At 65.7% G+C, this 84,158-nt stretch carries 85 protein-coding genes; 58 read left to right on the top strand and 27 right to left on the bottom strand.

The window, feature by feature from the left end:
• From MK313_RS03630 to MK313_RS03620, 3 genes are all read left to right on the top strand, one after another.
• Positions 1–775 (top strand): DMT family transporter (locus tag MK313_RS03630; RefSeq protein WP_287780148.1); only part of this gene is annotated, 775 nt, incomplete at its 5' end.
• A gap of 42 nt (positions 776–817) precedes the next feature.
• Positions 818–1,678, top strand: coding sequence for a S49 family peptidase (locus tag MK313_RS03625; RefSeq protein ID WP_287780147.1), 861 nt, complete (start codon positions 818–820; stop codon positions 1,676–1,678).
• A 25-nt stretch (positions 1,679–1,703) separates the two neighbouring features.
• Positions 1,704–2,009 carry a hypothetical protein gene (locus tag MK313_RS03620; RefSeq protein WP_287780146.1) on the top strand — a complete coding sequence of 102 codons (306 nt, stop codon included), beginning with the start codon at positions 1,704–1,706 and terminating at the stop codon, positions 2,007–2,009.
• 9 nt (positions 2,010–2,018) lie between these two features.
• Here the strand turns inward: MK313_RS03620 and MK313_RS03615 are convergent, their stop codons facing one another.
• Both MK313_RS03615 and MK313_RS03610 read right to left on the bottom strand, forming a co-directional pair.
• Entirely contained in the window at positions 2,019–2,420 is a 402-nt protein-coding gene (locus tag MK313_RS03615; RefSeq protein ID WP_287780145.1) for a type II toxin-antitoxin system VapC family toxin, read from the bottom strand.
• Positions 2,420–2,683 (bottom strand): type II toxin-antitoxin system Phd/YefM family antitoxin, encoded by a 264-nt coding sequence (locus tag MK313_RS03610; RefSeq protein WP_008943462.1) that lies wholly within the window; start codon positions 2,681–2,683, stop codon positions 2,420–2,422. Before MK313_RS03610 ends, MK313_RS03615 begins: the two co-directional genes overlap by 1 nt.
• A 156-nt stretch (positions 2,684–2,839) precedes the next feature.
• Here MK313_RS03610 and MK313_RS03605 point away from each other — a divergent pair, with 156 nt between their 5' ends.
• The 4 genes from MK313_RS03605 to MK313_RS03590 all read left to right on the top strand — a co-directional run bounded on the left by MK313_RS03605 (position 2,840) and on the right by MK313_RS03590 (position 9,550).
• Positions 2,840–3,745 (top strand): glycine--tRNA ligase subunit alpha, encoded by a 906-nt coding sequence (locus tag MK313_RS03605; RefSeq protein ID WP_287780144.1) that lies wholly within the window; start codon positions 2,840–2,842, stop codon positions 3,743–3,745.
• Between the two features lie 3 nt (positions 3,746–3,748).
• Positions 3,749–5,818, top strand: a complete 2,070-nt coding sequence (gene glyS / locus MK313_RS03600; protein WP_287780143.1) for a glycine--tRNA ligase subunit beta — start codon at positions 3,749–3,751, stop codon at positions 5,816–5,818.
• Positions 5,819–6,079: 261 nt separating this feature from the next.
• Complete coding sequence (gene ppdK, locus MK313_RS03595; protein WP_287780142.1) at positions 6,080–8,773, top strand: pyruvate, phosphate dikinase; 2,694 nt, start codon at positions 6,080–6,082, stop codon at positions 8,771–8,773.
• A gap of 222 nt (positions 8,774–8,995) precedes the next feature.
• Entirely contained in the window at positions 8,996–9,550 is a 555-nt protein-coding gene (locus tag MK313_RS03590; protein ID WP_287780141.1) for a PAS domain-containing protein, read from the top strand.
• Here the strand turns inward: MK313_RS03590 and MK313_RS03585 are convergent.
• A complete protein-coding gene (locus MK313_RS03585) occupies positions 9,547–10,383 on the bottom strand; it encodes a polyphosphate kinase 2 family protein (RefSeq protein WP_287780140.1) in 837 nt (278 codons plus the stop codon). The two genes, MK313_RS03590 and MK313_RS03585, sit on opposite strands and share 4 nt — an antisense overlap.
• Positions 10,384–10,731: 348 nt before the next feature.
• Here MK313_RS03585 and MK313_RS03580 point away from each other — a divergent pair, with 348 nt between their 5' ends.
• Positions 10,732–11,490 carry a PhoH family protein gene (locus MK313_RS03580; protein ID WP_008943456.1) on the top strand — a complete coding sequence of 253 codons (759 nt, stop codon included), beginning with the start codon at positions 10,732–10,734 and terminating at the stop codon, positions 11,488–11,490.
• Between the two features lie 71 nt (positions 11,491–11,561).
• A complete protein-coding gene (locus MK313_RS03575; RefSeq protein ID WP_287780139.1) occupies positions 11,562–12,260 on the top strand; it encodes an SDR family oxidoreductase in 699 nt (232 codons plus the stop codon).
• A 7-nt stretch (positions 12,261–12,267) separates the two neighbouring features.
• On the opposite strand, the gene MK313_RS03570 is transcribed toward MK313_RS03575, so the two are convergent.
• A complete protein-coding gene (locus MK313_RS03570; protein WP_287780138.1) occupies positions 12,268–13,569 on the bottom strand; it encodes a nucleoside recognition domain-containing protein in 1,302 nt (433 codons plus the stop codon).
• Between the two features lie 92 nt (positions 13,570–13,661).
• On the opposite strand from MK313_RS03570, the gene MK313_RS03565 reads away from it, so the two are divergent.
• Positions 13,662–13,859, top strand: coding sequence for a hypothetical protein (locus MK313_RS03565; RefSeq protein ID WP_287780137.1), 198 nt, complete (start codon positions 13,662–13,664; stop codon positions 13,857–13,859).
• Here the strand turns inward: MK313_RS03565 and MK313_RS03560 are convergent.
• The 5 genes from MK313_RS03560 to MK313_RS03540 all read right to left on the bottom strand — a co-directional run bounded on the left by MK313_RS03560 (position 13,856) and on the right by MK313_RS03540 (position 17,270).
• On the bottom strand, positions 13,856–14,161 hold the full coding sequence (locus MK313_RS03560; RefSeq protein ID WP_287780136.1) for a hypothetical protein: 306 nt from the start codon (positions 14,159–14,161) through the stop codon (positions 13,856–13,858). The genes MK313_RS03565 and MK313_RS03560 overlap by 4 nt on opposite strands.
• Before the next feature lie 195 nt (positions 14,162–14,356).
• Positions 14,357–15,382, bottom strand: a complete 1,026-nt coding sequence (locus MK313_RS03555) for a C-terminal binding protein (protein WP_287780135.1) — start codon at positions 15,380–15,382, stop codon at positions 14,357–14,359.
• A 21-nt stretch (positions 15,383–15,403) separates the two neighbouring features.
• Positions 15,404–16,180 (bottom strand): SDR family oxidoreductase, encoded by a 777-nt coding sequence (locus MK313_RS03550; RefSeq protein ID WP_287780134.1) that lies wholly within the window; start codon positions 16,178–16,180, stop codon positions 15,404–15,406.
• A gap of 92 nt (positions 16,181–16,272) precedes the next feature.
• On the bottom strand, positions 16,273–16,758 hold the full coding sequence (locus MK313_RS03545) for a hypothetical protein (protein ID WP_287780133.1): 486 nt from the start codon (positions 16,756–16,758) through the stop codon (positions 16,273–16,275).
• A 176-nt stretch (positions 16,759–16,934) separates the two neighbouring features.
• The gene (locus tag MK313_RS03540) at positions 16,935–17,270 is read right to left on the bottom strand and encodes a DUF2794 domain-containing protein (RefSeq protein ID WP_008943449.1); all 336 of its coding nucleotides are present in this window, start codon (positions 17,268–17,270) and stop codon (positions 16,935–16,937) included.
• 458 nt (positions 17,271–17,728) lie between these two features.
• Here MK313_RS03540 and MK313_RS03535 point away from each other — a divergent pair, with 458 nt between their 5' ends.
• From MK313_RS03535 to der, 3 genes are read left to right on the top strand one after another with little or no spacing between them, the layout of a single operon-like run.
• The gene (locus tag MK313_RS03535) at positions 17,729–18,370 is read left to right on the top strand and encodes a tetratricopeptide repeat protein (RefSeq protein WP_287780132.1); all 642 of its coding nucleotides are present in this window, start codon (positions 17,729–17,731) and stop codon (positions 18,368–18,370) included.
• Positions 18,371–18,377: 7 nt separating this feature from the next.
• On the top strand, positions 18,378–19,718 hold the full coding sequence (locus MK313_RS03530) for a PQQ-binding-like beta-propeller repeat protein (protein WP_287780131.1): 1,341 nt from the start codon (positions 18,378–18,380) through the stop codon (positions 19,716–19,718).
• 40 nt (positions 19,719–19,758) lie between these two features.
• Positions 19,759–21,180: a ribosome biogenesis GTPase Der gene (der, locus tag MK313_RS03525; protein ID WP_287780151.1), complete on the top strand. Its 1,422-nt coding sequence runs from the start codon at positions 19,759–19,761 to the stop codon at positions 21,178–21,180.
• 3 nt (positions 21,181–21,183) lie between these two features.
• Here der and mltG read toward each other — a convergent pair whose 3' ends face one another.
• The 5 genes from mltG to fabD form a co-directional block, all read right to left on the bottom strand.
• The gene (gene mltG, locus MK313_RS03520; protein WP_287780130.1) at positions 21,184–22,167 is read right to left on the bottom strand and encodes an endolytic transglycosylase MltG; all 984 of its coding nucleotides are present in this window, start codon (positions 22,165–22,167) and stop codon (positions 21,184–21,186) included.
• Between the two features lie 11 nt (positions 22,168–22,178).
• Positions 22,179–23,444: a beta-ketoacyl-ACP synthase II gene (gene fabF / locus MK313_RS03515; protein ID WP_121218615.1), complete on the bottom strand. Its 1,266-nt coding sequence runs from the start codon at positions 23,442–23,444 to the stop codon at positions 22,179–22,181.
• Positions 23,445–23,511: 67 nt separating this feature from the next.
• Positions 23,512–23,748, bottom strand: coding sequence for an acyl carrier protein (locus MK313_RS03510; RefSeq protein WP_008943443.1), 237 nt, complete (start codon positions 23,746–23,748; stop codon positions 23,512–23,514).
• Between the two features lie 180 nt (positions 23,749–23,928).
• Positions 23,929–24,666, bottom strand: coding sequence for a 3-oxoacyl-[acyl-carrier-protein] reductase (gene fabG, locus MK313_RS03505; protein ID WP_008943442.1), 738 nt, complete (start codon positions 24,664–24,666; stop codon positions 23,929–23,931).
• Positions 24,667–24,706: 40 nt separating this feature from the next.
• Positions 24,707–25,651: an ACP S-malonyltransferase gene (fabD, locus tag MK313_RS03500; RefSeq protein ID WP_287780150.1), complete on the bottom strand. Its 945-nt coding sequence runs from the start codon at positions 25,649–25,651 to the stop codon at positions 24,707–24,709.
• A gap of 241 nt (positions 25,652–25,892) precedes the next feature.
• Between fabD and rpsF the strand changes: the two genes are divergently transcribed.
• The 12 genes from rpsF to MK313_RS03440 all read left to right on the top strand — a co-directional run bounded on the left by rpsF (position 25,893) and on the right by MK313_RS03440 (position 37,068).
• Entirely contained in the window at positions 25,893–26,366 is a 474-nt protein-coding gene (gene rpsF / locus MK313_RS03495; RefSeq protein ID WP_287780129.1) for a 30S ribosomal protein S6, read from the top strand.
• The gene (rpsR, locus tag MK313_RS03490; protein ID WP_121218611.1) at positions 26,363–26,608 is read left to right on the top strand and encodes a 30S ribosomal protein S18; all 246 of its coding nucleotides are present in this window, start codon (positions 26,363–26,365) and stop codon (positions 26,606–26,608) included. The genes rpsF and rpsR overlap by 4 nt, the downstream gene beginning before the upstream one ends.
• 62 nt (positions 26,609–26,670) lie before the next feature.
• Positions 26,671–27,627 carry a DUF2232 domain-containing protein gene (locus MK313_RS03485; RefSeq protein ID WP_287780128.1) on the top strand — a complete coding sequence of 319 codons (957 nt, stop codon included), beginning with the start codon at positions 26,671–26,673 and terminating at the stop codon, positions 27,625–27,627.
• 5 nt (positions 27,628–27,632) lie between these two features.
• Entirely contained in the window at positions 27,633–28,208 is a 576-nt protein-coding gene (gene rplI, locus MK313_RS03480) for a 50S ribosomal protein L9 (RefSeq protein ID WP_287780127.1), read from the top strand.
• A 186-nt stretch (positions 28,209–28,394) separates the two neighbouring features.
• Positions 28,395–29,930: a replicative DNA helicase gene (locus tag MK313_RS03475; protein ID WP_008943436.1), complete on the top strand. Its 1,536-nt coding sequence runs from the start codon at positions 28,395–28,397 to the stop codon at positions 29,928–29,930.
• A 13-nt stretch (positions 29,931–29,943) separates the two neighbouring features.
• Positions 29,944–31,077, top strand: coding sequence for an alanine racemase (gene alr / locus MK313_RS03470; RefSeq protein ID WP_287780126.1), 1,134 nt, complete (start codon positions 29,944–29,946; stop codon positions 31,075–31,077).
• Between the two features lie 7 nt (positions 31,078–31,084).
• Positions 31,085–31,861, top strand: a complete 777-nt coding sequence (locus MK313_RS03465; RefSeq protein WP_008943434.1) for an MlaE family ABC transporter permease — start codon at positions 31,085–31,087, stop codon at positions 31,859–31,861.
• Positions 31,858–32,634: an ABC transporter ATP-binding protein gene (locus tag MK313_RS03460; protein ID WP_287780125.1), complete on the top strand. Its 777-nt coding sequence runs from the start codon at positions 31,858–31,860 to the stop codon at positions 32,632–32,634. Before MK313_RS03465 ends, MK313_RS03460 begins: the two co-directional genes overlap by 4 nt.
• 22 nt (positions 32,635–32,656) lie before the next feature.
• Entirely contained in the window at positions 32,657–34,078 is a 1,422-nt protein-coding gene (gene radA / locus MK313_RS03455) for a DNA repair protein RadA (RefSeq protein ID WP_008943432.1), read from the top strand.
• 9 nt (positions 34,079–34,087) lie between these two features.
• A complete protein-coding gene (locus MK313_RS03450) occupies positions 34,088–34,771 on the top strand; it encodes a CvpA family protein (protein WP_008943431.1) in 684 nt (227 codons plus the stop codon).
• Between the two features lie 70 nt (positions 34,772–34,841).
• Positions 34,842–36,329, top strand: a complete 1,488-nt coding sequence (gene purF, locus MK313_RS03445) for an amidophosphoribosyltransferase (protein WP_008943430.1) — start codon at positions 34,842–34,844, stop codon at positions 36,327–36,329.
• Positions 36,330–36,357: 28 nt separating this feature from the next.
• On the top strand, positions 36,358–37,068 hold the full coding sequence (locus MK313_RS03440) for an SDR family NAD(P)-dependent oxidoreductase (RefSeq protein ID WP_287780124.1): 711 nt from the start codon (positions 36,358–36,360) through the stop codon (positions 37,066–37,068).
• Here the strand turns inward: MK313_RS03440 and MK313_RS03435 are convergent.
• The 3 genes from MK313_RS03435 to MK313_RS03425 are packed head-to-tail and all read right to left on the bottom strand — an operon-like array spanning position 37,065 to position 39,411.
• Positions 37,065–37,829 (bottom strand): sulfite exporter TauE/SafE family protein, encoded by a 765-nt coding sequence (locus tag MK313_RS03435; protein ID WP_287780123.1) that lies wholly within the window; start codon positions 37,827–37,829, stop codon positions 37,065–37,067. The genes MK313_RS03440 and MK313_RS03435 overlap by 4 nt on opposite strands.
• Before the next feature lie 9 nt (positions 37,830–37,838).
• A complete protein-coding gene (locus tag MK313_RS03430; protein WP_008943427.1) occupies positions 37,839–38,585 on the bottom strand; it encodes a sulfite exporter TauE/SafE family protein in 747 nt (248 codons plus the stop codon).
• A gap of 52 nt (positions 38,586–38,637) precedes the next feature.
• On the bottom strand, positions 38,638–39,411 hold the full coding sequence (locus MK313_RS03425) for an SDR family NAD(P)-dependent oxidoreductase (protein WP_287780122.1): 774 nt from the start codon (positions 39,409–39,411) through the stop codon (positions 38,638–38,640).
• A 115-nt stretch (positions 39,412–39,526) separates the two neighbouring features.
• Between MK313_RS03425 and MK313_RS03420 the strand changes: the two genes are divergently transcribed.
• Genes MK313_RS03420 through MK313_RS03410 form a run of 3 tightly spaced genes read left to right on the top strand, consistent with a single transcriptional unit; the run spans position 39,527 to position 42,642 of the window.
• Positions 39,527–40,399 carry a YicC/YloC family endoribonuclease gene (locus MK313_RS03420; RefSeq protein ID WP_287780121.1) on the top strand — a complete coding sequence of 291 codons (873 nt, stop codon included), beginning with the start codon at positions 39,527–39,529 and terminating at the stop codon, positions 40,397–40,399.
• The gene (gene gmk / locus MK313_RS03415) at positions 40,389–41,063 is read left to right on the top strand and encodes a guanylate kinase (protein WP_287780120.1); all 675 of its coding nucleotides are present in this window, start codon (positions 40,389–40,391) and stop codon (positions 41,061–41,063) included. The genes MK313_RS03420 and gmk overlap by 11 nt, the downstream gene beginning before the upstream one ends.
• Before the next feature lie 10 nt (positions 41,064–41,073).
• Positions 41,074–42,642 (top strand): alkaline phosphatase D family protein, encoded by a 1,569-nt coding sequence (locus MK313_RS03410; RefSeq protein ID WP_287780119.1) that lies wholly within the window; start codon positions 41,074–41,076, stop codon positions 42,640–42,642.
• A gap of 144 nt (positions 42,643–42,786) precedes the next feature.
• Here MK313_RS03410 and MK313_RS03405 read toward each other — a convergent pair whose 3' ends face one another.
• On the bottom strand, positions 42,787–43,614 hold the full coding sequence (locus MK313_RS03405) for an alpha/beta fold hydrolase (protein WP_287780118.1): 828 nt from the start codon (positions 43,612–43,614) through the stop codon (positions 42,787–42,789).
• 295 nt (positions 43,615–43,909) lie between these two features.
• Between MK313_RS03405 and MK313_RS03400 the strand changes: the two genes are divergently transcribed.
• The 23 genes from MK313_RS03400 to cynS all read left to right on the top strand — a co-directional run bounded on the left by MK313_RS03400 (position 43,910) and on the right by cynS (position 66,297).
• A complete protein-coding gene (locus MK313_RS03400; protein ID WP_287780117.1) occupies positions 43,910–45,844 on the top strand; it encodes an AMP-binding protein in 1,935 nt (644 codons plus the stop codon).
• 3 nt (positions 45,845–45,847) lie between these two features.
• A complete protein-coding gene (locus MK313_RS03395) occupies positions 45,848–46,672 on the top strand; it encodes an ABC transporter ATP-binding protein (protein WP_287780116.1) in 825 nt (274 codons plus the stop codon).
• A gap of 20 nt (positions 46,673–46,692) precedes the next feature.
• Positions 46,693–47,586, top strand: a complete 894-nt coding sequence (locus MK313_RS03390; protein WP_287780115.1) for a branched-chain amino acid ABC transporter permease — start codon at positions 46,693–46,695, stop codon at positions 47,584–47,586.
• Between the two features lie 4 nt (positions 47,587–47,590).
• Positions 47,591–48,670: a branched-chain amino acid ABC transporter permease gene (locus MK313_RS03385; protein ID WP_287780114.1), complete on the top strand. Its 1,080-nt coding sequence runs from the start codon at positions 47,591–47,593 to the stop codon at positions 48,668–48,670.
• An 88-nt stretch (positions 48,671–48,758) separates the two neighbouring features.
• Positions 48,759–50,075, top strand: a complete 1,317-nt coding sequence (locus MK313_RS03380) for an ABC transporter substrate-binding protein (RefSeq protein WP_287780113.1) — start codon at positions 48,759–48,761, stop codon at positions 50,073–50,075.
• A gap of 67 nt (positions 50,076–50,142) precedes the next feature.
• Positions 50,143–50,991, top strand: coding sequence for an ABC transporter ATP-binding protein (locus tag MK313_RS03375; RefSeq protein ID WP_287780112.1), 849 nt, complete (start codon positions 50,143–50,145; stop codon positions 50,989–50,991).
• 19 nt (positions 50,992–51,010) lie between these two features.
• Entirely contained in the window at positions 51,011–52,246 is a 1,236-nt protein-coding gene (locus MK313_RS03370; RefSeq protein ID WP_287780149.1) for a phenylacetate--CoA ligase family protein, read from the top strand.
• A gap of 15 nt (positions 52,247–52,261) precedes the next feature.
• Entirely contained in the window at positions 52,262–52,612 is a 351-nt protein-coding gene (locus MK313_RS03365; protein ID WP_287780111.1) for a hypothetical protein, read from the top strand.
• 70 nt (positions 52,613–52,682) lie between these two features.
• Positions 52,683–53,348 carry a heme ABC exporter ATP-binding protein CcmA gene (ccmA, locus tag MK313_RS03360; protein WP_287780110.1) on the top strand — a complete coding sequence of 222 codons (666 nt, stop codon included), beginning with the start codon at positions 52,683–52,685 and terminating at the stop codon, positions 53,346–53,348.
• Complete coding sequence (ccmB, locus tag MK313_RS03355) at positions 53,345–54,025, top strand: heme exporter protein CcmB (RefSeq protein ID WP_287780109.1); 681 nt, start codon at positions 53,345–53,347, stop codon at positions 54,023–54,025. The genes ccmA and ccmB overlap by 4 nt, the downstream gene beginning before the upstream one ends.
• Positions 54,026–54,027: 2 nt before the next feature.
• A complete protein-coding gene (locus tag MK313_RS03350; protein ID WP_287780108.1) occupies positions 54,028–54,765 on the top strand; it encodes a heme ABC transporter permease in 738 nt (245 codons plus the stop codon).
• A 116-nt stretch (positions 54,766–54,881) separates the two neighbouring features.
• The gene (ccmD, locus tag MK313_RS03345) at positions 54,882–55,046 is read left to right on the top strand and encodes a heme exporter protein CcmD (RefSeq protein ID WP_287780107.1); all 165 of its coding nucleotides are present in this window, start codon (positions 54,882–54,884) and stop codon (positions 55,044–55,046) included.
• A complete protein-coding gene (gene ccmE, locus MK313_RS03340) occupies positions 55,039–55,530 on the top strand; it encodes a cytochrome c maturation protein CcmE (protein WP_287780106.1) in 492 nt (163 codons plus the stop codon). The genes ccmD and ccmE overlap by 8 nt, the downstream gene beginning before the upstream one ends.
• Before the next feature lie 10 nt (positions 55,531–55,540).
• On the top strand, positions 55,541–57,526 hold the full coding sequence (locus MK313_RS03335) for a heme lyase CcmF/NrfE family subunit (protein WP_287780105.1): 1,986 nt from the start codon (positions 55,541–55,543) through the stop codon (positions 57,524–57,526).
• Positions 57,527–57,535: 9 nt separating this feature from the next.
• Positions 57,536–58,063: a DsbE family thiol:disulfide interchange protein gene (locus tag MK313_RS03330; protein WP_121218574.1), complete on the top strand. Its 528-nt coding sequence runs from the start codon at positions 57,536–57,538 to the stop codon at positions 58,061–58,063.
• The gene (locus tag MK313_RS03325; RefSeq protein WP_008943405.1) at positions 58,060–58,542 is read left to right on the top strand and encodes a cytochrome c-type biogenesis protein; all 483 of its coding nucleotides are present in this window, start codon (positions 58,060–58,062) and stop codon (positions 58,540–58,542) included. Before MK313_RS03330 ends, MK313_RS03325 begins: the two co-directional genes overlap by 4 nt.
• A complete protein-coding gene (gene ccmI, locus MK313_RS03320) occupies positions 58,539–59,954 on the top strand; it encodes a c-type cytochrome biogenesis protein CcmI (RefSeq protein ID WP_287780104.1) in 1,416 nt (471 codons plus the stop codon). The genes MK313_RS03325 and ccmI overlap by 4 nt, the downstream gene beginning before the upstream one ends.
• A 70-nt stretch (positions 59,955–60,024) precedes the next feature.
• Positions 60,025–61,557, top strand: a complete 1,533-nt coding sequence (locus MK313_RS03315; protein ID WP_287780103.1) for an acyl-CoA synthetase — start codon at positions 60,025–60,027, stop codon at positions 61,555–61,557.
• A gap of 152 nt (positions 61,558–61,709) precedes the next feature.
• The gene (locus MK313_RS03310; RefSeq protein WP_287780102.1) at positions 61,710–62,513 is read left to right on the top strand and encodes an SDR family NAD(P)-dependent oxidoreductase; all 804 of its coding nucleotides are present in this window, start codon (positions 61,710–61,712) and stop codon (positions 62,511–62,513) included.
• 166 nt (positions 62,514–62,679) lie between these two features.
• A complete protein-coding gene (locus MK313_RS03305; RefSeq protein WP_008943401.1) occupies positions 62,680–64,041 on the top strand; it encodes a CmpA/NrtA family ABC transporter substrate-binding protein in 1,362 nt (453 codons plus the stop codon).
• A 3-nt stretch (positions 64,042–64,044) separates the two neighbouring features.
• On the top strand, positions 64,045–64,884 hold the full coding sequence (gene ntrB / locus MK313_RS03300) for a nitrate ABC transporter permease (RefSeq protein WP_121218562.1): 840 nt from the start codon (positions 64,045–64,047) through the stop codon (positions 64,882–64,884).
• 12 nt (positions 64,885–64,896) lie between these two features.
• Positions 64,897–65,811: an ABC transporter ATP-binding protein gene (locus tag MK313_RS03295; RefSeq protein WP_287780101.1), complete on the top strand. Its 915-nt coding sequence runs from the start codon at positions 64,897–64,899 to the stop codon at positions 65,809–65,811.
• Between the two features lie 39 nt (positions 65,812–65,850).
• On the top strand, positions 65,851–66,297 hold the full coding sequence (cynS, locus tag MK313_RS03290) for a cyanase (RefSeq protein ID WP_287780100.1): 447 nt from the start codon (positions 65,851–65,853) through the stop codon (positions 66,295–66,297).
• 18 nt (positions 66,298–66,315) lie between these two features.
• On the opposite strand, the gene MK313_RS03285 is transcribed toward cynS, so the two are convergent.
• The 3 genes from MK313_RS03285 to MK313_RS03275 all read right to left on the bottom strand — a co-directional run bounded on the left by MK313_RS03285 (position 66,316) and on the right by MK313_RS03275 (position 69,324).
• Entirely contained in the window at positions 66,316–67,428 is a 1,113-nt protein-coding gene (locus MK313_RS03285) for an AbrB family transcriptional regulator (protein WP_287780099.1), read from the bottom strand.
• Positions 67,421–68,374 (bottom strand): M14 family metallopeptidase, encoded by a 954-nt coding sequence (locus tag MK313_RS03280; protein WP_287780098.1) that lies wholly within the window; start codon positions 68,372–68,374, stop codon positions 67,421–67,423. Before MK313_RS03280 ends, MK313_RS03285 begins: the two co-directional genes overlap by 8 nt.
• A gap of 110 nt (positions 68,375–68,484) precedes the next feature.
• Positions 68,485–69,324, bottom strand: a complete 840-nt coding sequence (locus MK313_RS03275) for an IclR family transcriptional regulator (protein ID WP_287780097.1) — start codon at positions 69,322–69,324, stop codon at positions 68,485–68,487.
• A gap of 206 nt (positions 69,325–69,530) precedes the next feature.
• Here MK313_RS03275 and MK313_RS03270 point away from each other — a divergent pair, with 206 nt between their 5' ends.
• The 6 genes from MK313_RS03270 (at position 69,531) to MK313_RS03245 (ending at position 75,900) form a co-directional block, all read left to right on the top strand.
• The gene (locus tag MK313_RS03270) at positions 69,531–71,108 is read left to right on the top strand and encodes an ABC transporter substrate-binding protein (protein ID WP_040706483.1); all 1,578 of its coding nucleotides are present in this window, start codon (positions 69,531–69,533) and stop codon (positions 71,106–71,108) included.
• A gap of 126 nt (positions 71,109–71,234) precedes the next feature.
• Complete coding sequence (locus tag MK313_RS03265; protein ID WP_008943393.1) at positions 71,235–72,212, top strand: ABC transporter permease; 978 nt, start codon at positions 71,235–71,237, stop codon at positions 72,210–72,212.
• Entirely contained in the window at positions 72,209–73,156 is a 948-nt protein-coding gene (locus MK313_RS03260) for an ABC transporter permease (protein ID WP_008943392.1), read from the top strand. Before MK313_RS03265 ends, MK313_RS03260 begins: the two co-directional genes overlap by 4 nt.
• Positions 73,153–74,130, top strand: a complete 978-nt coding sequence (locus tag MK313_RS03255; protein ID WP_008943391.1) for an ABC transporter ATP-binding protein — start codon at positions 73,153–73,155, stop codon at positions 74,128–74,130. Before MK313_RS03260 ends, MK313_RS03255 begins: the two co-directional genes overlap by 4 nt.
• Entirely contained in the window at positions 74,127–75,131 is a 1,005-nt protein-coding gene (locus MK313_RS03250) for an ABC transporter ATP-binding protein (protein ID WP_008943390.1), read from the top strand. Before MK313_RS03255 ends, MK313_RS03250 begins: the two co-directional genes overlap by 4 nt.
• 16 nt (positions 75,132–75,147) lie before the next feature.
• A complete protein-coding gene (locus tag MK313_RS03245; RefSeq protein ID WP_287780096.1) occupies positions 75,148–75,900 on the top strand; it encodes a 2-keto-4-pentenoate hydratase in 753 nt (250 codons plus the stop codon).
• On the opposite strand, the gene MK313_RS03240 is transcribed toward MK313_RS03245, so the two are convergent.
• The 6 genes from MK313_RS03240 to MK313_RS03215 form a co-directional block, all read right to left on the bottom strand.
• Positions 75,901–76,614 (bottom strand): type 1 glutamine amidotransferase domain-containing protein, encoded by a 714-nt coding sequence (locus tag MK313_RS03240; RefSeq protein WP_287780095.1) that lies wholly within the window; start codon positions 76,612–76,614, stop codon positions 75,901–75,903. It lies immediately after the preceding gene.
• A 74-nt stretch (positions 76,615–76,688) separates the two neighbouring features.
• Positions 76,689–77,909, bottom strand: coding sequence for a CaiB/BaiF CoA transferase family protein (locus MK313_RS03235; RefSeq protein ID WP_287780094.1), 1,221 nt, complete (start codon positions 77,907–77,909; stop codon positions 76,689–76,691).
• 20 nt (positions 77,910–77,929) lie between these two features.
• Complete coding sequence (locus MK313_RS03230; protein WP_008943386.1) at positions 77,930–79,213, bottom strand: TRAP transporter large permease; 1,284 nt, start codon at positions 79,211–79,213, stop codon at positions 77,930–77,932.
• Complete coding sequence (locus MK313_RS03225; protein WP_287780093.1) at positions 79,210–79,731, bottom strand: TRAP transporter small permease; 522 nt, start codon at positions 79,729–79,731, stop codon at positions 79,210–79,212. The genes MK313_RS03230 and MK313_RS03225 overlap by 4 nt, the downstream gene beginning before the upstream one ends.
• Positions 79,732–79,823: 92 nt before the next feature.
• The gene (locus tag MK313_RS03220; protein WP_121218539.1) at positions 79,824–80,816 is read right to left on the bottom strand and encodes a TRAP transporter substrate-binding protein; all 993 of its coding nucleotides are present in this window, start codon (positions 80,814–80,816) and stop codon (positions 79,824–79,826) included.
• 127 nt (positions 80,817–80,943) lie between these two features.
• Entirely contained in the window at positions 80,944–82,137 is a 1,194-nt protein-coding gene (locus MK313_RS03215) for a pyridoxal-phosphate-dependent aminotransferase family protein (protein WP_287780092.1), read from the bottom strand.
• Between the two features lie 303 nt (positions 82,138–82,440).
• On the opposite strand from MK313_RS03215, the gene MK313_RS03210 reads away from it, so the two are divergent.
• The coding region (locus tag MK313_RS03210) for an FAD-binding oxidoreductase (protein ID WP_287780091.1) at positions 82,441–84,158 on the top strand (1,718 nt) is incomplete at its 3' end.

Raw genomic sequence — 84,158 nt, 5'->3', positions numbered from 1 at the left:
CTTATGGCGCGGGGCGGTGACCATTATGCTGCAGCTGCCGCGGGTAGGGCCGCAGCTCTGGCGGCAGCGCCGCGAGGCGCTGGCGGAATGGCGCGACCTGCTGGTGCTGGGCGCGCTCGGCATGGGCGTGTGCGGCGCCTTCGTCTATATTGGCGCGCAGACCACGCCGGCCAGCAATATCGGCCTGATCTACAGCGCCTCGCCGATCCTGATCGTGCTGATCGCCGGGCTGTTCTATGGCGAGCGGGTGACGCCGCGGCAGGGCATCGGCATCGCGCTGTCGCTGGCCGGCGTGCTGGCGATCATCGCCAAGGGCGACCCGGCGGTTCTCATCGGCCTGTCCTTCACCATCGGCGATCTGTGGATCGCCGCCGCGATGGCGGGCTGGGCGCTCTATGCCATCCTGCTGAAATACCGGCCGAGTAAGCTGGGGCTGATGACGCGCTTTGCTGCCATCATTCTGGGCGGGCTGGCTGTCATATTGCCGTTCTATCTGTGGGAGGGGCTGTCCGGCCAGCCGATGCCACTGACCCGCGAAAGTGTGCTGGCGGTGCTGTTCCTGGCCTGCGTTGCCTCCTTCGGCGCCTATCAGGCCTATGCCAAGATTCAGAGCGTGCTGGGGGCGGGGCGCACCGGGCTGCTGATGTATCTGGTGCCGCTCTATACCAGCGGCCTTGGCTATGTTCTGCTGGACGAACCGGTACATGGCTACCATCTGCTGGGAGCGGCGATGATCCTGCCCGGCCTTTATCTGGCCACGGTGCGACGTCATTAAGGGACAGGCGGTATTCACCGGACGATGAAAGCGGGTTCGATAATGGCTTACAGTTCGATCTTCTCCTGGATTGGCGACCGGATCGCCCGGCGCCGCGCGCCGCTGGTGCCGGTGGTCCGGCTGGCCGGGGTGATCGGGCAGGTCGGGCCGTTTCGTGCCGGGCTGACGCTGACGGGGCTCGCCCCGGTGCTGGAGCGCGCCTTTTCCATGCGCCATGCCAAAGCGGTAGCGCTGGTGGTGAACTCGCCCGGCGGATCGCCGGTGCAGTCCGCGCTGATCCACAAGCGCATCCGCGACCTGGCGACGGAAAAGAAGCTGCCGGTGCTGGTGTTCGTGGAGGATGTGGCGGCCTCGGGCGGCTACTGGCTGGCCTGCGCCGGAGATGAAATCTTCGCCGACGAGAATTCGATCCTGGGGTCCATCGGCGTGATTACCGCCGGCTTCGGCTTTCCGGCCCTGCTGGAGAAGATCGGCGTCGAGCGCCGGGTCTATACGGCGGGCAAGTCGAAATCCATGCTCGATCCGTTCAAGCCGGAGAATCCGGAGGATGTCGCCCGACTCCGCGCCATCCAGGAGGAGATGCATGCCAGCTTCCGCGCGCTGGTGGAAAGCCGGCGCGGCGAACGGCTGCATCCCGGCGAGACGGAATTGTTCGATGGCAGTTTCTGGACCGGCCGCACGGCGGTTTCGCTTGGACTGGCTGACGGGCTGGGCGATCTTCGGGGCTTGTTGCGCGCCCGCTTCGGCGACAAGGTGAGGCTGTATCCGGTCGGCATGCGCCGCCCGCTGCTGGCCTTCCGCGCCGGTGGGGCCGCCAGGCTGGCCGCTGGCGCTGAAATCCTGCCGGAAGCGGCCATCGGTGCGGCGGAGGAACGGGCGCTGTGGGCGCGGTACGGCTTATAAGGAAGATGGGGCAGGGATGTTCGGTTTGAGTTTCAGCAAGCTTCTGGTTCTGGCGGCGGTCATCGCCGGGGTGTTCTTCTTCTTCAAGATGGTCACCAAGCTGGAACGTGCCCGCCGGGAAGTGGCCCGGGGGGAGATGCGCGGCGAGTCGCGAAAAGCGGCGCCGCGTGGTGAGGGTGGCGGTCTTGGCGGCATCTTCCGGCGCGATAAGGCGAAGCAAGCCGCAACCGAGGAAACGCAGGAGATGCGGGCCTGCCCGACCTGCGGCACCTATGTGCCGGCGCGCGGTGCCCGCGATTGCGGCCGGGAGCTGTGCCCCTACGGGGCGTAGGACTGGCCGCTACTGCCGCGCATCCTGCATCTGAAGCCCGCCTTTCCAGTCGAGCAACCGTCGGTCGGCGGTCAGCAGCGTGGCGTTATGGGCCAGGCAGGTGGCGGCGATCAGCCGGTCCGCCGGATCGCCATGCAGATCGGCAAGCTGGACTGACAGGATGCCGATCTCGCCCGTCATCGGCAGTTCGGTGATGCCAGCGCTTAATACATCCTGCCGCCATTTTTCCACCGGACGGTCCAGCCGGACGCGGTTCTTGCGCAGCAGCAGGGCGACTTCCCAGAAGCAGACCGCCGGCACCGCCAGAATGCCATCGTCGCGCCCGCTATCGATCTCACTTCTCGCCTTGCGACCCAGCGACGGGCTTTCGGCCATCAGCCAGAGCAGCGTATGAGTATCCAGCGCCAGCATCAGGGCAGGTTCGGTTCCGTGCCCTCGATCACTTCCCATTCGACCTCGACCGGATCGATCAGATCGTCATTGGGGTCAGTGACGGTCACGCTGCCCTTCAGCGCGCCGAAGATGTCTTTCGCACCCTCGCGCGCCGGCACGATGCGGGCCACCGGCTTGCCGCGCTTGGTGATGGTCACGGGCTGGCCAGTGCGGGCGACTTCGTCCATCACCTGCAGACAATGTGCCTTGAAATCCGAGGCTTTCATGCTGGTCGCGGTCATCGCATCTCTCCTTCGTGACCACCTATATGGTCATATTAGAAGGCGCCTGCCAGAAGAACAAGCGCGCCCTGCATGACCGTTTCTTGACCCTGCGGGGTCAGGTCGCTATGTTGCGCCGCACCGAAAAACCGGTTTCATCCTAGCGCGAGAGAAGCAATGTCCGCCGGTAGGCCAGCCGCCGCCACCAGCTTCCAGTCGATTATCCTGACGCTCCAGCAATACTGGGCCGCACAGGGCTGTGTGATCCTGCAGCCTTATGACATGGAGGTGGGTGCCGGCACCTTCCATCCGGCGACCACGCTGCGCGCGCTGGGCCCCGATCATTACTGGAACTGTGCCTATGTGCAGCCCTCGCGCCGGCCGACCGACGGGCGCTATGGCAACAACCCGAACCGGCTGCAGCACTATTATCAGTTCCAGGTGCTGATGAAGCCCTCGCCGGACAATATCCAGGAGCTGTATCTGGGCAGCCTGGCGGCCATCGGCATCCATGCCCATGAGCACGATATCCGCTTCGTCGAGGATGACTGGGAAAGCCCGACGCTGGGCGCCTGGGGGCTGGGCTGGGAAGTCTGGTGCGATGGCATGGAGGTGACGCAGTTCACCTATTTCCAGCAGGTCGGCGGCATCGAGTGCAAGCCGGTGCCGGTCGAGCTGACCTACGGGCTGGAGCGGCTGATCATGTATGTCCAGGACGTGGAGAACGTCTATGACCTGGATTATGACGGCGTGCCCAAGGACAAGGGCGGCAAGACCTATGGCGATGTCTTCCTGCAGTCGGAACGGGAATTCAGCGCCTTCAATTTCGAGCATGCCGACACCGATATCCTGTTCCAGCACTTCAAGGATGCCGAAGCCGAGTGCCAGCATCTGCTGGGGCTGGCGCAGCCGCTGGCGCTGCCGGCCTATGACAAGTGCATGAAGGCCAGCCACCTGTTCAACCTGCTGGATGCGCGCGGCGTCATCAGCGTGCAGGAGCGCGCCTCCTATATCGGCCGGGTGCGCGCGCTGGCGAAGGGTTGCTGTGAAGCCTGGGTCGCTTCCCATAAGGCGGAGGCGTAAGCGATGGCCGATCTGCTGCTGGAGATTTTCTCCGAGGAGATTCCCGCGCGCATGCAGGCGCGCGCGGCCGAGGATCTGAAGCGTCTGGTCTGCGACGGGCTGACGGCCGCCGGGCTGGAGTATGAGGGTGCAGCCGCCTATGTGACGCCGCGCCGGCTGGCGCTGTCCGTCGAGGGGTTGCCGCTGACCCAGCCGGACGTGACGGAGGAACGCCGTGGCCCGCGCGTGGGATCGCCGGAACAGGCGCTGGCCGGCTTCCTGAAGGCCAACAACCTGGCCTCCATCGATGCTTGCGAGCAGCGCGACACCGGCAAGGGCGTGTTCTATTTCCTGACCGTGGAGAAGCGTGGCGCGGCCACCCAGGACGTGCTGCCGGAACTGCTGGTCGAGGCGATCCGCAAGCTGCCCTGGCCGAAATCCATGATCTGGGGCGAATCCGATTTCCGCTGGGTCCGCCCGATGCACTCCATCCTCTGCCTGTTCAACGGGCAGGCGCTGCCGGGCCGGCTCGATCTCGGTGGCGGGCGGGAAATCCTGTTCGGCGACCGCACGCGCGGCCATCGCTTCCTGGCGCCGGCCGAACTGGCGGCGGACAATGCCGAGGACTACAAGGCCAAGCTGAAGGCCGCCAGGGTCATCCTCGACCCGGCGGAGCGCCGTGCCGCGATCCTGTCACAGGCCGAGGCTCTGGCCTCCAAGGCCGGCCTCGTGCTGAAGCCGGATGAAGCGCTGCTGGACGAGGTGACCGGGCTGGTCGAATGGCCGGTGGCGCTGCTGGGCCGCATCGACGAGGCCTTCATGGATGTGCCGCCGGAGGTGCTGACCACCTCCATGCGGTCGCACCAGAAATATTTCGCGGTGGAGACCAAGAGCGGCGCGCTTGCCCCGCACTTCGTCGTCATCTCCAACATGGAGCCGTCCGACGGCGGTGCGGTCATCATCGGCGGCAATGAGCGCGTGCTGCGCGCCCGCCTGTCCGACGCCAAGTTCTTCTGGGACCAGGACCGCAAGCAGAGCCTTGAGTCGCGTCTGCCGGCGCTGGCCAACATCACCTTCCATGCCAAGCTGGGCACGTTGGCCGACAAGGTCGGGCGCGTGCGGGCGCTGGCCGCGCATCTGGCGTCGCTGATCCCCGGCGCCGATGCCAAGATGGCGGACCGCGCGGCGCAGCTGGCTAAGGCCGACCTCGTCACCGGCATGGTTGGCGAGTTCCCGGAGCTGCAGGGCATCATGGGCCGCTACTATGCCCGCCATGATGGCGAGGGGGAGGCGGTCGCCGAGGCCATCGCCGATCATTACTCGCCGCTGGGCCCGTCCGACCGTTGCCCGACCGCGCCGAACTCGGTCGCGCTGGCGCTGGCCGACAAGCTGGACACGCTGGTGGGCTTCTTCGCCATCGACGAGAAGCCGACCGGCTCCAAGGACCCCTATGCGCTGCGCCGTGCAGCACTCGGCATCATCCGGCTGATCGTGGAGAATGGCCTGCGGCTGTCGCTGCAGGAAGTGTTCGCCAAGGCCGGCGCCAAGAAGGAAGTGGTCGCCGACCTGATGGCCTTCTTCGCCGACCGGCTGAAGGTGGCGATGCGCGAGCAGGGCGTGCGGCACGATCTGGTGTCCGCCGTGTTCGCGCTCGGTAACGAGGATGATCTGGTGCGCCTGCTGAAGCGGGTGGACGCACTGGCTGCCTTCCTGTCGAGCGAGGATGGCGCCAACCTGCTGATCGCCTATCGCCGGGCCGCCAACATCGTCGCCATCGAGGAGAAGAAGGACAGCCGCACCTATGAGGGCCGTGCCGACCTGAAGCTCATCAAGGCGCGCGGCGAGGTGGCGGAGGCGGAACTGCACGGCACGCTGGGCGTTATCGAGGTGAAGATCGCGGACGCGCTAAAGGCGGAGGATTTTGCCGCCGCCATGGCCTCGCTGGCCAGCTTGCGCGCACCGGTGGACCGCTTCTTCGAGAGCGTCACGGTGAATGCCGAGGATGCCGAACTGCGCGAGAACCGGCTGAAGCTGCTGGCGAAGATTCGCGATACGATGAACCAGCTGGCCGACTTCTCGAAGGTCGAGGGTTAGGGTTACCCCCTCACCCAGCTGCGCCTAGGCTCGGCGAGTGCCTCGCCAAGGCTGCGCAACCCTCTCCCCCAAGGGGGCGAGGGTAGTTAACAGATTTTTCCCTATCCCTCGCCCCGGAAGGGGAGAGGGATGCGAAAGCTTACGAACGAAAGTGAGTTAGCTGGAGCTGGGTGAGGGGAGATGCCGCCTTCGGGGCGGCGCTAAAGGAAGCCGGCCACCATGCGGGTGGCGGCAGATGTCCAACGCCAAGGCGGAACGACGATGACGAAATGGGTGTACAGCTTCGGAGACGGCAAGGCCGAGGGCAGTGCCGCGATGCGCAATCTTCTGGGCGGCAAGGGCGCCAACCTGGCCGAGATGAGCAGCCTCGGCCTGCCGGTGCCTCCCGGATTTACCATCTCGACCGAGGTCTGCACCTATTTCTACGATAACGGCAAGCAGTATCCGGACGAGCTGAAGGCGCAGGCCGATGCCGCGCTGGCCGGGCTGGAGAAGGCGCTGGGCATGAAGTTCGGCGATCCGTCGGACCCGCTGCTGGTGTCCGTGCGCTCAGGCGCGCGCGCCTCGATGCCGGGCATGATGGATACTGTCCTCAATCTCGGCCTGAACGATGTGACGGTGGAGGGGCTGGCGGCAAAGTCGGGCGATCCGCGCTTCGCCTATGACAGCTATCGCCGCTTCATCCAGATGTACTCCAATGTGGTGCTGGAGGTCGATCACGGGCTGTTCGAGGAAATCCTTGAACATGCCAAGGACGAGAAGGGCTACCGCCTCGACACCGAGCTTTCCGCCGCGGACTGGAAGGCCGTCGTCGCCCAGTACAAGGCGACGGTGGAGGACGAGCTGGGCCGCCCCTTCCCGCAGGACCCGCAGGAACAGCTCTGGGGCGCCATTGGTGCTGTGTTCGGTTCCTGGATGAACCAGCGCGCAATCGTCTATCGCCGCCTGCATGAGATTCCGGCCAGCTGGGGCACGGCGGTCAATGTGCAGGCCATGGTGTTCGGCAATATGGGCAATGACTGCGCCACCGGCGTGGCCTTCACCCGCGATCCGTCCACTGGCGCCAACCTGTTCTATGGCGAGTTCCTGGTGAACGCGCAGGGCGAGGATGTGGTAGCGGGTATCCGCACGCCGCAGCCGCTGACCGTTGCCGGCAAGGCCAATTCCGACGACGGGCTGCCGGCGATGGAAGAGGTGATGCCCGATGTGTTCGCCCAGCTGATGGATGTCCGCGACAAGCTGGAAAAGCATTATCGTGACATGCAGGACATCGAGTTCACGGTGCAGCAGAACAAGCTGTGGATGCTGCAGACCCGTACCGGCAAGCGCACCGCCGCCGCCGCGCTGAAGATCGCCGTCGATATGGTGCGCGAGGACCTGATCACCGAGCAGGAGGCCGTGCAGCGCGTCGATCCGTCGGCGCTGGACCAGCTGCTGCATCCGACGCTGGACCCCAAGGCGGAGCGCACCGTCATCGGCCGTGGCCTGCCGGCTTCGCCCGGTGCGGCTTCCGGCAAGGTGGTGTTCACCGCCGATGCCGCCGAAGCCCAGGCCGGCAAGGGCGAGGCTGTCATCCTGGTGCGCATCGAAACCAGCCCGGAAGATATCCACGGCATGCACGCGGCGCGCGGCATCCTGACGACGCGCGGCGGCATGACCAGCCACGCCGCCGTGGTGGCGCGCGGCATGGGCCGGCCCTGCGTCTCCGGTGCCGGCGAGCTGCGCATCGACTACGCCAAGAAGCAGATGTTCGCCGGCGACAAGGTGGTGAAGGAAGGCGATATCCTGACCATCGATGGCGGCACCGGCGAGGTGATGCTGGGCGAGGTGCCGACGATCCAGCCGCAGCTGTCCGGCGATTTCGCCGAGCTGATGGGGTGGGCTGACCGATTTCGCACCATGAAGGTGCGCACCAATGCCGAAACCCCGATGGACGCCCGCGCGGCGCGCAAGTTCGGGGCGGAAGGCATCGGCCTGTGCCGGACCGAGCATATGTTCTTCGATGCCGACCGCATCGTCGCCGTGCGCGAGATGATCATGGCCTCGACCGAAAAGGGCCGCCGCCAGGCGCTGGCCAAGATCCTGCCGATGCAGCGCCAGGACTTCGTGGAGCTGTTCCAGATCATGCAGGGCCTGCCGGTCACCATCCGGCTGCTCGACCCGCCGCTGCATGAGTTCCTGCCGCACACAGACGAGGAGATCGCCACGGTCGCCAAGGCCGCCGGCGTGGATGCGGAGGCGCTGCGTCAGCGCGCGGTGCAACTGAAGGAATCCAACCCGATGCTGGGGCATCGCGGCTGCCGTCTCGGCATTTCCTATCCGGAAATCTACGAGATGCAGGCGCGCGCCATCTTCGAGGCCGCCGTCGAGGTGATGAAGAAGGATGGCGAGACGGTGACGCCGGAAGTGATGATTCCGCTGGTTGCCACCCGCAAGGAGCTGGACATCCTGAAGGCCATCATCGACCGCACGGCCAAGGCGGTGATCGAGGAGAGCGGCCGCAAGATCGACTATCTGGTCGGCACCATGATCGAGCTGCCGCGCGCCGCGCTGAAGGCCGCCGAGATCGCCGAGAGTGCCGAATTCTTCAGCTTCGGCACCAACGACCTGACGCAGACCACCTTCGGCCTGTCGCGTGACGATTCCGGCTCCTTCCTGAAGGATTATCAGGACCAGGGCATCCTGGAGCAGGACCCGTTCCAGTCGCTGGATACCGACGGTGTTGGCGAACTGATCGCCATCGCCGCCGAGCGTGGCCGCTCCAGCCGGCCGGACATCAAGCTGGGCATCTGCGGCGAACATGGCGGCGATCCGGCCTCCATCCAGTTCTGCCAGCAGGTCGGGCTGGATTATGTGTCCTGCTCGCCCTTCCGGGTGCCGATTGCCCGGCTGGCCGCCGCCCAGGCGGCGATTGCCGGCGGCGAGGCGGCACTGCGCAAGACGGAAAACGCCTAAAGCACAAAAGGAAAGGGGGCCACTGGCCCCCTTTCCGTATCGGGCTGCCGTTCGCCGGCAGGCCCTTGGCATGTCAGACACATATCAGGAATATGAAATAAAAAAGGCAGGACGAAAACTGTCTTTTCTTTCAATGTCGTTCAAATAATTAATTATAACGACATTGCGCCTCGCCGAGGCACAGCGCCGGCAGAATGCCAGCGCCGCAGAAGAAGGATCAGCATGATCGACGTTATCGCCGCCGCCCAGATTCAGGATGCCCGGCTGCTCGCCCTCGCCACGCATTGGCAGGACGCTCTGGAGGATGCCGGCACGCCACCTTCCTTCGAACAGCTGCAACCCAGGCTGGGGCCGGATCTGCTGAACATTCACTGGCTGGTGGAGGAACAGGGGCATCCTCGCCGGTTCCGCTACCTCAGCATCGGCGAGCATGTGAAGCTGGCCTATGGTGGCAGCATCGTCGGGCGCTATCTCGACGAGCTTGTGAAACGCTCCGCCCAACCCCGTGTCATGGGCTATTTCGATACCGCGATTTCCCGTCCTGCCGTGGTCCATATTGCGGGGCGCGTCTATGCCGAGGCAACCCGCCCGGCCAGCGGCGAGCGGTTGCTGCTGCCGATTGCGGATGAAAAGACAGGCCGCGTCAGCCGGATATTGGGGGCGACTACCCACTCCTGGGTGTCGCCGAACAACCCGTCCGGCCCGGTGCCGATCCGCCAGGTGCGGACCTATATCCCGCTGGACGGCACGGACTCCTGGAGCGAGACCAGCCTCTAGCCGCCGTTCCCGTCCCCCAGCGTCTTTTCCGCCAGATAGCGGAATTCGGCATCCAGTTCGCGCGGCGTTACATCGACGCCCTGGCCCAGCCTGCCGGCGATGATCTCCATGGCGGCCAGGCGCGAGAAGGGCTTGTCGTTGGAGGGGATGACATGCCAGGGGGCGGCCTCGGTGGATGTCCTCTCCACCATCTCCTCGATGGCGGCACGGTAGCCATCCCACAGGGCGTGGTTGCGGAAATCCTCGTAACTCAGCTTCCAGCGCTTCAGCGGGTTTTCCATGCGGTCGCGGAAGCGCTTCGCCTGTTCCTCGCGGCTGATGTGCAGGAACAGCTTCACCAGCCGCACGCCATCATCGACCAGCATGCGCTCGAAGGCGTTGATCTCCTCATAGGCGCGCTGCCAGGCCGTCTCCGGCGTCAGATTCTCGACCCGCTCCACCAGCACCCTGCCATACCAGGACCGGTCGAACACGGTGATCTGGCCGTGCAGCGGCAGCCTTTCCCAGAAGCGCTGCAGGTAATGCTGGCGCGCCTCGATGGCGTTCGGGGCGGCAATTGAATGCACCTTGAAGCTGCGCGGGTCGAAGGTCCAGCCCAGCCGGCGCACCAGTCCGCCCTTGCCGGCGGTGTCCCAGCCCTCCAGCACGATGACGGCGCGTTCCCGGCTGCCCAGATAGGCCTGCTGAAGGCGTTGCAGCGTTTCCTGCAGCGGTTTGATCCGCTTCTCGAAGGCCGCATCGCTGACGTGATGGTCGTTCGCCAGCCGGTCCAGATCCGGCCTGCCGCGGATCAGGAAACCGCCGGCCTCCGGCTTGTCCTTTTTCTTGCTCATGGCTGTTCCAGTTCTGCTCCGGTCAGGACGCCATGGTAGCGCGTTCACTACATCTAGTGTGAATCTTTGGTGAAGCCGCAATTTGATGCGGACATACCTGCTGCAGCGCGGTATGATTTTTTTGGAAACGGAACGAAGGATGGATGGCCCATGCTTCCCTTGCCGGTAACAGCGGATCGTGCAGTCCCCCTCATGCTATCGAGGCGGAACAGGCCGGTTTCGCTATCGCCCGCAAGCCCGCTCGCCAGCCTTCCCAGAATGATCGATCTCCTGTGCCTCCCATTGGGAGGCATTTTCGTTTCCGGCTTTACCCATCACATCCCGTCTCTTACCTGAGGAGCTTGCAGTATGGCCAAGCGTTCCGCCCGTCAGGCACAGGTCCGCGAATCCCGAACCCGAGAAGCGAATGTAAGGGCACTCTTCCCTGGGGCGCCAGGCTGGCACCCGCTGGATGAAGGCTATGACGAGGCCAGCCGGGAGCAGCGTTACGTGAAGACGGTCCGCCCGATGGGCGAGAACCAGCAATCGCTGATGGCGGCGATGGAGACGAAGCACATGGTGGTGGCGGTCGGGCCGGCCGGTACCGGCAAGACTTACCTCGCCATCGCCAAGGCGGTGGAGGCTTTCGAGCAGGGCAAGGTGGCGCGCATTCTGCTGACCCGTCCGGCGGTCGAGGCCGGCGAGAGCCTGGGCTATCTGCCGGGCAGCCTGGAGGACAAGCTGGCGCCGTATCTGCGCCCGCTCTACGACGCGCTGAACGAACGGCTGGGCGGCAAGCGGCTGAAGACGCTGATGACCGACGGCTCCATCGAGATCGCGCCGGTCGCCTATATGCGCGGCCGTACCCTGAACAACGCCTTCATCGTGATCGACGAGGCGCAGAACTGCACCTACGGCCAGATCAAGATGCTGCTGACGCGGCTGGGCTGGAATTCCACCATGGTGCTGACCGGGGACCCGGACCAGACCGACCTGCTGCCGGAACTGTCGGGCCTTGCCGAGATTTCCCGCCGGCTGGAGGCGCTGGACGATGTCGCCGTGGTGCGCCTGCGCGAACAGGACATTGTGCGCCATCCGCTGGTCGCCAGCATGCTGACGGTGCTGTAACCGCCTCTCTTGCCGACCTGATCCGCCTCGCCTAGTCTTCGCGTCCAAATCACAGGACGGGAGATAGGGCGATGGCGGAGAAGGTTGCGCTGGTTACGGCGGCGGGACGCGGCATCGGGGCGGCGATTGCGACGGAACTGGCCGCACAGGGCTATAGGCCCGTGCTGCTGTCGCCCGGCGAGGCGGTGCTGGAACTGGCCGAAAAGCTGGGCGGCAAGGCGATCCGCGGCAGCGTGACCGAACCTGCAGACCTGGAGGCGCTGGTTGCCCTGGCGATGGAAAGCTATGGCCGCATCGACGCCCTGGTGAACAATACCGGCCATGCGCCGAAGGGGCCGTTGCTCGATATCAGCGATGCCGACTGGCACAAGGGCTTCGACATGGTGCTGCTGAACGTCATCCGCATGGCACGGCTGGTGACGCCGATCATGCAGAATCAGGGCAAGGGCGCCATCGTCAACATCTCCTCCTACGCCGCGCTGGAGCCGGAAGCGGACTTCCCGATGAGCACGCTGCGCGCCGCGCTGAGCGCCTGGAGCAAGCTCTACGCCGACGAACATGCCGCTCTTGGCATCCGCATGAACTGCGTGCTGCCGGGCTTCGTGGACAGCCTGCCGGAAAAGGATGCGCGGCGTGCCCGCATCCCGATGCAGCGCTATGCCCATGCCTCGGAGATTGCGACGGCGACCGCCTTCCTGCTGTCGGACGGTGCCAGCTACATCACCGGCCAGAGCCTGCGCGTCGATGGCGGCGTGACCCGCTTCGTCTGACGCTGCCTCAGCGCAGCGCGCCGAACAGCACGAGGCAGATGGCGGTGGCGGCGATGATGCCGGCCAGATCGGCAGACAAGGCTGCCGCCAGCGTGTGGCGCAGCCGACGGATATTCACCGCGCCGAAATAGACCGCCAGCACATAGAAGGTGGTCTCGGTCGAGCCCTGCAGGGTGGAGACAAGATAGCCGGTATAGCTGTCCGGCCCGATGGCGGGGTCGTTGATGATCGACGCCATGATGCCATAGGCGCCGGAGCCGGAGAGCGGGCGCAACAGCGCCATCGGCAGCGCCTCCGGCGGCAGGCCGACCAGGTTGGTGACGGCCCCCAGCGGCGTGATCAGCATCTCCAGCGCGCCACTGGCCCGGAACATGGCGACCGCGACCAGGATCGCCACCAGGTAGGGAATGATCCTGACCGCGACCTGGAAGCCGTCCTTGGCACCTTCCACGAATACCTCGTAGATCTTCACCCGCTTGATGGCGCCGAAGCCCAGCAGCAGCACCATCAGGCCGGGGATGATCCAGGGTGCTATGGTCCGGCCATGCAGGATGGTGACCGGCACCATGGCGAGGATGATGCCCAGCGCCAGCGCCGACACCCAGGCAGGATAGCCTTCACCCGCCGGGGCGTCGCTTTCCGGCAGCGGTACGGAGACCGTTTCGGCCTCCGCTTTTTCCGGTGCGATCTGCATATCGGCGGGGGGAGAAGACCAATAGCGTTGCAGCAGCTTCGCCATGATTATGGCCACACTGGTCGAGCAGATTGTGGCGCTCAGGGTGGTCGGCAGGATGCCGGCGGGATCGGTCGAGCCGGCCGCCGCGCGGATGGCGATGACACCGGTCGGCAGCAGCGTGATGGAGGAGGTGTTGATGGCCAGGAACAGCGCCATCGCGTTGGTCGCCGTGCCCTTGTGCGGGTTCAGCTTGTCCAGCTCCTGCATGGCGCGGATGCCGAACGGCGTGGCGGCATTGCCGAGGCCCAGCACATTGGCCGAGAAATTCATGATCATGGCACCCATCGCGGGATGATCCGCCGGCACCTCGGGGAACAGCCGCACCATCAGCGGGCGCAGCAGCCGCGCCACGATGGTCAGCAGGCCGCCGGCCTCCGCCACCTTCATCAGGCCCAGGAACAGCGCCATCACGCCGATCAGGCCGAGGGCCAGCGTCACCGAGCCCTCGGCGGCCTTGATCATGCCCGCCCCCAGCAGCTCCATCGGTGACTGCCCATCTCCGCTCCAGGCGAATTGCCGGATGGCGGCGACGAGGAAGGCAATCATCACGATGGCGAGGAAGATGATGTTCACGGGGCGCGTCCTGGTTTTGCCAAAGCCGGGTCCAATCTATAGGCTAGCGCCCCCGATGGAACAGGCTCTTAGAGGCAGGAGCGAGGCAGGCAATGAAGTTCGCGGATCAGATGGCGATTAAGCTGCTGGCCCATGCGGTCAACCAGCTGGGCACGGCAACGACGGAGGCGCTGTGCGCCACGCCGGACCGCCGCATGGTGCGCCTGATGGTCGAGCGCGTGAAGGGCGACCTCGACAGCTTCCTGGAGCATTACGAAGAGATCGAGCCGGCGGACGAGAAGCAGGGTTAGGCGCTGACGGTCTCGACGCCGATTTCCGACAGGGCGACCTGGGCAGCCGGGACGGTATCGAATTGCCGCAGCCGCACCGTGACACTCTTGCCGTCGAGCAGATCGCCGGTCATCCGGCTGGCTGCCGCCAGATCGTTGCCGCCATCCCGGAGGATCTGGGTCAGCCGGACCTTGTTCAGGCCGGGCTTCCAGCCTTCAAGCGTCACCCGCACGCCGCCGGAAGCGGAGCGGGCGGGGCTGCCGACCCGGGTTCCATCCTGTGGTGCGGCGGAATCCGCGTATTTCAAGGCGCGTGACATCATATGCCTCCAGGACCTGGTCGATCAGCGCTCGGAGCCGGGAAGGCCCAAGCCGGTTCGCGCCGGGTCCATCAATGTGGAAATCATATAGGATCAGCAGATCGTCGTCCAACTGAAGGCTGGTGATGACGGTTATCGCACCATCGTCCGTTTCAACGATGGCCTCGACCGTATCCCCCTGCTGATCGACAATCCGGATCACCGCTTCAGATAGGCCCCGTTCACGCAGTTGCGCAATTCGCCGTCACGCAGATAGGCAATCGCCGTCTCTACCGCCTTGCGGCGGGCATCAGTCTGGCTCTCGATGCTGTACCAGGCGGCATGCGGGGTGACGACGAGGCGGCCCCTGATCCAGTCCGGCTGGTCATGGAAATCGCGCATCAGCGGATGATCGGCTTCCGGCGGTTCCTTCGGCAGTACGTCGAGGCCGGCGGCGGCGATGCGGTTCTCCTTCAGTGCTGCGTGCAGCGCGCCGAGGTCGATCAGCGCGCCCCGCGCCGTATTCACCAGCACGGCTTCGGGCTTCATGGCGGCCAGCGCCGCCGCATCGATGATGTGCCGCGTTTCCTCGGTCAGCGGCGCGTGCAGGCTGACGATATCGGCTTTGCCCAGCATGTCATGCAGGTCGGCCATCCTGGTGACGCCCAGCGCAATCTCCTGCCCCCAGGGGAGGCCGGGGTCGTAGGCCATCACCTCCAGCCCGAAGGCCTTGGCCCGCAGGGCCGTTGCCGTGCCGATGCGCCCCAGCCCGACGATGCCCAGCTTCTGGCCGCGGATGCGGCGGATGGTGGTGGCCGGGCCGCTCCAGTCGAAGCCGGCCACCGGGTCGGTGCGGATGCGGTCATTATACTGCACGATGTTCCGGCGCAGCGTCAGCATCAGGGCGATGGCGTGGTCCGCCACCTCGCTGGTGCCATAGTCGGGCACGTTGCAGACCGGGATGCCGGCCGCGCCCGTCGCCTTCAGCTCGACATGGTCGAAGCCCGCGCCGCAGCGCACGATGATCCGGCATTTCTTCAGCTTCGGCACCAGCGCCGGGGTGATCGGGCATTCGTGCCATAGCAGGATCGCCTCGGCCTGTTCCCATTCGGCATCGGGGATGGCCTCGGCGCCGCGCTCGCGCAGAGTGACGAGGTTCAGCAGGCCGGCTGCCGCCTCGCGCTCGACCAGCGCGTCGTCATGATACTGGGCGTCCGGCGTCAGGGTACGGAAGGGTGCGGTCATGGGTTCATCCTGAGACTGGGGTCAGACGAGATATTCGGTGCCGGCATCGACATTCAGGCTCTGCCCGGTGACATGCCGCCCGGCGTCGGAGCAGAGATAGAGCGCCATGCTGGCCACATCGGTCGCGGTCACGAATTCCTTCAGCGAGATCGGCGCCAGCATCTCGGCGCGCATCTCCTCCTCACTTATGCCGCGCGCCTTCGCCTTGGCGGTCAGCACCTTCTCGATGCGCGGACCAGCGACGGAGCCGGGCAGGATGGCGTTCACCCGGATGCCGTACTCCCCAAGCTCGACCGACAGGGTGCGGGTGACGCCGACCACGCCCCATTTCGTCGCCGAATAGGGGCTGCGCATCGGGAAGGCGAAGCGCCCGGCGGCGGAGGCCAGGTTCACGATGGCGCCGCCCCCGGATTTCTTCAGGGCCGGCACGGCGCGGCGGGTGAAGAAGAACAGCCCGTTCAGATTCACTTCCAGGGTGCGCTGCCACTCGTCCGGGTCGATCTCCTCGATGGGGCCGGTGGGGCCGGCGATGCCGGCATTGTTGATGAGGATGTCGAGGCCGTTCAGCTCCTTCAGCGCGGTGTCCATGAACTTGTCCACCTGCGCCCGGTCGGCGACGTCCACCACTATGCCGAAGCTGCCGGGCAGGGCGGCGATGGTCTCGTCCAGCGCCGTCTCGTCGATATCGCAGAGGAACAGCCGGGCGCCGGCCTGGTGGAACAGCTCGGCGATCCGCCTGCCGATGCCGCCGCCCGCCGCCGTGACGATGGCGTTGCGCCCGTTGAGGCTGAGATGCATGGGCTTCCTCCGCTGATCTTCTTGATTGGGATCAAGATGTATCAGGGGAAGCGGATATCGGGGAAGGGCAGCGTACTTACCGGCGGAAATATTTACAGCCGGTCAGGGTCGATCTGGTCCTTCGGGTCGCCATCCTTGCTGCCGACCATCAGCCCGCCGGCGATGAAGGCGCCGGTCAGCAGCAGCGCGGTGACAGTGGCCAGCGTGCTCCAGGCGGCGCCGAATTCCTGGCCGATCCAGACCACGCCGAACCAGAAGGCGAAGAAGGAGGCGACGGCGGCCAGCAGCATGAAGCCCAGCCGGAGCGCCAGATTGCCGATGCGCCGGGCCGACATCACCTCGCCGATGGCGGCGCGCAGTGCTGTGTCGCGCAGCGCTTCGGCAATCTCCTGCTGCGCCAGCTTGCGCCAGTCGCGGTAGGACATGCCGCCGGCCTTCTCGCCGCCATCCTTGCGGCTCTCGATGGCGTCGCGCAAATGATCGACGATCTCCGCCGCCCGCTCGTCATGCGACATGTCGGCGCGCGGCTTCTTCGGGCGCGGGGCTTCCCGCGCCGGGGCGATCTTCAGCGGCGGCATGGGCACATGCCGGGGCGGACGGCCTGCCGGCGCGCCGCTTCGATAGGGAGATTGCGACATGTCTGCTCTGGCACCTGTTGCGTATCGGCTCATGCTCTGAGCCAAGCAAGGATCGCGCCAGACAATAGCGAATGCGGGGTGCGGCGTCGATCCCGCCGCCGTTTCAGCGTGTTGCCTTAGCGGACCACTTCAAGGCGCCGGTCGAAGGCGGCAAGAATTTCCTCCAGCGTGGAAGCACGCTTCAGCTGCTGCTTGCCGCTGACCAGCAGGTAGTCCACCGGGCGCTGCGGCCCCTTGTTGCATTTCAGGATGGCGAAGATCGGGCGTTCGTGGGTATGGCGGAAGATCGAGAAGCTGGCGACCTGGCCGTCATGGTCGATGGCATAATCGCGCCATTCGCCCGAGGCCACGCGGCGGCTGTACACATCCAGTATCCTGCCCAGCTCGTACCGGCTGAAATAGGTGCCTCGGCGCTGTTTGCGATAGTCGGCCAGGTGGACGAACTGGTTCATAAGGCGGTCTCGGCACCTGTTCCGTCTGGGGATGATGTAACAGTTTTGCCAAATTTGCCGGCAGCGTAAAGGCCTAGGCTGTATCGACAGTCAGGTTTGGGCGCGGCGCGTGTCGAATTTTGATCCTGAACAGGCGCGAACCGCGCCGTGGTGCCGTCCACCACAAGCGGGGCGCAACGCATTCAGGGACAAAATTCGCCGCGTTTCGGAGAAATATTGCGCAAATCGCCCATTTTGGCGTCGCCAAAGCTTAGAAGGGGACGACCCTTCCTGCGCTTTGGCTCCTGAAACTGAACGATTTGCGCTCAATACCGCGATCCAACCCTGACTGTCGATACAACCTAAGGCATGCGAACTCGCCGGTGCGGCACCGCTTCGCATTGCATTGCCGGGGCGCGGAGGCTACCTTACGCCGCTTTCGGACCGATCCGGTCCTCCCGTTAGCGAGAAGCTTGCCCGTGGCCGATATTTTTCGCGAAATCGACGAGGAACTTCGTCAGGACAATCTGAAGCGCGTCTGGTCGCGCTACCGGTACCTGATCGTGGGCGGCGTGGCGGCGCTGCTGCTGGGAACCGCCGGCTATGTCGGCTGGAAGGAATACCAGTCCCGCCAGCAGGCCGAAGCGGCGCAGAGCTATGCGGCGGCGGTGGCCCTCGTCGGTGAGCAGAATGATGAGGCGGCGGACCGGTTTGCCGCCCTGGCGCAGTCGGGCAGCAGCGGCTATGCCGCCCTGGCGCGGCTGGAGCAGGCTGGCCTGCTGTGGCAGCAGGAAAAGCGTGCGGAGGCAATCGCATCGCTGGACGCGCTGGCCGGCGATGCAAGCGCTCCCCAGTCGCTGCGCGACCTGGCGCTGGTGCTGGGTGGTCAGCGCCGGCTGGAAGCGGGCGAGGCTGCCGCCGTGAAGGCGCACCTGGCGACCCTGGTCGAGGGCACCAGCCCCTGGCGCCATCTGGCGCGCGAACTGACGGCACTGGCGGCGGAATCCCAGGGCAACCGGGCGGAGGCACGCGCGCTGCTGCGCCAGGTGACCGACGATCTGGAAGCGCCGCAGGCTGCCCGCGCCCGCGCCGCCGAGCTGCTTCAGGCCCTGCCAGAATAGTCCCCAGATGACCAGATTTCGCGCCCTGACCCGCTGGACCCTGTCGGTTTCCGTTGCTGTTGCCTTTTCGGGCGTGCTTGCCGGCTGCGGCTGGTTTGGCACCAAGGAAGCACCACCGCTGCCGGGCGAGCGCATGGCGGTGCTGTTGTTCGACAGCGAGCTGAAGGCCGATCCCCAGGTCGCCGAACTGGCGGTCCGCCTGCCGCGCCCGGTCGTCAATCCGGACTGGGCCATGGCCGGTGGGCGGTCCAATCACGCCATGCATCATCTGGCGCTCGGCGATGCGCCGGGCGTGGTCTGGCGCGCCGATGCCGGCGAAGGCTCCGGCGACGAAGCCGTGCTGATCGCGCCGCCCATCGTGGCAGCCGGCAAGGTCTTCACCATTGATGCCGAGGGCATGGTCAGCGCCTTCGATGCCCGGAACGGCAACCGGCTGTGGCAGGTCGAGACCGCGCCGGAGGGTGAGGACAGCGCCGTGGTCGGCGGCGGGCTGGGCTATGCCAATGGCCGGGTCTATGTCGGCAGCGGCTATGCCCAGGTGCTGGCCCTGTCCGCGGAAAATGGTGAGCAGGTCTGGCGATCCAACATGCCGGCCCCGGTTCGTGCCGCGCCGAGCGTCTCGGACGGCCGGGTCTTCGTCATCACGCTGGACAATCAGATGATTGCGCTGAGCGCGGAAACCGGCGAGCGGCTGTGGGGCCATGCCGGCATCTCCGAGGTGGCGGGTCTTGTCGGCGGCGCCAGCCCGGCTGTGGAGCGCGACGTGGTCATCGCCCCCTTCTCCTCCGGCGAGATCTTCGCGCTGCGGGCGGAAAATGGCCGCCTGCTGTGGACCGACAATCTGACCGCCGTGCGCCGGGTCGATGCGATTTCCAGCCTGGCCGATATTCGCGGCCTGCCGGTGATCGACCGCGAGATCGTGCTGGCGATCAGCCATAGCGGCCGCATGGCAGCGGTTGACCGCCGGATTGGCGCACGCCTGTGGGAAAAGGATATTGGCGGCACCCAGATGCCGTGGGTCGCGGGCGATTATGTGTTCGTCATCAGCAACGATGCCGAACTGGTGGCGCTGACCCGCAAGGAGGGCTTTATCCGCTGGATCACCCGGCTGCCGCGCTTCGAGGATGAGGAGGACCGGGAAGATCCGATCTTCTGGTCCGGGCCGGTGCTGGCCGGTGACAGGTTGATCGTCGCCGGTTCGCACGGCGAGGCGATCTCGGTCTCGCCCTATACCGGCGAGGTCCTTGGCCGCTTCGACCTGCCGGATGGTGTCTCAGTGACGCCGGTGGTTGCGGACAATACGCTGTACATCCTCACCGACGACGCCGAATTGCTGGCGTTGCGCTGAGCCCGACAAACATCAGGTTGGGACAGGTCATTTGAGCGACATGACTCGCTTTACCATTGCCATTGTCGGCCGGCCGAACGTCGGAAAATCGACTCTGTTCAACCGGCTGGCCGGCAAGCAGCTGGCCATCGTCGAGGACACGCCCGGCGTCACCCGCGACTGGCGCGAGGCGGCGGGCCAGCTCGGGCCGCTGCGCTTCCGGCTGATCGACACGGCCGGCTATGAGGACAGCTACGACGACAGCCTGCCCGCCCGGATGCGCCAGCAGACCGAGCGCGCCATCGAGGAGGCCGATCTCACCCTGATGGTGGTCGATGCGCGCGCCGGGCTGACGCCGCTGGACGAGACCTTCGCGCGGCTGCTGCGCAAGGGCAGCCGGCCGGTCGTGCTGGTGGCCAACAAGTGCGAGGGCAGGGCGGGCGAGCCCGGCCTGCTGGAGGCCTATGCGCTGGGGCTGGGCGATCCGATCCCGTTCTCCGCGCAGCATGGCATCGGCCTGTCCGACCTGTATGACGCCATCGTCGAACACATGCCGGAAGAAGAGCCGCAGGACGAGGAGCAACCGGAAACGGACTCAAGGCTTACGGTGACCGGTGAGGATGGCGAGGAGGTGCTGGACGGCGATCTGCTGCCGGACGACGCGCCCCGGATCATCCAGATGGCGATTGTCGGCCGCCCGAATGCCGGCAAATCGACGCTGGTGAACCGGCTGCTGGGCGTGGAGCGCATGCTGACTGGTCCGGAAGCCGGCATCACCCGCGACGCCATCGCCACTGACTGGGAATATGAGGGGCGGCCGGTGCGGCTGGTCGATACCGCCGGCATGCGCCGCAAGGCGCGCATCGACGAGAAGCTGGAACAGCTGTCCGTGCAGGATACGCTGCGCGCCATCCGCTATGCCCATGTCGTGGTGCTGATGCTGGATGCCGAGCTGGGCATGGACAAGCAGGACCTCACCATCGCCCGCATGGTGGAGGAGGAGGGGCGCGCGCTCGTCATCGCCTTCAACAAGTGGGATGCGATTGCCGACAAGGAAACCGCGCTGGCCGACCTGCGCGACCGGCTGGAGACGTCGCTCAGCCAGGTGAAGGGTGTGCCGGTGGTGACGCTGTCGGCGCTGAAGGGGCGCAATCTCGACCGGCTGATGGCCGCCGTCTTCCAGGTGTACGACACCTGGAACCGCCGCATCTCCACCGCGCAGCTGAACCGCTGGCTGGCCGGCCTGCTGGAGATGCATCCGCCGCCGCTGGTCGCCGGACGCCGGCTGAAGTTGCGCTACATGACGCAGATCAAGACAAGGCCGCCGACCTTCGCGATCTGGGCCAGCCGGCCGGAGGAGCTGCCGGGCAGCTACCAGCGCTATCTGGTGAACGGGCTGCGGCAGGATTTCGACATGCCGGGCGTGCCGGTGCGCGTGTATCTGCGCAAGGGCCGCAATCCCTACGCCGGGAAGAAGAAGTAACGCCTACTGCCGCTGCTCACGCTGGAACTGCCGCCAGCGCCGCACATTGGCGTTGTGCTCGTCCAGCGTGCGGGCGAAGGCATGGCCGCCGCTGCCATCCGCCACGAAATAATACTCGTCGCTGGAAATCGGATTGAGGACCGCGCGCAGTGAGTCGCGACCCGGATTGCAGATCGGCGCCGGCGGCAGCCCGTCGCGGGTGTAGGTGTTGTAGGGGTGGTCCTTCTGCAGATCGACGCGCAGCAACGGCCGTTCCAGCACCCCCAGTCCATCGCTGAGGCCATAGATCACCGTCGGGTCGGATTGCAGCCGCATGCCCTTGCGCAGCCGGTTCACGAAGACGGCGGCGACGCGCGGGCGTTCTGCCGGGATCGCGGTCTCCCGCTCGACGATGGAGGCCAGCACCAGCGCTTCTTCCTTGGTGTCGAAGGGCAGGTCGGGCGCGCGCTGTTCCCACAGCCGGTCAAGCGTCTCGCGCATGGCATTGCGCATGCGGCGGAGAATTTCCGACCGCTCGTCACCATAGGAGAAATGATAGGTCTCGGGCAGCAGGCTGCCTTCCGGCGGCAGGTCGGCGGGATTCCCGTCCAGCCCTTCAACGCCGGCAAGCTGGCTGGCGATCTGGCGCACGGTCAGCCCTTCGGCGATGGTCAGACGCCGCACCACGGTCTCGCCGCTCTGCAGCAGCGCCATCACCTCACGCGGGCTGATGCCGGGCTTGAAGGCGTATTCGCCGGCCTTCAGCGAGCCGGCGGTCCCCTTGATCTTCACTGCCGCCATGAACAGCTCGGGGTGCCTCAGGATGCCGGCCTGCTCCAGCCTACGGGCGATCGTCTCGACACCGCTGCCGCGCGGAATGACCAGCGCGGTCTGCGCCTGCAACGGACCGGGGCGGGTGAACTGGGCATAGCCCCACGCGACCAGCCCGCCGCCGGCCAGCAGGCCCAGCAGCAGGAAGGTCAGCAGGCCGGAAATCAGGCGTCCCATCGGACGCCCGCTCAGCCAACCGAGGTGAAGATCAGCGAGGCGTTGGTACCGCCGAACCCGAAGGAGTTGGAGAGGGCCGCGCGGACCTTCTTCTCCTTCGCCTTGTGCGGCACGAGGTCAATGCCCTGGCAGCTCTCGGACGGGTTGTCCAGGTTCAGCGTCGGTGGCACCAGGCTGTTGCGCATCGCCTGGATGCAGAAGATCGCCTCAACGCTGCCGGCAGCGCCCAGAAGATGGCCGATGGCCGACTTAGTGGAGGACATCGAAATCGACTTCGCGGCGTCACCGAACAACCGCTTCACGGCGCCCAGTTCGATCTCGTCGCCCAGCGGCGTCGAAGTGCCGTGGGCATTCACATAGTCGATATCCTCGGGCGACATGCTGGCGCTGCGCAGGGCCGCGCGCATGGAGCGGAAGCCGCCATTGCCGTCATCCGCCGGGGCGGTTATGTGGTGGGCATCGCCGGACATGCCATAGCCGACGATCTCGGCATAGATCGTCGCGCCGCGCTTCTTGGCGTGCTCATATTCTTCCAGCACCACGACGCCGGCCCCTTCGCCCATGACGAAGCCGTCGCGGCCTTCGTCCCACGGGCGGGAGGCCTTTTCCGGCGTGTCGTTATAGCTGGTGGAAAGCGCACGGGCCGCTGCGAAACCGGCAATGCCGATGCGGCTGACCGCCGCTTCCGCGCCGCCGGCAACCATCACGTCGGCATCGCCATGCATGATGAGGCGGGAGGCATCGCCAATGGCGTGCGCACCGGTCGAGCAGGCCGTCACCGGCGCATGGTTCGGACCGCGGAAGCCGTATTTGATCGAGACATGGCCGGAGGCCAGGTTGATCAGCGCCGCCGGGATGAAGAACGGGGTGATCCGGCGCGGCCCCTGCTCCTTCAGCGTGATGGAGCCATTATAGATGGTCTCCAGCCCGCCGATGCCGGAGCCGATCATGACGCCGATACGCTCGCGTTCCTCGTCGCTGTCCGGGGTCAGGCCGGAATCCGCCACCGCCTGATCGGCCGCTGCCACCGCATAGACGATGAAGCGGTCCATCTTGCGCTGGTCTTTGGTGGACACCCACTCGTCGGCGGTGAACTTGCCTTCCGATGCGGGGCCGTCCGGCACCTGGCCGGCGATCTTCGCCGGCAGGTCCGAGACATCGAAATGCTGTACGCCAGTAATTCCGGATTGTCCGGCAACGAGGCGATCCCAGGTGGCGTTGACACCGCAACCCAGCGGTGTGACCAGACCCATCCCGGTGACGACGACACGTCTCATGCTCTGTACCGCTGTTCGTTACGTAAATCCGTGCATCCTGCGTACAGCACCGACAGGACTGCGACGCTTAGGAAGCGTTCTTCTCGATAAAGGTGATCGCGTCCTTCACGGTCTGGATCTTCTCCGCCGCGTCGTCCGGGATCTCGCAGCCGAACTCTTCCTCGAACGCCATCACCAGCTCGACGGTGTCCAGGCTGTCGGCGCCCAGATCGTCGATGAAGCTGGCATCCTCGGTAACCTTCGCCTCATCCACACCCAGGTGTTCGACGACGATCTTCTTCACCCGCTCGGCGACATCGCTCATGATTAGCAGTCCCTTGATTTATATTGAAAAAAACCTGTTTACCGAAGGCGCCGCCTGTGGCCGATACTTCCCTCGGACGGCAAGGTGGGGTTCTCTATCACACTTTATTTTTTCAGGCCAGCCTTCGACAAATGCAACATGAAACCGCTTTTCGCAGCGGTTTCATACCCTAATAGGGCATTAAAGCATCGCCATGCCGCCATTCACATGAATGGTATGGCCGGTGACGTAGGCGGCCTCCTCGCTTGCCAGATAGACGACCGAGGCGGCGATATCTTCCGGCGTGCCCAGCCGGCCGGCGGGAATCCGCTCCGACAGCTTGGCGCGCTGCTCTTCCGACAGGGCATCGGTCATGGCGGTGGCGATGAAGCCGGGGGCCACAATGTTCACCGTGATGCCGCGCGCCGCGACCTCGGCGGCCAGCGCCTTGGAGAAGCCGATCATGCCGGCCTTGGAGGCGGCGTAGTTGGTCTGCCCCGGATTGCCTGTGGCGCCGACTACGGAGGAGATGCCGACGATCCGGCCCCAGCGCTTCTTCATCATGCCGCGCAGGGCTGCGCGGGCCAGGCGCATGCCGGCGGTCAGGTTGACGTCCAGCACGGTCTGCCAGTCCTCGTCCTTCATGCGCAGCAGCAGGCCATCGCGGGTCAGCCCGGCATTGTTCACCAGGATGTCCAGCCCGCCGGCCTGTTCCTCGACGGTCTTGATCAGCGCCTCGGTGGCGGCGGTATCGGTGAGGTTCGCCGGGGTGACGACGGCGCGCTCGCCCAGTTCGCCCGCCAGTTCCTCCAGCGGGCCGGTGCGGGTGCCGCTCAGCGCCACCGTGGCGCCTTGGGCGTGCAGCGCGCGCGCGATGGCGCCGCCGATACCGCCCGACGCGCCAGTGACAAGCGCGACCTTTCCCGTCAAATCGAACATGCGATACTCCCTATCCTTATAAAGCCGGTCCGGCTGTGGCTCAGCCGAGCGCCTCGGCAAAAGCCTCGATCGCCGCCGGCGCGCCGATGGCAACGCCTTCCAGGCGCGGATCGATGCGCTTGGCGAGGCCGGTCAGCACCTTGCCGGCGCCCAGCTCGACCAACTGGGTCACGCCCTGATCGGCGGCATGCACCATCGATTCGCGCCAGCGTACCATGCCGGTCACCTGCTGCACGAGAAGCTGGCGCAGGTTTGCCGGGTCGGTCTCGGCCTGGGCGGAGACATTGGCGATCACCGGGACGGACGGCTTCTGCAGGCTGATTTCGGCCAGCGCCTGGCCCATCGCATCGGCGGCGGGCGCCATCAGCGTGCAGTGGAACGGCGCGCTGACCGGCAGCATGACGCTGCGCTTGACGCCCTTGGCTGTAGCGATGGCTATGGCGCGTTCCACCGCTGCCTTGTCGCCGCTCAGCACGACCTGGCCGCCGCCATTGTCGTTGGCGATATCGCAGACCTGATCCTCGGCGGCCTCCGCGGCGATCTCGCGGGCCAGCTCGATCTCGACGCCCAGCATGGCGCACATGGCACCAGCGCCGACCGGCACGGCCTTCTGCATGGATTGGCCACGCAGGCGCAGCAGGCGGGCGGCATCCTCCAGCTCCAGCGAGCGGGCGGCGGCCAGCGCTGAATATTCGCCCAGCGAGTGGCCGGCAACGAAGTGCCCCATTCCGGCCAGCTGCTTGCCGGTGACGCTTTCCAGCGCGCGCACGGCAGCAACGGAAACCGCCATCAGCGCCGGCTGCGCGTTCTCGGTCAGGGTCAGGGTTTCCAGCGGCCCGTCGAAGATGAGCGCGGAGAGCTTTTCGCCCAGCGCCTCGTCCACCATATCGAAGACCTCGCGGGCGGCAGGGTAGGCCTCGGCCAGTTCCTTGCCCATGCCGACGGCCTGGGACCCCTGTCCGGGAAATACGAAGGTACGTTTCATCATGCTCTTTCCGGCTCGCCGCGAAATGGCGGCAAGTGATAGCCTGCCAGCCCTGCCTGTCAAGCCCTGCCACACCATTCAGGGCAGGTTCGGCCAAATCTGTGCTTGAACCAGGCGCGCCTTCGTGTATAAGCGGCGCTTCGTTTTTCCCTTGCCGGCAATGGGGCCGGCTATGCCTGCGTCCGATTTTCCGGTTTTCGGAAGGTCCGGCGGGGGCCGATATAGCCAGAAGGGGTTATGAATGGCTTTGTATGAAAGCGTGTGGATCGCACGCCAGGACATTTCCACCACGCAGGTGGAAGCCCTGACCGAGCAGTTCTCGGAGATCATCAAGAATAATGGCGGCGAAGTGAAGTCCCTCGAGCAGTGGGGTCTGCGCAGCCTTGCCTACAAGATCAAGAAGAACCGTAAGGGCCACTACGTGATGTTCAACATCGACGCGCCGGCTGCCGCCGTTGCCGAGATGGAGCGCAACATGCGCCTGAACGAAGATGTGCTGCGCTGCCTGACCCTGCGGGTCGAGGCGCTGCAGGATGGCCAGTCGGTGATGCTGCAGCAGCGCAGCGAGCGCGGCGACCGTCCGGAGCGCGGTGATCGTGGCGACCGGGGTGACCGGGGTCCGCGCGGTGATCGTGGCGACCGGGGTGACCGGGGTCCGCGCAATTACGACCGCGGCGACTCGAATGAGGGCCGTAGCGAAGGAGACGTGGCATGAGCATGCGTCCTGGTGGTGGCCGGCGGCCCTTTACCCGCCGTCGCAAGTCCTGTCCGTTCTCCGGCCCGAATGCGCCGGTGATCGATTACAAGGACGTCCGTCTGCTCGGCCGTTTCATCTCCGAGCGCGGCAAGATCGTGCCGAGCCGCATCACGGCGGTGTCGACCAAGAAGCAGCGTGAGCTGGCCCAGGCCATCAAGCGCGCCCGCTTCCTGGCGCTGCTGCCCTACGTGCTGGACTAGGCTTGTCCGTTTGAGGACGCAGTACCGGCGTTGATGACCAGCCGGGCCGCGGTGGGAGGACAATGACAGGCTATTGGGGATGGACCGGTGCGGCCGGGCTGACAAGCGCGGCACTGTATCTGTCCGTGGTGTTGGGGTCTCCCGGCGCCTTCCTGCTGGCCTATCTGGCGCCGCTGCCGTTGTTCCTGGCGGGTCTCGCGCTGGGGCTGACCGCCCTGCTGGCGGCGGGGGCTTCGGCCTTCGTCATCGTCGGGCTGGCCAGCGGCAGCTTGATGGCGGCGGGGCTCTATCTCGGGATCGAGGTGCTGCCCGTCGCGGTTCTGGTCCGCCAGGCCCTGCTCTCCCGGCCCGTCATGGCGGGCGAGGAAGGCAGCGGGATCGAATGGTACCCGCTGGGCCGGCTGACGGCCCTGCTGGCCGCCATGGCGGCCATGGTGCTGGTGATCATCTGGCTGGTCTTCGCGGGCAGCGAGGGCGGGCTGGAGGCGGCGGTACGGATGTTCCTGAACGCTGGCCTGCAGGGAATGCTGCAGGCGGGCGGGGCGGAAGCCGGAGAGATCACGCCGGCCATCGCCTTGATGGCGGCGCTGTTTCCAGGGATCGCGGCGGCCTCCTGGGTCGTGATGATCGCGGTCAACGGCGCGCTGGCACAGGGGCTGGCCTCGCGGTTCGGGCGCAATCTCCGCCCGTCGCCGGACATGGCGACGCTGGAATTGCCCCGCGCGCTGCTGGTAGCCCTGGTCGTGGCGGCGGTGGTTGGGCTGGTGGCGCCTGGCGGTTTGGGGTATATCGGGCGCAATCTGCTGGTCGTGCTCGGCATGGCGTATTTGTTCGCCGGTCTGGCGGTGGTGCATGGCTTCATCCTGAAGCTCGCCGCAAGACAGGTGTTGTTGGTTGTTGTGTATGTGACGATGGTGCTGTTCGGCTGGCCGGTTCTGCTGGTGATGCTGCTCGGTATCGTCGATCAGCTTTTCGGGCTGCGGCGTCGGTTCGCCGGTCCGACCCAAGGCGAGGAGTGAAGAATATGGAAGTCATCCTGCTCGAGCGTGTCGAGAAGCTCGGCCAGATGGGCGACGTGGTCAAGGTTCGGCCCGGCTTTGCCCGTAATTTCCTGCTGCCGCAGAGCAAGGCGCTGCGGGCGACCAAGGGGAACCTGGAGCAGTTCCAGTCCCGCAAGACGCAGCTTGAGGCGGAGAACCTGCAGCGCAAGCAGGAGGCCGAGCAGGTCGCCGGCAAGCTGGACGGCATGAGCGTCGTTCTGGTTCGCCAGGCCAGCGAGATGGGCAACCTGTTCGGTTCCGTGACCGCGCGTGACGTTGCCGAGGCCGTGACCGAGGCCGGCGTGACCATCGACCGCCGTCAGGTCATCATCGACAAGCCGATCAAGACGCTGGGCCTGTTTGGCCTGCGCGTCGTGCTGCATCCGGAAGTCGCGGTGAGCATCACGGTGAACGTCGCCCGTTCGGCGGAAGAGGCCGAGACCCAGGCGAAGACCGGCGAAGCCTTCATGAGCAACGAGCCGGTTGACGAGATCGAGGAGCTGATCCAGGCCGCCGAGGATGCGGCTGCCGAAGGCTACGAGATGTCGTCGCGCGACTGATCCTTCACGCGCCCAGGGGCGCGCCAGAAGATTTTTTCCGAGGAACGGCGCCCCTTCGCGGGGCGCCGTTTTTCTTTGTCCGGAAGCCTTTGTCCACGCAGTTAACAGGCTGTGGATAAAATCCATCCCCGTTTCCTTTTCCGGCGGCATCTTCCGATGCCGGGCCTGTGGGGATAGAGTGCGGATATGACCGACGGAAATCAGACCAGCGCGAAGATCACCAGCCTGCCGGACCGGGCGGAGCGCCCCGCAGAAGGGGTAACCGACCCGCAGAGCCCGCCCTACCGCATCCCGCCGCATAATCTGGAAGCGGAGCAGGCGCTGCTGGGCGCCATCCTGGTCAATAATGGCGCCTATGAGCGGGTGTCCGAATTCCTGCAGAAGGATCATTTCGCCGATCCGGTGAACGGCCGCATCTATGAGGCCTGCGGCAAGCTGATCGAGCGCGGCCAGATGGCCAACCCGATCACCCTGAAGAATTTCTTCGACCAGGATGGGTCGCTGGCCGATGTCGGCGGCGCGCAGTATCTGGTGAAGCTCGCGGCCTCGGTCGTGACCGTGGTGAATGCGGAGGATTACGGCCGCACCGTCTATGACCTCTATCTGCGCCGGCAGCTGATCGATTTCGGCGAGACGGTGGTGAACGAGGCCTTCAAGCATGATCTCGACGCCACCGCCGAAAGCCAGATCGAGGCGGCGGAAGGGCGGCTGTTCGGCCTCGCCGAGACCGGGCGCAGCGAGCGCGGCTTCCAGACCTTCTCCAAGGCGATGGCCGATTCCATCGAGATGGCGGCCAGCGCTTACCGCCGCGAGGGCGGGCTGGCCGGTGTGCCTTCGGGTTTCACCGAGCTCGACAAGATGCTGGGCGGTCTGCACTATTCGGACCTGCTGATCCTTGCCGGCCGTCCCGCCATGGGCAAGACGGCGCTGGCCACCAACATCGCCTTCCATGCCGCCACCCGGACGCTGGAACAGGACGACCGCTACGTCGTCGCCTTCTTCTCGCTGGAAATGTCGGCCGAACAGCTGGCCACCCGTATCCTCGCCGAGCAGACCGGCATCCCGTCGGAAAAAATCCGCAAGGGCGAGCTGAACGACCAGGACTTCCAGAAGCTGGTGCAGGCGACCCAGCGGCTGGAACGCACGCCGCTGTTCATCGACGATACGCCGGCCCTGCCGGTGTCCTCGCTTCGCACCCGCGCCCGGCGGCTGAAGCGCCAGCACGGGCTGCACATGATCGTGGTTGACTATTTGCAGCTGCTGCAGGCACCCGCCGGCGCTAGGGCCGAGAACCGCGTGAACGAAATCTCCGAGATCACCCGGAACCTGAAGGCCATCGCCAAGGAACTACATGTGCCGGTGATCGCCTTGTCGCAGCTGTCGCGCGCCGTCGAGCAGCGCGAGGACAAGCGCCCGCAGCTGGCCGACCTGCGCGAATCCGGCTCCATCGAGCAGGACGCCGACGTGGTCATGTTCGTGTTCCGCGAGGAATATTATCTCGGGCGTGCGGAGCCGGTGCGCCGGCCCGACGAGGGCGACGAGAAGTTTCATGACCGGCACGAGCACTGGAAGTCGCTGTGCGAGAGCGCCTATGGCAAGGCCGAGGTCATCATCGGCAAGCAGCGCCACGGCCCGACCGGCAAGATCACCCTGCGTTTCGACGGCAACACGACGAAATTCTCGAACTACGTCGCGGACGATCACCTGCCCGATACGTATTGACCCCCGGCACCGGATGGGCGATGACCACGCCATGCAGACCGAGGCCGCCTGTTCCATCCTGACCATCGACCTGACCGCCGTAACCGACAATTGGCGTTTGCTGCGCGACCGCGCGGCGCCGGCCGCCTGCGCGGCGGTCGTGAAGGCGGATGCCTATGGGCTGGGGATCGACCCGGTCGCCCCCGCCCTGGCCGATGCCGGCTGCACGTTGTTCTTCGTGGCGACGCTGGATGAGGGGCTGCGCCTGCGCGGACTGCTGCCGCAGGTCGAGGTCGCCGTGCTGGGCGGGCTGCTGCCGGGTACCGCGCCGATCTTCCTGCGTGACCGGCTGATCCCGGTGCTGAACGATCTGGGGCAGGTCGAACGCTGGCGTGCGGAGACCGCGAAGGCGGGGCAGGCCGCGCCGGCGATCCTGCATGTCGATACCGGCATGAACCGGCTGGGGCTCGACCCGCAGGAAACCGAAAAGCTCGCTGCCGATCCCGCATTGCTGGAGGGGATCGAGATCACCTATGTGATGACCCATATGGCCTGCCCGGACGAGCCGTCGCATCCGCTGAACGCGGCGCAACTGACGCGCTTTCGCGCGGCGCTGGCGGCGGTTCAGGGGGCGCTGCCGGGGGCGAAAGGCAGCCTTGCCGCCTCCTCGGCCATCTTCCTTGGCCCTGACTATCATTTCGATCTGGTGCGGCCGGGGGCGGCGCTCTATGGCGTGAACCCGACGCCGGGCGCGCCGAACCCGATGCGCCAGGCGGTGCGGCTGGAAGGCCGTGTCCTTCAGGTCCGTCACGTTGACAGGGGGGAAGGGGTTGGATACGGTGCCACGCGCCGGTGCGATAAGCCCTCCAAAATTGCAACTGTTGCAACAGGTTACGCGGACGGCTATCTGCGCGCTCTCAGCAATCACGGGGTTGCCCGGATCGCGGGGCACGAGGTTCCGATGATCGGGCGGGTATCGATGGATCTGCTGACTTTCGACGTCACCGACCTGCCCGAGGGGCTGGTCTATCCGGGCGGGCTCATGGAGCTTCTGGGCGAGGGCTATACGCCCGATGATGCGGCACGGGACGCCGGCACCATCGGCTATGAAATCCTGACCTCGCTGGGCAACCGTTATGCCCGGCACTATATCGGCGCGGGGGCGTGACCGCGCGATGATCGGTTTCCTTCGGACCATCGGCGCCGGCTTCCTGGAATTCATCGCCACCGCCGGGCGCATCACGATCTTCGCCCTGACGGCGGTGATGCATTGTTTCCGGCCGCCCTTCTATTTCCGGCTGATCGGCCGGCAAATGATCGATATCGGCTATTACTCGCTGCCCGTCGTCGGCATGACCACGCTGTTCAGCGGCATGGTGCTGGCACTGCAGAGTTATAGCGGCTTTGCCCGCTTCTCCGCCGAAAGCGCGGTGGCGACCGTGGTGGTGCTGTCGATCACGCGCGAGCTGGCGCCGGTGCTGGCCGGGCTGATGGTGGCCGGGCGCGTCGGTGCGGCGATGGCGGCGGAGATCGGCACCATGCGGGTGACCGAGCAGATCGACGCGCTGACCACACTCTCCACCAACCCGTTCAAATATCTGATCGTGCCGCGTGTCCTGGCGGCGACGCTGATGCTGCCGGTGCTGGTGGCGGTCGGCGACGTGATCGGCGTGTTCGGCGGCTATGTCGTCTCGATCTACAATCTGGGCTTCAACCCGGCGGCCTATATCAAGAGCACCATCGAATATCTGGAACTGATCGACGTGGTCTCCGGTCTGGTGAAGGCGGCGGCCTTCGGCTTCCTGATCGCCCTGATGGGCTGTTATCATGGCTTCAGGTCGCGCGGCGGTGCGCAGGGCGTGGGGGCGGCGACGACGAATGCCGTGGTGTCGGCCTCGATCCTGATCCTGATCTTCAACTACATCATCACAACCTTGTTCTTTGCCAAATGAGCCAGCCGCCGAAAATCCGCATTCGCGGCCTGAAGAAGCGTTTCGGCCCCAAGGTGGTGCTGAACGGCATCGACCTTGAGGTTGCGGAAGGCGAATCGCTGGTCATCATCGGCGGATCGGGCACCGGCAAGTCGGTGCTGCTGAAATGCATCCTCGGCCTCATCACCCCGGACGAGGGCTCCATCGAGATCGATGGCGAGGAAACCGTCGGCCTGTCGGGCAGTGAGCGCGACCGGGTGATGAGGAAGTTCGGCATGCTGTTCCAGGGCGGGGCGCTGTTCGATTCGCTGCCGGTCTGGGAGAATGTCGCCTTCGGTTTGATCCAGGGCGTCGGTACGCCGCGCGCGGAGGCGCGGGAGATTGCCATCGCCAAGCTGGCGCAGGTCGGCCTTGGCGAGGCGGTGGCCATCCTGTCGCCCGCGGAGCTTTCGGGCGGCATGCAGAAGCGCGTGGCGCTGGCCCGCGCCATCGCCACCGAGCCGGATATCATCTTCTTCGACGAGCCGACCACCGGCCTCGACCCGATCATGGCCGACGTCATCAACGATTTGATCGTCGCCTGCGTGAAGGAGTTGGGGGCGACCACCCTGTCGATCACCCATGACATGGCGAGTGCCCGCAAGATCGCGCACCGGATCGCCATGATCTACGATGGGCAGATCATCTGGGACGGTCCGGTCGGCGAGATCGACCGGTCGGGCAATGCCTATGTGGACCAGTTCATCCATGGCAGCGCCGAGGGGCCGATCCAGATGCAGGTGCTGCGGCCATGACGGCAAGGGAAGGCTGAGAAGGGTGGCGAAACCGAAATCCCGCTTCGTGTGCCAGTCCTGCGGCGCGGTAACGGCCCGCTGGAGCGGCAAGTGCGATTCCTGCGGGGAATGGAACAGCATCGTCGAGGAATCGGTTGAGCCCGCCCTGCCGAAGGGGCAAAGCCGCACCGGCGGCCGCCGCATCGAATTTGTCGGCCTGACCGGCGCCAGCGCGCCGCCGCCGCGCCGCACCACCGGCCTGGTCGAGCTGGACCGCGTGACCGGCGGCGGCCTCGTTCCCGGCTCCGCCATCCTGATCGGTGGCGATCCCGGCATCGGCAAATCGACCCTGCTGCTGCAGGCTACGGCCAGCCTGGCGCGGGGCGGTCGGGCAGCCTACATCTCCGGCGAGGAATCGGTCGATCAGATCCGTCTGCGCGCGCAGCGGCTGAATGTCGGCGATGCGCCGGTCATGCTGGCCTCGGCGACGGCGATGCGCGACATCCTGGCCTCACTGGATGGTGCGGACGCGCCGGATGTGGTGGTCATCGATTCGATCCAGACCATGTATGTCGATTCGCTGGAATCGGCCCCCGGCACGGTCGCCCAGGTGCGCGCCGCCGCGCAGGAGCTGATCCGGCTGGCCAAGCGCCGCGGCTTCACCCTCATCCTGGTCGGCCATGTCACCAAGGAAGGAGCCATCGCCGGGCCGAAGGTGCTGGAGCACATGGTCGATACGGTGCTGTATTTCGAGGGCGAGCGCGGCCACCAGTTCCGCATCCTGCGTGCGGTGAAGAACCGCTATGGCGCCACCGACGAGATCGGCGTGTTCGAGATGACCGATGGCGGTCTGGCGGAAGTGTCGAACCCGTCCGAGCTGTTCCTCGCCGACCGCAAGCAGGACGTCTCGGGGGCCGCCGTCTTCGCCGGCATCGAAGGCAGCCGCCCGGTGCTGGTCGAGGTGCAGGCGCTGGTCGCGCCGTCGCCCTTTTCCACGCCGCGCCGCACCGTGGTCGGCTGGGACAGCGGGCGTCTCGCCATGGTGATGGCGGTTCTGGAGGCGCGCTGCGGCGTCGAGGTGGCGGGGGCGGACGTGTTCCTGAATGTCGCCGGCGGGCTGAAGATCGCCGAACCGGCGATGGACCTTGCCGTCGCGGCGGCGCTGGTCTCCTCGCTGACCGGCGTGCCGGTGCCGAAGGAGGCTGTTGTTTTCGGTGAGATCGGCCTGTCCGGCGAGGTGCGGGCGGTCAGCCAGATGGACACGCGGCTGAAGGAAGCGGCGAAGCTGGGCTTTGCCAAGGCGCTGATGCCGGCCCGGCGCAAGCGCGGCACCAAGGGGGATGGAAGAGGGGGCGAGGCCATCGAGATGATCGAGTTGTCGCGTCTTGGCGATCTGACCCTGCTGTTCGACGATGGCAGCCATGCACGGCGCCTGCCCCGTCAGGCCGCGCGCGGCCAGGGCTAGGAGACGGCGATGGACAATCTTCCGGTCAATGCCACCGACATCCTGGTCTTTGCGATCCTGCTGATTTCCGGCTTGCTGGCGTTTTTCCGCGGTTTCGTGCGCGAGGTGCTGTCGGTCGGCGCCTGGGTCGGCGCCGCCTTCGCCACGCTCTACGGCTTCCAGCATGTGCGCCCCTATGCCCGCGATCTGATCGGCATCGACATGGTCGCCGACATCGTGGCGGGGGCCGGGCTCTTTATAATCGCGCTGATCATCCTATCTGTGGTGAGCAATATGCTGGCCGGGCTGGTGAAGGGCAGCGCGCTGAACGCGGTGGACCGCTCGCTGGGCTTCCTGTTCGGCCTGGTGCGCGGTGCCGTTCTGGTCTGTCTCGCCTTCCTGGTGCTGGACTGGGCGGTGGCCGAGCAGGACCGGCCGGACTGGATCACCAACGCCAAGACGATGCCGCTGGTCGAGCGCGGGGCCGGCTTCATCATGACCCTCATCCCCTCGGATGCGCGCGAGGATGCCGCCGCCAAGGCGGAAGCGACGCGGCGCGAGACCGAACAGCGGATGCGCCGGGAGATTTATAACCAGCTCGTCAATCCGCCGGCCACGCCGGGAGAGAGGAAAGACGATGCACAGCCCCCGTCATCGGGGTATAAGACCGACGAACGGCAGGAGATGGATCGGTTGATCCAGAAGACGCAGTAGCGGTCCGATGGCGATACTCGACCGTACCGGGCGCCCGCGACGGCGCACAGCGAAGGCCAGGCAGGATACGATGATCACCACCCACCCGTTCCATTTGCCCGAAACGCCCGAAACCGAAGATGATGACCACCTGCGCGAGGAATGCGCGATCTTCGGCATTTACGGCACGCAGGACGCCGCCGCGCACACGGCGCTGGGGCTGCATGCGCTGCAGCACCGGGGGCAGGAGGCCAGCGGCATCGTCGCCTTCGATGGCAAGCGCTTCAATGCTCATCGCGGCCTCGGCCATGTCTCGGAAATCTTCGTCTCCCCCAATGTGATGGCGCGGCTGGAAGGCCATGCCGCGATTGGCCATAACCGCTATGCCACCACTGGCGAGACGCTGCTGCGCAACGTACAGCCGCTGTTCGCTGATTTCGAGTTCGGCGGCCTGGCAATCGGCCATAACGGTAACCTGACCAATGCGCTGAAACTGCGCCGGCAGCTGGTGAAGCGCGGCTGCCTGTTCCAGTCCACCACCGATACCGAGGTCATCATCCACCTGATCGCCACCTCGCAGGGGGCGACCGTGCTGGACCGGCTGATCGATGCGCTGCGGCAGGTGGAAGGGGCCTATTCGCTGGTGGCGCTGACCGGCCACGGGCTGATCGGCGTGCGCGATCCCAACGGCGTGCGGCCGCTGGTGCTGGGCAAGCTGGGCGATGCCCATATCCTGGCCTCGGAGACCTGCGCCTTCGACATTATCGGCGCGGAATTCGTGCGCGATATCGAGCCGGGCGAAATCGTCGTGCTGAACGGCGACGGGGTCACCAGCCACCGTCCGTTCCCGCCTGGCCGCAAACGCTTCTGCGTGTTCGAATACATTTACTTCGCGCGGCCCGACAGCAATGTCGAAGGCCAGTCGGTCTATGAGGCGCGCAAGAATATCGGCATGGAGCTGGCGCGCGAGAGCCATGTCGATGCCGATGTCATCGTGCCGGTGCCGGATTCCGGCGTGCCGGCGGCTATCGGCTATGCCGCGGAATCGGGCCTGCCCTTCGAGCTGGGGATCATCCGCAACCATTATGTCGGCCGTACCTTCATCCAGCCGACCGATCAGATCCGCCACTATGACGTGAAGCGCAAGCACAACGCCAACCGCATGCAGATCGAAGGCAAGCGCGTGGTGCTGGTGGACGATTCCATCGTACGTGGCACCACCTCTAAGAAGATCGTCGAGATGGTGCGCAATGCCGGGGCGACCGAGGTGCATATGCGCATCGCCAGCCCGCCGACCACGAACGCCTGCTTCTACGGTGTCGATACGCCGCAGAAGGAAAAGCTTCTGGCCCACAATTACGACATTGAGGGCATGGCCAAGGTGATCGGCGTGGACAGCCTTGCTTTCATCTCCATCGATGGGCTATATCGCGCGATGGGCCTGCCGGCGCGCAACGACGCCATGCCGCAATATTGCGATGCCTGCTTCACCGGCGACTACCCGATCTCGCTGACGGATTTCGACGATGGCGGCGATCCGGCGCAACTCTCCCTGCTGACCGAACAGCCGGCGGCTTGATTTTCCGTATCCGACGAGACAGCACATCATGACCCAGACCGGACGTCTTTCCGGCCGTATCGCCCTGATTACTGGCGCCAGCCGCGGCATCGGCGCCGCCATCGCCAAGCGCTATGCCGCCGAGGGCGCGCATCTGGTGCTGACCGCCCGCACCGAGGGTGCGCTGGAGGAGATCGACGACGCCGTGCGTGCCGCCGGCGGTAGTGCGACGCTGGTGCCGCTGGATTTGCGCCAGCTCGACCAGATCGACCAGTTGGGGGCGGCGCTCGCCGAACGCTTTGGCCGGCTTGATGTGCTGGTCGGCAATGCCGGCCTGCTGGGTGACCTGACGCCGGTGCCGCATATCGCGCAGCGCCAGTGGGACCAGGTGATGACGGTGAATGTGACGGCGAATTACCGGCTGATCCGCTCGATGGACCCGTTGCTGCGCCGCTCCGAGTCGGGCCGGGCGATCTTTGTCAGCTCCGGCGCTGCCAAGGGCAAGGCCTTCTGGGGCCTGTACGGCGCCACCAAGGCGGCGCTGAACACGCTGGTCATGTCCTATGCCGATGAGATGGAGAATACGGCGCTGCGCGTGAACCTGGTCAATCCGGGGCCGATCCGCACCGCGATGCGCGCGCAGGCAATGCCGGGCGAGGACCCGATGACGCTGCGCACGCCGGAGGAGATCACCGACTGCTTCGTCGATCTGGCCGCCGCCGACTGCACCCGCAATGGCGAGCTTGTGCAGGCCTATTAAAGAAGGTCCATCAGCGCCTTCGCGACGCCGATCAGCCCGGTCACCAGCAGCACGCCCAGCACGATCCGGCGGAACAGGTTCGGGTTCATGCGGCTGAAGGCCGTCTGCCCGAGGACCGAGCCGATCAGCATGGCCGGCGTCAGCCACAGCGCCCAGAGCAGCGTGTCCCAGGTGAACAGCCCGTTCCAGGCAGCAACGCCAATCCCCATGATGTCGGTCACGGTGAAGTAGGCGATCAGCGTCGCCCGGCTGACCGAATCGGCGGCCGGAGTCGCCAGGTAGAACAGCACCACCGGCGGGCCGGGGATGCCGGCGGCGCCGTTCAGCGTGCCGGAGACGGTGCCGGTGGCGAAGCTGGCCAGTGGCCCCGGCCGGGTGCGGAAGCGCAGTCCGCGCGCCATCAGCAGCGCCGCCGCCACGACGATGAGGCCGATAGCGAGGCGGAGCGCCTCTGCCGAGGCGATCAGCAGCACATAACCGCCAATCGGGGTGGCCAGCAGTGCGCCGGGCAACAGCCAGCGCAAGCCACGGAAATCCACCTCGTGCCAAAGGCGCGGCAGCAGCGTGATGCTGATCACCAGCTCCAGCAGGAAGATGAAGGGGATCACCTGTGCCGGCGGCAGGATCAGCACCAGCACCGGGATGGCCAGCAGGGCGAAGCCGAAGCCGGTGAAGGCGCGGATCACGGCGGCCACGACCACCACCGCGAAGATCGCGGCGAAGGCAAGCGGGTCCAGGGAGGCGGGCAGCAGCGCGGACATGGCGGAAACTCAGAAGGAGGAGGCGATGCCGGCGGCACCGGTCACGAACAGCAGGCCGACCGCGACGGTGCGGAACAGCGCCGGGTCGGCGCGGCGGAAGCCGGCGCTGCCCAGCCAGGAACCCAGCAGCATGGCCGGGCCAAGGGTGGCGGCCCAGACGATGGCGTGCAGGTCGAAGGCGCCCTTCAGCGCCAACGTGCCCACCGCCAGAATGTTGAGGATCAGGAAGAAGCCGTTCAGCGAGGCGCGCGTCGAGGCGTGGTTGCCGGGGGCGGACAGGTAGAACAGGATCACCGGCGGGCCGGGGATCGCCGCCAGCCCGCCAAGGAAGCCGGCACTGGCGCCGGCCAGGAAGCTGCCGACGGGGCCCGGGGCCTTTTTCAGGCGGAAGCCGCGCCACAGCGCCAGCGCGATCACCATGACGATGGCGCAGATCGCCAGCTTCAACAGCGTCGGATCGACGATGGCCAGTGTCAGCGCGCCGACCGGTGTCAGCAGCAGCCCGCCCGGCAGCAGCAGGCGCAGGGAGCGCCAGTCCATCTCCTTCCGGGTCGAGGGCACCATCGCGGCGGCGGCACCCAGCTGCAGCAGCATGGCGATCGGCACGGCGGCGACCGGCGGCATCAGCAGCATCAGGCCGGGGACGGCCAGCAGCGCGAAGCCGAAGCCGGTGAAGGCGCGCAGGAACGACGCCGCCAGGATCAGGACGAAGGCGAAACCATAGGCAGCGACGGTCAGATCGTCGGGGATCGGCACGGCGGAAATCCTGGCGGCGGGTTGGCTTTTGCCCGCCATTTAGGCAGTGGCGTCAGCCGGCGTCGACGCTTTTCGAGGGCAGAACACGCATGAGGGGGTCGATCAAACCGGGGGGCAGCGCCTGCAGCAGCCACACCGCCGCCAGCATCGGCCACGGGAAGGCGATGCGCGCCTTGTTGCGGGCCAGCCGGTCGCGGATCAGCCGCGCTGCCTTGTCAGCGTCCATCAGGAAGGGCATGGGGAAGCCGTTGCGGTCGGTCATCGGTGTGCGGACATAGCCGGGGCAAACCACGGAGACCTCGACGCCGCTGCCGGCCAGCACGCCCCGCAGCCCCTCGCCATAGACCTTCACGGCGGCCTTGCTGCCGCAATAGGCCGGCGCGCCGGGGAAGCCCCGGAAGCCCGCCAGCGAGGCCATCAGCGCGATCTGCCCGCGCCGCCGCGCCTGCATCCGGGGGATCAGCGGCAGCACCGTGTTCATCACCCCATCGACATTCACCGCGAAGATGCGGCGCACCTGCTCCACCGGCTCGGTATCGCCGCCGGTGCCGGCCGAGATGCCGGCATTGGCGATGGCAAGGTCGATGGGCTGGGCATCGTCGCGCGCCAGCATCCAGCCTTCCAGCGCCGCCGCATCGGTCACGTCCAGCACCGCCGTCTCAACGGTCGCACCCTGCGCGCGGCACTGCTCCGCCACCGCCTCCAGCCGCGCCGTGTCGCGCCCGGTCAGCGCCAGGGTCATGCCGGGGCCAGCATAGGTGCGGGCCAGTTCGGCGCCGAGGCCGCTGCTGGCGCCGGTGATGAGGATATGCTTCGGGTCGCGCATGTGCCTGTCCGGTTGCTGGTATGGTGTCGCGGGGATATAGTGCCGCCTCCCGCCGATACCCTACAAGATACAGAGGCAAATCCCCGTGAAACCTGGTGCATCACCTCTTTCCAGCATGACCGGGTTCGCCCGCGCCGAGGGCCAGCATGACGGGTTCGGCTGGGCCTGGGAGCTGAAATCGGTGAACGGGCGCGGCCTCGATATCCGCACCCGCGCGCCGCAGGGCTTCGAGAGCCTGGAGCCGCTGGCCCGGCAGAAGCTGGGCGAGGCGCTGAAGCGCGGCAATGTGAATGTCTCGCTGGTGGTGGAGCGGCGTACTGGCGAGGCCGGCATCCGCATCAACCGCGCGGTGCTGGATCAGGTTCTGGCCTTGCAGGCGGAGCTTGCTGGCAAGGTCGATGCCGCCCCGCCCCGGCTGGAGGCCTTGCTCGCCGTGCGCGGCGTGGTCGAGGCCGGCGAGGAGGAGGCCGACGAGGAGGCGCGCGCCGCGCGCGATGCCGATATCCTGGCCGGGCTGGAACAGGCGGTGAAGGCGATGGTCGCCTCCCGGCTGGAGGAGGGGGCAAGGCTGGCCGCCATCCTGACCGGCCATCTCGACCGTATCGAGGAGCTGACCGCGCAGGCGCAGGCGCTGGGGTCGGTGCAGCCGGAGGCGCTGAAGGCGCGGCTGCGCCAGCAGGTGACGGAACTGCTGGAAGCCTCCCCGGCGCTGAATGAGGACCGGCTGGCGCAGGAGGCGGCGCTGCTCGCCACCAAGGCCGACATCCGTGAAGAGTTGGACCGGCTGGCCGCCCATATCGCCGCCGCGCGGGAGTTGATGCAGGCCGGCAGCCAGATCGGCCGGCGCTTCGACTTCCTGTGCCAGGAGTTCAACCGCGAGGCCAACACGCTGTGCTCCAAGTCCGGCGATGCCGAGCTGACGCGCATCGGGCTGGAGTTGAAGGCGGTGATCGATCAGCTGAAGGAACAGGTGCAGAATGTCGAGTGAGGCGGCGGCCCGTCCGGAAGGCAAGGGTGCTGATATCCAGCGGCGCGGCCTGATGCTGGTGCTGTCCTCGCCGTCCGGGGCCGGCAAGACCAGCATCTCCCGCCGCCTGCTGCAGGATGAGGGCCGGCTCGCCATGTCGGTGTCGGTCACGACCCGGCCGCCGCGTCCGGGCGAGGTGGATGGCAGGGACTATCACTTCATCGACCTGCCGCGCTTCGACGCGATGGTGAAGGCGGACGAGCTGCTGGAGCATGCCCGCGTGTTCGGCAATTGCTATGGCACGCCGCGCGCGGCGGTGGAGGCGGCGCTGTCCGCCGGCAACGACATCCTGTTCGACGTCGATTGGCAGGGCACGCAGCAGCTGAACGAGAAGGTGCCGCAGGATGTGGTCAGCGTCTTCATCCTGCCGCCCTCGCAGGAGGAACTGGAGCGCCGGCTGCGCAGCCGCGCGCAGGATTCCGAGGAGGTGGTGATCGGCCGCATGCGCAAGGCGGCGGACGAGATCAGCCACTGGTCGGAATATGACTATGTGATCGTGAACGAGGATCTGGAGCGCAGCGTCGCCGATGTGCGCGCCATCCTGCGCAGCGAGCGGCTGAAGCGCGAACGCCAGACCGGAATCGGCGATTTCGTGCGCCGGATCGTTGCCTCCGCCCCGAACTGAGGGTCTTTCCATGCCTATGCTTCTGCCGGTTTCCCGCCGCACCCTGCTGATCGGCTCGGCGGCGGGTGCCGCCCTGCTGGCGTGCCCGGCGATCCTGCGTGCCGCCGAGATGCGGTTCGAGGATGATCCCTTCACGCTCGGTGTCTCCTCCGGCTGTCCGCGCCCCGCCAGCGTGGTGCTGTGGACCCGCCTCGCGCCGAAGGCGGAGGAGGCGGGTGGCAGCCTGTTCGCCGCACCGCCGCCGGCACTGGAAGGGCCGGTGGAGGTCGCCTGGGAGCTGGCGCATGACGAGGGCTTCCAGCGCCTCGCCGCCAAAGGCACCGCGCTGGCTACCGACGATTGGGGTCATTCCGTCCATGTCGAGGTGATGGGGCTGGAGCCGGGGCGCTGGTATTTCTACCGCTTCACCGCTGGTGGGCAGCAGAGCCCGGTGGGCCGCACCCGCACCGCGCCGGCGCTGGGCGCGGCAACGGACAGGCTGCGCCTCGCCTTTGCCTCCTGCCAGCAATACGAGCATGGCTATTTCACCGCCTTCCGCCATATGGCAGCGCAGGATTTCGACCTCGTCGTGCATCTGGGCGACTACATCTACGAGATGTCCTGGGGCCGGAAATATGTCCGCCAGCACGGCACCGGCATTCCCACGCAGCTGTTGGAGTTCCGTGACCGCTATGCGCTCTACAAGTCCGATCCGGATTTGATGGCGGCGCATGCGGCGGCCCCCTGGCTTGCGATCTGGGACGATCACGAGGTTGCCAACAACTACGCCGACGATCATTCGCCAAAGACGGTGCAGCCGGACCAGTTCCTCGCGATCCGCGCCGCTGCCTATCAGGCCTGGTACGAGCATATGCCGGTGCCGCCCTCGATGGCCCCGAAAGGGCCTTCGCTGCGCATCTATGACCGCTACCGCTTCGGTGATCTGCTGGATATGACGCTGCTGGACGATCGGCAGTACCGCTCGCCGCATCCCTGCGGGATCAACAAGTCCGGCGGGGCCAATTGCGAGGAACGCTTTGATCCATCGCGCAGCCTGCTGGGGCGCGAGCAGGAAGCCTGGCTGGATAGCGCGCTGAAGGATGCGCAGGGGCGCTGGACGCTGGTCGCACAGCAGACGCTGGTGTCGGAGCTGGACCGAGAGCCGGGGCCGGGCAAGGCCTATGCGCTGGATGGCTGGGACGGCTATGTCGCCAGCCGCGACCGGCTGCTGTCCGCCATCGAGACGCACCGGCCGGCCAACCCCCTGGTGATCGGCGGCGATGTGCACGCCTTCTGGGTGTCCGACCTGAAGAAGGATTTCCAGAACCCGGCCTCGCCGACGCTGGCGACCGAGGTGGTGTGCACTTCCGTTAGCTCGCAGGGGCCGAGCGCCAAGACCATGCAGGCGGGCCGTGAGGACAACCCGCATATCCGCTACGGGCGCGGCGACAAGCGCGGCTATGCCAGCCTGGAGCTTACGCCGAAACAGGCGCTGTTCGGGTTGGAGGCGGTGGACAGCGTGGAGCGGCCGGACGGCACCGTCTCGCGCCTCGCCAGCTTTGCGGTCGAGCCCGGCAAGGCTGGCGCGGAACCGGCGTGAGTGGAGCGTAAGGTCTTTCTTTTATCGTCATCCTCGGGCTTGACCCGAGGATCCAGAGAAGCCGCGCGGATCGCTGGATGGTCGGATCAAGTCCGACCATGACGAAGGTAAAAGATTTTCTGTTTCCTGTAATTCGGCTGCGTCTTACCCAACTACCTCCCGGACAAATCCCGTTATCGCGTCCAGCACGGCCGCGCGCTGCTGGCGCTGGGGCTGGTGTGCGCAATCGGGGATCAGCAACGGCGTTGCTGGACCGCCCGCACCTTGGCAGATGGCGTGCACCTGTGCTGCAGTGGCGTATTCGTCCTCCGCCCCCTGGATGACCAGCAGCGGGCAGCCGATGCGCGGCAGGCAATCCTCGATGTTCCAGGGGCGGAACTCATTAGACGTCCAGGTCTCGGCCCAGGCGCGATAGAGCGCCTCGGTATTGGGGCCGTGATATTTCGCCAGCTTCTCGGGCAGGTCTGTGGTGCGCCAGGCCTCCATCGCCTCGTGGACGCCGGCCACGGTCACATCCTCGACGAAGGCATGCGCCGCCAGCGTCACGGCGGCTAGGGTGCGTTCCGGGAAGGCGGCGGCGTGCAGCAGCGCGATGGAGCCGCCATCGCTGTGGCCGATGAGGATGGCGCGCCCGATGCCGGCTTGCTCCAGCACGGCAGGCAGCGCCTGCTCCGCCTCGATGTGCAGATAATCCAGTCCGCGTGGCGCAGCGATCGGGTCGGCATCGCCATGGCCCTGCCGTTCATAGACCAGCGCCGGCAGTCCGGTCGCTGCGACCACGTCATCCGGGAAGTCGCGCCACAGCCGGATCGAGCCCAACGCCTCATGCAGGAAGACGAGGCAGAGGGCGTCCTTGGGCGCATCCGCCGGCGCCGGCTGCGGCGGGTCGATCCGCACGCCCGGCAGGCGCAGCCCCTGCCACCGGAAGGCGGTCTCTGTGCGGTGCAGACTGATCGGGATGGGGTCGTTCATGCGGGAAGCACAGAGCAAAACAGGCGCGGCTGCAAGCGGCGCGTGAGCCCGATCAGCCTCTTATATAACAATAATATGCACGCCATGCGTTAACGGTATGGTGGTCATGCGCTGTGCTTGACCCTGGCCCGCGCTTGGATTACTGCTAGTAGCACAAGAACAAAGCGCGCTGAATAATCAGCCCGGCGCAAGACCGGCAAAAAGTGCGCAAGACAGGGAGAAGCTCAGTGCTCGGTATTTGCTTTGCCGATGACAGGATTCGTCCGTCCGCCCGCCGGAAAAACAGGAGGGACTGGTGACGGCGACCTATCCCGATGCCGCCCGTTTCGATACCTGCCCGAAATTACTGGTTCATAACGCCCAGACCCGACCGGATGCGGTGGCGATGCGGGAAAAGGATTTCGGCATCTGGCGGGAAGTGACCTGGCGCGAGTATGCCGAGACCGTGAAGCTGATGGCGCTGGGCCTCGAATCGCTGGGCATTGGGCGCGGCGATGTGGTGGCGCTGATTGGCGACAACGACACCAACTGGGTCTGTGGCGAACTGGCGGCCCATTCTGTGCGGGCGATGAGCCTTGGCATCTATCGCGACGCGCTGGACGAGGAAGTGTTCTACCTGGCCGATTATGCCGGCGTGAAGGCAGTGCTGGCCGAGGATCAGGAGCAGGTGGACAAGTTCCTGAATCTGGGCGAGCGGCTGCCGGCGCTGCAGCACATCATCTATTGCGACACCCGCGGCATGGGCACGGTCACCGATCCGCGCGTGCTGTCGCTGGCGGCGCTGAAGGAACTGGGGCGCAAGGCCGAGGCGCGGGAGCCGGCGCGCTTTAAGGCGCTGGTCGATGCCACCGAGGGTGACGACGTCGCCATCCTGTGCACGACCTCGGGCACCACCTCCAACCCGAAGCTGGCGATGCTGCAGGCGGGGCCGATGATCCGCCATGTGCATCGCTATTTGTCGGTCGATCCGAAGGACGGGACGGACGAATATGTCTCTGTCCTGCCACTGCCCTGGATCATGGAGCAGATCTACTGCATCGGCTTTTCCCTGGTTGCCGGGATGAAGGTGAATTACCCGGAAAGCCAGGACACCATGATGCAGGATCTGCGCGAGATCGGGCCGACCTTCTTCCTGATGGCGCCGCGCCTTTGGGAACAGCTGGCCGCCGACATGCGCGCCCGTGTCATGGATGCCTCGGCGCTGAACCGCTGGATATTCGACAAGGGCGTTAAGCTGGGGATCGAGGCGCTGGACCGTGGCGAGCGGTCGGGGCTGGCGGATGCCATGCTGTTCTCCGCACTGCGTGACCGGCTGGGCTTCTCCCGCGTGCGCTCCGCCGCGACCGGCGGGTCCGCGCTGGGGCCGGACACCTTCAAACTGTTCCTGGCGATGGGCGTGCCGCTGCGCCAGCTCTATGGCCAGACCGAGCTGATGGGCGCCTACACGCTACAGGATGGCAAGGATGTCGATTGTGACACGGTCGGGCCGCCCTTCCCGGGCACCGATGTGCGCATCGCCGACCCGGACGCCAGCGGCGTCGGGGAGATCGTCACCCGCCACGACAACATGTTCCTCGGCTACTACAATAATGAGGAGGCGACCCGCGCCGACATGCGCGACGGCTGGATGTACACCGGCGATGCCGGCTATTTCGACGACAAGGGGCGGCTGATCGTCATCGACCGGCTGAAGGATATCGCGACGACCGCGCAGGGGTTGCGCTTCTCCCCGCAATATATTGAAAACAAGCTGAAATTCTCTCCTTACATTGCCGAGGCGGTGATTCTGGGGGCGGGGCGCGACTATCTGACGGCCATCGTCTGCATCCGCTATTCCATCGTCTCGAAATGGGCCGAGAAGAAACGCATCGCCTTTTCCTCCTACACCGACCTGTCGAACCAGCAGCAGATCTACGACCTGATCGCCGGCGAGGTGGAGCAGGTGAATGCCAGCCTGCCCGAGGCCCAGCGCATCCGGAAATTCCTGCTGCTCTACAAGGAGCTGGATGCCGACGATGGCGAGCTGACGCGTACCCGCAAGGTGCGGCGCGGCGTCATTTCGGAGCGTTATGGCGACCTGATCGACGCGCTCTACACCGATGCCGATACCGCGCATCTCGACGCCGAAGTCACCTATGAGGATGGCCGCAAGAGCAAGGTGAAGGCCGACATGCGCATCATGACGGTGGACGGGGCGCAAGAGTCCGCAACGATGAAGAAGGCGAGCTGAGTGATGGCGGAAGCGGATTCGGCGCTGGCCCAGACCCTGACCCCGGCACCCCAGCGTGGCGGCGCCCCGGTGCTGCGGCTGACCGATATCGAGCTGGGCTTCGGCGGCGTGAAGGCGATCAACAAGGTCAGCTTCGAAGTGCGCAAGGGCGAGATACTGGCGATCATCGGCCCGAACGGCGCCGGCAAGTCCTCGATGCTGAATGTCATCAACGGCTTCTACAAGCCGCAGTCGGGTACCATCGAGTTCCAGGGCCGCACGCTGCGCGCCATGGACCCGAACACGGCGGCCAAGAACGGCATCGCCCGCACCTTCCAGAACATCGCGCTGTTCAAGGGCATGAGCACGCTGGACAATCTGATGACCGGGCGGCTCTTGAAGATGAAGCGCGGCCTGTTCTGGCAGGCGCTCTACTGGGGGCCGGCGCAGCGGGAAGAGCTGGAGCATCGCGAGGCGGTCGAGAAGATCATCGACTTCCTGGAAATCCAGGCGGTGCGCCGCACGCCGGTCGGCCGGCTGCCCTACGGCCTGCAGAAGCGTGTGGAGTTGGGCCGGGCGCTGGCGATGGAGCCCGACATCCTGCTGCTCGACGAGCCGATGGCCGGCATGAATGTCGAGGAGAAGGAGGATATGTGCCGCTTCATCCTGGAGGTGAACCAGGAGTTCGGCACCACCATCGTGCTGATCGAGCATGACATGGGCGTTGTCATGGATATTTCCGACCGCGTGATCGTGCTGGATTACGGCGTGAAGATTGCCGACGGCACGCCCGACGAGGTGCGCGCGAACCAGCGCGTCATCGACGCCTATCTCGGCGTCAGCCACTGACCGCGAAGGGGTAGCAAGGCATGTTCTTTTCCTGGCCGTTCTTCTTCGAGGTGCTGATCGGCGGGCTGCTGTCCGGCGTCATGTATTCGCTGGTGGCGCTGGGCTTCGTGCTGATCTTCAAGGCATCCGGCGTGTTCAACTTCGCGCAGGGCGCGATGGTGCTGTTCGCCGCCCTCACGCTGGTCGGCTTCATCAACATGGGCGTGCCGGTGCCGCTGGCCATCGTGATCGCCATCGTGGTCATGATCCTGCTCGCCTATGCGGTCGAGCGCGCAGTGCTGAGACCGCTGGTGAACCAGCCGCCGATCATCCTGTTCATGGCGACCATCGGCATCACCTTCTTCATCGACGGGTTCGGCCAGACGCTGTGGGGTTCGGACGTCTATGCGCTGGATATCGGCATCCCCAACCAGCCGCTGTTCTTCGGCGATATCCTGGTGAACAGCTTCGACCTGGTCGCCGCCGTGGTGGCCGGCGCGCTGGTCGCGGTGCTCGCGGTGTTCTTCCAGAAGACCCGCATTGGCCGCGCGCTGCGCGCCGTCGCCGACGATCACCAGGCCGCCATGTCGGTCGGCATTCCGCTGCGCGTCATCTGGGTCATTGTCTGGTCGGTGGCCGGGCTGGTGGCGCTGGTCGCCGGCATCATGTGGGGCTCCAAGCTGGGGGTGCAGTTCTCGCTGGCGCTGATCGCGCTGAAGGCGCTGCCGGTGCTGATCCTGGGCGGCTTCACCTCGATCCCCGGGGCCATCATCGGCGGCCTGATCATCGGGGCGGGCGAGAAGCTGGCGGAAGTGTTCATCGGCCCGTTCCTGGCCGGCGCCATTGAGGACTGGTTCGCCTACATGCTGGCCATGCTGGTGCTGCTGTTCCGGCCGCAGGGCCTGTTCGGCGAAAAGATCATCGAGAGGGTGTGACGCCGTGATTTACCGCGAGGCCGGACAATTCAAGACTTCCTATGCCGCCGACCAGTCGATCTTCCCGATTCGGCTGGACCGCTGGGGCATGCTGGCGACGCTGTTCGTCGCCTTCTTCGTCATCCCGGTGGTGGCCAATGAATACTGGCTGCTGTCGATCCTGGTGCCGTTCCTGGTGTTCTCGCTGGCGGCCATCGGGCTGAACATCCTGACCGGCTATGCCGGGCAGCTCAGCCTCGGCACCGGCGGCTTCATGGCCTGTGGCGCCTTTGCCGCCTACAAGCTGTCCACCGCCTTCCCGGAGATGAACATCCTGATTGTCTTCCTGCTCTCAGGCGCGGTGGCGGCGGCGGTTGGCGTGCTGTTCGGCCTGCCGTCCTTGCGTATCAAGGGGTTCTACCTGGCGGTGGCGACGCTGGCGGCGCAGTTCTTCCTGATCTGGATGTTTAACAAGTTCGGCTGGTTCAACAATTACAGCCCGTCCGGCGTCATCTCGGCGCCGCCGCGCGCGCTGTTCGGCGATTTCTATGTCACCGGGGCCTCCGCCTCGCCGGTCGCGAAATACCTGTTCCTGCTGGGCTTCGTGGCTGTGATGGCGCTGATCGCGAAGAACCTGACGCGGTGCAAGATCGGCCGGTCCTGGATGGCGATCCGCGACATGGACATCGCCGCCGAGATCATCGGCATCCGGCCGCTGCTGGCCAAGCTGTCGGCCTTCGCCATCTCCTCCTTCTTCATCGGCATCGCCGGGGCGATGTGGGCCTTCATCTATACCGGGTCGGTGGAGGCGCTGGCCTTCGACATCAACCGCTCCTTCCAGGTGCTGTTCATGATCATCATCGGCGGGCTGGGCAGCATCCTGGGATCGTTCCTCGGCGCGGCCTTCATCGTGCTGCTGCCGATCCTGCTGAACAACGTGCCGGGACTGATTGGCTGGCAGATCCCGGTCGATATGATCGCGCATCTCGAATTCATGATCTTCGGGGCGCTCATCATCTTCTTCCTGATCGTGGAGCCGCACGGGCTTGCCCGGCTCTGGCAGATCGCGAAGGAGAAAATGCGGCTCTGGCCGTTCCCCTACTGACCAGGCGGCAAGCGACAGAAAAGCTTCGGGCAAGGAACCGCAAGAGTTCCGGCAACACGGAGAAAACCAAGGAACAGGGAGTGAAACCATGAACATCAGGAAGTTGCTTCTGACCGCCGCCAGTGCGGCGGTGGTTGCGGCCCCGCTGCTGGCGGCGCCGATCGTGGCCAAGGCGGAGCAGTTCATCCCGCTGCTGGTCTATCGCACGGGTCCCTATGCGCCGAGCGGCATCCCGCTGGCCAATGGCTTCGTCGATTATTTCGAGCTGATCAACGCCCGCGATGGCGGCGTGAACGGCGTGAAGATCAGCTGGGAAGAATGCGAGACCAGCTATAACAACGACCGCGGCGTGGAGTGCTATGAGCGCCTGAAGAAGCAGGGGGCGACCGGCGCCTCGCTGGTGAATCCCTATTCGACGGGCATCACCTACGCGCTGATCGAGCGCGCGACCGCCGACAAGATTCCGGTCTTCTCCATGGGCTATGGCCGCGCGGACGCCACCATCGGCTCGGTCTTCCCTTATGTCTTCACCGCGCCGGCGACCTACTGGGCGGGGGCGGACGCCATCATCCAGTACATCCAGGCGCAGGAGAAGGGCAGCCTGAAGGGCAAGAAGATCGCGCTGGTCTATCATGACAGCGCCTATGGCAAGGAGCCGATTGCCACGCTGCAGGCGCTGGGTAAGCAGGAAGGCTACAGCCTGAACCTGTTCCCGGTCGCCCATCCGGGCCTGGAGCAGAAGGCGACCTGGCTGCAGATCGGCCGCCAGCTGCGGCCGGACTGGGTCATCATGTGGGGCTGGGGCGTGATGAACGCGACCGCCATCAAGGAAGCGGCCGCCGTCGGCTTCCCGATGGAGAAGTTCATCGGCATCTGGTGGTCGGGCTCTGAGGCTGACGTGAAGCCGGCTGGCGCTGCCGCCAAGGGCTACAAGTCGGCCCAGTTTACCGGCACCGGCACCGGGGCGCCGATCCACGCGCAGATCCGCGATCAGCTGTTCGCCAAGAACATGGGTGTCGGCAAGGATACCTTCGGCGAGGTGCTCTACAATCGCGGCCTGGTGAACGCGGCGGTCTCGGTGGAGGCGATCCGCACCGCGCAGGGCAAGTTCGGCAACAAGCCGCTGACCGGCGAGCAGGTGCAGTGGGGCTTCGAGAATCTGAACATGACCCAGGAAGTGATCGACAAGCTGGGCCTCACCGGCCTGATGTCGCCGATCAAGCTGTCCTGCAACGATCATGAGGGCGGCGGCGCCGTCGTCATCCAGCAGTGGGACGGCAAGAACTGGAACTATGTCTCCGACTTCATCAACCCGCGCCGCGAGATGCTGACCAAGATGTACGAGGCGTCGGCCATGCAGTACGCGAAGGAAAAGAACATCACCCCGCGCGACTGCAAGATGTAATCGGCTATTGGGGACCGTCCGTCGCGGGCGGTCCCCCTTTTCTTTCCCGAGGATGACGGAAGACGCCATGACCAGCGCAACCGCAGAAAGACTGGACGCCGCCACAGAACCGGCCGGGGCGCTGCTCTCGGTAAACAATATCGAGGTCATCTATGACCATGTGATCCTGGTGCTGAAGGGTGTCTCCCTCGAAGTGCCGCAGGGCGGCATCGTCGCGCTGCTGGGCGCCAACGGGGCGGGCAAGAGCACCACGCTGAAATCGATTTCCAACCTGCTGCGCGCGGAGCGCGGCGAGGTCACCAAGGGTTCCGTCTATTTCGACGGTACGCGCATTGACGGGCTAACGCCGGATGCGCTGGTGCGCATGGGCGTTATCCAGGTGATGGAAGGCCGCCACTGTTTCGAGCATCTGACGGTCGAGGAGAATCTGCTGACCGGCGCCTATACCCGTAAGGAGGGCCAGCAGGCCATCGCCGATGATCTGGAGCTGGTCTATCACTATTTCCCGCGCCTGAAGGAACGGCGGACCAGCCTGGCCGGCTATACGTCGGGCGGCGAGCAGCAGATGTGCGCCATCGGCCGCGCGCTGATGAGCCGGCCGAAGATCATCCTGCTCGATGAGCCGTCCATGGGCCTTGCGCCGCAGCTGGTCGAACAGATTTTCGAGATCGTGAAGCAGCTGAACGAGAAGGAGGGCGTGTCCTTCCTGCTGGCCGAGCAGAACACCAATGTGGCGCTGCGCTACGCCCATTTTGGCTACATCCTGGAAAATGGCCGGATCGTGCTGGATGGCGCTGCCGATGCCCTGCGCAACAATGAGGATGTGAAGGAATTCTACCTCGGCCTGTCAGGTGCCGGCCGCAAGAGCTTCCGCGACGTGAAGCAGTATCGCCGGCGCAAGCGCTGGCTCGGCTAGAATGGCTGGGAAAGGCGAGATAGTGGCGTATTTCGATATTCTGGAGACCCGCGATCCGGCCCTGCGCGAGGCGCAGCTGCTGGACCGCCTGCCGGCGATTGTCGCGCATGCGAAGGGCAATACCGATTATTTCGGCAAGCTGCTGGCCAGGGTCGATCCGGCCGGGGTGACCAGCCGGGAGGCGCTGGCGGCGCTGCCGGTCACCCGCAAGGGTGATCTGATCGCCCTGCAGCGGGAGGCCCCGCCCTTCGGCGGGCTGAACGCCAAGCGGCCCAGCGCGCTGGCGCGCATCTTCATGTCGCCGGGGCCGATCTATGATCCGGAAGGGCAGGGGCGGGACTATTGGCGCTTCGCCCGCGCGCTCTATGCCGCCGGGTTCCGGCCCTGCGATATCCTGCACAACAGCTTCTCCTACCATCTGACACCGGCAGGATCGATGCTGGAGACGGCGGCCCACGCGCTGGGCTGCGCCGTGGTGCCGGCGGGCACCGGCCAGACCGAGTTGCAGCTGCGCGCGATAGAAGATATCCGCCCGTCCGGCTATGCCGGCACACCCTCCTTCCTGAAGATCCTGTTCGAGAAGGCAGCGGAGACGGGGGCCGATATTTCCTGCCTGAAGAAGGCGCTGGTCTCGGGCGAGGCGCTGCCGCCCTCGCTGCGTGCGGAGCTGTCGGGCCATGGCTGCAAGGTGCTGCAATGCTATGCGACCGCCGATCTGGGGCTGATCGCCTATGAATCGCCGGCGCAGGAGGGGATGATCCTGGATGAGGGCGTGATCGTGGAGATCGTGCGCCCCGGCACCGGCGATCCGGTGCCCGATGGCGAGGTGGGGGAGGTGGTCGTCACCACGCTGACGCCGGACTATCCGCTGATCCGCTTCGGTACCGGCGACATGTCCGCCATCCTGCCGGGGCTCAGCCCCTGCGGGCGGACCAACCGCCGCATCAAGGGCTGGATGGGCCGGGCCGACCAGACCACCAAGGTGAAGGGCATGTTCGTGCATCCCGGACAGGTGGCCGACGCTGCGAAACGCCATCCTGAGATCGTCCGGTTCCGGCTGGTGGTCGGCGGCAGCGCCGGGCGCGACGAGATGGTGCTGCACTGCGAATCCGCCACGCAGGATGCGGCGTTGGCCGCCCGCATCGCCGAGAGCCTGCAGGCCACCACCAAGCTGAAGGGGACGGTCGAGCTGGTCGCACCCGGCAGCCTGCCGAATGACGGCAAGGTGATCGAGGACACCCGCAGCTACGAGTGATGCTATGCTGACGCCATGTCAGCGGCAGCGAACAGCAGGAAGCAGGAGCAGAAACGGCGGCAGCGCCACGCCAACCGGCTGCTGGCGTTGGGCAGCGCTGTCTGGATCGCCGGTGTCGCCATCGTCTGGCTCTATACCTGGCCGCCGACAACACAGGTCTATGATGCGGCCTATTATGCCGGACAGCGGGACTGCCGGGCGCGCTATGCCGGGAATTACGAACGGGTGGAACGCTGTATCGCGCTGTTCAATCTGCAATATCTGCGCAGCCGCAACGGCCACGCCATCAGCGGGTTGCTGGTGGCACTGTTCCCGCCGCTGCTGGGATGGTTTGCCATACATATCCGTGGCCGCATGCAGCAGTGATCCCTTGCCGTTTGCCCGTGCGGCCCCGTGTCCGCTGGACCGGAACCGGATCAACGACTAAGAAAGAGGCATGGACGATTTCAGCGGCAACGGCCTTGCCTGCCAGCGGGGCGACCGGCTTGTCTTTACCGGCGTCGATTTTGCGCTGCCGGCGGGCGGGGCATTGCTGCTGCGCGGCCCGAATGGCAGCGGTAAATCCAGCCTGCTGCGGATCATGGCCGGGTTGCTGCCACTGGCAGCCGGAACGCTCATCCGTGCCGGGGCGCCGGTCGCGGCGGAACCTGACGCGCACCGCGCCGATCTTTGCTATGTCGGCCATCTGGACGCGGTGAAGCCGACGCTGACCGTCCTTGAGAATCTCGGCTTCTGGGCCGACCTGCATGACGAGGACAGTGCGGAGCGGGTTCAGGCCGCGCTGCGCCGGTTCGGCATCGCGCATCTGGCCGGCGCGCCGGGGCGCTGGCTGTCGGCCGGGCAGAAGCGCCGGCTGGCCCTGTCGCGCCTGCTGGCGGCGGAAACCGGCCTGTGGCTGCTCGACGAGCCGACTGTGGCGCTGGATGTGGCCACCATCGCGGAGCTGGAGAAGATCATCGCCGAACATCGTGCCGAGGGCGGCATGGTGGTGCTGTCCACCCATGCGGAGATCGATTTGCCCGGTGCCGATGTGCTGACGATGGATCGCTTCGCCCCTTCCCGTTCTGCAACCAGGGCGCCCAATGGGCGGGACGCAGCATGAGCGTGCTGGGGCTGGGCGGTTTCAGCGCGGTACTGGGGCGCGATCTGCGGCTGGCCGGACGGCAGGGCTCCGACGTGTTGCTGGTGGTCGGTTTCTTCGTGCTGGGGGCGGTGCTGTTTCCCTTTGCCGTGGGGCCGGATGCCAAGGTACTGGCCCGGATCGCCGGCGGTGTCATCTGGGTGATGGCGCTGCTGGCCGCCATGCTGTCGCTCGACCGACTGTTCCAGGCAGATTACGAGGATGGCTCGCTGGAGCTGCTGGTGCTGTCGCCGCTGCCGCTGGGCTTCCTGGTGCTGGCCAAATGCCTGGCGCACTGGCTTACCACCGGGCTGCCGCTGCTGCTGGCGGCGCCGGTGCTGGCGATCCTGCTGAACCTGCCGCTGGCCGGGTTCGCGGCGCTGGTCGCGGCGATGGCGCTGGGCACGCCGACGCTCAGCCTGCTGGGCGCGGTGGGGGCGGCGGTGTCGCTGGGCGCGCGGCGGTCCGGCGTGCTGGTATCGCTGCTGGTCCTGCCGCTGACGGTGCCGGTGCTGATCTTCGGCGTGGCGGCGGTCGATGCGGCGGTTGGCGGCTATCCCACCGCGCCCCATCTGATGTTGCTGGCGGCGCTGTTTCTGGCGGCGCTGCCGCTCTGTCCCTGGGCGGCGTCGGCCGCCCTGCGTCATGCGGTGGAATAGAGATGTCGAAACTGCATTATCTGGCGAACCCGGCCCGCTTCTCGCGGCTCAGCGCGCTCATCCTGCCCTGGCTGTCGCTGGCGACCATCCTGCTGATGGGGACGGGCCTCTATCTTGGCCTGCTCGATTCGCCGCCGGACTACCAGCAGGGCGAGACAGTGCGCATCATGTATGTGCATGTGCCCTCGGCCTGGATGGCGATGGGCTGCTACAGCTCGATGGCCATCGCCAGCGCCATGGCGCTGATCTGGCGGCATCCGCTGGCCGACCTGATTGCCCAGGAAAGTGCGCCCATCGGCGCCTGCTTCACCGCCATCGCGCTGGCGACCGGCGCGCTGTGGGGCCAGCCCATGTGGGGCACCTGGTGGGTGTGGGATGCCCGGCTGACCTCCGTGCTGGTGCTGTTCTTCCTGTATCTCGGCTATATCGCGCTGGTGAATGCCTTCGACGATCCGCAGCGCGGCGCGCGGGCGGGCGCGGTGCTGGCGCTGGTCGGCTGGATCAACATCCCGATCATCAAATTCTCGGTCGATTGGTGGAATACGCTGCACCAGCCGGCCAGCGTGTCGCGGCTGGATGCGCCGGCGATCCATCCGGATATGCTGACGCCGCTGCTGCTGATGGGGTTGGCCTTCCTGCTGCTCTATCTCGTGCTGTTGCTGCTGCGCGTGCGCAGCCGGCTGCTGGAGCGGCGTATTTTGGTTTTGCGCCAGCGACAGATGGAGGAGTGGGGATCGTAAGGCGTACGAACGGAGACGAGATGCCGCAGCAATCCGCGTAGTTCGCCTCTGGCATCGCCGGCCGGAACCCCTATTCTTAGTAAACGAAGTGTCATGCCAGAGGATCGGGTGTCGATTTGAACGATCTTTCCAGCTATTTCGCGATGGGCGGCCATGGCGTCTATATCTGGTCGTCCTATGCGGTGGCGGCCACCGTGCTGGTCGTGCTGCTGGCGGCAACGCTGATCGGCTTGCGCCGGCGCGAGGCCGAACTGCGCCGGCTGGAGGCCGCCGATGAGTAACGCCCCCTCCAGCAAGGGCCGCATCAAGGCCGGCACACGCAAGAAGCGCCGGCTCTATATCGTCGGCCTCGGCATGCTGGCGCTCGCCTCGGCGACAGCACTGGTGCTGAATGCCTTCGAGGATAATCTGGTGTTCTTCTTCAGCCCCAGCGACCTTCAGGCCAAGCCGGTCGAGGATGGCCGCCCGTTCCGTCTTGGCGGGCTGGTCGAGGAGGGCAGCGTGCAGCGCCCCGAGAGCATGACCATCACCTTCCGCGTCACTGACACGGTGAACTCCCTGCCGGTGACCTATACCGGGATATTGCCCGACCTGTTCCGCGAAGGTCAGGGGGTGGTCGCCGAGGGCGAGCTGCGGCAGGGTGTGTTCGTTGCCCGCGAGGTGCTGGCGAAGCATGACGAGACTTACATGCCGCCTGAGGTCGCCGAGGCGCTGAAGCGGGCTGAGCACTGGCGCGAGGACGCGTCGCAGAGCGTCCGGAAATGAGTATCCGTCGATGATTGCTGAGATAGGCCATTACGCCCTGGTGCTGGCGCTGCTCGTCTCGGCGGTGCAGTCGCTGGTGCCGATGCTGGGCGCCGCACGCGGATCGGCGGCACTGATGGCGACCGGCCCGGCGGCGGCCGGGGCGCAGTTCGCGCTGGTGCTGGCGTCTTTCCTGGCGCTGATCTGGGCCTTCGTCACGTCCGACTTCTCGGTCTCGAACGTGATGCAGAATTCGCATTCGGCCAAGCCGATGCTCTACAAGATCACCGGCGTGTGGGGCAATCACGAGGGCTCCATGCTGCTTTGGTCGCTGATCCTGGCGCTGTTCGGGGCGATGGTCGGCGTATTCGGACGCAATTTGCCGCCCAGCCTGAAGGCCCGCGTGCTGTCGGTACAGGGCATGATCGGCGTCGGCTTCCTGCTGTTCATCCTGCTGACGTCCAACCCGTTCGAGCGCGTGTTTCCGCCGCCGCTGGACGGCAACGACCTGAATCCGCTGCTGCAGGACCCCGGCCTCGCCTTCCATCCGCCCTTCCTCTATCTCGGCTATGTCGGCTTCTCGGTCGCCTTCTCCTTCGCCGTGGCGGCGCTGATCGAGGGCCGCGTCGATCCCGCCTGGGCGCGCTGGGTCCGGCCCTGGACGCTGGCCGCCTGGATCGCGCTGACGCTGGGCATCGCGCTGGGCAGCTGGTGGGCCTATTACGAGCTGGGCTGGGGTGGCTGGTGGTTCTGGGACCCGGTGGAGAACGCCTCCTTCCTGCCCTGGCTGGCCGGCACGGCGCTGCTGCACTCCGCCATCGTGGTGGAAAAGCGCGACGCGCTGAAAAGCTGGACCATCCTGCTGGCGATTATCACCTTCGGGCTCAGCCTGATGGGCACTTTCCTGGTGCGTTCGGGTATCCTCACCTCGGTGCATGCCTTCGCCGTCGATCCCGACCGCGGCGCCTTCATCCTGGTGCTGCTGGTCCTCGCCGTCGGCGGCTCGCTGGTGCTCTACGCCCTGCGCGCGCCTTCCCTGCAGCCGGGCGGCCTGTTTCAGCCGGTCAGCCGCGAGGGCGGCCTCGTGCTGAACAATCTGCTGCTGGCGACGGCGACGGCGACGGTGCTGCTCGGCACGCTCTATCCGCTGCTGCTGGATGCGATGACCGGGGAGCGTGTTTCGGTCGGCCCGCCTTTCTTCAACGCCACCTTCATTCCGCTGATGGTGCCGCTGGTGCTGCTGATGGCGGCCGGGCCGATGCTGGCCTGGAAGCGTGCTGATCTGGCCGGCGTGTTGGGCCGGCTGCGGGTCGCCATCGGCGTGTCCGTCATCGTGGCGCTGGCGGTGTTCTATTTCGCGACGCGTGCGCCGGTGCTGTCGGCCTTTGGCTTCGCGCTTGCCACCTGGCTGCTGATGGGCGTGCTGACCGACTGGGCGGAGCGGGTGAAGCTGTTCCGCGTGCCGCTGGGCGACGCCCTGCGCCGGGCCGGTGGCCTGCCGCGGTCTGCCTATGGGATGTGGATCGCCCATGCCGGGATGGCCGTCGTGATCTATGGCATCACCGGCGATATCCTGTGGAAGACGGAATCGGTCAGCGCTTCGCGCCCCGGCGAGACGCTGTCGATTGCCGGCTATGACCTGAAGTTCGATGCGGTGCGCCGGGTGCAGGGGCCGAACTACATGGCCGAGCAGGGCGTGTTTACCGTCCGGCGGGACGGCGATTTCATTGCCGAACTGACGCCCGAGCGCCGTGTCTATCCGGTGACCCGCATGCCGACGACCGAGGCGGCGATCCGCTCCAACGGCCTCTCCGACCTCTATGTGGTGATCGGCGAGAGCAATGAGGGTGGACTGTGGACCGTCCGGCTCTATCACAATCCGCTGGTCCCCTGGATCTGGTTCGGTGCCGTCATCATGGCGGCGGGCGGGCTGGTCTCGCTGGCCGACCGGCGGCTGCGCATCGGCGCCCCGGCGCGGCAGTCCCGCGATGCCGCCCTGCCGGTCCCGGCGGAGTAAAGGGCTTTCATGCGTCGTCTGCTCTATCTGCTGCCGGTTCTGCTGTTCGTTGCCGTGGCCGGCTATTTCGCGGTCGGCCTGACGCGCGATCCGCAGACCCTGCCCTCGGCAATGATCGACAAGCCGGTCCCGGCCTTCGCGCTGCCGCCGGCCATCGAGGGCGTGCCGGGCCTGTCCGCCGCCGACCTGAAGGGGCAGGTGGCGCTGGTCAATGTCTTCGCCTCCTGGTGCGCGCCCTGCCGGATCGAACATCCGCTGCTGACCAGCCTGGCCCGCGAGGGGGTGACGATCTTCGGGATCAACCAGAAGGACAAGCCGCAGGCGGTGGCGCGATTCCTGAAAGAGCTGGGTAATCCCTATACAAGGATCGGTGCCGACGCCGATGGCCGGGTGTCGATCGACTGGGGCGTTTATGGCGTGCCGGAAACCTATGTCGTGGATCGGGATGGCCATATCCGCTACCGCCATGTCGGCGTGCTGACGGCAAAGGATATCGAGCAGACGATCCGGCCGCTGCTGCGGGAAGTCGCGCGATGAGGCGGCTGGTCCTGGCGCTGCTCTTCGTCCTGCTGCTGCCGGTCTCGGCGCAGGCGGTGAAGCCGGACGAGATGCTGGCTGACCCGGCGCTGGAATCGCGGGCACGCGAGATCGGCAAGGAGCTGCGCTGCCTGGTCTGCCAGAACGAATCCATCGACGAATCGAATGCCGAGCTGGCGCGCGATCTGCGTCTGCTGGTGCGTGAGCGGCTGAAGCAGGGCGACAGCAACGATGATGTCCGCGAATTCGTCGTGCAGCGCTATGGCGATTTCGTGCTGCTGAAGCCGCCGGTGAAGCCGTCCACCTGGATTCTCTGGTACGGGCCGGCGGGTATCCTGCTGCTGGGCGCCATCGGCGTGTTGTTCTACCTGCGCGGCAGCCGCAAGGCGGCGGATGCAGTGCCGGCAGGGGCCGTGCCGCTCGACCCCGATGAGCGCAAGCGGCTCGACGCGCTGATGGCCGAGGACGAGTCTAAATGATCATCTGGATTGCCATCGGCCTGCTGACGGCCGCGACCATTGCCGCGCTGGCCTGGCCGCTGCTGCGCGAAACAGGCCGCGCCGCAGACCGGCGCGATTACGGGCTGACCGTCTATCGGGCACAGCTGAAGGAGATCGAGCGCGATCTGGCCTCTGGCGTACTCAGCGAGGACCAGGCTGCCGCCGCGCGGGTCGAGATCCAGCGCCGCATGCTGGCCGAGGACCGGCAGCAGGGGCCTGTGGGGCCGGGCGCCGTGCCGCCGCATTACCGCGCTTTCGCGCTGGCGCTTGCCGCTGGCATCGTGCCGCTGGGGGCCATCCTGATCTATCTGACGCTGGGCAGTCCCGGCGCGCCGGACATGCCGCTGGCCAGCCGGCAGGCGGAAATCCAGGCGGTGGCGCAGAGCAGTGCCGCGCTGACCGGCGAGGTGCAAGCCCTGCGCGCCAGGCTTGAGGAGAATCCGGCCGACCGGCCCTCCTGGCTGCGCCTCGGCAACGCGCTGCGGCAGATGGAACGCTTCGAGGAAAGTGCCGAAGCCTATCGCCGTGCTGCCCATCTGGAGGCCGATCCGGAGAGTTTCGGCCTCTATGCCGAGATGCTGGTGCAGGCGCAGCAGGGCATCGTCCCGGTCGAGGCGCGCACCGTGTTCGAGCATGTGCTGGCTTCCAGCCCCGGCGATCCGCGCTCGCTCTATTATCTGGGGCTGGCGGCGGAACAGGCGGGCCAGCCGCGCGCCGCGCTGGAGAATTGGGCCCGGCTGCAGGTGATCTCACCGCCGGATGCCCCCTGGATGACTATGCTGACGGCGAGGATGGAGTCGCTGGCGGCGGAGAATGGCATTGCCCTCGCGCCTCTGCGGGAGGCCGCGCGGCAGGAGATGGGCCAGATGGCCGGCCAGAGGGGCGGCGAGACTCCGGCAGCTGGCCCCAGCCGCGCCGATGTCGAGGCGGCGCAGCAGATGAGCCCGGAGGAGCGCGCGGCCTTCGTGCAGGGCATGGTGGAGCGGCTGGCCGAGCGGCTGAAGGACCAGCCGAAGGACGAGGATGGCTGGATCAGGCTGACGCGGGCCTATGGCGTTCAGGGCGAGCCGGAGAAGGCACGCGCCGCCTATGAGGAGGCGCTGACGCATTTCCCCGACAGCGTGCCGTTGCTGACCGGCTATGCGATGGCCCTGTTCCCGCCCGGCACGCCGGAGGCGGAGATGCCTGAGGAGTTCATGGCGGTGATGCGCAAGCTGAACGCGCTGGACGCCACCAACCCGCAGGCCTTGTTCTTCCTGGGCAACGAGGCCGCCCGCAAGGGCGACACGGCAACCGCGCGACGGCTGTGGACGGAGCTGCGCGAGATGGCGCCGGCGGACTCCCCCTTGCGCGAACAGATCGACCGCCGCATCGAGGCGCTGCCGAACTGAGGCAGCCGCTTGCCGCTGCCGCCGGGCTCTGCGAGACTTCCCGAAAAGAACAAGAATTTCGGGAGGAGTCATGAATCTGGCGGGCATGCTGGTGCGTGCGGCTCACCGGCTGGGCGACCATCCAGCGCTGGCGCAGGGACCGCGCACGGTGCTGGGCTTCCGCGACATGGCGCGCTCGGTAGCCAGCGTCGCTGGCGCGTTGCAGGCGATGGGTCTGCAACCGGGGGACCGGGTCGCGCTGGCGATGAAGAACTGCCCAGACTATGTGGTGCTGTTCTACGCCATCTGGTATGCCGGCCTCGCCGCCGTGCCGATCAACGGCAAGCTGCATGCGCGCGAGTTCCAGTACATCCTTGAGCATAGCGGTGCGCGGCTGTGTTTCGTGACATCCGACCTGGAACCGGTGATCGCCGGGCTGGCGGACGAGTTGCCGGCGCTGGAGCGCATTATCTGCACCGGTACGGCAGAGCATCGGTGGATGCTACAGGCCGACCCGGTACCGATGGCGGCGGCGGGCGACGACGATCTCGCCTGGCTGTTCTACACCAGCGGCACCACTGGCCGGCCCAAGGGCGCGATGCTGAGCCACCGCAATCTGCGCGCCATGAGCCTCAGCTATTTCGTCGATATCGACGCCATCGCGCCCGGCGACTCCATTCTGCACGCGGCACCGCTGTCGCACGGCTCCGGCCTCTACATGCTGCCGCACATGATGATGGGGGCGACGCAGGTGATCCCGGACTCCGGTGGCTTCGACCCGGCAGAGATGGCGGACCTCATCCCGCATCACCGGGGGCTGACGCTGTTTGCCGCGCCGACCATGGTGAAGCGGCTGGTCAATCATCCGGGCATTGGCGGCGCGGACCTGCGCAACCTGAAGACCATCGTCTATGGCGGCGCGCCGATGTATGTGGCCGATGTGAAGCAGGCGCTTGATGTGCTGGGGAACAAGCTCGCCCAGCTCTATGGCCAGGGCGAGAGCCCGATGACCATCACCGGCATGACCAAGGCGCAGTATGCGATGCGCGATCATCCGCGCTGGGAGCAGCGCATCGCGTCGGCCGGGCAGGCGCAGAGCGTGGTCGAGGTACGCGTGGTCGATGCCGACGACAATACGCTGCCGCCGGGCGAGGTGGGGGAGATCATCTGCCGCGGCGATTCGGTCATGCTGGGCTACTGGAATAATCCCGAGGCGACAGCCAAGACGCTGGCCGGCGGCTGGCTGCATACCGGCGACATGGGCTCGTTCGACGAGGATGGCTATCTCAGCCTGCATGACCGCTCCAAGGACGTCATTATTTCCGGCGGCTCCAACATCTATCCGCGCGAGGTGGAGGAGGTGCTGCTGACCCACCCGCAGGTGGCCGAGGTCTCGGTGGTGGGATCGCCGCATGCCGACTGGGGCGAGGAAGTGGTGGCCTTCGTGGTAGCGCGGGAAGGGGGACGCGTGCCGGAGGCGGAGCTGGACGCGCTATGCTTGGACAATATCGCCCGCTTCAAGCGGCCGAAGCGCTACCGCTTCATCGCGGCGTTGCCGAAGAACAATTACGGCAAGATCCTGAAGACCGAGCTGCGCGCCCTGCTGGAGAAGGAAGGGGTGTAGGCGGAGGGAGTTATCGCTTTGTCATTGCCGGGCTTGACCCGGCAATCCAGGGCCACAAGCACCGGGGTTAAGGGCTGGGCACCGCCCCTGGATGCCCGGATCAAGTCCGGGCATGACAGACCATAATAAAAGTCACCAACAGGGAGAAAACCATGGCCGGCAGGCTGAAGGACAAGGTGGCCATCGTCACCGGGGCTGGCTCCGTCGGGCCGGGCTGGGGCAATGGCAAGGCGGTCGCGGCGCTGTTCGCGCGGGAGGGCGCGCAGATCTTCGCCATCGACCGCAACAGCCAGGCAGTCGAGGAAACCCGCGCCATCGTCGCGGCCGAGGGTGGCACCATTGCCGCCCATACCTGCGACGTGACCGACAGCGCGCAGGTGAGGGCGATGGTGGAAGCCTGCCTCGACCGGTTCGGGCGTATCGATATCCTGCACAACAATGTCGGCATCATGGGGCTGGGCGGCCCGGTGGAGCTGGACGAGGCGGAATGGGACAAGGTGCTGCAGGTGAACCTGACCTCCCTGTACCTGACCTGCCGGCATGTGCTGCCGGTGATGGAGCGCCAGGGCGGCGGCGCCATCGTCAATATCGGCTCGATTGCCGGCAATCGCTGGCTGGGCGTGCCCTATATCGTCTATTCCACGACCAAGGGCGCCATCGTGCCCTTCACCCGCTCGGTGGCGCTGCAATATGCGGCGAAGGGCATCCGCGCCAACACCATCCTGCCGGGCCTGATGAACACGCCGATGGTGCGCGAGGGGCTGACCGGCGCCTATGGCAAGCCGGGCGATGTGGAGGCGATGATCCGTGCGCGCGACGCGCAATGCCCGATGGGCCGCATGGGTGACGCCTGGGACGTGGCGCATGCGGCGCTGTTCCTCGCCTCCGACGAGGCGCGCTACATCACCGCTACGGAACTGGTGGTCGATGGCGGCCTGACCGCGAAATGCGTGTGATCTTCGCAAGTGCATGCATTTTTTGCACCTGCAGCTAATTTAGCAGGCAGTTGCTTAGCATATTCCAATATAAAGAATCTATTCCGTTGAGATAGCGCGATTTTTTCTCTGGCATGCGCCTTGCCTATAGCTGTGTTGCGTTGCAACAAGAAACAGTGGAGGCGGCATGTTCCAAGATCCCTTCGATCCGAAAGCCCGGCTGGGCTGCTCGTGCGGCGAGCATGCCAGCCAGCATGATCACGATATCGCCGAACGGCAGAAGCTGGCCGCCGATGAGGAGGCGCGCGACAGCCGGGTGGTTGACGCGGCCATCGTCCGTGCGCTGTTCCCGCAGGATGCGACAAGGCGCGCCTTCCTGCAGGCGGTTGGCGCCGGTACGGCGCTGGCGGCGATCAACGAGTTCTTCCCGCTGGCGGCGGCGCGCGAGGCCTTTGCGCAGGGCACCGGCAAGCCGGAGAAGACCGATCTGAAGGTGGGCTTCATTCCGATCACCTGCGCCACGCCGATCATCATGGCGCATCCGATGGGCTTCTATTCCAAGCACGGGCTGAATGTCGAGGTCATCAAGACCGCCGGCTGGGCGGTGGTGCGCGACAAGACGCTGAACAAGGAATATGACGCCGCGCACATGCTCTCCCCCATGCCGCTGGCGATCAGCCTGGGGGCCGGCTCCAACCCGATCCCCTACACCATGCCGGCGGTGGAGAACATCAACGGCCAGGCGATCACCCTGGCGATGAAGCATAAGGACAAGCGCGATCCGAAGAGCTGGAAGGGCTTCAAGTTCGCCGTGCCCTTCGACTATTCGATGCACAATTACCTGCTGCGTTATTACCTGGCGGAGCATGGAGTGGACCCCGACAAGGACGTGCAGATCCGCGCCGTGCCGCCGCCCGAGATGGTGGCCAATCTGCGGGCCGAAAACCTCGATGGCTTCCTGGCGCCCGACCCGGTGAACCAGCGCGCGGTCTATGACGGTGTTGGCTTCATCCATATCCTCTCCAAGGAAATCTGGGACGGCCACCCGTGCTGCGCCTTTGCCGCCAGCAAGGAATTCGTCACCACCATGCCGAACACCTACCGCGCGCTGCTGAAGGGCATCATCGACGCCACGGCCTTCGCGACCAAGCCGGAGAACCGCAAGCAGATCGCCGAGGCGATCGCGCCGGCCAATTACCTGAACCAGCCGGTAACGGTGGTAGAGCAGGTGCTGACCGGCACCTTCGCGGACGGCCTCGGCAAGGTGCAGAAGGTGCCCGACCGCATCGACTTCGCCCCGTTCCCGTGGGAGAGCTTCGCCGTCTGGATTCTGACCCAGATGAAGCGCTGGGGACAGATCACCGGCGAGATCGACTATGCCGGCGTCGCCAAGGAGGTGTTCCTCGCCACCGATGCCGCCAAGCTGATGGCAGAGGTAGGGCTGACGCCGCCGACGGCCACCACCAAGAGCTTCTCGGTCATGGGCAAGGCTTTCGATCCGGCCAAGCCGGAGGAGTATATCTCCAGCTTCGCGATCAAGAGGGTCTAGCGCATGCAGCTCTCCCTGGGATTGCGGGCGGCGTTGCTCTCGGTCCTGCTGTTCGTCCTGTTCATCGCCGCCTGGGAAGCGGCGGTGAGCGGCGGCGGCAAGGCGGCGGACCTCGACCCGGAATATGCCAAGCTGATGGGGGCGACGGCGGTGACCGGCGCCTCCGCCATGCCGGGGCCGGGGGAGATCGGCCTGAAGCTGTGGCAGCACGTCACCGACCCGTTCTACGACAACGGGCCGAACGATAAGGGCATCGGCATCCAGCTCGGTTTTTCCATCCTGCGCGTGCTGCTGGGGTTCGGGCTGGCGGTCATCCTCGCCATTCCGCTGGGCTTCCTGATCGGCATGTCGCCGCTGGTCTATAAGGCGCTGGACCCGTACATCCAGGTGCTGAAGCCGATCTCGCCACTCGCCTGGATGCCGCTGGCCCTTTACACGATCAAGGACAGCAACCTGTCGGCGATCTTCGTCATCTTCATCTGCTCGGTCTGGCCGATGCTGCTGAACACCGCCTTCGGCGTGGCGTCGGTCCGGCGGGAATGGCTGAACGTCGCGCGCACGCTGGAGGTCGGCCAGCTGCGGACGGCGATATCCGTTATCCTGCCCGCCGCGGCGCCCACCATCATGACCGGCGTGCGCATTTCCATCGGCATCGCCTGGCTGGTCATCGTGGCGGCGGAGATGCTCGTGGGCGGCACCGGTATTGGCTACTTCGTCTGGAACGAGTGGAACAATCTTTCCATCACCAACGTGATCATCGCCATCCTGGCCATCGGCGTGATCGGCATGGTGCTGGACCAGGTGCTCGGCTGGTTCGCCCGCCTTGTCGCCTATCAGGAATAGAGGGGCGGCAGCATGGCCCATATCCGCATCGAGGGTCTGCGCAAGACCTTCCCGCCGCCGCGCGGCGGCGACTCCGTCACCGTGTTCGACGATATCTGGTTCGGCATCGAGAAGGGCGAGTTCGTCTGCCTGATCGGCCATTCCGGCTGCGGCAAGACCACCTTGCTGAACATTCTGGCGGGGCTGGACGACTCAAGCGGCGGCGGCATCATCGTCGGCGGCAAGGAAATCACCGGCCCCAGCCTCGACCGGGCCGTCATCTTCCAGCATCACGCGCTGCTGCCGTGGCTCAGCGTAATGGGCAATATCGCCTTCGCCGTGCGGTCCCGCTATCCCGGCTGGGACAAGGCGAAGGTGCGCGCGCACTGCCAGAAATATATCGACCTGGTGCATCTGACCGGCAGCGAGCTGAAGAAGCCCTCGCAGCTGTCTGGCGGCATGAAGCAGCGCGTCGGTATCGCCCGGGCGCTGGCCATCAAGCCGGACATATTGCTGATGGACGAGCCGTTCAGCGCGCTGGACGCGCTGACGCGCGGCTCGCTCCAGGACGAGCTGGTGGCGATCTGCGGCGCCACGCAGCAGACCAGCTTCATGATCACCCACGATATCGACGAGGCTATCCTGCTGGCCGACAAGATCGTGCTGATGAGCAACGGCCCGCAGGCGCGGGTCTGCGAGATCGTGGAGAACACGCTGCCCAAGGGCCGCACCCGCCAGGACATGCACCGGCATCCGCACTATTACCCGATGCGCAACCACCTGCTGGAGTTCCTGGTGAATCGCGCCAACAGCTTCAAGGCGGAGCTGTCGGCACCCGGCTATGACCCGAAACACCCGCCGATCACCAAACCCGGCGTCGGCCAGCCGCCGGCGCGCCCGATTTCCGCCGGGGAAGCCCCGCTGGAGGTCAAGTCCGCTGGCCGCTGAGCGTTACCGCAAATCAAGAAGATCAGGGAAAACAGAACGATGACTCGTGAAGAGCTGACTGCGAAGATCCGCGACATCAAGATTGCCAAGGGCCTGAAGTGGAAGGACATCACCGCCAAGGCGGAAGGGCTGTCGAAGGAATATGCGACTGCCGCGCTGATGGGGCAGATGCCGCTGCCGGAACCAGCTGCCAAGGCCATCGGCACCTTTCTGGGGCTGGACGATTTCGAGGTGAAGCTGCTGCAGCAGGTGCCCTATCGCGGCTCGCTGCCGACGGCGGTGCCGACCGATCCGCTGATCTACCGCTTCTACGAGTTGGTCAATGTCTATGGCAGCACCTTCAAGGCGCTGATCGAGGAGGAGTTCGGCGACGGCATCATGAGCGCCATCGACTTCAAGATGGATCTGAAGCGCGAGCCTGATCCCGCCGGCGACCGGGTCTCCATCACGATGAGCGGCAAGTTCCTGAAGTACAAGATGTACTGAGGGCCGCGGCGCTTCTGCTCAGTCGTCCGCCGCGTTCGGGCGGCTGAGCAGGGCGGAGCGCCGGACGAACAGCCGGAACACCAGCGGCGCCAGCAGCACCACCACGATGATGCGCAATATGTGGTGGCTGGAGACGAAGGCGGTGTCGCCGCCGACGGCCAGTGCGACTAGGCTCATCTCCGCAAGGCCGCCGGGCGAGAAGGCCAGCACGATATCCAGCGTCGGCAGGTCGGTTAGCAGATGCAGGCCGACCGAGAAGACCAGCGTGACCGCCAGCAGGATCCCGGTCGAGATCATGGTGACGCCGACCGTGCGACGCACGAGGGCGAGTTTCGTACCGGCGAAGCGGCAGCCGATGGCGCTGCCGATCACGATCTGTGCGACGGTCACCAGCTCGAAGGGCGGGGCGTGCGATGTCAGCCCGGCCAGATGGATGGCCGCACTGCACAGCATCGGCCCGACCAGCAGCGAGGCCGGCAGCCGCGCCAGCTTGGCGAGGAAGGCGCCGATGATCGCGCACAGACCGAGCAGCGTCAGGTCATAGAGCGGCATGTCCAGGATCGAGATGCCGGTCACGCCGCGCGGCGGCGGCTCGTAGCCTAGGAAATAGCGAAAAAACAGCGGCACTGTCAGCACCACCAGCAGGATGCGCGCGCCATGCGTCAGCGAGATGATGCGCTCGTCGCCGCCCATCGCCGTGCCCATCATGATCATTTCCGACAGGCCGCCAGGCGAGGCGGCGAAATAGGCGGTCGCCTGATCGTAGCCGCTGAAGCGCCGGTAATACTGATAGACCAGCCAGCCGGCGAGGCTGACATAGGCGACGATGCCGATGGCGCTGACGATCCACTGCCCCAGCTGGTCGATGATGTCCGGGCGGAAGGCGCTGCCCAGCATGACACCCAGGATGGCAAGAAAGGCGGTGCGCAGCTTCATCGCCATGCGGATCGGTATCCCGGCGATGGCTGCGGCGGTGGTGAACACCATTGCGCCCATCATCCAGGCCAGCGGTAGGCGCAGCATCAGGAAGATGTAGCCGCCGATGGCGCCGATGGCGAGGGCCAGTGCGATCTGCCAGAGCTTCGCCGGACCTTTGCCGCCTATGGCGTCTTTAGGGGCGTCCTCAGTCAAGGAAGCGCCCCAGCCGCACGGCGGTCTGGCCCTTGGTCAGCCGGCGCGACGGCATGATCAGCACGCAGCGGTCATGTGGGGTATAGACCGGCTCGTCGCCGTCATGGCCGAGCAGCGAGCCCTTCTTCTCGATGACTTCCAGCCCCTTATAGTCGGCGACGAAGCGGAAACTGTCGCTTTTCACCGTGATCGGGTCGGTGACCTGGATCACCTTCTGCGGCGTCAGCTCCTGTGTGGAGAGGTGGCGGTCCATCACCTCCCGGTCAATCGTGCCGTAATGGGCCAGGAAGCGCAGCGCATTGTCCAGGGCGACGGTCTGGCTAGATTTTTCCCAATGCTGGCCGCATTCGATCAGCAGCGCGTTGCGCGGATCGTTCGGGTCGCCGAAGAAACGATAGTCGCGCAGCCGCTTTCCCGCGGCGTGGCCCTTGTCGGACACCACGATCTCCGGATGTTTCAGCGCGCGGGCCAGTGTGATGCCCTTTTCCAGCGGCCCGCACAGCATCAGCGGGGCGGTCGGGTGCTGCATCGAATGGATGTCCAGCAGATAGTCCACGCTGTCGATCAGCGGGCGCATCTGCCGGGCGCGGCGCAGTTCCACACTGTCGCGCGGCCCGTCCAGCACCTCTTCCGACCAGATCCGGTTGAAATCCTCCTCGACGAAGCGCGAGGCGGTGGGGTTGGCGGGATCGAAGCTGAGATAGGCCTCCACATTGGCGAAGCTGAAGGTCAGCTTGCCTGTCTGCGGGCGGATGTCGTTGCGAAACAGGTAATCCAGGGCGATGGCGCCGCACAGCTCGTTGCCGTGGGTGACGGCATTCACCATCACATGCGGGCCGGGCTTGCCACTGTCGAAGGTGGTTGCGTAATCGATGCCGGTATTTCCGGCGCGGTAGGCGCTGATATCGGGCGCGGTCAGCTCGACCTTGTATTCGGCGGTGCTCACGGGTTCCGTTCGTCTTGGCTTGCGAGAGGGATGCGCCACGTTAGGCGCGTTTCATCCACTCTGCCATAGTCTTGCGCGAATGACAGGACTGCACGGTCCTTGCCGTTCCCTCAGAAGCCGTGCCAGCCCTGCAGCGAGCGGCTGATCGCGGTGGCCGCCTGCTGCACGATGGGCGACAGCTTCTCGCGCGCGTCATGCATCGTCCAATAGGCGGTCGAGGTGGTGATGCCCAGTGCGGCGATGGGCTTGCGGTCGCCATCGAGAATCGGTGCGGCAACGGCCAGCTCGCCAAGGTCGGCCTCTTCCTCCACCCCGGCGAACCCGTCCTGCCGGATGCGGTCAAGCTCCGCCTCCAGCGCCGCGCGGTCGGTTATGGTGTGCGAGGTCAGCTTCACGAAATCGGTGCGGTCGAGGATCGCGGTGCGCTCCTCCGGCGGCAGCCAGGCCAGCATGGCGCGGCCGGTGGAAACGCAGAAGGCCGGCATGCGGCGGCCGATGGCGGTGTTGGAGTTGATCCGCCGCTGGCTTGGCATGCGGATCGCCACCACCGCATCGGTATCGTCCATGACCGACACGTTCACCGTTTCCTGCCATTCGTCGCGCACCGAGATGACGATGGGGATGGCGACATCGTAGAGCGGGTTCGCGCGCAGATAGGAATAGGCGAAGTTCAGCATGCGTGGGCCCAGGCGGTAGCGCCGCGTCTTTTCGTCCTTCTTCAGATAGCCAAGCTGGGTCAGCGTGTGGGTGAAGCGCTGGGCGGCGCTGGTGTTGAGGCCGGTACGCTGGGCGATTTCCCGCAATCCCAGCGCGTCCCAGTCGCTGCCGAAGGCCTGCAGCACGGCCAGCCCCTTGCCCAGCGAATTCACGAACAGCGGGTCGGTGCGCTCGTCTTCCTGCTGTTGCGTTTCGGCAGCAAATACAGGCGCTTGCGTTGAGGTCTCGCGCATCGGGTTTGCCTTTCGAACGGAGGTCTTTCGTGGCAGGCTGGCAGGCGCGTTGACAAAGCTGTAGGCTTGTCACACGATCACCGTCGTTCGTTACGATTTTATCGCATTCCGATAGCTGTGTCACTAATGGCGATTGCAACTGACGGAATTGTGCGTGGCGGACATTGGAGGCTAGTCAGGGTTCAGAACAATCAGGAGGGTCCTTAATGCGACCTTTAATGTACACAGTCGCCGGCATGTTTACGGCGCTATCGGTCCTGGTCGCGCCGGTCGCGGCGTCGGCGGCCGAGCTTAAGATCGCTCTTTCCACGGAACCGACATCGATCGATCCGCACTATCACAATCTGTCGCCGAACAACGCGCTCGCGACGCATATTTTCGGCGCGCTGATCGAGCAGGACGAGACCCAGCAGCTGAAGCCGGGGCTGGCGCTGTCCTGGAAGCCGATCAACGACACCACCTGGGAATTCAAGCTGCGTCAGGGCGTGAAGTTCCACGACGGTTCGCCCTTCACGGCGGAAGATGTGGCCTTCACCATCAGCCGCGCCGGCAATGTGCCGGACAGCCCGTCCAGCTTCGGCATCTACACGAAGCCGATCAAGGAAGTGAAGATCGTGGACCCGCACACGGTCCATTTCATCACTGAAGAGCCCTATCCGCTGATGCCGAACGACATCAGCACCATTCGCATCGTCAGCAAGAAGCATGGCGAGGGTGCGACGACCGCTGACTACAACAGCGGCAAGGCCGCCATTGGCGCCGGCCCTTACAAGCTGGTCAGCTTCACGCCGGGCCAGTCCATCGTGCTGGAAGCCAACCCAAACTACTGGGGCGACAAGCCGACCTTCGACAAGGTCACTTTCCGTCCGATCACCAACGCCGCCTCTCGCGTCGCGGCGCTGCTGTCGGGTGACGTCGATCTGGTGGACGGCGTGCCGACCGCCGACATCGCGCAGCTGAAGAGCAACGCCAATGTCGCGATCTCGCAGGCGGTCTCCAACCGCGTGATCTACCTGCACATCGACAGCGACCGTGACGTCACCCCGCATGCGACGGGCAAGGACGGCAAGGAGATCAAGAACCCGTTCAAGGACGTCAATGTCCGCCGGGCGATCTCCATGGCGATCAACCGCCAGGCCATCGTTGACCGCGTCATGGAAGGCGTTGCCATTCCGGCCGGCCAGCTGCTGCCGAAGGGTTTCTTCGGTGTCAGCCCGAACATCGCCGTGCCGACCTACAACCCGCAGGGTGCCAAGAAGCTGCTGGCCGATGCCGGTTATCCGGACGGCTTCAAGCTGACCATCCATGGCCCGAACGACCGCTACATCAACGACGCGCAGATCGTTCAGGCGGTGGCGCAGATGCTGAGCCGCATCGGCATCGAGGCGGCGGTCGACACCATGCCGCGCTCGACCTTCTTCAGCCGCGCATCCAAGCTGGAATTCAGCCTGCTGCTGGTTGGCTGGGGTTCCGGCACGGGTGAGGCTTCCTCGCCGCTGAAGTCGCTGCTGGCGACCTATGACAAGGCGGCGGGCATGGGCCCGTCCAACCGTGGCCGTTACTCCAACAAGGAGTTCGACGAGACCCTCGCCCAGGCGCTGGTCACCGTCGATGACGCGGCGCGTGAGAAGCTGCTGCAGAAGGCGACCGAGATCGCGATGAGCGATGTCGGCCTGATCCCGCTGCATTACGAGGTCTCCACCTGGGCGACCAAGAAGGGCCTGACCTATGTCGGCCGTTCCGACCAGGGGACCCTTGCTACCTACGTGAAGATGGGCAACTAAACCGCCCGTTATCGCCGAAAGGGGGAAGGGTCTTCGGGCCCTTCCCCCGACGGCGTGATAAAGGCAGGCCTTGCGCCTGCTGCCCTTTTACCCAGGTCACGCGCGCCCAAGGGAGCTGCCCAAGGCATGAGCGTTTTCATTCTGCGACGGTTGATGCAGAGCGTTCTGCTGATCGCCGTCATGACGGTGATCGTTTTTGCGGGTGTCTATGCCATCGGCAACCCGATCGATATCCTGATTTCCGCCGATGCATCCCAGGAAGAATATGACCGCGCCGTCCGTGCGCTGGGTCTCGACCGTCCCCTGTGGGAGCAGTATTTCGTCTTCCTTGGCAATATGCTGCAGGGCGACCTCGGAAAATCCTTCGTCTTCAACGAACCGGCGCTGAGCCTGGTGTTCGCGCGCCTTCCGGCGACGCTTGAACTGGCCTTCGCCGCCATGCTGCTGTCCATCCTTGTCGGTATTCCGCTGGGCATGTGGGCGGGCCTGCGGCCCGAGAGTGTGGCCGGCCGCTCCATCATGGCCGGTTCGATCCTCGGTTTCTCGCTGCCGAATTTCTGGCAGGGCCTGATGCTGATCATGGTCTTCGCCGTGTTCCTGCAATGGCTGCCTGCCGGCGGCCGCGGCCCGACGGCCAGCTTCCTTGGCATAGAATCGACGCTGTTCTCGCTGGAGGGGTGGAGCCATCTGCTGCTGCCCGCCCTGAACCTGGCGCTGTTCAAGATGTCGCTGGTGATCCGCCTGACCCGTGCGGGCATGCGTGAGACGCTGCTGCTGGACTATGTGAAGTTCGCGCGCGCCAAGGGCCTGTCCACTGGCCGGGTCATCTTCGTGCATGTGCTGAAGAACATCCTGATCCCGCTGGTCACCGTCATCGGCCTGGAGCTGGGGTCGGTGATCGCTTTCGCCGTCGTTACCGAGACGATCTTCGCCTGGCCGGGCATCGGCAAGCTGATCATCGATTCGATCTTCGTCCTCGATAGGCCGGTGATCGTGTCCTACCTGATCGTCATCGTGCTGATGTTCATCACCATCAACCTGGTGGTCGATATCCTCTACTCGATTCTCGACCCCCGCGTTCGCCTGTCGGATATGAAGTCATGAGCGCCGAGACGACAGACATCATCGCCGGTGTGCCCGGCCCGGATTCGGCGCCTGAGGCCGCCAAGGCCAAGGCGATCCCGCCATGGCGCCGCCTGTTCTCCAGCTTCTGCGAGAGCAAGCTGGCGGTCGTCGGCCTGATCACGCTGGTCGCGATCATCCTGGTCGCCGTCTTTGCGCCCTGGATATCGCCGCAGGATCCGTTCGATCTGACGCAGATCGACATCATGGATTCGAAGATGCCGCCGGGGTCGGAGAGCTATACCGGCATGACCTACTGGCTGGGTACCGATGGTCAGGGCCGTGACATGCTGAGCGGTATCTTCTACGGCCTGCGCATCAGCCTGACCGTTGGCATCCTCAGTGGCTTCTTCGCCCTTATAATCGGCACCTCGCTGGGTCTTACCGCCGCCTATTTCGGCGGCAAGATCGAGACGATCATCATGCGTATCGTCGATCTGCAGCTCAGCTTCCCGGCCATCCTGGTCGCGCTGATGCTGCTGGCGATCCTGGGGCGCGGTGTCGACAAGGTGATCCTGGCGCTGATCATCGTTCAGTGGGCCTATTACGCCCGCACCTCGCGCAGTGCAGCACTGGTCGAACGCCGCAAGGAATATATCGAATCGGCGCGCTGCCTGGCGCTGTCCACGCCGCGCATCATCTTCCGCCATCTGCTGCCGAACTGCCTGCCACCGGTCATCGTCATCGGCACGGTGCAGGTGGCGAACGCCATTGCGCTGGAAGCGACGCTCAGCTTCCTCGGCATCGGCCTGCCGGTCACCGAGCCGTCGCTGGGTCTGCTGATCTCCAACGGCTTCAACTACCTGCTGTCCGGCCGCTACTGGATCAGCTTCTTCCCCGGCGTGGCGCTGCTCATCACCATCGTCGCCATCAATCTGGTCGGCGACCAGCTGCGCGATATCCTGAATCCGAGGCTCCAGCGATGACCGACGCGGTTCTGAAGGTCGAGAATCTCAAGACCCACTTCTTCACCAAGGCGGGCGTCGTCAAGTCGGTGGACGATGTGTCCTTCGAGATCGGCCGTGGCAAGGTGATGGGGCTGGTGGGCGAAAGCGGCTCCGGCAAGTCGGTTTCCGGCTTTTCCATCATGGGGCTTGTCGATCCGCCCGGCCGTGTGGTCAGCGGCAGCATCCTCTATCGCGGGCGGGAGCTTGTCGGGCTGCCCGAATCGGAGATGCGGAAAATCCGCGGGCGGCACATCGCGATGATCTTCCAGGACCCGATGATGACGCTGAACCCGGTCCTGCGCATCGACACGCAGATGATCGAGACCATCCTGGCGCATGAGGATGTGGACCGCGAGACCGCGCGGCAGCGGTCCCGCGATGCGCTGGGCCAGGTCGGTATCCCGTCGCCGGACGAGCGGCTGAACGCCTATCCGCATCAGTTCTCCGGCGGCATGCGCCAGCGCGTGGCCATCGCCATCGCGCTGCTGAACAAGCCGGACCTGATCATCGCCGACGAGCCGACGACGGCGCTGGATGTCACCATCCAGGCGCAGATCCTGTACGAGATGCAGAAGCTGGTGCGCGAGCAGGATATGGGGCTGCTTTGGGTCACCCATGACCTGTCCGTTGTGGCCGGCCTCGCCGACGAGCTGTGCGTCATGTATGCCGGCCGCATCGTGGAGCGCGGGGCGGTGGATGATGTGATCGAGAACTCTGTGCATCCCTATACGCGCGGGCTGATCGGCTCGGTGCCGTCGCGTAATCCGCGCGGCCAGCCTCTGCGGCAGATTCCCGGTATGGCGCCGCCGCCCTTTGCCCTGCCGGAGGGATGCCCGTTCCGTCCGCGCTGTCCGCGTGCTGACGAGTCCTGCCTCGCCGCACCTGAGATGGTCGAACATATGCCCGGGCGGTTCGCCCGCTGCCAGCACCCGCATCTGGAGGACGCGGCATGACCGCCGAAGCCCCCATCATTGAACTGAAGGACGTCACCAAGCGCTTTACGAAGCGGCTGGACCTGGCGGCCAAGATCGTGAACCGGCTGGGCGGCAGCATGCGCGAGGAGGTCGTGCATGCGGTCGATCGCGTCAGCCTGTCGGTGAAGAAAGGCGAAGTGGTCGGCCTGGTCGGCGAATCCGGCTGCGGCAAGTCCACGCTGGGCCGTGTCGTCGCCGGCATCCATGACGCGACCGAAGGGCAGGTCTTCTATCGCGGGCGGGAGGTGAACAGCCTGACCGGCGCCGAGGCGAAGGATGTCCAGCTGAAGGTCCAGATGATCTTCCAGGACCCGATGAGTTCGCTCAATCCGCGCCTGCGGGTGGAGGAGATCGTCGGCGAGGCGCCGAAGGTGCATGGCATCGTGCCGCGCGGGGAGATGGACGGCTTTATCGATGATTTGCTGTCCCGCGTCGGTCTCGATCCCAGCTTTAAGAAGCGCTACCCGCACCAGTTCTCCGGCGGTCAGCGTCAGCGCATCGGCATCGCCCGCGCGCTGGCAGTGAATCCGGACTTCCTGGTGTGCGACGAGGCGGTGGCCGCGCTCGACGTGTCGATCCAGGCGCAGGTGCTGAACCTGTTCATGCGGCTGCGCGAGGAGTTCGACCTCACCTACCTGTTCATCAGCCATGATCTGGGCGTGGTCGAACATCTGAGCGACCGTGTGGTCATCATGTATCTTGGCCGGGTGGTGGAGAGCGCGCCGACGGACGAGCTGTTCAAGGCGCCGAACCATCCCTACACCCAGGCGCTGCTGGCCGAGGTGCCGAGGCTGGAGCCGGGACGCCGGGTGTTCGAGCCGATCAAGGGCGAGATTCCCTCGCCACTGGACCCGCCGCCGGGCTGCCATTTCCACCCGCGCTGCCCGCATGCCCATGCGCGCTGCAAGGTGGAGGTTCCGGCACTGCGGGAGATCGCCCCCGGCCGCTTCTCGGCCTGCCATCTGAACGACCAGCAATAGAGCCGGGAGGCCGTCCATGTTCCGACCTGATGCCGCTGTCGCTGCACTGCTGGAGGCCCGTCGCAGCCGCACGCAGCTTGCGGCACTGCCGGAAGGGGCGAAGCCGGGGTCGGTGGCCGAGGCCTATGCGGTTCAGGATGGGGTGACGCAGGCGCTGGGGCCGGTAGGAGCCTGGAAGATTGGCGCGAAATCGCCGTCTGATTCGCCGCTCGCCGCACCGATCCAGCAGTCGGATGTGCTGGCCGATGCCGCGCGTGTGCCACGCGACCGGTTCAACATCGTCATCGTCGAGGCGGAGGTTGCCTTCCGCTTCGGCCGCGACCTGCCAGCCGCAGGATCGCCTTACGACGATGCAACGATCCTGTCGGCCATCGAGAGCGCGCATCCGGCCATCGAGATCGTCGATAGCCGGTTTGCCGATATCGAAAAGCTCGATCCGTTCAGCAAGCTGGCCGATTTCCAGCTGAACGGTGCGCTGGTCGTCGGGCCGGCGCTGCGCGACTGGCAGGGGATGGATCTGAAGGCTATCACGGCCAACGTGACCATCGACGGCAAGACAATGATCGAGAAGACCGGTGGCAACCCCGCAGGCGACCCGCGCTGGCTGGCGCTCTGGGCGGCGAATAACCTGATCGCACGCGGTCAGCCCATCCTGGCCGGTCAGGTGGTCACCACCGGCTCGTATATCGGCATGCTGCCCGCACCGCAGGGCGGCGAGATCGTCGCCACCCTGTCGGGCGTCGGCAGCGTTTCCGTCAGGATCGGCTGATTATTCCGCCGCCTGACGGGAATTTGCCAGCAGGGCGCTGCGCAGTGCCTCGCCCAGCCGTTTCGCGGAGGCCGGGTTCTGCCCGGTGATGAGATTGCCGTCGCGGGCGACATGCGCCTCGAACAGGCCGGCATTCTCGAACTGCGCGCCAAGCTCCTTCAGCTTTGATTCCAGCAGGAAGGGCACCACGTCCTCCAGCTCTACCTTGCGTTCCTCGGCATCGGTGAAGCTGTTCACGCGCCGGCCTTTTACCACCGGGGTGCCATCCGGCCGCTTGGCGGCGACGAGGCCCGCCGGGCCATGGCAGACGGCGGCGACCGGCTTGCCGGCGGCGTCCAGTTCGCCCACCAGCTTAGCCAGTGCCGCGTCCTGCGGCAGGTCCCACATGGTGCCGTGGCCGCCCGGCAGGTAGATGCCGGAAACTTCCGCCGCTTTCACCGCATTGGTGCGCATCGTGGTCTTCAACGCCTGCATCGCCTTCTCGTCGGCCAGGAAGCGGTCAACGGAATCGGCATTCTCGCCCTGCGGCTTCAGCGAGCCGGGATCGGTCTTCACCTCGCCGCCAGCGGGCGAGGCGAAGATCACCTCATAGCCCGCATCGCGCAGGATGTAATAGGGGGTGCTCAGCTCCTCGAAATGGAAGCCGGTCTTCCGCCCGGTGTCGCCGAGGTCGGTATGGCCGGTCACGACGAACAGGAAGGGAGTGGTAGTCATGGGAAACCTCCTTGGGGTTCCGGAAACATGACTTCCACATAGGCAGCTTCACTTCGATTGAAAGGGGGCGGGCGTCAGCTTGTCGCGGCCCCACGTGCCGCGCCGCTGGCCAGCATGTCCGCGATTTCGGCCGCGCTGTAGCCGGCCTCGCTAAGCACTTCGGCGGTGTGCTCGCCATAGACCGGGGCGCCCGATTGGGGGCCGCCGGGCGTGCCGGAAAAGGCGATGGGCAGGCCGATGGTTTTCACCGCACCGAGCGTCGAATGTTCAACCTCCGTGATGACGCCGCGCGCCAGCGCCTGCGGGTCGCGGTGCATTTCCGGGATGGTCAGGACCGGGCCGGCGGGCAGGCCGACGGCTTCCAGCCGGGCGAGCCAGTCAGATGTGGGGCGGGTCCGGAAGATCGGGTTCAGGATATCGACCAGCGCCGGCAGGTTGGTCATCCGGCTGGCATTGCTGGAGAAGCGCGGGTCGTCGTTCAGTTGCGGCGCCTCGATGGCCTTAAGCAGCCGCTCCCAGTTCGCCTGGTTGGCGGCACCGATATTGATCCAGCCATCCTGTGTCGGGAAGGCCTGGTAGGGCGCGTTCAGCGGATGGGCGGAGCCGATGGGCTGCGGCGTCTCGCCGGTGGCGAAGCAGATCGCCGACTGCCAGTAGGTATGGACGATGCCGGCCTCGAACAGCGAGGTGTCGACCTTCTGGCCCTGGCCGGTCTGCAGCCGGCTGGTATAGGCGGCCAGCACGCCCATGGCGGCAATGATGCCCGCCGTGATGTCGGTGACCGGCGCGCCGACCTTCACCGGCGGGCGGCCCTCGCCCTCGCCAGTGATGCTCATCAGGCCGCTCATGCCCTGGGCAATCAGGTCGAAGCCGCCGCGGTCGGCATAGGGGCCGGTGCGGCCGAAGCCGGAAATCTCGCAATAGATCAGGCCGGGATTGATCCTGCGCAGCTCCTCATAGCCGAGGCCCAGCTTCTCCATCGTGCCCATGCGGTAATTCTCGATCACCACATCGGCGCCCTCCAGCAGCCGGCGCACCGCCTGCTTGCCGGTCTCGGTCTTCAAGTCGAGGGCGACGCCCCGCTTGTTGCGGTTCATCATCATGTAGGCGGCGGGCTCGTCCCCGATGAAGGGCGGCACGAAGCGGCGGGCATCGTCGCCGCCCGGCACCTTCTCCACCTTCACCACGTCGGCACCCATGTCAGCCAGCATCAGGCCGCAGACCGGCCCTGCCATGATGTGCGCCAGTTCGATGACTTTCAGGCCGGACAGCGGCCCCTTCTGCCGTGCGGGCATGATTTCCTAATTACTCATTCTCAACGGTAGAACAGCTCGACCAGCGCCATCGGCACGGCCGGCACATAGGTTACCAGCATCAGGATGGCGAGCAGAACCCCGATGAAGGGCAGGTTCACCCGGGTCACCGCCCACATATCCGCCTTGGCGATGGAACAGGAGGTCATCAGCACGCTGGCGACCGGCGGGGTCTGCTGGCCGATGCCCAGGTTCAGCGTGACCACCAGGCCGAAATGCACCGGATCGATGCCGACCGCATTCACCAGCGGCATGACGATGGGCACGACCAGGATGATCGCGGCGGCGGAGTGCAGGAACAGGCCGATGATCAGGAAGAACACGTTCAGGATCGCCAACACCGCGTACTTGTCGCTGGTGATGGAGGAGAGCCACAGGGCCAGCTGCTGCGGAATCTGCTGTTCCGTCAGATAGACGCCGAGCAGGGCGGAGGTCGCGACCAGCAGCATGACGACGGCGGTCTGGATCGCGCCTTCCATCATCGAATTGTAGAGGTGCCGAACGTCCAGTTCGCGATAGATCACGCCGCCGATGAACAGCGCCGCCAGCACGGCCAGGCCAGCCCCTTCGGTCGCCGTGACCCAGCCGCCGAAGATGCCGCCCAGGATGATCAGCGGCAGCAGGAAGGCCCAGGCGGCGTCGCGGAAGGTTTCCTTCAGGCGCCGCAGGCTGAACACTTCCTCGACCGGGTAGTTGTAGCGGCGGGCATACCAGTAGGCGAGGCCCATCATGCCACCGCCGCCCAGGATGCCCGGCACGATGCCGGCGACGAAGATCTGCACCACCGACGCATCGGCCATCACGGCATAGAGGATCATCGGGATGGAGGGCGGGATGATGACCGCCAGCGTCGCCGAGGAAGAGGTAACGGCGGCCGCGAATTCCTTCGGGTAGCCCTTCTTCTTCATCGCCGGGATCAGGATCGAGCCCATGGCGGCGACATCGGCCACCGCCGAGCCGGAGATTTCCGCGAAGAACAGCGAGGTGCCGATATTCACCATCGCCAGACCGCCGCGCACGAAGCCGAACAGCGCCGAGGCAAAGGCGATCAGCCGCCGCGACAGGCTGGAGGAGTTCATGATGGCGCCGGCCAGGATGAACAGCGGGATCGCCAGCAGCGGGAAACTGGTGGCGCCGTTGAACAGCACCAGCGCCGCATTCAGCATCGCATCCATGCCCGAGGAATAGATCATCGCCGACATGGCGACGATGCCGAGCGAGATGGCGATGGGGACGTTCAGCAGGATGAGGGCGACCAGCGCCACGAACATGACGGCGACGATCATCGCAGCGCCTCCTCAAGCTGCTTCTGCTCATGATCGACGATGCCGCCGCCGCGCGCCTGCGCCAGCACCTCGGGCAGGCTGAACAGCTGTGCCATTATGAACAGCACGCCGCCGATGGGGATGACCGACTGGGTGAAGGCGGTGGTCACGTTCGGCAGGGTGACCAGCGTGTCGCCCTGCAAGATCTGCAGCACCTCCCAGCCGAACCAGGCGAGGATGGCGAAGAAGCCGATGACGCAGGCCTCGGCGAACAGCACCGCGGCGATCCGCAGCTGCGGCGGCATCGCGTTCACCAGGCCGGGAAAGCCGATATGGGCACGCTTCAGCGCCGCCAGCGAGGCTCCGTAATAGGTCAGCCAGGCCAGCATGATCGAGGCGACCTCGTCGTACCAGACCAGCGACCAGCCCATTTTGCGGTAGGTGACACCCATGATGATGATCACCGTCAGGCTGGCGAGCAGGAAGATGACGAAAGCCGTCAGGGTCTTTTCAAAGACTGTTCTCAAGGCGGCGAACAAAGCGGGCGATCCTTGGTTGGCGGAAAAGGGAGGCGGGGCGGGCAAAAAAAAGCCCTGCCGGCGTCAGCCGACAGGGCGTTCTGGCAGGGGGGTTACAATCCGGCCCCAAGAGCAACGGCCTGATCGACCAGCTTGCCGCCGGCCGGCACATCCTTGCCGAACTCGGCATAGACTTCCTTGCTGGCAGCGATGAAGGCGTCCTTATCGGCCTCATTCACCTGCACACCGGCGGCCTTGATCTTGGCCAGCAGGTCGTCCTCCAGCTTGGCCGCCTGCTCATAGACGTAGGGCTGGGTTTCCATGGCAGCCTCACTCAGCGCCTTGCGGACATCCTCCGGCAGCGATTCCCACTTGCGCACGCCTGCCACGATGTAGGCCGGCGTATAGACATGGCCGGTCATCGACAGGTACTTCTGCACTTCCTGGAACTTGGTGGAATAGATCTGAGTCAGCGGGTTTTCCTGCCCGTCCATCACGCCGGTCTGCAGGGCGACGAACACTTCCGACAGCGCCATCGGCGACGGGTTGGCGCCATAGCTCTGGAACATCTTCACACGCCACTTGCCCTTCGGGGTGCGCAGCTTCACGCCCTTCAGGTCTTCCGGCTTCACGATGGGGCGGACATTGTTGGTGATGTGGCGGAACCCGTTCTCCCACACCGCGAGGATCTTATAGCCCTTGGCTTCGGCCATCGGCGCGAGGGAGGGCCACACCACCTCCTTCTCGATCTTCTTCATATGCTCGCGGTTCTTCACGAGATACGGCATCTCGAACATGCCGAACGCATCGACCTCGGACGACATGACGGTGGAGGGCAGGGCGAACTCCACCGTGCCGAGCCGCAGCTTCTGCAGCAGCTCCTTGTCGCCGCCAAGCTGGCTGGAACCGAAGGTGACGACCTTCGCCTTGCCGCCCAGCTTCTCGTTGGCGCGGCGGGCGAACTCGTTGGCCGAAATCTCGAACAGCGAGCCCGGCCCGCCGACATGGCCGAATTTCAGCTCCATCTGTGCCTGGGCCGGCGCAGCCAGCCCGCCGGCTAGCAGCCCACCACCTAGCAGGGCGCCTGCGATGAACAGTTTCCTCATGACGTTTCCTCCATCTCCTGTTGATGCATGGGGCCGGTCTTGGTGCCGGCTCTTCCATCCGATTATGCTTGTATTTCGGTGTGCCTCGCCATCATTAGTTGTCGCGCATTTTATTTGTTTACCGTACTCAGGCTGCCGCGCTCTTGGCCCCGGTGTTCGCCTCGCCCAGATAAGCCAGAGCCTCGGCCACGCCGCTTGCCTTGATTGGCACGCCGGCCAGCTTCAGCCCCATCTCGACGCCCGACAGGGTGCCGGCCAGCGTCAGGTCGTTGAAGTCGCCCAGATGGCCGATGCGGAACACCTTGCCGGCGACCTTGCCGAGGCCGGCGCCCAGCGACATGTCGAACTTGTCCAGGATGACCTTGCGCAGCGCATCCGCATTGTGCCCGTCGGGCATCAGCACGGCGGTCAGCGCGCTGGAATATTCCTCCGGATTCTTCGCCAGGATTTCCAGCCCCCAGCCGCGCACCGCGCGGCGCGTCGCCTCGGCATGGCGGTCGTGGCGGGCGAACACATTGTCCAGCCCTTCCTCCATCAGCATGTCGATGGCTTCCTTCAGCCCGTACAGCAGGTTGGTCGCCGGGGTGTAGGGGAAATAGCCCTTCTCGTTGGCGGCCAGCATCGGCGCCCAGTCCCAGTAGGATTTGGTGAGGCCGGCCTTCTTCGAGGCGGCGATGGCCTTGTCGCTGATCGCGTTGAAGGACAGGCCCGGCGGCAGCATCAGCCCCTTCTGCGAGCCGGAGACGGTGACATCCACGCCCCATTCGTCATGCCGGTAGTCGATGGAAGCCAGCGAGGAAATCGTATCGACCAGATACAGCGCCGGATGGCCAGCGGCGTCGATCGCCTTACGGATCAGCCCGATGCGGCTGGTCACACCGGTTGACGTCTCATTATGGACGGCGCAGACCGCCTTGATCGTGTGGCCCTTGTCTTCCTTCAGCTTGGCCTCGATCAGCTTCGGATCGACGCCGCTGCGCCAGTCACCGGCGACGAACTCGACGGTCAGGCCGAGGCGGCCTGCCATCTCCTGCCACAGGGTGGCGAACTGGCCGGTTTCCACCATCAGCACCTTGTCGCCGGGCGACAGGGTGTTGACCAATGCTGCCTCCCACGCGCCGGTGCCCGACGCCGGGAAGATGATGACCGGGTTCTTGGTCTTGAAGATCGGCTTCAGACCTTCCAGCACATATTTGCCCAGCACACCGAATTCCGGCCCGCGATGGTCCATGGTCGGCGCATCGATGGCGCGCAGCACCCGGTCAGGCACATTGGTCGGGCCAGGGATCTGCAGGAAGTGGCGGCCGGAGCGGTAGGTCATGATCGCTGTCTTCTTTATCTGAGTGGGCGCCAATGGGGTATCGAAGGGCAACCCGATTGCGGTTGATTTGCATAGTGCATGCAATTTGCCGGGGTATGTCAAGCGGCCATTCCCGGTGTGGGGTTGTTCTGCGATGCAGCATTTTCAAAGAAATTGCCTGCATTTCAGGATTCGTGTCAGGGCCACCAGGGCGCGCGTTGAATTTTGCATGCAAAATGCTAGGCTTTGCTGGAGCCGCTTGCGTTCCACCGCGAAGCGCGCAACTCTCGCCTCCTTCCACATATAACTGGAAAGCCCGATCCCGTGTCCGCCATCCAGCCCGCCGCCAAGCCGGCCTCCAAGCCCGCCGCTTCTTCCCGCAAGGCCCGCATCGCGCCGGGGGACAGTGGCCTTGCCGCGCGCCTGCGGCGGGAGGTCGAGGGCGACGTGCTGTTCGACGGGTTCAGCCGCGGGCGCTATTCCACCGATGCCTCGATCTACCAGATCGAGCCTCTGGGCGTTGTCGTGCCACGCAGCGAGGCGGATGTGCTGCGTGCGCTGGATATCGCGCGGGAGGAGGGCGTGCCGGTACTGCCGCGCGGCGGCGGCACCTCGCAATGCGGGCAGACGGTGAACGAGGCGCTGGTCATCGATCACAGCCGTTTCCTGAATGACGTCATCTCGGTCGATCCGGAGGCGCGCACCGCCTGGGTGCATCCCGGCATCACGCTGGACCGGCTGAACAAGCAGCTTAAGGGCACCGGCCTGTTCTTCCCGGTCGATATCTCGACCGGCAGCCGCGCCACCATCGGCGGCATGGCCGGCAACAATTCCTGCGGCTCGCGCAGCTTGCGCTACGGCAACATGGTGCACAATGTCCGCGCCATCGATGCGGTGCTGGCCGATGGCACGCAGGCGCTGTTCGGCCCGATCCCCGGCAATCTGGACGGGCTGGAGGGTAATCCGCGCTATCTGGAGATCGTGCAGAAAATGCGCGCGCTGGGCCTGCGCGAGGCCGACGAGATCAAGGCCCGCATTCCCGACATCCTGCGCAAGATCGGCGGCTACAACATCGAGACGATCCGCCCGGAAGGCCACAATATGGCCAGCCTGCTGGTTGGCTCCGAGGGCACGCTGGGCTGGTTCCAGCGCATCCAGCTGGACTTGCAGCCGATCCCGCCGCACAAGGCGCTGGGCGTGTGCCATTTCCCGACCTTCCGCAAGGCGATGGAGGCGACGCAGCATATCGTGAAGCTGGGGCCGACGGCGGTGGAGCTGGTGGACCGCACGATGATCGACCTGGCGCGCGACATCCCGGCCTTCCGCGAGACGGTGGACAAGTTCGTCGTCGGCGAGCCGGACGCGCTGCTGCTGGTCGAATTCGCCGGCGAGGACAAGGACGAGCAGCTGCGCGGCCTCGCCCGCCTGGTCGAGCTGATGGGCGATCTGGGCTTCCCCGGCGCCGTGGTGGAGGCCGCCGACCCGAAGTTCCAGAGCGAAATCTGGGAAATCCGCAAGCAGGGGCTGAATATCATGATGTCGATGAAGGGCGACGGCAAACCGGTCTCCTTCATCGAGGATTGCGCGGTGCCGCTGGAGGACCTGGCCGACTATACGGAGCGGCTGACCGACATTTTCACCAAATACGGCACCAAGGGCACCTGGTACGCCCATGCCTCGGTCGGCACCCTGCATGTGCGTCCGATCCTGAACATGAAGACCGAGGAGGGGGCCAAGAATATGCGCGCCATCGCCGAGGAAGCTTTCGCCATGGTGCGCGAATACAAGGGCTGCCATTCCGGCGAGCATGGCGATGGCATCGTGCGTTCCGAGTTCCACGAGACGATGTATGGCAGTCGCATTGTCCGCGCCTTCGAGGAGGTGAAGGACGAGTTCGATCCCGAGGGGATGATGAACCCCGGCAAGATCGTCCGCGCGCCGAAGATGGACGACCGCAGCCTGTTCCGCTTCAAGCCGGGCTATGCCATCCAGCCGCTGAAGACGGCGCTGGACTGGAGCGAGTGGGGCGGCATCTCCGGTGC

Source organism: Oceanibaculum sp. (assembly GCF_022449305.1).
GTDB classification, from domain to species: domain Bacteria; phylum Pseudomonadota; class Alphaproteobacteria; order Oceanibaculales; family Oceanibaculaceae; genus Oceanibaculum; species Oceanibaculum indicum.
Note: the sequence above shows the minus strand (reverse complement) of the source record. Positions and strands in the feature narration are given on the sequence as shown.

Excerpts from the sequence above, each read along its gene's own strand:
- MK313_RS03375 (WP_287780112.1), top strand. The coding sequence starts at position 50,143 with ATGACCAGCGCAACCGCAGAAAGACTGGACGCCGCCACAGAACCGGCC.
- MK313_RS03270 (WP_040706483.1), top strand. The coding sequence starts at position 69,531 with ATGCGACCTTTAATGTACACAGTCGCCGGCATGTTTACGGCGCTATCG.
- MK313_RS03215 (WP_287780092.1), bottom strand. The coding sequence starts at position 82,137 with ATGACCTACCGCTCCGGCCGCCACTTCCTGCAGATCCCTGGCCCGACC.
- MK313_RS03560 (WP_287780136.1), bottom strand. The coding sequence starts at position 14,161 with ATGATGTCACGCGCCTTGAAATACGCGGATTCCGCCGCACCACAGGAT.
- ccmA (WP_287780110.1), top strand. The coding sequence starts at position 52,683 with ATGGACGATTTCAGCGGCAACGGCCTTGCCTGCCAGCGGGGCGACCGG.
- purF (WP_008943430.1), top strand. The coding sequence starts at position 34,842 with ATGATCACCACCCACCCGTTCCATTTGCCCGAAACGCCCGAAACCGAA.
- MK313_RS03395 (WP_287780116.1), top strand. The coding sequence starts at position 45,848 with ATGGCGGAAGCGGATTCGGCGCTGGCCCAGACCCTGACCCCGGCACCC.
- MK313_RS03365 (WP_287780111.1), top strand. The coding sequence starts at position 52,262 with ATGTCAGCGGCAGCGAACAGCAGGAAGCAGGAGCAGAAACGGCGGCAG.
- ccmI (WP_287780104.1), top strand. The coding sequence starts at position 58,539 with ATGATCATCTGGATTGCCATCGGCCTGCTGACGGCCGCGACCATTGCC.
- MK313_RS03235 (WP_287780094.1), bottom strand. The coding sequence starts at position 77,909 with ATGCCCGCACGGCAGAAGGGGCCGCTGTCCGGCCTGAAAGTCATCGAA.
- MK313_RS03510 (WP_008943443.1), bottom strand. The coding sequence starts at position 23,748 with ATGAGCGATGTCGCCGAGCGGGTGAAGAAGATCGTCGTCGAACACCTG.
- rpsF (WP_287780129.1), top strand. The coding sequence starts at position 25,893 with ATGGCTTTGTATGAAAGCGTGTGGATCGCACGCCAGGACATTTCCACC.
- MK313_RS03545 (WP_287780133.1), bottom strand. The coding sequence starts at position 16,758 with ATGCCGCCGCTGAAGATCGCCCCGGCGCGGGAAGCCCCGCGCCCGAAG.
- MK313_RS03465 (WP_008943434.1), top strand. The coding sequence starts at position 31,085 with ATGATCGGTTTCCTTCGGACCATCGGCGCCGGCTTCCTGGAATTCATC.
- MK313_RS03485 (WP_287780128.1), top strand. The coding sequence starts at position 26,671 with ATGACAGGCTATTGGGGATGGACCGGTGCGGCCGGGCTGACAAGCGCG.
- MK313_RS03220 (WP_121218539.1), bottom strand. The coding sequence starts at position 80,816 with ATGAGGAAACTGTTCATCGCAGGCGCCCTGCTAGGTGGTGGGCTGCTA.
- MK313_RS03425 (WP_287780122.1), bottom strand. The coding sequence starts at position 39,411 with ATGCGCGACCCGAAGCATATCCTCATCACCGGCGCCAGCAGCGGCCTC.
- der (WP_287780151.1), top strand. The coding sequence starts at position 19,759 with ATGACTCGCTTTACCATTGCCATTGTCGGCCGGCCGAACGTCGGAAAA.
- MK313_RS03250 (WP_008943390.1), top strand. The coding sequence starts at position 74,127 with ATGACCGCCGAAGCCCCCATCATTGAACTGAAGGACGTCACCAAGCGC.
- alr (WP_287780126.1), top strand. The coding sequence starts at position 29,944 with ATGGGCGATGACCACGCCATGCAGACCGAGGCCGCCTGTTCCATCCTG.
- rplI (WP_287780127.1), top strand. The coding sequence starts at position 27,633 with ATGGAAGTCATCCTGCTCGAGCGTGTCGAGAAGCTCGGCCAGATGGGC.
- MK313_RS03440 (WP_287780124.1), top strand. The coding sequence starts at position 36,358 with ATGACCCAGACCGGACGTCTTTCCGGCCGTATCGCCCTGATTACTGGC.
- MK313_RS03420 (WP_287780121.1), top strand. The coding sequence starts at position 39,527 with ATGACCGGGTTCGCCCGCGCCGAGGGCCAGCATGACGGGTTCGGCTGG.
- MK313_RS03605 (WP_287780144.1), top strand. The coding sequence starts at position 2,840 with ATGTCCGCCGGTAGGCCAGCCGCCGCCACCAGCTTCCAGTCGATTATC.
- MK313_RS03530 (WP_287780131.1), top strand. The coding sequence starts at position 18,378 with ATGACCAGATTTCGCGCCCTGACCCGCTGGACCCTGTCGGTTTCCGTT.
- MK313_RS03450 (WP_008943431.1), top strand. The coding sequence starts at position 34,088 with ATGGACAATCTTCCGGTCAATGCCACCGACATCCTGGTCTTTGCGATC.
- MK313_RS03580 (WP_008943456.1), top strand. The coding sequence starts at position 10,732 with ATGGCCAAGCGTTCCGCCCGTCAGGCACAGGTCCGCGAATCCCGAACC.
- MK313_RS03610 (WP_008943462.1), bottom strand. The coding sequence starts at position 2,683 with ATGACCGCGACCAGCATGAAAGCCTCGGATTTCAAGGCACATTGTCTG.
- ccmB (WP_287780109.1), top strand. The coding sequence starts at position 53,345 with ATGAGCGTGCTGGGGCTGGGCGGTTTCAGCGCGGTACTGGGGCGCGAT.
- MK313_RS03460 (WP_287780125.1), top strand. The coding sequence starts at position 31,858 with ATGAGCCAGCCGCCGAAAATCCGCATTCGCGGCCTGAAGAAGCGTTTC.
- MK313_RS03350 (WP_287780108.1), top strand. The coding sequence starts at position 54,028 with ATGTCGAAACTGCATTATCTGGCGAACCCGGCCCGCTTCTCGCGGCTC.
- MK313_RS03230 (WP_008943386.1), bottom strand. The coding sequence starts at position 79,213 with ATGATCGTCGCCGTCATGTTCGTGGCGCTGGTCGCCCTCATCCTGCTG.
- rpsR (WP_121218611.1), top strand. The coding sequence starts at position 26,363 with ATGAGCATGCGTCCTGGTGGTGGCCGGCGGCCCTTTACCCGCCGTCGC.
- MK313_RS03260 (WP_008943392.1), top strand. The coding sequence starts at position 72,209 with ATGAGCGCCGAGACGACAGACATCATCGCCGGTGTGCCCGGCCCGGAT.
- MK313_RS03475 (WP_008943436.1), top strand. The coding sequence starts at position 28,395 with ATGACCGACGGAAATCAGACCAGCGCGAAGATCACCAGCCTGCCGGAC.
- mltG (WP_287780130.1), bottom strand. The coding sequence starts at position 22,167 with ATGGGACGCCTGATTTCCGGCCTGCTGACCTTCCTGCTGCTGGGCCTG.
- fabF (WP_121218615.1), bottom strand. The coding sequence starts at position 23,444 with ATGAGACGTGTCGTCGTCACCGGGATGGGTCTGGTCACACCGCTGGGT.
- MK313_RS03295 (WP_287780101.1), top strand. The coding sequence starts at position 64,897 with ATGGCCCATATCCGCATCGAGGGTCTGCGCAAGACCTTCCCGCCGCCG.
- MK313_RS03540 (WP_008943449.1), bottom strand. The coding sequence starts at position 17,270 with ATGAACCAGTTCGTCCACCTGGCCGACTATCGCAAACAGCGCCGAGGC.
- cynS (WP_287780100.1), top strand. The coding sequence starts at position 65,851 with ATGACTCGTGAAGAGCTGACTGCGAAGATCCGCGACATCAAGATTGCC.
- MK313_RS03305 (WP_008943401.1), top strand. The coding sequence starts at position 62,680 with ATGTTCCAAGATCCCTTCGATCCGAAAGCCCGGCTGGGCTGCTCGTGC.
- gmk (WP_287780120.1), top strand. The coding sequence starts at position 40,389 with ATGTCGAGTGAGGCGGCGGCCCGTCCGGAAGGCAAGGGTGCTGATATC.
- MK313_RS03315 (WP_287780103.1), top strand. The coding sequence starts at position 60,025 with ATGAATCTGGCGGGCATGCTGGTGCGTGCGGCTCACCGGCTGGGCGAC.
- ntrB (WP_121218562.1), top strand. The coding sequence starts at position 64,045 with ATGCAGCTCTCCCTGGGATTGCGGGCGGCGTTGCTCTCGGTCCTGCTG.
- MK313_RS03565 (WP_287780137.1), top strand. The coding sequence starts at position 13,662 with ATGAAGTTCGCGGATCAGATGGCGATTAAGCTGCTGGCCCATGCGGTC.
- fabD (WP_287780150.1), bottom strand. The coding sequence starts at position 25,651 with ATGAAACGTACCTTCGTATTTCCCGGACAGGGGTCCCAGGCCGTCGGC.
- ppdK (WP_287780142.1), top strand. The coding sequence starts at position 6,080 with ATGACGAAATGGGTGTACAGCTTCGGAGACGGCAAGGCCGAGGGCAGT.
- fabG (WP_008943442.1), bottom strand. The coding sequence starts at position 24,666 with ATGTTCGATTTGACGGGAAAGGTCGCGCTTGTCACTGGCGCGTCGGGC.
- glyS (WP_287780143.1), top strand. The coding sequence starts at position 3,749 with ATGGCCGATCTGCTGCTGGAGATTTTCTCCGAGGAGATTCCCGCGCGC.
- MK313_RS03405 (WP_287780118.1), bottom strand. The coding sequence starts at position 43,614 with ATGAACGACCCCATCCCGATCAGTCTGCACCGCACAGAGACCGCCTTC.
- MK313_RS03380 (WP_287780113.1), top strand. The coding sequence starts at position 48,759 with ATGAACATCAGGAAGTTGCTTCTGACCGCCGCCAGTGCGGCGGTGGTT.
- MK313_RS03330 (WP_121218574.1), top strand. The coding sequence starts at position 57,536 with ATGCGTCGTCTGCTCTATCTGCTGCCGGTTCTGCTGTTCGTTGCCGTG.
- MK313_RS03335 (WP_287780105.1), top strand. The coding sequence starts at position 55,541 with ATGATTGCTGAGATAGGCCATTACGCCCTGGTGCTGGCGCTGCTCGTC.
- MK313_RS03275 (WP_287780097.1), bottom strand. The coding sequence starts at position 69,324 with ATGCGCGAGACCTCAACGCAAGCGCCTGTATTTGCTGCCGAAACGCAA.
- MK313_RS03255 (WP_008943391.1), top strand. The coding sequence starts at position 73,153 with ATGACCGACGCGGTTCTGAAGGTCGAGAATCTCAAGACCCACTTCTTC.
- MK313_RS03245 (WP_287780096.1), top strand. The coding sequence starts at position 75,148 with ATGTTCCGACCTGATGCCGCTGTCGCTGCACTGCTGGAGGCCCGTCGC.
- MK313_RS03615 (WP_287780145.1), bottom strand. The coding sequence starts at position 2,420 with ATGCTGGCGCTGGATACTCATACGCTGCTCTGGCTGATGGCCGAAAGC.
- MK313_RS03390 (WP_287780115.1), top strand. The coding sequence starts at position 46,693 with ATGTTCTTTTCCTGGCCGTTCTTCTTCGAGGTGCTGATCGGCGGGCTG.
- MK313_RS03585 (WP_287780140.1), bottom strand. The coding sequence starts at position 10,383 with ATGAGCAAGAAAAAGGACAAGCCGGAGGCCGGCGGTTTCCTGATCCGC.
- MK313_RS03240 (WP_287780095.1), bottom strand. The coding sequence starts at position 76,614 with ATGACTACCACTCCCTTCCTGTTCGTCGTGACCGGCCATACCGACCTC.
- MK313_RS03625 (WP_287780147.1), top strand. The coding sequence starts at position 818 with ATGGCTTACAGTTCGATCTTCTCCTGGATTGGCGACCGGATCGCCCGG.
- ccmE (WP_287780106.1), top strand. The coding sequence starts at position 55,039 with ATGAGTAACGCCCCCTCCAGCAAGGGCCGCATCAAGGCCGGCACACGC.
- MK313_RS03325 (WP_008943405.1), top strand. The coding sequence starts at position 58,060 with ATGAGGCGGCTGGTCCTGGCGCTGCTCTTCGTCCTGCTGCTGCCGGTC.
- MK313_RS03310 (WP_287780102.1), top strand. The coding sequence starts at position 61,710 with ATGGCCGGCAGGCTGAAGGACAAGGTGGCCATCGTCACCGGGGCTGGC.
- MK313_RS03550 (WP_287780134.1), bottom strand. The coding sequence starts at position 16,180 with ATGCATCTCAGCCTCAACGGGCGCAACGCCATCGTCACGGCGGCGGGC.
- MK313_RS03410 (WP_287780119.1), top strand. The coding sequence starts at position 41,074 with ATGCCTATGCTTCTGCCGGTTTCCCGCCGCACCCTGCTGATCGGCTCG.
- MK313_RS03435 (WP_287780123.1), bottom strand. The coding sequence starts at position 37,829 with ATGTCCGCGCTGCTGCCCGCCTCCCTGGACCCGCTTGCCTTCGCCGCG.
- MK313_RS03265 (WP_008943393.1), top strand. The coding sequence starts at position 71,235 with ATGAGCGTTTTCATTCTGCGACGGTTGATGCAGAGCGTTCTGCTGATC.
- MK313_RS03575 (WP_287780139.1), top strand. The coding sequence starts at position 11,562 with ATGGCGGAGAAGGTTGCGCTGGTTACGGCGGCGGGACGCGGCATCGGG.
- MK313_RS03555 (WP_287780135.1), bottom strand. The coding sequence starts at position 15,382 with ATGACCGCACCCTTCCGTACCCTGACGCCGGACGCCCAGTATCATGAC.
- MK313_RS03590 (WP_287780141.1), top strand. The coding sequence starts at position 8,996 with ATGATCGACGTTATCGCCGCCGCCCAGATTCAGGATGCCCGGCTGCTC.